General features: G+C 37.5%; 102 protein-coding genes (1 of these 102 running past the window's edge). 40 read left to right on the top strand and 62 right to left on the bottom strand.

The features are described from left to right. Positions 1 to 460: 460 nt before the first annotated feature. Together AC1RJ8_RS05450 and AC1RJ8_RS05455 are read left to right on the top strand one after the other, a co-directional pair. The gene (locus AC1RJ8_RS05450; RefSeq protein ID WP_492953263.1) at positions 461 to 1,417 is read left to right on the top strand and encodes a GLPGLI family protein; all 957 of its coding nucleotides are present in this window, start codon (positions 461 to 463) and stop codon (positions 1,415 to 1,417) included. After that, entirely contained in the window at positions 1,414 to 4,074 is a 2,661-nt protein-coding gene (locus AC1RJ8_RS05455) for a TonB-dependent receptor (protein WP_492953262.1), read from the top strand. The genes AC1RJ8_RS05450 and AC1RJ8_RS05455 overlap by 4 nt, the downstream gene beginning before the upstream one ends. A 141-nt stretch (positions 4,075 to 4,215) precedes the next feature. On the opposite strand, the gene AC1RJ8_RS05460 is transcribed toward AC1RJ8_RS05455, so the two are convergent. The 4 genes from AC1RJ8_RS05460 to AC1RJ8_RS05475 all read right to left on the bottom strand — a co-directional run bounded on the left by AC1RJ8_RS05460 (position 4,216) and on the right by AC1RJ8_RS05475 (position 8,360). Further along, a complete protein-coding gene (locus AC1RJ8_RS05460; protein WP_492953261.1) occupies positions 4,216 to 5,712 on the bottom strand; it encodes a M56 family metallopeptidase in 1,497 nt (498 codons plus the stop codon). 5 nt (positions 5,713 to 5,717) lie between these two features. Then, complete coding sequence (locus tag AC1RJ8_RS05465) at positions 5,718 to 6,080, bottom strand: BlaI/MecI/CopY family transcriptional regulator (protein WP_108201046.1); 363 nt, start codon at positions 6,078 to 6,080, stop codon at positions 5,718 to 5,720. A gap of 305 nt (positions 6,081 to 6,385) precedes the next feature. After that, positions 6,386 to 6,886 (bottom strand): hypothetical protein, encoded by a 501-nt coding sequence (locus AC1RJ8_RS05470; protein ID WP_086546640.1) that lies wholly within the window; start codon positions 6,884 to 6,886, stop codon positions 6,386 to 6,388. A gap of 97 nt (positions 6,887 to 6,983) precedes the next feature. Then, on the bottom strand, positions 6,984 to 8,360 hold the full coding sequence (locus AC1RJ8_RS05475) for a dicarboxylate/amino acid:cation symporter (protein WP_492953260.1): 1,377 nt from the start codon (positions 8,358 to 8,360) through the stop codon (positions 6,984 to 6,986). A 305-nt stretch (positions 8,361 to 8,665) separates the two neighbouring features. Between AC1RJ8_RS05475 and AC1RJ8_RS05480 the strand changes: the two genes are divergently transcribed. The 3 genes from AC1RJ8_RS05480 (at position 8,666) to AC1RJ8_RS05490 (ending at position 10,435) form a co-directional block, all read left to right on the top strand. After that, positions 8,666 to 9,163 (top strand): RNA polymerase sigma factor, encoded by a 498-nt coding sequence (locus tag AC1RJ8_RS05480; RefSeq protein ID WP_010601992.1) that lies wholly within the window; start codon positions 8,666 to 8,668, stop codon positions 9,161 to 9,163. Beyond that, entirely contained in the window at positions 9,150 to 9,749 is a 600-nt protein-coding gene (locus tag AC1RJ8_RS05485) for a hypothetical protein (RefSeq protein ID WP_492953259.1), read from the top strand. The genes AC1RJ8_RS05480 and AC1RJ8_RS05485 overlap by 14 nt, the downstream gene beginning before the upstream one ends. 119 nt (positions 9,750 to 9,868) lie before the next feature. Further along, positions 9,869 to 10,435, top strand: coding sequence for a DUF922 domain-containing protein (locus AC1RJ8_RS05490; protein WP_492953258.1), 567 nt, complete (start codon positions 9,869 to 9,871; stop codon positions 10,433 to 10,435). On the opposite strand, the gene AC1RJ8_RS05495 is transcribed toward AC1RJ8_RS05490, so the two are convergent. The 6 genes from AC1RJ8_RS05495 to AC1RJ8_RS05520 all read right to left on the bottom strand — a co-directional run bounded on the left by AC1RJ8_RS05495 (position 10,424) and on the right by AC1RJ8_RS05520 (position 18,561). After that, the gene (locus AC1RJ8_RS05495; protein WP_492953257.1) at positions 10,424 to 10,795 is read right to left on the bottom strand and encodes a diacylglycerol kinase family protein; all 372 of its coding nucleotides are present in this window, start codon (positions 10,793 to 10,795) and stop codon (positions 10,424 to 10,426) included. The genes AC1RJ8_RS05490 and AC1RJ8_RS05495 overlap by 12 nt on opposite strands. A 123-nt stretch (positions 10,796 to 10,918) precedes the next feature. Further along, a complete protein-coding gene (locus AC1RJ8_RS05500) occupies positions 10,919 to 11,515 on the bottom strand; it encodes a hypothetical protein (RefSeq protein WP_492953256.1) in 597 nt (198 codons plus the stop codon). 55 nt (positions 11,516 to 11,570) lie between these two features. Next, positions 11,571 to 13,481, bottom strand: coding sequence for a beta-N-acetylhexosaminidase (locus AC1RJ8_RS05505; RefSeq protein WP_492953255.1), 1,911 nt, complete (start codon positions 13,479 to 13,481; stop codon positions 11,571 to 11,573). A gap of 888 nt (positions 13,482 to 14,369) precedes the next feature. After that, positions 14,370 to 15,326 carry a thioredoxin-disulfide reductase gene (gene trxB / locus AC1RJ8_RS05510; RefSeq protein ID WP_492953254.1) on the bottom strand — a complete coding sequence of 319 codons (957 nt, stop codon included), beginning with the start codon at positions 15,324 to 15,326 and terminating at the stop codon, positions 14,370 to 14,372. Between the two features lie 258 nt (positions 15,327 to 15,584). Continuing rightward, the gene (locus tag AC1RJ8_RS05515) at positions 15,585 to 16,748 is read right to left on the bottom strand and encodes a dipeptidase (RefSeq protein WP_492953253.1); all 1,164 of its coding nucleotides are present in this window, start codon (positions 16,746 to 16,748) and stop codon (positions 15,585 to 15,587) included. 184 nt (positions 16,749 to 16,932) lie between these two features. After that, entirely contained in the window at positions 16,933 to 18,561 is a 1,629-nt protein-coding gene (locus AC1RJ8_RS05520; RefSeq protein ID WP_492953252.1) for an acyl-CoA carboxylase subunit beta, read from the bottom strand. 240 nt (positions 18,562 to 18,801) lie between these two features. Here AC1RJ8_RS05520 and AC1RJ8_RS05525 point away from each other — a divergent pair, with 240 nt between their 5' ends. Both AC1RJ8_RS05525 and AC1RJ8_RS05530 read left to right on the top strand, forming a co-directional pair. Next, positions 18,802 to 19,245 carry a DUF2721 domain-containing protein gene (locus tag AC1RJ8_RS05525; protein ID WP_492953251.1) on the top strand — a complete coding sequence of 148 codons (444 nt, stop codon included), beginning with the start codon at positions 18,802 to 18,804 and terminating at the stop codon, positions 19,243 to 19,245. A 1-nt stretch (position 19,246) separates the two neighbouring features. After that, positions 19,247 to 19,711, top strand: a complete 465-nt coding sequence (locus tag AC1RJ8_RS05530) for an iron chaperone (protein ID WP_492953250.1) — start codon at positions 19,247 to 19,249, stop codon at positions 19,709 to 19,711. Here AC1RJ8_RS05530 and AC1RJ8_RS05535 read toward each other — a convergent pair. From AC1RJ8_RS05535 to guaB, 5 genes are all read right to left on the bottom strand, one after another. Beyond that, on the bottom strand, positions 19,708 to 20,247 hold the full coding sequence (locus tag AC1RJ8_RS05535; RefSeq protein WP_492953249.1) for a hypothetical protein: 540 nt from the start codon (positions 20,245 to 20,247) through the stop codon (positions 19,708 to 19,710). The two genes, AC1RJ8_RS05530 and AC1RJ8_RS05535, sit on opposite strands and share 4 nt — an antisense overlap. A 60-nt stretch (positions 20,248 to 20,307) precedes the next feature. Then, positions 20,308 to 20,769: a MaoC family dehydratase gene (locus AC1RJ8_RS05540; protein WP_029275744.1), complete on the bottom strand. Its 462-nt coding sequence runs from the start codon at positions 20,767 to 20,769 to the stop codon at positions 20,308 to 20,310. Positions 20,770 to 20,914: 145 nt separating this feature from the next. Further along, complete coding sequence (locus tag AC1RJ8_RS05545; RefSeq protein WP_492953248.1) at positions 20,915 to 21,508, bottom strand: LOG family protein; 594 nt, start codon at positions 21,506 to 21,508, stop codon at positions 20,915 to 20,917. A gap of 376 nt (positions 21,509 to 21,884) precedes the next feature. Then, entirely contained in the window at positions 21,885 to 24,464 is a 2,580-nt protein-coding gene (locus tag AC1RJ8_RS05550; protein ID WP_492953247.1) for a TonB-dependent receptor, read from the bottom strand. A 395-nt stretch (positions 24,465 to 24,859) separates the two neighbouring features. Continuing rightward, positions 24,860 to 26,329 carry an IMP dehydrogenase gene (guaB, locus tag AC1RJ8_RS05555; protein WP_492953246.1) on the bottom strand — a complete coding sequence of 490 codons (1,470 nt, stop codon included), beginning with the start codon at positions 26,327 to 26,329 and terminating at the stop codon, positions 24,860 to 24,862. 228 nt (positions 26,330 to 26,557) lie between these two features. Between guaB and AC1RJ8_RS05560 the strand changes: the two genes are divergently transcribed. Both AC1RJ8_RS05560 and ppnP read left to right on the top strand, forming a co-directional pair. Further along, a complete protein-coding gene (locus tag AC1RJ8_RS05560) occupies positions 26,558 to 27,565 on the top strand; it encodes a sterol desaturase family protein (RefSeq protein ID WP_492953245.1) in 1,008 nt (335 codons plus the stop codon). 34 nt (positions 27,566 to 27,599) lie between these two features. Beyond that, positions 27,600 to 27,881, top strand: a complete 282-nt coding sequence (gene ppnP / locus AC1RJ8_RS05565) for a pyrimidine/purine nucleoside phosphorylase (RefSeq protein ID WP_492953244.1) — start codon at positions 27,600 to 27,602, stop codon at positions 27,879 to 27,881. 156 nt (positions 27,882 to 28,037) lie between these two features. Here ppnP and AC1RJ8_RS05570 read toward each other — a convergent pair whose 3' ends face one another. Both AC1RJ8_RS05570 and AC1RJ8_RS05575 read right to left on the bottom strand, forming a co-directional pair. Continuing rightward, positions 28,038 to 29,309 carry a M16 family metallopeptidase gene (locus AC1RJ8_RS05570; protein ID WP_492953243.1) on the bottom strand — a complete coding sequence of 424 codons (1,272 nt, stop codon included), beginning with the start codon at positions 29,307 to 29,309 and terminating at the stop codon, positions 28,038 to 28,040. Further along, the gene (locus AC1RJ8_RS05575; protein WP_492953242.1) at positions 29,302 to 30,546 is read right to left on the bottom strand and encodes a M16 family metallopeptidase; all 1,245 of its coding nucleotides are present in this window, start codon (positions 30,544 to 30,546) and stop codon (positions 29,302 to 29,304) included. Before AC1RJ8_RS05575 ends, AC1RJ8_RS05570 begins: the two co-directional genes overlap by 8 nt. Before the next feature lie 152 nt (positions 30,547 to 30,698). On the opposite strand from AC1RJ8_RS05575, the gene AC1RJ8_RS05580 reads away from it, so the two are divergent. Next, complete coding sequence (locus tag AC1RJ8_RS05580) at positions 30,699 to 31,823, top strand: CofH family radical SAM protein (RefSeq protein WP_492953241.1); 1,125 nt, start codon at positions 30,699 to 30,701, stop codon at positions 31,821 to 31,823. 326 nt (positions 31,824 to 32,149) lie between these two features. On the opposite strand, the gene AC1RJ8_RS05585 is transcribed toward AC1RJ8_RS05580, so the two are convergent. Both AC1RJ8_RS05585 and AC1RJ8_RS05590 read right to left on the bottom strand, forming a co-directional pair. Next, entirely contained in the window at positions 32,150 to 33,043 is an 894-nt protein-coding gene (locus AC1RJ8_RS05585) for a ferritin-like domain-containing protein (RefSeq protein ID WP_492953240.1), read from the bottom strand. Positions 33,044 to 33,062: 19 nt separating this feature from the next. Continuing rightward, complete coding sequence (locus AC1RJ8_RS05590) at positions 33,063 to 33,788, bottom strand: ferritin-like domain-containing protein (protein ID WP_492953239.1); 726 nt, start codon at positions 33,786 to 33,788, stop codon at positions 33,063 to 33,065. A gap of 124 nt (positions 33,789 to 33,912) precedes the next feature. On the opposite strand from AC1RJ8_RS05590, the gene AC1RJ8_RS05595 reads away from it, so the two are divergent. The 5 genes from AC1RJ8_RS05595 to AC1RJ8_RS05615 all read left to right on the top strand — a co-directional run bounded on the left by AC1RJ8_RS05595 (position 33,913) and on the right by AC1RJ8_RS05615 (position 39,981). After that, complete coding sequence (locus AC1RJ8_RS05595) at positions 33,913 to 34,698, top strand: LytR/AlgR family response regulator transcription factor (protein ID WP_492953238.1); 786 nt, start codon at positions 33,913 to 33,915, stop codon at positions 34,696 to 34,698. Further along, positions 34,688 to 37,693 (top strand): ligand-binding sensor domain-containing protein, encoded by a 3,006-nt coding sequence (locus AC1RJ8_RS05600; protein ID WP_492953237.1) that lies wholly within the window; start codon positions 34,688 to 34,690, stop codon positions 37,691 to 37,693. Before AC1RJ8_RS05595 ends, AC1RJ8_RS05600 begins: the two co-directional genes overlap by 11 nt. Before the next feature lie 251 nt (positions 37,694 to 37,944). Beyond that, a complete protein-coding gene (gene scpB / locus AC1RJ8_RS05605; RefSeq protein ID WP_492953236.1) occupies positions 37,945 to 38,511 on the top strand; it encodes an SMC-Scp complex subunit ScpB in 567 nt (188 codons plus the stop codon). 87 nt (positions 38,512 to 38,598) lie between these two features. Next, positions 38,599 to 38,790 (top strand): hypothetical protein, encoded by a 192-nt coding sequence (locus AC1RJ8_RS05610; RefSeq protein WP_057935224.1) that lies wholly within the window; start codon positions 38,599 to 38,601, stop codon positions 38,788 to 38,790. Positions 38,791 to 38,862: 72 nt separating this feature from the next. Continuing rightward, positions 38,863 to 39,981, top strand: coding sequence for a GNAT family N-acetyltransferase (locus AC1RJ8_RS05615; RefSeq protein WP_492953235.1), 1,119 nt, complete (start codon positions 38,863 to 38,865; stop codon positions 39,979 to 39,981). Between the two features lie 180 nt (positions 39,982 to 40,161). Here AC1RJ8_RS05615 and AC1RJ8_RS05620 read toward each other — a convergent pair whose 3' ends face one another. The 8 genes from AC1RJ8_RS05620 to AC1RJ8_RS05655 form a co-directional block, all read right to left on the bottom strand. Continuing rightward, positions 40,162 to 41,091, bottom strand: a complete 930-nt coding sequence (locus tag AC1RJ8_RS05620) for an EamA family transporter (RefSeq protein ID WP_492953234.1) — start codon at positions 41,089 to 41,091, stop codon at positions 40,162 to 40,164. 4 nt (positions 41,092 to 41,095) lie between these two features. Further along, positions 41,096 to 41,575 carry an Lrp/AsnC family transcriptional regulator gene (locus AC1RJ8_RS05625; protein ID WP_086546673.1) on the bottom strand — a complete coding sequence of 160 codons (480 nt, stop codon included), beginning with the start codon at positions 41,573 to 41,575 and terminating at the stop codon, positions 41,096 to 41,098. Positions 41,576 to 41,694: 119 nt separating this feature from the next. Continuing rightward, positions 41,695 to 42,015: a helix-turn-helix domain-containing protein gene (locus AC1RJ8_RS05630; RefSeq protein WP_492953233.1), complete on the bottom strand. Its 321-nt coding sequence runs from the start codon at positions 42,013 to 42,015 to the stop codon at positions 41,695 to 41,697. Between the two features lie 100 nt (positions 42,016 to 42,115). Then, positions 42,116 to 43,468: a UDP-N-acetylmuramate--L-alanine ligase gene (locus AC1RJ8_RS05635; RefSeq protein ID WP_492953232.1), complete on the bottom strand. Its 1,353-nt coding sequence runs from the start codon at positions 43,466 to 43,468 to the stop codon at positions 42,116 to 42,118. A 114-nt stretch (positions 43,469 to 43,582) separates the two neighbouring features. Beyond that, a complete protein-coding gene (gene prmA, locus AC1RJ8_RS05640) occupies positions 43,583 to 44,422 on the bottom strand; it encodes a 50S ribosomal protein L11 methyltransferase (RefSeq protein ID WP_492953231.1) in 840 nt (279 codons plus the stop codon). Beyond that, on the bottom strand, positions 44,423 to 45,184 hold the full coding sequence (gene tpiA / locus AC1RJ8_RS05645; protein WP_492953230.1) for a triose-phosphate isomerase: 762 nt from the start codon (positions 45,182 to 45,184) through the stop codon (positions 44,423 to 44,425). 47 nt (positions 45,185 to 45,231) lie between these two features. Beyond that, complete coding sequence (locus AC1RJ8_RS05650; RefSeq protein WP_492953229.1) at positions 45,232 to 46,398, bottom strand: putative sugar nucleotidyl transferase; 1,167 nt, start codon at positions 46,396 to 46,398, stop codon at positions 45,232 to 45,234. Positions 46,399 to 46,470: 72 nt separating this feature from the next. After that, positions 46,471 to 46,719 (bottom strand): type B 50S ribosomal protein L31, encoded by a 249-nt coding sequence (locus AC1RJ8_RS05655; protein WP_025142617.1) that lies wholly within the window; start codon positions 46,717 to 46,719, stop codon positions 46,471 to 46,473. A gap of 319 nt (positions 46,720 to 47,038) precedes the next feature. Between AC1RJ8_RS05655 and AC1RJ8_RS05660 the strand changes: the two genes are divergently transcribed. After that, on the top strand, positions 47,039 to 47,206 hold the full coding sequence (locus AC1RJ8_RS05660) for a hypothetical protein (RefSeq protein ID WP_157258143.1): 168 nt from the start codon (positions 47,039 to 47,041) through the stop codon (positions 47,204 to 47,206). 9 nt (positions 47,207 to 47,215) lie between these two features. Beyond that, positions 47,216 to 47,905 carry a hypothetical protein gene (locus AC1RJ8_RS05665; protein WP_492953228.1) on the top strand — a complete coding sequence of 230 codons (690 nt, stop codon included), beginning with the start codon at positions 47,216 to 47,218 and terminating at the stop codon, positions 47,903 to 47,905. A gap of 10 nt (positions 47,906 to 47,915) precedes the next feature. Here AC1RJ8_RS05665 and AC1RJ8_RS05670 read toward each other — a convergent pair whose 3' ends face one another. Together AC1RJ8_RS05670 and mce are read right to left on the bottom strand one after the other, a co-directional pair. After that, positions 47,916 to 48,200, bottom strand: coding sequence for a hypothetical protein (locus AC1RJ8_RS05670; protein WP_492953227.1), 285 nt, complete (start codon positions 48,198 to 48,200; stop codon positions 47,916 to 47,918). 263 nt (positions 48,201 to 48,463) lie between these two features. Continuing rightward, entirely contained in the window at positions 48,464 to 48,871 is a 408-nt protein-coding gene (mce, locus tag AC1RJ8_RS05675) for a methylmalonyl-CoA epimerase (RefSeq protein ID WP_492953226.1), read from the bottom strand. A 117-nt stretch (positions 48,872 to 48,988) separates the two neighbouring features. Here mce and AC1RJ8_RS05680 point away from each other — a divergent pair, with 117 nt between their 5' ends. The 4 genes from AC1RJ8_RS05680 to AC1RJ8_RS05695 all read left to right on the top strand — a co-directional run bounded on the left by AC1RJ8_RS05680 (position 48,989) and on the right by AC1RJ8_RS05695 (position 53,158). Continuing rightward, entirely contained in the window at positions 48,989 to 50,200 is a 1,212-nt protein-coding gene (locus tag AC1RJ8_RS05680) for an IscS subfamily cysteine desulfurase (protein WP_492953225.1), read from the top strand. A 112-nt stretch (positions 50,201 to 50,312) separates the two neighbouring features. Further along, positions 50,313 to 50,726, top strand: coding sequence for a Fe-S cluster assembly scaffold IscU (iscU, locus tag AC1RJ8_RS05685; protein ID WP_025142622.1), 414 nt, complete (start codon positions 50,313 to 50,315; stop codon positions 50,724 to 50,726). A gap of 78 nt (positions 50,727 to 50,804) precedes the next feature. Continuing rightward, positions 50,805 to 51,131 (top strand): HesB/IscA family protein, encoded by a 327-nt coding sequence (locus AC1RJ8_RS05690; RefSeq protein ID WP_025142623.1) that lies wholly within the window; start codon positions 50,805 to 50,807, stop codon positions 51,129 to 51,131. A gap of 110 nt (positions 51,132 to 51,241) precedes the next feature. Continuing rightward, a complete protein-coding gene (locus AC1RJ8_RS05695) occupies positions 51,242 to 53,158 on the top strand; it encodes an AMP-dependent synthetase/ligase (RefSeq protein WP_492953224.1) in 1,917 nt (638 codons plus the stop codon). A 70-nt stretch (positions 53,159 to 53,228) separates the two neighbouring features. Here the strand turns inward: AC1RJ8_RS05695 and AC1RJ8_RS05700 are convergent, their stop codons facing one another. Next, positions 53,229 to 53,918: a DUF2461 domain-containing protein gene (locus AC1RJ8_RS05700; protein ID WP_492953223.1), complete on the bottom strand. Its 690-nt coding sequence runs from the start codon at positions 53,916 to 53,918 to the stop codon at positions 53,229 to 53,231. A 231-nt stretch (positions 53,919 to 54,149) separates the two neighbouring features. Here AC1RJ8_RS05700 and AC1RJ8_RS05705 point away from each other — a divergent pair, with 231 nt between their 5' ends. The 3 genes from AC1RJ8_RS05705 to AC1RJ8_RS05715 all read left to right on the top strand — a co-directional run bounded on the left by AC1RJ8_RS05705 (position 54,150) and on the right by AC1RJ8_RS05715 (position 56,813). Next, positions 54,150 to 54,476: an MGMT family protein gene (locus AC1RJ8_RS05705; protein WP_492953222.1), complete on the top strand. Its 327-nt coding sequence runs from the start codon at positions 54,150 to 54,152 to the stop codon at positions 54,474 to 54,476. Positions 54,477 to 54,754: 278 nt separating this feature from the next. Beyond that, positions 54,755 to 56,464, top strand: a complete 1,710-nt coding sequence (lysS, locus tag AC1RJ8_RS05710; protein WP_492953221.1) for a lysine--tRNA ligase — start codon at positions 54,755 to 54,757, stop codon at positions 56,462 to 56,464. A 136-nt stretch (positions 56,465 to 56,600) separates the two neighbouring features. Then, positions 56,601 to 56,813 carry a hypothetical protein gene (locus AC1RJ8_RS05715; RefSeq protein ID WP_029275714.1) on the top strand — a complete coding sequence of 71 codons (213 nt, stop codon included), beginning with the start codon at positions 56,601 to 56,603 and terminating at the stop codon, positions 56,811 to 56,813. Positions 56,814 to 56,898: 85 nt separating this feature from the next. On the opposite strand, the gene AC1RJ8_RS05720 is transcribed toward AC1RJ8_RS05715, so the two are convergent. Continuing rightward, positions 56,899 to 57,453, bottom strand: a complete 555-nt coding sequence (locus tag AC1RJ8_RS05720; RefSeq protein ID WP_492953220.1) for a pyridoxamine 5'-phosphate oxidase family protein — start codon at positions 57,451 to 57,453, stop codon at positions 56,899 to 56,901. 155 nt (positions 57,454 to 57,608) lie between these two features. Here AC1RJ8_RS05720 and AC1RJ8_RS05725 point away from each other — a divergent pair, with 155 nt between their 5' ends. Next, the gene (locus AC1RJ8_RS05725) at positions 57,609 to 58,106 is read left to right on the top strand and encodes a YdeI/OmpD-associated family protein (RefSeq protein WP_492953219.1); all 498 of its coding nucleotides are present in this window, start codon (positions 57,609 to 57,611) and stop codon (positions 58,104 to 58,106) included. 100 nt (positions 58,107 to 58,206) lie between these two features. On the opposite strand, the gene AC1RJ8_RS05730 is transcribed toward AC1RJ8_RS05725, so the two are convergent. The 3 genes from AC1RJ8_RS05730 to AC1RJ8_RS05740 all read right to left on the bottom strand — a co-directional run bounded on the left by AC1RJ8_RS05730 (position 58,207) and on the right by AC1RJ8_RS05740 (position 60,883). Next, positions 58,207 to 59,553 (bottom strand): M3 family metallopeptidase, encoded by a 1,347-nt coding sequence (locus tag AC1RJ8_RS05730; protein ID WP_492953218.1) that lies wholly within the window; start codon positions 59,551 to 59,553, stop codon positions 58,207 to 58,209. 77 nt (positions 59,554 to 59,630) lie between these two features. After that, on the bottom strand, positions 59,631 to 60,227 hold the full coding sequence (locus AC1RJ8_RS05735; RefSeq protein ID WP_492953217.1) for a hypothetical protein: 597 nt from the start codon (positions 60,225 to 60,227) through the stop codon (positions 59,631 to 59,633). A 116-nt stretch (positions 60,228 to 60,343) separates the two neighbouring features. After that, positions 60,344 to 60,883 (bottom strand): DUF2892 domain-containing protein, encoded by a 540-nt coding sequence (locus AC1RJ8_RS05740; protein WP_029280631.1) that lies wholly within the window; start codon positions 60,881 to 60,883, stop codon positions 60,344 to 60,346. Positions 60,884 to 60,997: 114 nt separating this feature from the next. Between AC1RJ8_RS05740 and AC1RJ8_RS05745 the strand changes: the two genes are divergently transcribed. The 4 genes from AC1RJ8_RS05745 to AC1RJ8_RS05760 all read left to right on the top strand — a co-directional run bounded on the left by AC1RJ8_RS05745 (position 60,998) and on the right by AC1RJ8_RS05760 (position 63,526). Beyond that, complete coding sequence (locus tag AC1RJ8_RS05745) at positions 60,998 to 61,516, top strand: thioredoxin family protein (protein ID WP_215128348.1); 519 nt, start codon at positions 60,998 to 61,000, stop codon at positions 61,514 to 61,516. Between the two features lie 203 nt (positions 61,517 to 61,719). Continuing rightward, a complete protein-coding gene (ung, locus tag AC1RJ8_RS05750) occupies positions 61,720 to 62,400 on the top strand; it encodes a uracil-DNA glycosylase (RefSeq protein ID WP_492953216.1) in 681 nt (226 codons plus the stop codon). Then, the gene (locus AC1RJ8_RS05755) at positions 62,400 to 63,047 is read left to right on the top strand and encodes an alpha/beta fold hydrolase (protein WP_492953215.1); all 648 of its coding nucleotides are present in this window, start codon (positions 62,400 to 62,402) and stop codon (positions 63,045 to 63,047) included. The genes ung and AC1RJ8_RS05755 overlap by 1 nt, the downstream gene beginning before the upstream one ends. A gap of 65 nt (positions 63,048 to 63,112) precedes the next feature. After that, positions 63,113 to 63,526: a GxxExxY protein gene (locus AC1RJ8_RS05760; RefSeq protein WP_493008032.1), complete on the top strand. Its 414-nt coding sequence runs from the start codon at positions 63,113 to 63,115 to the stop codon at positions 63,524 to 63,526. 121 nt (positions 63,527 to 63,647) lie between these two features. Here AC1RJ8_RS05760 and AC1RJ8_RS05765 read toward each other — a convergent pair whose 3' ends face one another. Then, complete coding sequence (locus AC1RJ8_RS05765; RefSeq protein ID WP_025142637.1) at positions 63,648 to 64,118, bottom strand: Lrp/AsnC family transcriptional regulator; 471 nt, start codon at positions 64,116 to 64,118, stop codon at positions 63,648 to 63,650. Between the two features lie 127 nt (positions 64,119 to 64,245). On the opposite strand from AC1RJ8_RS05765, the gene AC1RJ8_RS05770 reads away from it, so the two are divergent. After that, positions 64,246 to 64,908 carry a metal-dependent transcriptional regulator gene (locus AC1RJ8_RS05770; protein ID WP_492953213.1) on the top strand — a complete coding sequence of 221 codons (663 nt, stop codon included), beginning with the start codon at positions 64,246 to 64,248 and terminating at the stop codon, positions 64,906 to 64,908. After that, positions 64,895 to 66,760, top strand: coding sequence for an Nramp family divalent metal transporter (locus tag AC1RJ8_RS05775; protein WP_492953212.1), 1,866 nt, complete (start codon positions 64,895 to 64,897; stop codon positions 66,758 to 66,760). The genes AC1RJ8_RS05770 and AC1RJ8_RS05775 overlap by 14 nt, the downstream gene beginning before the upstream one ends. Before the next feature lie 127 nt (positions 66,761 to 66,887). On the opposite strand, the gene AC1RJ8_RS05780 is transcribed toward AC1RJ8_RS05775, so the two are convergent. After that, on the bottom strand, positions 66,888 to 67,367 hold the full coding sequence (locus AC1RJ8_RS05780) for a TlpA family protein disulfide reductase (RefSeq protein WP_492953211.1): 480 nt from the start codon (positions 67,365 to 67,367) through the stop codon (positions 66,888 to 66,890). A gap of 310 nt (positions 67,368 to 67,677) precedes the next feature. Between AC1RJ8_RS05780 and smpB the strand changes: the two genes are divergently transcribed. Continuing rightward, entirely contained in the window at positions 67,678 to 68,127 is a 450-nt protein-coding gene (smpB, locus tag AC1RJ8_RS05785; protein ID WP_208745894.1) for an SsrA-binding protein, read from the top strand. Positions 68,128 to 68,207: 80 nt separating this feature from the next. Here smpB and AC1RJ8_RS05790 read toward each other — a convergent pair whose 3' ends face one another. From AC1RJ8_RS05790 to AC1RJ8_RS05800, 3 genes are all read right to left on the bottom strand, one after another. Further along, positions 68,208 to 68,864, bottom strand: coding sequence for a protein-L-isoaspartate(D-aspartate) O-methyltransferase (locus AC1RJ8_RS05790; protein ID WP_029279871.1), 657 nt, complete (start codon positions 68,862 to 68,864; stop codon positions 68,208 to 68,210). A gap of 91 nt (positions 68,865 to 68,955) precedes the next feature. After that, positions 68,956 to 71,436, bottom strand: a complete 2,481-nt coding sequence (priA, locus tag AC1RJ8_RS05795) for a replication restart helicase PriA (protein WP_492953210.1) — start codon at positions 71,434 to 71,436, stop codon at positions 68,956 to 68,958. Next, complete coding sequence (locus AC1RJ8_RS05800) at positions 71,436 to 71,822, bottom strand: DUF423 domain-containing protein (protein WP_029279875.1); 387 nt, start codon at positions 71,820 to 71,822, stop codon at positions 71,436 to 71,438. Before AC1RJ8_RS05800 ends, priA begins: the two co-directional genes overlap by 1 nt. A 90-nt stretch (positions 71,823 to 71,912) precedes the next feature. On the opposite strand from AC1RJ8_RS05800, the gene AC1RJ8_RS05805 reads away from it, so the two are divergent. Continuing rightward, a complete protein-coding gene (locus AC1RJ8_RS05805) occupies positions 71,913 to 73,481 on the top strand; it encodes a hypothetical protein (protein WP_492953209.1) in 1,569 nt (522 codons plus the stop codon). A gap of 29 nt (positions 73,482 to 73,510) precedes the next feature. Continuing rightward, positions 73,511 to 74,920, top strand: coding sequence for a DUF5723 family protein (locus tag AC1RJ8_RS05810; protein WP_492953208.1), 1,410 nt, complete (start codon positions 73,511 to 73,513; stop codon positions 74,918 to 74,920). Positions 74,921 to 74,925: 5 nt separating this feature from the next. Here the strand turns inward: AC1RJ8_RS05810 and tsaB are convergent, their stop codons facing one another. From tsaB to AC1RJ8_RS05850, 8 genes are all read right to left on the bottom strand, one after another. Further along, a complete protein-coding gene (gene tsaB / locus AC1RJ8_RS05815; protein ID WP_492953207.1) occupies positions 74,926 to 75,621 on the bottom strand; it encodes a tRNA (adenosine(37)-N6)-threonylcarbamoyltransferase complex dimerization subunit type 1 TsaB in 696 nt (231 codons plus the stop codon). Between the two features lie 289 nt (positions 75,622 to 75,910). Continuing rightward, positions 75,911 to 76,141: a membrane protein insertion efficiency factor YidD gene (yidD, locus tag AC1RJ8_RS05820; protein WP_108201106.1), complete on the bottom strand. Its 231-nt coding sequence runs from the start codon at positions 76,139 to 76,141 to the stop codon at positions 75,911 to 75,913. Beyond that, the gene (locus AC1RJ8_RS05825) at positions 76,125 to 76,523 is read right to left on the bottom strand and encodes a ribonuclease P protein component (RefSeq protein ID WP_492953206.1); all 399 of its coding nucleotides are present in this window, start codon (positions 76,521 to 76,523) and stop codon (positions 76,125 to 76,127) included. The genes yidD and AC1RJ8_RS05825 overlap by 17 nt, the downstream gene beginning before the upstream one ends. A 67-nt stretch (positions 76,524 to 76,590) precedes the next feature. Next, positions 76,591 to 76,749, bottom strand: a complete 159-nt coding sequence (gene rpmH, locus AC1RJ8_RS05830) for a 50S ribosomal protein L34 (protein WP_010601723.1) — start codon at positions 76,747 to 76,749, stop codon at positions 76,591 to 76,593. 513 nt (positions 76,750 to 77,262) lie between these two features. Further along, positions 77,263 to 77,997 (bottom strand): LytR/AlgR family response regulator transcription factor, encoded by a 735-nt coding sequence (locus tag AC1RJ8_RS05835; protein ID WP_492953205.1) that lies wholly within the window; start codon positions 77,995 to 77,997, stop codon positions 77,263 to 77,265. Continuing rightward, a complete protein-coding gene (locus AC1RJ8_RS05840) occupies positions 77,975 to 79,036 on the bottom strand; it encodes a sensor histidine kinase (RefSeq protein ID WP_492953204.1) in 1,062 nt (353 codons plus the stop codon). The genes AC1RJ8_RS05835 and AC1RJ8_RS05840 overlap by 23 nt, the downstream gene beginning before the upstream one ends. Further along, positions 79,026 to 79,373 (bottom strand): DUF4288 domain-containing protein, encoded by a 348-nt coding sequence (locus AC1RJ8_RS05845; protein WP_492953203.1) that lies wholly within the window; start codon positions 79,371 to 79,373, stop codon positions 79,026 to 79,028. Before AC1RJ8_RS05845 ends, AC1RJ8_RS05840 begins: the two co-directional genes overlap by 11 nt. A gap of 23 nt (positions 79,374 to 79,396) precedes the next feature. Then, a complete protein-coding gene (locus tag AC1RJ8_RS05850; protein ID WP_492953202.1) occupies positions 79,397 to 80,161 on the bottom strand; it encodes a LiaF transmembrane domain-containing protein in 765 nt (254 codons plus the stop codon). 132 nt (positions 80,162 to 80,293) lie between these two features. Here AC1RJ8_RS05850 and AC1RJ8_RS05855 point away from each other — a divergent pair, with 132 nt between their 5' ends. Beyond that, positions 80,294 to 81,166, top strand: a complete 873-nt coding sequence (locus AC1RJ8_RS05855; RefSeq protein WP_492953201.1) for a ChaN family lipoprotein — start codon at positions 80,294 to 80,296, stop codon at positions 81,164 to 81,166. A 39-nt stretch (positions 81,167 to 81,205) separates the two neighbouring features. Here the strand turns inward: AC1RJ8_RS05855 and mscL are convergent, their stop codons facing one another. Continuing rightward, the gene (gene mscL, locus AC1RJ8_RS05860) at positions 81,206 to 81,655 is read right to left on the bottom strand and encodes a large conductance mechanosensitive channel protein MscL (RefSeq protein WP_492953200.1); all 450 of its coding nucleotides are present in this window, start codon (positions 81,653 to 81,655) and stop codon (positions 81,206 to 81,208) included. Between the two features lie 167 nt (positions 81,656 to 81,822). On the opposite strand from mscL, the gene rpoN reads away from it, so the two are divergent. Then, a complete protein-coding gene (gene rpoN / locus AC1RJ8_RS05865; protein ID WP_029280404.1) occupies positions 81,823 to 83,295 on the top strand; it encodes an RNA polymerase factor sigma-54 in 1,473 nt (490 codons plus the stop codon). Between the two features lie 508 nt (positions 83,296 to 83,803). Here rpoN and AC1RJ8_RS05870 read toward each other — a convergent pair. The 5 genes from AC1RJ8_RS05870 to AC1RJ8_RS05890 all read right to left on the bottom strand — a co-directional run bounded on the left by AC1RJ8_RS05870 (position 83,804) and on the right by AC1RJ8_RS05890 (position 90,347). Next, on the bottom strand, positions 83,804 to 84,814 hold the full coding sequence (locus tag AC1RJ8_RS05870; protein WP_492953199.1) for a PorP/SprF family type IX secretion system membrane protein: 1,011 nt from the start codon (positions 84,812 to 84,814) through the stop codon (positions 83,804 to 83,806). 1 nt (position 84,815) lies between these two features. Beyond that, a complete protein-coding gene (locus AC1RJ8_RS05875; RefSeq protein ID WP_492953198.1) occupies positions 84,816 to 88,373 on the bottom strand; it encodes a PKD domain-containing protein in 3,558 nt (1,185 codons plus the stop codon). Between the two features lie 267 nt (positions 88,374 to 88,640). Beyond that, entirely contained in the window at positions 88,641 to 88,853 is a 213-nt protein-coding gene (locus AC1RJ8_RS05880) for a hypothetical protein (protein ID WP_492953197.1), read from the bottom strand. 57 nt (positions 88,854 to 88,910) lie between these two features. Next, complete coding sequence (locus tag AC1RJ8_RS05885) at positions 88,911 to 89,051, bottom strand: Sec-independent protein translocase subunit TatA/TatB (RefSeq protein ID WP_083505447.1); 141 nt, start codon at positions 89,049 to 89,051, stop codon at positions 88,911 to 88,913. 441 nt (positions 89,052 to 89,492) lie between these two features. Next, the gene (locus AC1RJ8_RS05890; RefSeq protein WP_492953196.1) at positions 89,493 to 90,347 is read right to left on the bottom strand and encodes an HD domain-containing protein; all 855 of its coding nucleotides are present in this window, start codon (positions 90,345 to 90,347) and stop codon (positions 89,493 to 89,495) included. Positions 90,348 to 90,571: 224 nt separating this feature from the next. Between AC1RJ8_RS05890 and AC1RJ8_RS05895 the strand changes: the two genes are divergently transcribed. Both AC1RJ8_RS05895 and AC1RJ8_RS05900 read left to right on the top strand, forming a co-directional pair. After that, complete coding sequence (locus AC1RJ8_RS05895) at positions 90,572 to 91,225, top strand: TetR family transcriptional regulator C-terminal domain-containing protein (protein WP_478365205.1); 654 nt, start codon at positions 90,572 to 90,574, stop codon at positions 91,223 to 91,225. A gap of 8 nt (positions 91,226 to 91,233) precedes the next feature. Then, positions 91,234 to 92,535 (top strand): ABC1 kinase family protein, encoded by a 1,302-nt coding sequence (locus tag AC1RJ8_RS05900; RefSeq protein WP_492953195.1) that lies wholly within the window; start codon positions 91,234 to 91,236, stop codon positions 92,533 to 92,535. Between the two features lie 299 nt (positions 92,536 to 92,834). On the opposite strand, the gene AC1RJ8_RS05905 is transcribed toward AC1RJ8_RS05900, so the two are convergent. Next, positions 92,835 to 93,191, bottom strand: a complete 357-nt coding sequence (locus AC1RJ8_RS05905; protein ID WP_492953194.1) for a response regulator — start codon at positions 93,189 to 93,191, stop codon at positions 92,835 to 92,837. 271 nt (positions 93,192 to 93,462) lie between these two features. On the opposite strand from AC1RJ8_RS05905, the gene AC1RJ8_RS05910 reads away from it, so the two are divergent. After that, entirely contained in the window at positions 93,463 to 94,065 is a 603-nt protein-coding gene (locus AC1RJ8_RS05910; protein WP_492953193.1) for a GIN domain-containing protein, read from the top strand. A gap of 248 nt (positions 94,066 to 94,313) precedes the next feature. Here AC1RJ8_RS05910 and AC1RJ8_RS05915 read toward each other — a convergent pair whose 3' ends face one another. From AC1RJ8_RS05915 to AC1RJ8_RS05935, 5 genes are all read right to left on the bottom strand, one after another. Beyond that, positions 94,314 to 96,638 (bottom strand): GAF domain-containing protein, encoded by a 2,325-nt coding sequence (locus AC1RJ8_RS05915; RefSeq protein ID WP_492953192.1) that lies wholly within the window; start codon positions 96,636 to 96,638, stop codon positions 94,314 to 94,316. A gap of 243 nt (positions 96,639 to 96,881) precedes the next feature. Further along, positions 96,882 to 100,484: a BamA/TamA family outer membrane protein gene (locus tag AC1RJ8_RS05920; RefSeq protein ID WP_492953191.1), complete on the bottom strand. Its 3,603-nt coding sequence runs from the start codon at positions 100,482 to 100,484 to the stop codon at positions 96,882 to 96,884. Between the two features lie 212 nt (positions 100,485 to 100,696). Continuing rightward, positions 100,697 to 101,602, bottom strand: coding sequence for an SdiA-regulated domain-containing protein (locus tag AC1RJ8_RS05925; RefSeq protein ID WP_492953190.1), 906 nt, complete (start codon positions 101,600 to 101,602; stop codon positions 100,697 to 100,699). Between the two features lie 87 nt (positions 101,603 to 101,689). Then, entirely contained in the window at positions 101,690 to 103,729 is a 2,040-nt protein-coding gene (gene ppk1 / locus AC1RJ8_RS05930; protein WP_492953189.1) for a polyphosphate kinase 1, read from the bottom strand. Beyond that, positions 103,729 to 104,961 carry a Pycsar system effector family protein gene (locus AC1RJ8_RS05935; protein WP_492953188.1) on the bottom strand — a complete coding sequence of 411 codons (1,233 nt, stop codon included), beginning with the start codon at positions 104,959 to 104,961 and terminating at the stop codon, positions 103,729 to 103,731. Before AC1RJ8_RS05935 ends, ppk1 begins: the two co-directional genes overlap by 1 nt. A gap of 342 nt (positions 104,962 to 105,303) precedes the next feature. Here AC1RJ8_RS05935 and AC1RJ8_RS05940 point away from each other — a divergent pair, with 342 nt between their 5' ends. Beyond that, a complete protein-coding gene (locus AC1RJ8_RS05940) occupies positions 105,304 to 107,490 on the top strand; it encodes an alpha-galactosidase (RefSeq protein ID WP_492953187.1) in 2,187 nt (728 codons plus the stop codon). Between the two features lie 203 nt (positions 107,491 to 107,693). On the opposite strand, the gene AC1RJ8_RS05945 is transcribed toward AC1RJ8_RS05940, so the two are convergent. From AC1RJ8_RS05945 to AC1RJ8_RS05955, 3 genes are all read right to left on the bottom strand, one after another. Continuing rightward, on the bottom strand, positions 107,694 to 111,803 hold the full coding sequence (locus AC1RJ8_RS05945; protein WP_492953186.1) for a two-component regulator propeller domain-containing protein: 4,110 nt from the start codon (positions 111,801 to 111,803) through the stop codon (positions 107,694 to 107,696). Between the two features lie 291 nt (positions 111,804 to 112,094). Continuing rightward, entirely contained in the window at positions 112,095 to 114,779 is a 2,685-nt protein-coding gene (locus AC1RJ8_RS05950; protein WP_492953185.1) for a DUF4962 domain-containing protein, read from the bottom strand. A gap of 168 nt (positions 114,780 to 114,947) precedes the next feature. Continuing rightward, positions 114,948 to 115,343 carry the 3' end of a sulfatase family protein gene (locus tag AC1RJ8_RS05955; protein WP_492953184.1) on the bottom strand. Its footprint extends 972 nt past the window's final position, so only the last 396 of its 1,368 coding nucleotides appear in the window; its start codon lies off the right edge, out of view — the gene reads right to left on this strand; it ends in the stop codon at positions 114,948 to 114,950.

Here is a 115,343-nt window from a genome sequence, read left to right on the forward strand (position 1 = left end):
TTAATTTCCGTGCCTTGCGGGACTACAAGTTTATCTCCCTCTTTTGATTATTTTATTATAAAGATAAAGATATGAGCGGGACTGAAGCCTGCCAAGAACCACCACCTCTTCATTTTCAAATAAGAATTAAACATCTACGAGCATACTATTAGGTTTCGGTCGGTGAGACACTAACCGATAGATTTAAACCCGACAGCAGCGACAGCCTCCGATTCTTCCATCGGAGCTACAGCGAATGGCGGGGCTAAAAACCTCCAAGAACCACAAGCCGCTCATTTCCGAATCGTAAAAAACTTTCTGTGTATTTGTCTTAAAAACTGAATACGTTATCATCCCATTATCCATCATCCATTTCACATCTCTCACCTTCTCTTCGTTAAAAAATGTTAAAGCACTTTTCTTATTACGAATATTTCGTAGATTTACGAAAATTAAATAGACAACTTTAAAAATAAAACTCATGAAACTAACCCTAACCATCTGTTTAGCAACCGCCTTAACCATTTCGGCAAAAGCCCAAAGCCCTGATAAGGCTTTAGCAAGAGTAAGGTATACTTTTACACATATCCAGGATACTACGCAGCGTGATAAACCGAAAACCGAAAACATGTTACTTGTAACTGGAAAAAATGCTTCTGTTTACACCAGTTACGATAAGCTGAACCAATCACTCAATACCCAAAAACAGATACAGGAGCAGATGAAAAACCAAACAGGCAACTCCAATATCAAAATCGAGGTGAAAAGTGAAATGAAAGTTCCATTAACACAGGAAGATTATTTCTTTTTTGCCAATGAACATAAAATGATTACCAAGGAGCGCCTGTTTAACAATTATCTTATCGAAGAAACTGCTCCGCAAATTGACTGGAAAATTTTAAAAGACACTATGAGTTTTTCAGGGATATCATGTCAGAAAGCAACCGCAACCTTTAAAGGTAGAAACTGGATTGCATGGTTTGCTACAGAAATACCTTTTCAAAGTGGTCCGTGGAAATTAAACGGGTTGCCAGGCTTAATTATAGAGGCTTATGATGAGAAAAAAGAAGTGAAATTTACATTCGCTGGCCTTGAAAACGTAAAAGACGATGCCAACCAAACAAACTCAGGCGAGGATGGCAAAATTGTAATGCCAAATGGCACAGGTGTAGTTAAAATGGTGGGAATAGATGTAAGCACCTCTTACCTTGGATCGGAGATTAAATTACCTGCAGATGCCATCAAAACCACCAGAAAAGAATTAGATAAACTTAAAGCAGCAAGAGATAAAGATCCTCAAGGTTTTATGCAGGCTCAAATGGCCGCAAGTGGTATGCAAGGTTCTTTTAAGGCTAATCCTGCTTCCCGCCCGGCTGGAGGCACAACGATAAGCAAACCTGAGATCAACAATCCAATCGAAATTCCAGAGAAAAAATGAGAAAATGTGCTATAATGCTGGTGTTTTTGCTCACTACTTTTTCGGCTTTAGCACAAAAACCGATCAAGGGTTTGGTTAAGGACAGCAATGGAAAAGCGATCGAGTCTGTTAATGTCAGTTTAAAAGATCCTGAGGGGAACATGATCAATTTCACCAGGACTAACCGCAATGGCGAGTTTAGTATTCCAATAAAAAACGATCAGATTACCGGCTATAAAATAGAAGCTTCGAGCATTGGTTATAAAAAACTGAGCACGGTTGTGGCAGATGTAAACAAAAGTTACGATCTCGTTTTACAAAACAGTGAAACAGCGTTAGAAACCGTGACGGTAAAAAACCGGCCTTCGTTAACAGCAAATGGCGATACCTTAAATTACAGGCCATCTGATTTCGCCGACAAACAAGACCGGAGCATTGGCGACGTACTCAAAAAAATGCCTGGGATCGAAGTTGCAGAGAATGGAAAGATCAGCTATAACGGAAAAGCCATTTCTAACCTCTATGTAGATGGCGACAATCTTTTGGACGACAAATATAACATTGGCACTAAAAGTATCCCACAGAGCGCTGTAGACAAAGTACAGGTGATCCAGAATGATCAACCGATTAAAATGATGCGTAAAAACAACATGAGCGATGATGTTGCACTCAACCTCGTGATTAAAGACGATGCTAAACTGAAAGTAATGGGCGATGCGACGGTTGGTGCCGGAATGCCCAACCGCTTTGACGAAAACCTAACGGCCATGTTATTTAATAAAAAGCTGAAGTTTATAAACAATATTAAAGGCAACAACATTGGCAATGATCCGGGTATTGACCTTACCTCACACAATTTATCGGATTATTTAAAACGGCTCGATAATGATAAACCAAGTGGATTGCTATCTACAGGGGCGGCTGGTGTGCCCTCTTTACCGCAAAGCAGGTATCTTTTTAATAAAGCTGGATTAATCAATCTAAACAACTTATATAAGTTTAACCAGGACCTGCAATTGAGGGCAAACCTCTCGTACTTATATGATCAGCGCGACCAGCAATACAGCAAATTTTCGGAAACTTACCTTTCAGGCCAAACCATCAGTTATTCAGAATCGCAGAACAATGCGATCAATCCACAAAAACTCCGCACTCAGTTTAACCTGAATGGAAACGCAGAGAAATATTATCTGAACAACAATTTCGTATTGGATTATGTACCTTATAAAACCTCTTCAGGCTTTGTAATCAATAATATTGCGGCAAATCAGGTACTTCGGCAGGAAACACTTGATATTTCCAACGAATTTAATTACCGAAAAAAATTGAAGTCGGAAGATGTAATCAACCTCTACTCCTATTTAAACCGCACAACGCAGCCTGAAACGCTAAACATTACACCGGGACTTAATGCCGATATCTTAAACAACGGAAACAGTTACCTGGGTTTAAACCAGTACATTAAAATACCAACCTGGTACACCAATAATTATGCATCATTCGCTTTTGTGAAAAACAATTTCGTACAAACTTATAAGGCAGGTTTTAATGTACAACAGCAGCAGCTCAATTCTGAGCTTTACCGTACACAAAATAACCAGCAAACAGAACTGGTTTCGGGTAATGCGGTAAATGATCTGGACTGGCTTAAAACTAAACTCTATACAGATGCGACCTATGAATTTACAAACGACAAATTGAAAGCAGGATTGAGTTTACCCTTGAGTTACAACCAGATCAATTACAGTGATGAGGTAAATCAACTAGACAAAAGCTTGCATAAATTATTCCTAAACCCTTCATTTAATTTAAAATATCAAACCAGTCCGGAGAATTATGTAACGGCAAATTATGCCTTCCGAAATGATTTGGGAGGAATTGACGATGTTTACCGCGGTACAGTTTTAAAAAATTACCGCTCGCTTTTCGCCAATAATGCCCCTATTTCAGAATCGAAAACCCATAATATCGGAGCTGGATTTAATTTTAGAAAAGCGATGCAGATGTTGTTTATTAATTTAACCGCTAACTATAGCGATGCCGAACTAAACACCATTTCTTCATACAGTTTAAGCAATAATATTCAGCAAAGGGTTGTACTGCCGCTAAGCAACCATATCCGTACGCTTTCGTTTAGTGCAAACGCAAGTAAATATCTTTTCGATCTGAGAAGTACAGTGAGTGCAGGCGTAACTTTTTCACAGAGTAAATACGATCAATTGCAGAACAACGAACTGTTTGCCTTTAACGCCCAAACCGTTTCTTATAAAGCAGGCATAGAAGCAAAACTTACCAATTTCATCAATTGGTCTTACCTTGCCAATTTCTCGGTAACCGATAATAAAGCTCAAGCTGCTAATGCGATAAAAACGAATTTCCAGCAGCTTAGACAGCAATCTACGCTGGCCATTGCAACCTTAAGAAATGTGTATTTAAATTTATCGGCCGAGCATTTATTTACGCATCAATCTACCCAGCCTAGTCTGAAATATCTTTTTGCAGATATGAACATCAGATACAAACTCTTAAAAATGAAAACAGATTTAGAATTTGGCGTAACGAATCTTGCCAATATCAAAAGGTTTGATGCGATTTATCTTTCAGCAAATTCACTGACCACTGGAACGTATTATATACCGGGAAGAGTGGCTATGCTGAAAGCTACTTTTAATTTTTAATAAATAGATTCGTCATTGCGAGGAGGAACGACAAAGCAATCTTTCAGGCTAGTGATTCTTGCCATAAAAATTGCTTCGTCGGCTGAAAAAGCCTTCTCGCAATGACGACTTTTTTTTTAGAATTTAATTATTTCAAAACGATTATAGCTTCGTACTAATCTGAATCGCCTGATTATTTCTATCAACTTTGAGATCAGAAATCTTATTCGCACTTAATTTATCAAGCTCCTCTTTCGAGATTTTATTACCATTTAAAAAATAGGTTGTGGTTTCATTAACCATAGTCACATTGCCTGTTACATCTTGGTTTCCATCTTTAGCAGCTGGGGTTTTGCCCGTTGATTTTAAAAAATAAAACATCGCAACACCATTTTTCCCGGGCATTGGCAAATGCTCAAAGCCAGCTTCTTTATCAGCTAATACATTGATTACAATATTTCTATGGTCTGCATTTGTGGTATCGGTAAAGCTGAAATGTTGTTCAAAAGTTTTGCCTTTAAAATTTCCATTCGTTTTAAAGCTCATGATCTTTACTTGCTTACCTAAACCTTTTAAGGTCTCTTCTATCGATTTACGCGAAGAATCTGCACCGTCTACAATGCTTTTAAAAATAAAAGTCATTTTGGTAGCAGTATCAGGTCTTTTCAGTGTATCAATAAAAATTTTATTTTTGAATTTAGGCTTTAAAACTGTTTTTGGCTGTACAGCTACTTTAGCAACCTTTTCTGGTAAAACATCATTTACCATTTTGGTTAGGGGCGCTAAACTTTCCTTTACCTCCTTTTTATCGATGGTGAACGCTAAAGTAACGCAAAGCAATACAGGTAATACGAATAAATAGCGGGTTAAATTTACTTTTGATGAACGTTTCGCGTTCATCATTTTAATGCGTTTTTTAAGATCGGATAGATTAAAATTATTCACAATAGCTACGGATGGTTGTAACGCTCCAACACCTAACAAACTGTATTGATAAGCTTTTTTATCGATTCCTTTTTTTAAAATTTTGGCATCGGTAATAAATTCAATGTTTTCTCTGACGGCCTTTTTCATCAACCAAACACCTGGATTAAACCAATAGAAAACCACACAGATTTCGGCCAGAATAATATCTAAAGTATGCCATTCTTCTACATGTACATGCTCATGCTCGAGGATATTGCTTAAATCTTGTTTCTTATGCAAACGCGGATTGATATAAATGGTCTGCCAAAAACTAAATGGACTTACTTCATCATTTAAAATCCGTACTTTATAATCGTTTAACTGGTCTGGTGAAGACTTTTTATGCATTCTGTAAAGTGAAATAAACTGCATCAGTAACCTTATGGCCATTAATACCACACCAATATAAAAAAGCCCGGTTAAACCTTGCCAAAATATCGAAGTGGCATCCCGTTGTACCAATTGACTTACCTGCTGATTGAGTTGCGGAACAAAGGCAGGTACGGCTTTTTGAGCAGAAAAAAACTCCGTAAGGTTTATAAATGGATAGGCAGAAGAAAAGATGATCCCAAACAGCAAAAATATCCGGTTGATGGAGTAGAAAGTTAGCCTCCGCAACACCACGTAATAGGTTGCTGAAAATAAGATCAGCACCAGGTTAATTTTCAATAAAATGATAAAGAAATGTGGCATGGCATTTACTTTTCAGGGTTCTCAATTAAATTTATAATCTCTTTAAGTTCCTCCGCACTGATTTTTTTATCCTTTGCAAAAAAAGCAACCAGTTCTTTATAAGAGCTTTGGAAATAATTATTTACAAAACCACTCATAAAACGCTTTTTATACTCTACCTCCTTAACCTTTGCACTATAGCGGTTAGCATTGGCAAAACGTTCGCTCATCAGATAACCCTTACGCTCTAAATTCTTAATGGTAGATGCCAATGTAGTATATGGTGGTTTCGGATCGGGAAGTACATCCATAAAATCTTTGATAAAGCCCTTTCCTATCTGCCAAACAGCCAGCATGGCCTCCTCTTCCTGTAATGTTAATTTTTCCATTATTACGAATATATCGTAAATATACGAAAACATCCTAAAAGAAAAGAACTAATGAGTTGCGGTTCATTAGTTCCTTTGTTAATGGTTCATGATTGATAGCCTTGCTGTTAGCCGGTTAATTATCTTAGTCTGTTTAAGGATCTAATTGTCGAGTTTTAAACTCAGAACTATTCATCCAGCCCTTCGACTCCGCTCAGGGTGACATATTGAGTGGACAGCTTAATCGACTCCAAACCTCAACATCAGACTAATTTAAATGCAATTTGGCTTCGGACCCCGGACTCCTAACCTCAGACTAACTCCAACTACTTCCCGCTTCTTTTTTCGGCTTGTAGTAAAGTTTCCTGAATGATTTTTCTCATTTGAACAGCCGCATCCAATAATTTTGGATTGCCATCAAAGTCGCCATAAATGGTTACATGTTTTGATTTTTTTTTATAATTGAAAGTTATATCATAACGCGGCACCAACCTGGATTTATCACTTTTTTTACCAATAGTATCTGGAAAATTCCAAAGGCCGATTTCATTTGCCTTTCTATGCATATATAACACATCATTGCTCTTTAAAAAGAACTTTTTGGTCACCACAGAGTCCTTATTATTTACATACTGATAAACACCAGTCTTTGAATCATATGTGTTTTCCAAAGTATCTTTTAAGCCATAACTATACTGCATTGACACAAAATCATCCTTGCGGAAAGGTGCATTCTGTATAATCGGTTTATAATAGATGTAGCAATAAATGATCATCGGAACAATAATGGTAATGGCTAAGAATATTTTTTTTCCTCTACTTGACACTTGATATTGAATTATTGAATGAATATTTAATTATTGAATGAGAGAATTGTTGAATGATTGAGTGAGACTATTGGACTCAAGACTATTGACTACAGACTCAGGACTCCTTAAGCTCCCCTTCCCACTTACTTACCACTGCTGTTGCGATGCTATTTCCAACAACATTTGTTGCAGAACGGCCCATATCCAATAATGGATCGATACCGATTAACAGCGCTAGCCCTGCTTCAGGGATATTGAAACTTGCAATGGTACCTGCAATTACCACTAACGATGCCCTTGGTACACCAGCAATTCCCTTGCTGGTTAACATTAATATTAAAAGCATAGAAATTTGTTGCTCAAAACCCAAATGGATGCCATACGCCTGTGCTATAAATAAAGAAGCAAAGGTCATGTACATCATTGATCCATCTAAATTGAACGAATAACCCAAAGGCAATACGAAACTTACGATTTTATCTTTGCAGCCAAAACGCTCTAAAAGCATCATTGTTTTTGGATAAGCCGCTTCACTACTTGCCGTACTAAAAGCCAGGAGCGCAGGCTCTTTCATATCGTTTACCAAGCGGAAAATACGTTTTTTCAATACCAAAAATCCTAAGAAAATTAACAACGCCCAGAGTATGACTAATCCCAGATAAAATTCGCCTATAAATATGGCATAGGTATTTAATACGTTAAGTCCTTGTTTGGCCACAATGGCGGTCATGGCTCCAAAAACCGCCAGAGGCGCGAAATTCATCACATAACCGGTCATCTTTAAAATTACGTGAGCAATGGCATCAAATGCTTTAATCACAATCTGGCCTAAATCGCCAATGGCAGCCGTTGCTACACCAAAGAATAAAGAGAATACAACAATCTGCAAAATTTCGTTGGTTGACATCGATTCGGCAATACTTTTTGGAAAAACGTGCGCAATAAAATCTTTCACACTCATCGATGCTTTCTGGATACCGGTATTTACCAATTGATCTGGCAATGATAATTTCATATGTCTTCCGGGTTCGAATAAGTTTACTAAAATCATACCCAACACCAGCGACATTAACGACATGGCCAAAAACCAGCCCAGTGTTTTACCGCCAATTCTGCCCACTGCTTTAATGTCGCCTACTTTGGCTACACCGACCACTAAGGTTGTAAATACCAATGGCGCAACAATCATTTTAATCAGGCGAAGAAAGATATCGCTCAATAACGTAAAATATTCTAATTTTTTTTCTCTGATATCTTCGTTTTCTTTCTTGATTTTAGCGTTTGCTTTTCTTTCGGCCTTAAGTTGTGTATAGCCAATACTTGTGGTATCGGTAGTTTTGGCAATGCTTACCTCTATACTTTTAACTTTCGCATCGGCGGTGAGTATTTTCTGGTTATAGACATCGATTGAATTGACATTTAAAATATAGCCCAATGCAATACCCGCAATCAGCGCTAAGAAAATGAAAAGCGTGAGTTTGTTTTTTTTCATGAATAATAAAAAGTTTGTGGTACTCTTAATTTGGTAAAACTACGATATTTACGGCGTGTAACAAATTTTGATATCAGGTGAGATTAAAAAATATAACAACGTGGTTAAGTTAAACCATTCGACAGCGCAGAAATAATTTAACCACAGACAGAAAGGATGCACTCAGATGTGAAAATCCGAGTTTATCTGTCTGCATCTGTTGCTAAAAACTTTTAACTCAATGACATTAAAAAATATATTATTTTTGATTTCTGTTGTAACAAAAAACGCACATCACTATCTAAAACGCAACTATAAACCCCTAAATGGAACAAAAAGACAAGTTATTTAAAGAGATCTTCGATTCAAATTCCAAAAAGATATTCCATTTATGTTATGGTTATACTGGCGATACCGACGCTGCAAATGATCTTCTGCAAGAAACTTTTTTAAAGGTTTGGCAAAATCTGGATAAGTTCAGAAACAAATCTTTAATTTCTACGTGGATTTATAGAATTGCCGTGAATACCTGTTTAACTTATTTGAGATCGGAAAAAAGACAGGCGAAAGATGAATTAACAGAGAACATCATAGAAAATAAAATAGAGGAATTTTCAGAGAAAAATGAACAGGTTGCCCTACTTTATAAATGTATATCCAAGCTCGAAGAGAATGACCGTTTGATTATTACAATGGTACTTGATGAATTACCATACCATGAAATTGCCGATATATCTGGAATAAGCGAAGGCAACCTGAGGGTAAAAATTCACCGCATTAAACAAAAATTAACAGAACTATATAACCAGTATGCAAGCGTTTGATCAAATACAGGAGTTGTGGCAAAAGCACGAGGTAGAAGTTAAGGTTTCTGCTGATGAAATGCTGCAACAAGCGAAGAAAGAAGTAAATGGATTAAAGCTAAAATCTGCTTTAAACATTTTGGGGATGCTGGCATCCTTTATTGCCATTGCTGCGTTATGGATATTTTTTCACTTCGAATCGTGGACTACACACGTCGGAATCAGCATCACCATTATTGCCATTGGCGTATATACCTTAATTCTGTACCGCGATTACAGGTTAATTTCGAAAACCGATTTCACCGCTCATCCGCACAAATATTTAAACAACTTAAAAACCTATCAATTAAACCGTTATAAACTTTACAACTCTTTATATTGGTTTTATATGATTGCACTTTCATTGGGCATCATATTTTATTTTGTAGAAATTCTTGCACACTTTAATCTTGTTCAAAAAGTTTTAGCCGTAGGCTTAACGGCCCTATGGATTTTATTTTGCTCAACAATATTAAGAAAGGCTGTAATGAGTAGGGAAAAAGAACGGATAGCTTTATTAATCGAGAAATTTGAGCGCATTAGCGGACAGATTTCTACTCCTGAATAATTTTAGGCACGGTTTTTTCATTGTAAAAATCAACACACGAAACCATCCTGATTTATCATTCAACAATGATATAGATAAATCAAGATAGTTTCAACGGTGTTGAAACTAAAATTACACAGGTGAAAACACGAATAATTGCCCTTTTATTTTTGCTGGCATTGCCATGCACATTTGCCTTTAAACAGGATTTTTCCGGGCCCATTCAATTGAATTGGGAAACGCATTTTAAAGGTAAAGCCGATATGCGCTCGCCATTTTTTGCGCTGACTGCAATGACATGGAAATACAGTTACTCCAGCACTGTTTACCGTAATCGCGTTGCCATTAAGCTTAAAAATGATGTAAGCATTGATAAAACGAGATCATGGGTTAAGTGGGACAAAATTAAAGACCCTGAAATTCGGGCAAGTCTTTTACACCACGAACAGGGGCACGCCGATATCCATTATATTTTATTATTGGAGGCCGAAAGGGTACTAAAAAACCGGAACTATTCTGTAAGCAACTATAAAGCCCAGATATCTGAACTCGCCAATCAGATCAGCAATTATTTCGATACCATGCAACGTAACTATGATGAAGAAACCGAGCATGGCAGCAACCATAAAATGCAAGCCCGATGGGATGACATTATACAGGATAAGATTGAAGAATCGAGGACAGCAATGGCCGAATTACAAGAATAGTTTTGGAATAAAGACAAAAAAACCAACGGCTACCGCCAGAAATGCAGCCACCAAAACCGCAGCAGCAGCTAAGTCTTTTACCATTTTAATTTTGGGATGATACTCCGGAGAAACCACATCGGCCAGTTTTTCTATAGCTGAATTTAAAATTTCGGCAACAAAAACAGCCGAGATAACAGATAAAATAGCAATCCACTCTGAACTGGAAATTTTCAGGTAAAAAGATAGGCCAATAGCGATGATTGCTGCAAACAGATGAACCCTACCGTTATGGTCGTTAACGAAAAATAGTTTCAGGCCATTAAAAGCATATTTAAAGCTCTTGATCCGATCGATGATAGAAAATTTTTCGTTGTTCATTGTTTTTTTAAATTGCATGATAGATCCTGAATCAAGTTCAGGATGACGATTCTTCAAGAAATAACTCCTCGCCTTACTCCACACGCGCTACGCCTTCCACCCTTATACCTTCCGCCCTCTACCTTACTTCACCTCGCTTGTAGAAAAACCATTTCCGCTTAATTTATACTGATAAGTCCTGGTAATTGTTTTAGTACTATCTGCTGCATCTTTTACGGGAAAAGAGCGGAACAGGTCACCGTTTTTGATAAAAAACTGATCATTCCCTGAATAACCTTTTTTCTGATTTGAACTTAATGATGGAAAGCTGATCTTGTTAAAATCGCCGCCAGCATATTCAAAAACATTTAGATCTGAAATTGTCTTTTTACTTAATAATTGAATGTATAATTCAGGATTTCCGTCATTGTCTAAATCCATATTCCAGGCATCGGTGATAATGCCTTTGCGATCTACAGCGGCCGACCTATAGTTATTACGAACAGAATCAGACATTAAAATCTGATAGCCTCCGATAGAGTCTACCCCTTTTCCCCAGCTTACAATTTCAAAATTTAATCCGGGTTTTACTTCTATATCCCTGTAAAAACGAAAAGGGTTCTTTTCAACTTTTGCGGTCTCAGCTTTAACTTCTTTCGGTTTTTCTTCTGTGCATGCAAAACAAAACAGCATCCCTGTAATTAACAAGAGATGCTGTAATGTATATTTCTGTAATTTCATTTATTTAGGACATTTTGGTTGCCCCAAATTAAGGATTTTAGCTTTTTAAAGCAATTTATTTCTTACCATCCGTTTTAACTTCAGGTGCTCCGTTATTTAAAACCGTTTCTGTAGTTACACTTCTTCTGCCGCTTGGTGCAATAACAATGGTTTTTAATACCCTCTTTTCGCCTTGAGGTACTGTAATTTTAATTGGCGAGGTGTACAAGAATGCATTTTCTGATGGACGTGACAGATCAATCGAATAATAAATTTTAGCTCCGGTAACAGGCGCTTTTAAATCAATTGTAAATTCTCCGCCTGTTAAAGGTTTATCGCTCTGACCAATTGGTGTAGGTACCCAAAAATTTACATTCATTTTATCTAAACGGGCCAAATGAGCTGGTAAACGTTGTTCAGAAAAATTCTTTAAATCTTTACGGTCAACCGGCGACCATGCAATTTCGGATAAAGCCAATAAACGAGGGAAAGCATGATTTTCTGCTTTTGCTGTAGTTTTAATATACTCAGACCACATGTTTGCCTGCACACCTTTTATGTATTTTCTTTCATCAGCGGTTAACACTTTCGGAATCGGATCGTAAGCATAAATCTTTTGATATGGCGCGAATCCGCCAATGGTTACCGGCTCATCAGGAGAATTAGATTGTTTATGGTCGATATATAAACCCATAGAACCTGGTGTCATAATTACATCGTGTTTTTGCTGTGCAGCTGCAATTCCGCCATCTTCACCTCTCCAGCTCATTACGGTTGCATTAGGCGCCAAACCACCTTCTAAAATCTCATCCCAACCAATAATCGAGCGTCCTTTTCCGTTTACATGTTTTTCTATCGTCTGGATAAAATAGCTCTGTAATTCATGCTCATCTTTCAAACCTTTCTCCTTCATCAGGTTCTGGCAGAAGGTAGATTCTTTCCAATAGGTTTTAGGTGCCTCATCACCACCGATATGAATGTATTTTGATGGAAAAATAGCAATAACCTCATCCAGAATATTATTCAACATGGTAAAAGTATTTGCTGATGGCACAAAAATATCATCAAAAACACCCCAGGTTTGCTGTACCTGTTTACCTTTTCTGCTGCCCGACCATGGCGTTTTATCGCTGATAAAAGTATCACGATCAGGGAAACAGCTTAATTCAGGATATGCTGCAATTGCTGCTGAGGCATGGCCCGGCAATTCAATTTCGGGTATTACCGTAATGTATTTAGCAGCTGCATATTTAACAATGTCTTTAGCTTCTTCTTGGGTATAATAACCTTTAACCGGTGTAAGATAATTGCCATTACCTGGGTAATTACCAATAATCGATCCATTACGTGAAGAACCGATTTCTACCAGTTTTGGGTATTTTTTAATCTCCAATCTCCAGCCCTGATCGTCAGTTAAATGCCAATGGAAAGTATTTATTTTATAATAAGCTAACTGATCGATATATTTTTTGATAAAAGAGATCGGGAAGAAATGGCGGCTTACATCCAACATCGTTCCACGGTAAGCAAAACGTGGATAATCGTTAATATCAACTGCCGGGATGGTAATTTTATCAGCCAATTTATCAGGCATCATCTGCATAGCAGATTGAACCGCATAAAAAAGGCCTGCGCCTTTTCCTGTTAAAATAATTTGTTTTGGGGTAACTTTAATCGTGTAACCTTCAGCTGGCAATTGATCTGCTCCAACAGATGTTAAAACAATTGCTTTTTGGTTTGGTTGGGTAATTTTAGTTTCACGTAAGGCAAAACCTGCCTTGGTAACGATAAAAGCATTTAATAAATCAGCCATCTTTGCGCCGTCGATGCTCTGATTTACTAAAACTGTGGTTTTATCTAAAATGAAATTTCCGTTTGCCCTGGTAATGGTTACAGGTGCAGGTATGATCCCCAGGTTAGGATCACTCTGCGCAAATGCACTCGTGCTGATTAATACTCCAATAAAAATCGATAATGCTTTGTTCATGTTGTGTTTAGGTTTTTTATAGACTTATTTGATTGTTGGAACCAAGATAGAGATTATGGCCAGATTCCGAATCTCACATTCTTGTTACAATCGAGATCAACCGTTTGACTATACTGCATAACGCATATAAATCTTAATATTAAGACATCGTCATTTCTAGCGGACCCGATAGCTATCGGATGCAATGCAGTCGAGAAGTCTATATTTTATAGCTTCTACACAACAGATTTCTCCATTTCACTGCGTTTCAGTCGAAATGACGACTACTTTTATGAAAATCAGGAGCAGAAGCGTTTGGGTTGCGATAGCCCTGTCATCCGTTATAGTCCCGATGAAATATCGGGAGCTGCCACTACTGCCAGGTTTAAGTGGCACGGCCATTTTAACTATTTGGGGTTGCAAAGCGTAGAAGACCTATTCTAGGCAACATGCTGTTCAATTTTAAATAGTAACAGAAACCTAAGTATTTAAACCTGATTGGAATGGAAAGCACGCAAGCGAGGAACGAGTGCGAACTTGTAATGAAAAGCAGGACTAACAATAAAAAGAGCTGCTGCACTTGCTTTCCAAAAAACATCAATCACAAAAAAAGAGAAACCATCTTTTGGAACTCCTACTGATAGATCTCTCCATTTCACTGCGTTCCAGTCGAGATGACGATTTTAACAAAAAAAGAGAAACCATCTCTTAGAACTCCTACTGATAGATCTCTCCATTTCACTGTGTTCCAGTCGAGATGACGATTTTAACAAAAAAAGAGAAACCATCTTTTGGAACTCCTACTGATAGATCTCTCCATTTCACTGCATTCCAGTTGAGATGACGATTTTAACAAAAAAAGAGAAACCATTGCTGATTTCTCTTCTTCAAAATATTTTGAAATTATTTTTATGCTTCAACAGGATGTTCCTTAGCAGCCAAGTACCTTTCGGCATCGAGCGCTGCCATACATCCAGAACCTGCAGCAGTTACCGCCTGTCTATAGTACATATCCTGCACATCGCCACAGGCAAAAACGCCTTCGATATTGGTTAAAGTAGAACCTGGCTTGGTAGCTAAATAACCTGTTTCATCCATATCCAACTGACCTTTAAAAATATCGGTATTCGGTTTATGACCGATAGCTACGAAGAAACCTTCTACTGCGAGATCAGATTCAACACCGGTTTTGTTATTTAAAACTTTAACTGCAGTTACATTTTTACCGTTACCTAAAATCTCTTGGGTTTCGGTATTGTAATGCACCACAATATTCGGTGTAGCTAAAACGCGACTCACCATTGCTTTAGAAGCCCTGAATTCATCTCTACGCACCAATAAATGAACGGTTTTACATAATTTGGCTAAATATGTTGCTTCTTCGGCAGCAGTATCTCCAGCACCTACAATGGCAACATCTTGTCCTTTAAAGAAGAAGCCATCGCACACGGCACAGGCCGAAACTCCAAAACCATTGTATTGTTGCTCACTTGGTAAACCCAGCCATTTTGCTGTAGCGCCTGTAGCAATAATTACGGTATCAGCTGTAATGGTTTTAATTTCATCAACCACTACTTTATGTGGTGTTGAAGAGAAATCTACCGAACTTACATAACCAAAACGGATATCGGTACCAAAACGCTCAGCCTGCTTACGGAAATCTTCCATCATTTCTGGCCCCATAATTCCTTGCGGGTAACCTGGAAAATTTTCTACATCTGTAGTCTGAGTAAGCTGCCCACCGGCTTGCATTCCGGTATACATAATTGGTTTTAAATCAGCTCTGGCAGCATAAATTGCAGCAGTATAACCTGCAGGACCTGAACCTATAATTAAACACTGAACGTGTTCGTTTTCTTGTGACATTATATTGTGTGTTTGAAATTCATTAATCGTAGCGCAAATTTAATGCTTTAAATATTTGTTGGCAAGTGCACATTGTCAACATAGTTTACTTATTAACACCTAAGCTTAGCGCAGAGTGCCTGGTGAAGAGATTCGTGGTGTCAGATGTTTCCATCTGATACTGATTACCTATTTCGTGATTGTTTTTTCGCCTGTCAGATGGTAACATCCGACAGCACAATAAAGTAACATCTGACCGCACGATAACAGCACAATAAATCATTTCCCTTTATTCGCTCTGATCAACCGAATTATATTGTCTCCCAGAATTTTCTTGATATCGTTTTCCGAATATCCGTTTTTAATCAGCTCATCGGTAATTTTAGGATAATCTGCTACGCTGTTCATACCTAAGGGAAAAGATTCGGCGCCATCAAAATCTGCGCCCAAGCCAACATGATCTATGCCGATTAATTTCACTACGTGGCTAATATGTTTAACCAAAAGTGCAATTGGTGGTCGTGTGGCATCGGCATCAGCCTGATGGTTGAAAATCAACGTATCAATGGCATTGCTCCTGCCATATTTAGTGCTCAACGTTTTTAGTTCACCATCATATTTTGCAAAGAAAGCTTCTTGTTTCGTATTAAAAGTAGAATCTAAAAAACCGCTATAAAAATTAATACATACTACACCCCCATTTTTACCTACAGCTTTAATCTGATCATCTTTTAAATTTCGTGGAACCGGATTTAGCGCGTAAACACAGCTATGAGAAACAATTACGGGTTTAGCAGATGTAGCAATGGCATCATAAAATGTTTTTTCGCCTACGTGCGATAAATCGACCATTACGCCAAGTTTATTCAAACGTTTAACTACCTGTTTTCCGAATTTGTTTAAGCCCGCGTTTTCGGGTTTCACTTTGCCCGAAGTTTCTTCGGCTGCCGAACTGGACCATGGATTACTGTTGTTCCAGGTTAAAGTAAGGTAAGCCATTCCCCGCTTGGCTAAGCTATCAATATAATCCAAACGGTTTTCGATCATATGGCCACCTTCTACCCCTATCATCGCAGCCAATTTTTGTTGCTTAACAGCCTGCTCCAAATCTTTGGCGGTGGTAACCAACTGGATTTTATCGGGGTATCGTTTAATTAAACTATAAAGTGAATCTATTTCCTGGTTAGCTACAGCATACCCACCCTTTTCATCACACCAGATGGAAAAAAACTGAACATCCAATCCGCCTTGTTTGGCCCTTACCAAATCGAAATTACCTTTAAGCTGAAGCTTGCCAATATCGATACCCGATTTGATCTGATTGAACAGTATATCTCCATGGGTATCGATTACAATCGCATTTTGATGAATTTTATCCGGATTTTGGGCAAAGAGATTGATCTGCAATAGTGTAAGGACAAGAAAAAGATAAAGATTTTTCATGCGCTAAATATAATATTAATTGTTTTGATCAATTCAGACACTCGAGTTCCCATCTATTTTTTTCACCACTAAAAAACAAAGACATTTTTATGTTCAGAACTCGGGTGTGCTAAGATGGCTTAGGTGGTAAAAAATTATGTAATATTAACTGTCAGATGGTAACATCTGACAGCACATCGAAACCCTAAGTTTGTATAATCCCAACATTAAATTTCTTCGTAATCGGCGATTGGTTGGCGGCCTCAATCCCCATCGAAATAACCTTTCTGGTTTCTAACGGGTCGATAATACCATCTACCCAAAGGCGCGATGCAGCATAATAAGGTGTGGTTTGGCTATCGTATCTATCAGTGATTTCTTTTAACAATTCGGCTTCTTTTTCCGCAGTAATCACCTCTCCCTTAGCTTTTAAAGAGGCTTCCTGAATCTGAAGTAAAGTTTTTGCAGCCTGCGAGCCGCCCATCACTGCAATTTTAGCCGTTGGCCAGGCATAAATCAATCTAGGGTCGTAAGCCTTACCGCACATGGCATAGTTGCCTGCACCATAAGAATTGCCCAATACAATTGTAAATTTTGGCACCACAGAATTGGCCACAGCATTAACCATTTTAGCACCATCTTTAATAATGCCACCATGTTCTGATCGGCTGCCTACCATAAAGCCAGTAACATCTTGCAAAAATACCAATGGGATTTTCTTTTGGTTACAGTTCATAATAAAACGGGTAGCTTTATCGGCACTATCAGAATAAATTACACCGCCAAACTGCATCTCTCCTTTTTTCGACTTCACCACTTTACGCTGGTTGGCTACAATACCTACTGCCCAGCCATCAATACGGCCTAAACCACAAACAATGCTTTGCCCGTAGCCTTTTTTGTATTCTTCAAATTCAGATTGATCAACCAAACGGTTAATGATATCCATTATTTCGTAAGGTTTATCTCTGTTTTCTGGTAAAATGCCATACAGTTCTTCTTCATTTTCTTTTGGTTTTGCTGGTTTAATCCGATCAAAACCTGCGTTTTGAGGCGCACCCAACATACTCATGATGTTCCTTATGCTGTCTAAGCAGGCCTGATCATTAGGATGTTTATAATCGGTAACACCCGATATTTCGCAATGAGTTGTGGCTCCGCCCAAAGTTTCATTATCAACCTCCTCACCTATGGCCGATTTTACCAGGTAAGAACCCGCTAAAAAAACCGATCCGGTTTTATCAACAATCATCGCTTCATCGCTCATGATGGGTAAATAGGCTCCACCAGCAACACAAGCGCCCATGATGGCCGAAATCTGTACAATTCCTTCCGACGACATCATGGCATTGTTACGGAACATCCTTCCAAAGTGTTCTTTATCGGGGAAAATCTCATCCTGCATCGGGAGATATACACCAGCGCTATCAACCAGGTAAATGACCGGCAAGCGGTTCTCCATAGCAATTTCCTGCGCGCGCAGGTTCTTTTTTGCAGTCATCGGAAACCAGGCTCCTGCTTTTACAGTGGCATCGTTGGCTACAATCATACATTGCCTTCCGCTTACATAGCCAATACCGCACACCACTCCGGCCGAAGGACAGCCACCTTGTTCGGCATACATGCCATCAGCTGTAAAAGCACCTACTTCTAAAAAGTCGGTATCTTTATCAATTAAATAAGCAATGCGCTCGCGGGCCAATAATTTTCCCTTTTCCTTTTGTTTGGCCGCATTTTTTTCGCCACCACCTAAATATATTTTTTTGAGTCTGGTTTTCAGTTCGTATACCAACTGTTTATTTACATCCTCATTTTTATTGAATTCGATATTCATGGTGGCAATTTAAATTTAATTTTAGAAAAACAATATTGACCAAAACGGTTTCTGGTCTAACGGTAGCTTAACCGCAAAGTGCGCTATGCTTTTTAACCACAAAGTACACAAAGAAAAAGCAATGAAAAAATACAGATTTATACTTCAGCTATAATAAATCTCTTTGCGAAAACTTTGCGTCCTTCGCGGTTAATGTGAAAGATATCCGTTTAAAATGATATTTTTGGGTAAATCCGAAAAATGGAACTAACCATCAATATTCCTGCGCTATTGTTTCCTGCCATCAGCTTAATTATGCTGGCTTATACCAATCGTTTTTTGGCTTTGGCCAGTTTAGTGAGAAGTTTAAAATCGAAATATGAGAATGGCGATAAAAATGCAGCCCTTCATAAACAGATCGAAAACCTGCGTTACCGCTTAAGACTGATCAAAAACATGCAGGCTTTTGGTGTACTTAGCTTTGCCAGCTGCCTTTTTTGTATGTTTTTTATTTATTTGGAGTGGAATACCTTTGCTGAAATTCTTTTTGCACTGAGTTTAATATTTTTTATGATATCATTAATCATTTCGTTAATAGAAATCCAGATCAGTACAAAAGCACTGGAGCTGGAATTGAGCAGTTTAGAGGAGCTCGATAATCCATCAATTGTAAGTAGGTTTAAAAAGAAATTTGATAAAGATTGATATGCAACCATCTGTTATTAATACACCTGAGGAATATTTAAACAACCTCTCTGAAGAAAGGAAAGCGCCCGTTTCGAAATTGAGAGATACTATTTTAGAAAACCTGCCAGCTGGTTTCGAGGAACAGATTACCTACGGCATGCTGGGATATGTTATTCCACTCGGGCTTTATCCTCCAGGTTACCATTGTACACCAGAACAGGCTTTACCTTTTATCAATATTGGTTCGCAAAAGAATTTTATTGTTATGCATCACTTAGGATTGTATACTTTTACTGATTTACTGGAATGGTTTCAGGCTGAATATCCTAAACACGCTAAATACAAACTCGATATGGGCAAAGGCTGTGTTCGTTTTAAAAAGTCTGATGATATTCCGTATGCACTAATTGCCGAACTCACCAGAAAGGTTACACCAGCACAATGGATTGAACAATATGAAAAAGTATATAAACGTAAAGGCTAATTTTGATAAACTACACCATCAATCTTCAGCTTTTTAAACTTTTCGGCCCAGCCTTTACCTTTTATGTATTTTACCTGCGATGGGTATCCTTTTAAATTTGGATGATAAATCGGATCAAACGAAAATGTAATTTCCGCATCCGATTTTTGAATAACAGTTACTTCGTTATCATTTTCATCCTTTTCTCCTGTCGTGAAAAACTTATCGCCAATTTTTGCATTGAAATCAGCTCTGGTATAAGTTTTCAAAGGACTATCGGGATAGCCCTCAATCAATTTATTCTGCTCGTCTATCCTTAAATAAACTGTACTCACTGCATCGCCACCAACCAAAGAATAAAACTGGTAAAAAAGCTTTTTGTTGATGCGAACAGTATCCTTGATTTCGGTGTAGGATTGGGCATTCATATACCATAAATTGCCAATCTGCATAGGCAAAAATGAATCAGCAGCCCTGTTTTGAGCCTTATTCTTCTGGCAAGAAAGGATAGCGAAACTAATTAAAATAAAACTTAAAGATTTCCAGTTTAAGATCATGATGCATTTGTTTTGCCTTATTTAATTTTAAAGATAAACAATGCGCTGCATTGTAAACTATTAATTCACAAAATGATACAAGAAAACTACCTCTCCACTAAAGGCAGGCTTCTTTTGATCTTCAATTTCCATTTCGATAGCCATATTTACCTTGGTTACTCCCCGAAGATTAATAATAGAAGCCAATTTTGCTTTTAACCTTACCTTACTGTTAACGGTAACTGCTTGCGCAAACCTTAAACTTTCGATACCGTAATTGATCTCCATTTTTAATTTTTGGATATCAACAATTTCTTTCCACAAGTAAGGGATTAACGAAAGCGTTAAATAACCATGCGCTATGGTTGCTTTAAAAGGGCCTTCATTTTGGGCTCTTTCTTCATCGACATGAATCCATTGATGATCTAATGTGGCATCGGCAAATTTATTAATCTGTTCTTGTGTAATGGTATGCCATGAAGAAACGCCTAATTCCTTGCCAAGGTATTGTTCAAATTCTGCGTGGGAGGTAATGATTTGCATTTTGATATATATTTTAGTGCCAAGCGTTATGCGGCTGGCGAATTAATAATTATTTTTTAATTCTGTTTAAAAGGCATTTTTGGGTTAATCCTTAATAGTAGATGGCTAATGGCCTAACGATTAACCATAAGCACCCTGCTGTAATTTAACTCAAGTTCCGCTCCCTAAACCAGACCTCATCTGGAATGGCAGAAAAATCATCCATTTTATCGATTAAAGTTTCGGCATTTGCTTCATTAAAAACTAAATCACGATTGGCCGGTTTCAAAAATTTACTTTGCACCATCATATCCATTTGGGCAAATAAAGGATCGTAAAAACCATTTACATTTAATACGCCGATTGGTTTTGTGTGCAGGCCGAGCTGCAACCAGGTTAACACTTCAAAAAACTCTTCAAGGGTACCAAAACCTCCTGGCAAAATTACAAAACCATCACTTAAATCGGCCATTTTCTGTTTTCTTTGGTGCATATTTTCCGTTACGATCATTTCGGTTACCCCTTTATGACCAACTTCTTTATCCATTAAAAACTGTGGTATTACACCGGTAACTAAACCGCCTAACTCGAGTACATCATTGGCTAATACACCCATTACGCCTACACTTCCTCCACCATACACCAATCTGATCTGCTGTTTTACAAGTGTTTCTGCCAGTTGCTTTATTGCGTTACGAAGCGCTACATCGCCATTAAAGTTTGAGCCACAATACACACAAACTGATTTAAGCTTATTCATTTAGTTAAAATTTACCGAAGTTAAGACTTTATCGGCTTTCTGTAAATTTTAATTCTGCACAAAGCTGTTACAGGACTTATTTTAATTAAACCTCGCAGGTTTTAAAAACCCGCGAGGTTTGATCGTATAATTTTCTTTCCAAGAACCACCGCCTTTGTTAAATAAACCTGATAAAACGGAAAGCCCGGAGCAAAGCAATGAGCGAGGACTTGGAGGGATAGCAGGACTGACTCTAAAATGGAATTCTGTCTTTGCTTTTCTAAATAATATTGACGACTTGAGGATACTTAAGTATTTTTTAGCACAAAAAAGGAGCAGCATTAACGCCACTCCTTTTAACCAAATATAAGAGAAAAGATTTTTTTGTTAAACGATCTTAGAAAGCATAACGGATTGTTGCACCGTAAGTTCTTGGATCTCCGAGTACACCTGCATATAAGCCTGAGTTACCTGCTGCAGCCTGCAATTGTTCATAATAGTTTCTATTTGCAATATTTCTGCTCCAAACAAATAAAGAGAACTTATCTGATTTGAATCCTAACCTTGCATTAAATAAAGCATATCCTTTAACATTTAAGATGCTTGATGGTGTAGGGTTTGAAGAATATTCTGAACGGTAACTCGCATCTCCGGCAATAAAATATCTGCCAGCCCTGGTTGCTAAATTACCAGGGGTACTAAATTCAGAACCTCCAGAAATATTCCATTTAGAAATACCTGGCAATCTGCCTCCCGAAGCATCTTTAAATGCCACTTGGGTAGCTACACCGTTTATTAATTCAGTATGGCCGGTTTCTTCTAAAGGAAGTGGTGCATTGGTGAATTTCACATATTTACCATCAAGGTAAGCAACGGCTGCATTTAAAGTTAAGAACCTTTCCAATTGATAAGTTCCATCAATTTCTAAACCTTTTACTTTAACCTTTTCAGCATTAGCCAGATAACCTCTGTTTACACCCAACTGTGGAGATTGAACATTGGTTTGGTAATCTTTAATATCGGTATTAAAAGCGGTAATATTTAATATGGCACCTTTAACCGGTTTTGTTTTTAAACCTAATTCGTAATGTTGAACATATTCTGGCTTTACAACAGCAACTGATAAGTCTGCTTGTCCGGTTGAAGTAGTTGGCAACCCACCTACGTTAACACCAACTGGTTTGTAGGCGGTAGAGAAAGTTCCGTAAACATTTAACTTCGTGTTAGGGCGGTATGAAACCGTTAAGTTACCCGATAGGTTATTGTTATCTACATTGGTAGTGAATTGCTGGTTGCTGTATACGGCAGCTTTAAGTGCAAGTAAAGCGGCATCTGTAGTCTGCAATCCGCCATAAGTTACCCTGTCGTAATCCACATCTTTTTTATCGTAGGTGTATCTTAAACCAGGTAATACGTGAAAGTGCTCTAAAAATTCCCAGTCAACCTGAGCAAAAATAGCTGCACTTAACGATTTGATGGTCGAATTGGTTTTGATCCCAAAGCCATCTAATAAACCCGGTGTTGAGTATAAAGCCTGACTACCCGTATTGCTGGTTTGTACAAATCTCCATTGATCTTTACCTACTTCTTCGGTTTGAGCCAAACCTTTTAAGTTCTGAGCAAGGGCAAACACACCAATTACTCCACTTAATTTATCAGTGATATTACCCGCATATCTAATTTCCTGTGAATATTGATCATGACGGGAGTTACCTTGAGACTTGGTCAATGCAGACAGTTCAGAGAAATCCCTGTCGTTGGTAGGATCCCAGTTCCAGAATCTCCATGCAGTAGTAGAAGTTAATGTTCCGCCACCAATCTTATAATCCACATTTAAGGATATACCTCCGATTGACTGGTTGTGTCTCCAGGGCGTATTGGTATTGATCTCTCTGGAAAAAGGATCAATTTTTGGTTGTTGGTAGCCTAAATCAGAAACAATTTTGGCATACTGACGGTAAGCGCTTCTTTCTGTCTGCGCTACACCAGCAATTACCAATGGGTAACCTGCAGGGTGCTGAATACTTACATCACTACTTAACAATATCTGTAACCTATCTGAAGGGGTAAAATATAACTGACCTTTAAAGCCAAGGTTGTTTTGTCCGCTATATCTACGTTCTTCTCTGGTATTCCATATTGTACCATCGCGTTGAGTACCGGAGATTGATATTTTTGCAGCAAGATTTTTTGCTACTCCTCCCGAAACTGACGTTTTTGCCTGGATAAAATTATAATTTCCTACACTTAGTTCTACTTTGGCACTTGGTGTTTGTGTTGGTTTTGAGGTAGTAATGTTAAATGCACCTGCGGTAGTATTTTTACCAAATAACGTACCTTGAGGACCACGGATTACTTCTATTTGTTCTATATCCAGGAAATCGGTTGAGGTAGCAGCCGGACGCGCGTGATAAACACCATCTACGTAAAAACCTACACCCGGATCGATACCATCATTAGTTAAACCGAATGTTGACCCCAAACCTCTAATATTAAGTGTTGTATTTCTGGCATTCGAAGCATACAATTGTACAGACGGTACCAACTCTTTTAAACGGTTAACGTTAAAAGCACCCGCATTTTCTGCTGCCTGGCCACCGATTACAGTAATTGGAATAGGCACATCCTGTAAAACCTCCGAACGTCTTCTCGACGTTACAACGATCTCATCTAATAATGCATTTTCTACGAGAACCAATTCTATTGGGCTTTCCTGAAGTTTTAAAATCTGAAAATCCTGTGGTTTATAGCCAACTGAGCTCACTTGAAGGTAAAATGGAGTCTCTTGTCTTACATTTATGCTGAAAACACCATTATCATCGGCCACTACGGCTTGGTTTGTTCCTCTTACCTTTACAGTAGCATGTGGTATTGTACTGCCATTTGTTGTTTTAATTACACCTGTTACTGGGCTTTGGGCAAAGGCAAAACTTGCCGAAAGTAAAAATGAAAAGAGAATTAGTAAACTTTTGTTCATGATTAGTTATATAGTTTGTTTAAATGTTGTAGATTAATGACTCGTTCGAAAGTATTCGATTACTGTTTTAGAATGGCTACAACAACAATACGAGCGTGTTTTTTGATTTGTTTTCATAATTATTATATAAATCCTATAGATTTAGTCGACAAATATATTAAAAAATTTTAGCTGCCAAATTTTATTTTGTGATTTTTCTATTTTTAATTAATTCTCCAGACCTTATAGGTTTTAAAAACCTAAGGTCTAAAAACAAAAACGGGGCTATCGTAAACGATGCCCCGCTGTAATTATCCTTAAATCCCCTAAAGGGGACTTTAGCTATTATATTCTTTTCTTAAAATTTTGAGTAGTTAGATCTTCTTCACTAAGTTCTCGACCTTACGCCCTAAACCCTATCTGGTATAATTAGGTGCTTCTTTAGTAATCGTAATATCGTGCGGATGGCTTTCTCGCATACCTGCAGCCGTAATCTGCACAAACTGTGCTTCTTGTAGTGCCTCGATATTTGCTGCACCGCAATAGCCCATACTTGCACGTAAACCACCAATGTATTGATACATTACTTCTGCTAAGGTACCCTTAAATGGCACACGGCCAACAATTCCTTCAGGAACTAACTTTTTAATATCGTCTTCCACATCCTGGAAATAACGGTCTTTAGAACCTTGCTCCATTGCTTCAATTGAGCCCATTCCACGGTAAGATTTAAATTTACGTCCTTCGTAGATAATGGTTTCGCCCGGTGATTCTTCAACTCCGGCAAATAACGAACCTGCCATTACCGTACTTGCTCCTGAAGCAATTGCTTTGGCAATATCACCTGTGTGTTTAATACCACCATCGGCAATAACAGGAACACCTGTACCTTTTAAAGCTTTGGCACATTCGTAAACCGCATATAATTGGGGAACGCCAACACCAGCAATAATTCTGGTGGTACAAATAGAACCAGGACCAATACCAACCTTAACGGCATCAGCACCGGCATCGGCTAAGAATTTTGCAGCAGCACCAGTTGCTATATTTCCAACGATAACCTGCAAATCAGGATATTTAGCTTTAACTTCCTTTAATTTATCAACTACGCCTTTAGAGTGACCATGAGCAGTATCGATGGTAATTACATCAACACCGGCATGAACTAAGGCATCAACACGCTGTATAGTATCAGCCGTTACACCAACCGCAGCACCTACACGTAAACGGCCACGTTCGTCTTTACAGGCTGCAGGATAATTTTTAACTTTCGAAATATCTTTAAAAGTAATTAAACCGCTTAGGTAACCATCTTTGCTCACTACAGGAAGTTTCTCGATTTTATGGTTCTGAAGAATTTCCTCTGCCTGAACCAAAGTAGTTCCTTCTGGTGCAATGATTAAATTTTCTTTAGTCATTACCTCAGAAATCGGTCTTTTCATATCCTTTTGGAAACGTAAATCCCTGTTTGTAATAATACCTACCAATTTATTATCGCTGCTTACAACAGGAATACCACCAATTTTATGCTCTTTCATAATCTTGAAAGCATCAGACACAACAGCTGTTTCCAATAAAGTAACTGGATCCTGGATCATACCGCTTTCAGAACGTTTAACCTTACGTACTTCTTCGGCTTGTCGTTCTATAGTCATGTTTTTATGTAACATACCAATACCACCATTTTGCGCGATGGCAATGGCTAGTTCGGCTTCTGTTACAGTATCCATCGCGGCAGAAATCAATGGAACATTAAGTTTAATTTTTTTTGTTAAAAAAGTGGCTGTATTTACTTCACGGGGCAGAATTTCGGAATATGCGGGTACTAGAAGTACGTCGTCATACGTTAAACCTGTGGCAATAAACTTTGTGGAATCGAGTTGCATAGCAAATAAATTAGGATTTATTATTTGCCAGGCAAAGATACGAAAATTGCGGGAATATAAAAGTATAATGATAAAAATGCTTAAATATTGAGCTTGCCTGACAATCGCTATCACCACTAAACAAAACCAGGGTTTAATGAATATACTGCAACAAAGCCCTACTATTTAGCGAATTTATTTGAATAAAATTTTAGTTTTATATAATTTCAACAAACCAAATATAATAAGATGATAGATTTTCTTGAAGGCGTAAAAGAATGGCTCGTTGGATTCTTCGGCTTACCAGCGCTGTTAAAACTACTGCAGACCAATGATTATAGCCAGTTTATGAGCTGGAATGGCATTAGTGCACTTATGGGGCCTTTGATTCCTTTTTTATTATTTTTTGAAATCATCAGGATGGCATTTTACCGCCGTTTTAAAGTGGTTGATTACCGGATTTCTTTCTTTTCACTGGTGATTAATTCTTTTATTGGCCGCATTATTTCTATCGGCATGGTGTCTATCTGTATCGGTTTATTTGGCAAATATGCCATTTTTAAAACGGAGATTACCTGGTACTGGCTATTATATGGTTATGTGATCTGGGAATTTGGCCATTTTATTTATCATTTTTTAGCACATAAAGTAAGGCTTTTCTGGTGTTTGCACTCCACCCATCACGCACCCGAAACCATGAATTTATCGGTAAATTTTGCGCATTTTTTTCTTGAAGCACCTTATGCAGACCTGATTAGAACTACAACATGCATTCTTTTGGGTGTAAGCCCTGCCCTGCTTTTTTTAATCATGTTTATCGACGGTTTTTGGGGATCTTTTATCCACATTGGAGAAAACATTTCTAAAGATGGCCGGTTTGGATTTTTAAATAAAATCATCCTTACGCCTTCTCATCATCGTGTACACCATGCCAAGAATGCACTGTATATGGATACCAATTTCTGCAACCTGCTACCCATCTGGGACCATGTTTTTAAAACCTACCAGGAAGAAGACAAAACAATAAAAATTGAATATGGTATTACCCGGGAAATGAAAAAAAATAGTTTTTTAGATGCTTATTTCGGCGAAATTGTTCTTTTGGCTAAAGATGTTTGGCGCGCGCCCGGTATTAAAAACAAGTTTCTATATATCTTTATGCCTCCGGGATGGAGCCACACCAAAGACCATAAAACAGCTAAAATAGTGAGAACAGAATACCTGAAAAATTACAAAACTGAAATGGTCAACTCATAAGATGAGTTAATGGGAATTCTTTATAAATTAGCATATGATTACTGAAAACCAATATTTTGATGGCAACGTTAAATCGTTAGGCTATGAAACCGCTGAAGGAAAATCGACTGTCGGCGTTATAAATCCGGGAGAATATACTTTTGGCACCGCTCAGAAAGAAATTATGCATGTTATAGAGGGTGAACTAACTGCACTTTTACCAGGTACTGCAGATTGGCAAAACATTAAAGCTGGCAGTAATTTTGAAGTGCCTGCAAACTCATCTTTTAAAGTAAAAGCTAGTGTTCAAACGACATATTTATGCCAGTATAGGTAGTTAATAAAAGAATAACAAACCGAAAAAGTCGTCATTTCGAGCGGAGTGTAACGAAGCCGAGAACCCGAAGGCTCTGCGAAGCAAAATCTATCTGGATAGATCTCTCCATTTCGCTACGCTTCAGTCGAGATGACGAATAGCGGGGGATATTTACACTTATTTCTTCCCAATTACTACCTCGGTAAAACTATCAGTAGTAAGGTATTTATTTGCCAAGGCCAATAATTCTTCGGGAGTAATGGTTTTAACCTTCTCTATATATTTAGTATAATAATCGTAATCCAATCCTGCGAAATAAATGTTCTTGAATTTATCGGCGTGTGAGAATACATTTTCCAAACTGCCCAACATCGAACCCAACATGTAGTTCCGAACAAGATCCAGTTCTTCTTCCCCTACCAGTTCGTTTTTCAATATCTCTATCTCCTTGTAAATCTCAGTTAATGCAGCCGAACAAACATCGGCACCAACTTCAGTAGCAATAAAAAGATAACCAGCCTGTTGTAGCGAAGAAATCCCAGAACCAATACCGTAAGTGTAGCCTTTATCTTCACGGATGTTATTCATTAAACGCGAGCCAAAGTATCCACCTAAAATGGTATTTAAAATCTGAAGACCAGAAAAATCTTCATGTTTACGGTTAATAGCCAACTGACCAATTCTGATTGCTGACTGTAAAGCTTCTGGTTTTTCAGTATAAACAAACTGTTTTTTTGTTGAGGCAAAATTGAAACTGTTTTTTACTGCATTACTTTTTTCCCAATCTTGTCCAAAAGCGTCGTTCAGCAGGTTAAAGCTGGCATCATCAAACTTACCTGAAACGATTATGGTACAATTATTAGGCGCATAGGCAGCTTTAAAATATTCAGTTAAATCTTCGCGTTTTAATGCATCATAATGCTCAGCTTTAATATTTACGCCGTAAGCTGTATCGCCAAATAAAGCCTGTGCAAATTCTTTTCTCGAAAGAACATCGTTTTTCTTTAGGTTTACCTGTAACTTTTGCTTTTGGTTTTGAATGTAAATATCAAGTTCGTGCTGTGGAAACTGGCTTTCTGATAGAACATCCTTCACAATCGGCAGTACCGAGTGTAAATGTTTATTTAAAGTGTATAGTGTAACCGAAGATTGATCCTGGGCATACTCTGTTTGAAAGAAAGCACCATAAAAATCAATTTTTTCGGCTATTTCTTTCGCCGATAATTTATTTGTTCCATTATTGATCAATGCGCTTACCGCAATGGCCTGTAATGGTTTTTCGAGCTTCCAGTTTACGTTTTCAAAAATAAATTCGATACGTACCAGATCCTGTTCTCCGGAGTAGATTGTAAAAACGGGCACACCGTTATCCAATACTTTTTTTTCTGGATGGATAAAATTTATAGTCGACACCTGCTTAAAATCAGGCGCCTGTTGTCTGTTAAGCATTTTCTTCAGTTAAATAATATAAAGTTGATGATGAATTTGGTTGGAAAGTTTCATTTGATATCCGTTTAATATCTTCTGCTTTAACCTTTAGAAATTCTTCAGTTTCCTGGTTTAATAAAGCGGCATCGCCTAAAAGCTCATAATAAGCCAGGTTCATGGCTTTATCCAATAAACTCATTTCAGAAAAAACAAGTACAGATTCTACCTTGTTTTTTACCTTGGTTAATTCGTTATCAGAAACCAGTTCGGCTTTTAATTTTTCCAGTTCAGCCCAGATTGCTTTTTCTGCAGTTTCGGTTGTTATTCCTTCCACCAATTTACCTTCAACAATAAACAAACCCGGATCTAAACTACTCGAAATGTAGGCATTGATATCGCTAAAAAGTTTCTGCTCTTTCAACAAGCTGTTGTACAAGCGCGAAGACTGTCCACGTGATAAAATATCCGATAATAAATCAAAGGCATAATAATCCTGATTTAATCTTCCTGGCATTTTAAAAGCCATATAAATCGCATTTAAAGGCACATTAGCTTTAACAATTTCTGCCCTGGCCTCGGTTTGAGGTTCTTCCTGTACCAAATCGCGATGATATTTATCTCCAGCCGGAATAGGTTCGAACCATTTTTCGGCCAGTTTTTTTACCTCTTCGGTTTTTACATTGCCACCCACTACCAAAATCGCATTTTGCGGCGTATAATGTTTCTTAAAAAATGCTTTCACATCATCCATAGTGGCATTTTCGATATGCGAAAGTTCTTTCCCGATAGTTGCCCAGCGGTACGAATGCTTTTTATAAGCCAACGGACGCAACTTTAACCAAACATCGCCATAAGGCTGGTTAAGATACCGTTGTTTAAACTCCTCACTCACCACATTTCTTTGCGTATCTAAACTCTTTTCAGAAAAAGCAAGGCTCAGCATACGGTCGCTTTCCAACCAAAATGCGGTTTCTATGTTTTCTGCAGGCAGCGTGATGTAATAATTGGTAATATCATTGCTCGTAAAAGCGTTGTTCTCACCACCTACACGTTGCAAAGGCTCATCATAATTCGGAATATTTACCGATCCGCCGAACATTAAATGTTCAAATAAATGCGCAAAACCGGTTTTTTCAGGGTCCTCGTCACGGGCACCGACATCATATAAAATATTTAAAACTGCCATTGGCGTTGTCGCATCTTCATGCACCAAAACTTTTAAGCCATTGGCAAGTGTAAAACGATTAAAATCTACCATATTAATTTTTAGAACCGTAAAGATATAATAAATGATTTCACTGATGAGGAAGATTTAATAGATTTTGGTGTATTAACTGTGTTTATTATTTTTTTGACAAACCTTAAACCTTAGCCCCTCAACCTTCCCTCCCTTTTCCTTATCTTTGTAGTATGAATACAGCCGATTTACTGCAACGGGCATTACATTTCGATTTTTTGAGCCTTGAAGAAGGTGTACATTTATACCATCATGCCGATACGGCATCGTTGATGTTTGTAGCGAATGAATTAAGGAAAATCCAGGTACCCAGTGGCAAAGTAACCTGGCAGATCGATCGTAATGTAAATACGACCAACGTTTGTATTGCCAACTGTAAATTCTGTAATTTCTTCCGCAGGCCTGGCCATGATGAAAGTTATATTACTGATATCGAAACCTATAAGATAAAAATTGAAGAAACTTTCCGTTTAGGTGGAGATCAATTGTTATTACAGGGCGGGCACCACCCGGATTTAGGTTTAGCCTTTTATGCGGATCTTTTTAAAAAACTAAAAGAATTATATCCTGATTTAAAATTACATGCTTTGGGCCCTCCTGAAATTGCACACGTTGCAAAGCTGGAAGGAATGACGCATACTGAAGTGTTAAAAGCGTTAAAAGAAGCAGGAATGGATTCGCTTCCTGGTGCAGGTGCCGAAATTTTAAATGACCGTGTAAGGCGTTTAATTTCAAAAGGAAAATGCGGTGGACAGGAATGGCTTGATGTAATGCGTGCATGCCATCAATTGGATATTACCACATCAGCAACCATGATGTTTGGACACGTAGAAACCATCGAAGAGCGTTTTGAGCATTTGGTATGGATCCGTCAGGTACAGAGCGAAAAACCTGCTGATGCAAACGGATTCCTGGCTTTCATTCCCTGGCCTTTCCAGGATGACGGAACTTTATTAAAAAGACTCCGCGGCATCAGCAACAATGTAACGGCTGATGAATATATCCGCATGATTGCCTTGAGCCGCATTATGTTGCCTAATATTAAAAACATTCAGGCCAGTTGGTTAACCGTTGGTAAAGCTACCGCACAGCTTTGTTTACACGCAGGCGCAAATGATTTTGGATCGATTATGATCGAAGAAAATGTGGTATCGGCTGCTGGTGCACCACACCGTTTTACGGCAAGTGGCATTCAGCAATCCATTAAAGCAGCAGGTTTCGAACCTCAGTTACGCGGACAGAAATATAACTACAGAGATTTGCCTGAGCATTTGGAAGAACAGGTAATCACCTATTAATAAGCAATTTAATTAGATATTGATAGAATTAATGAATGTTTAAGTTTATTCAGCATTATTTAGGTAAGTAAATCCGATTGCTGCGACATACTCTTTAGCTGTCACCCTGAGCGTAGTCGAAGGGCAGTTAATAAGATTTAGCGCAAAGCGGGATTAACGTTAATTGAAAAACAGAACTTTGCTTTGCTTTCCAAATCACTTAGTGCTGAATTTGGATCCTAAAATCCTGTCATCCTGATAATCTTATGCAAAAAAGGGAAGTAAAACCAAGTTCTACCTCCCTACCTTAAACTAAACATTACCTAATTAATAATGTGGAACTTTTGCTATGATAGCTTTTTACCGTCTTTCAGGAATAAGTTAGCAATTGTGATTACACTGGCTTTATCCAAAGGCTCATCAAAACTTTCTACAGCTACAGCTTTGGTTATGCTTGTATTGCTACCAATACCTACAATATTTACACCAGCTTGTACGGTTAAATCTTCGGCAGCATATACTGCATCTACCTGAGGAACTCCAGAATCATTCGCCTGCCCTGAAGCACCAAGACTAACCCATGGCTTATATACTGCTGTACCAGCTGCTGTACGCATTTGACGGATGTGCGAAGCATGACGTGCCTCTACCGAGTGGATCTGTAAAGCGGTTTGCAATACCCCCGGACTAACCAATAGATTTCCTGCCTGACCTTTGTATGCTCTCACTCCAGTATCTTCGAAACCTTGCGCTACTGCTAAAAAAGTACCATAATCAGAATATACAGTAGAAAACGTTCCACCTGCTCTAAAATCGGTATCCGCATAGGCAATTGGTGCACGTGCAGAACTTCCCAAAGCACCTACCAATAAATCAACGTGCGCTTTTTCGTGATCGCGAATAGTAGTAATGGCGGCTTGACTAGCTGCATTTGGAAAATTAAAAGTAACATCAGTTACTGCCGATCCCGGAGTTTTGCCAACAATACAGTGATTATAAAAATGATATTCCAAATACTCTAGCGATAAAGCAAAGTTTAATACATCAACAACCGCTGCAGGTAAAGCTGTTTGTCCATATGCTTTTTGAAACATTGAACCTAGGGCCAGCGGCATAGCAGCCAAAGAGATTTTTTTGCCCATGTTGAAAAAGCTTTTCATTGCGGCTCTTCTCGGATTTAATCTCTCATAGATTTCACCGTCAACTTTTTCAATTTCTTCTAATATATTTACGATATTCATGATTTTCTGATTTTAAAAATTAAAGGTTGATTACATTAATTTTGGTTTTGATATATTTTCCGGCAATGGCAAGCACCTTATCTGGCGTTAAAGCTGCATCTAAACCACCTGCGTTATTGGCACCTAACGAAGTAAGGCTATTTAGATCAGCAAATGACCCGTTTGAGATTAAATCGCGAACATAAGCTGCGTGACGGGCCTCAACTGAAACAATTTTACCGGCTAACAATAGATATGTACCATTTTTAATTCTTGGTCCGGCGCCATTGTATGCAGCCACACCTAAATCTTCGAAAGCCATTGCCGTACCTAAAACACTAGCAGAACTGGTAAAATCGATTGATGAAAAATCTACCTCCAAACTTCCAATTGCAGCGGTACTTAAAGCAGCTTTAAAAAACTCCCTGTGTGCAATCTCATGGAACTGGATATCCTGGAAATATGCTTTTTGGGCAGCTGTGAAACTTGCAGGAGGTGCTGAAGCAACTTTTATGTAAAATGCGGCTTCTAATTGCTCTAAAGCATATGCATAATTTAATACCCCGAAATCATCTTTAAAATCTAATGTTGCGCCACCCATAGTAGGATTGTCGTAACCACGATCTTTTTTACAACCTGCTGCTACCAAGGCAATGCCAGCAGCGCCTGCACCTGCATACTGAAGAAAAGACCTTCTGCCTACAGTTTTGTCAAATAAACTTTTTTCCTGAAGTTCATTTTTTGTTTCTAGTTCATTGTGTTTCATAGTAATCTATGTTTAGTGGTTTTGAATTCGTTTGATGATACATACGTGACAATCAGAACACTGGTTTTTTTGATTTGCATTTTTTTTTGTAAGTGCATTTTAATACATTCACCAACCTATAGCTATGACAACATTAAAAGCCATTATTGTTGATGATGAGGAGTTTGCCCGGTCATCATTATTTTTTTTACTGCAACAGAACTGTCCACAGGTAGAAATTACCGGTATTGCAAGATCTGTAGCGGAGGCAAAAGATATTCTGGCACATCATCCTATTGATTTAATCTTTCTCGATATAGCAATGCCCGGAGGGAATGGTTTCGAATTAATTCCTGATGCCCAAAAACATAATGCGGCAGTTATATTTACTACCGCTTATGATCAATACGCCCTGAAAGCAATTAAGGCCAATGCACTCGATTATTTATTAAAACCAATTGATATTGATGAGCTTAAAATAGCTGTAGATAAGGTTTTTCAGCACATTAAGCGCTTTAAAGGTCAGAATGAAAATGATGAAAGAATCAACAATCTGGCGTCCAGTTTGAACTCAAGATCCGAAATCAGGAAGCTTACCCTTCCCTATGGCCAAGGTTTTAAAATGATCGATATCGATGACATCATTTATATCGAAGCCGATAGCAATTACTCTATTGTACACTTAAATAACCACGATAAAATAACGGTTTCGAAAGTTTTACGGGAATTTGAGGAGCTTTTACCGGGCGACCAATTTGTACGGATCCATAAATCTAGCATCATCAACCTTAACCACTTAAAAGAATATAATTCTAAAAATGGGCTCCAGGTGTTCTTAAAAAATGGAGAAAGTATTAATATTTCGAGAAGAAGAGCAAGCGATTTTTTTGAAAAAATAAAATTATTTACAAAGGCGAACAGTGATCATTAAACCAGGCAAAAAAGCACTTTTATTTGCTGAAAAAGCAATCCTGAGGTTAAACTTCGGCCGCTCTTTTATTGCTTTTTTATTCGGGCTTATTATATTTAGTGCGCCAAAAACCCTGCTTGCTCAAACCACTTACCTTCCCCATTATAATACTAAAAATGGACTGGCCAGCAACAACTGTTATTACATTTTACAAGACAAAAAAGGATTTATCTGGATTGCAACAGATAATGGATTGAGCCGTTTTGATGGTACTAATTTCCAGAATTTTACGATCGAAGATGGGCTGCCCGATACCCAGATCCTTCAGATGAAAGAAGACAAAGAGGGCCGCTTGTGGTTTTTTGCCTTAAACGGTCAGCTCAGCTACTTAAAGGAAGGAAAGTTTTACAACCAGGATAATGACGAACTGCTTAAAAAACTGAACTTTAATACGGTAATTGTTTCCTTTTTAGTAGATAAATCAGGGCGGATCTGGCTCGGAACAAACGCCAACCTAATTGTTTGCTGGGACGGAAAAACCATCAAAAAATACATTTCTCCAAATCTCAATGATAAGTTTATCAATGCCTTTATTCATGAAGATGAGCAAGGTAACATATTTGCCTATAGCGATTTAAGTGTACAGAAATTTAATGGAAAAACCTTTACCATTATCAATTCAAAAGTGCAGCCCCTCTCCTACATGACTGCTGTCAATTCTACGCACAGATCTTTATTTTATCTAGATGCCGGCGGCTTAAAACAATATAGACATGGAAGCATCAACGATCTCATATCGATTCCTCAGAATCTGATCAAGAACATGTCGGGATATTTTTATTACGACGTTACTACTAAAGAGGTTTGGTTGTCGAATGCCAATGGCGCTTTTGTTCTTGATAAAAGCGGAAAAACAGTGCAGTACCTACAGGATATACCTGTTAACCAAGTAATTAAAGACAATAACCAAAACATGTGGTTTGCCACTAATCAGGGCATCTATATGCTTCCTAATTCCAATAACCGTTTATCTATTATTGATGCAGAATCGGGCCTGAGCAGCAACGTAATTAAAAGCATTACCAAAGATGGAAAAAACCGCCTGTGGCTGGGCACCGATGATGCCGTAATCGATGTGTTAACCATCAACAATTACCAGGTAGATGAAATTGGTTTAGACGATTTCAAGAAATACAAAACCATTAAACAGGTTACTTTCGATCCAAAAGATCAATCTATATATTTTGCATCCGATTATGGAATGGGCGTTTTCAAAAACATTTATAACAGCAGGAATGAAGTAAGTTATTTAAGAGAATCGAACAACTCCATGTTCGTAATTAAACACTTTAGCGTGGGTGAAAATAACAATCACCTCGCATTAGCCCTTTCATCGGGCGTTGTTTTTTTATCGGACAGAAGAAACAAATTCGAATTTAACGCTGCTAAGTACCGCGAAAAGGAAGATTTTTTTAAAGACCGATCCTATCACGTTTTTTACGACCACGAAGGCAATTTGTGGTTTTCGAATATTAATGGCCTGTCTCAATTTTCGAAAGGAAAATTAATTAAACATTACGAAAATCACCCCCTCCTTACCAAAAGAATAAACGATATTCAGCAGCTTGCAGACGGCACTTTGATTTTGGCAACAGATGGTTATGGTTTAATTTTCTACAAGAACAGGCAGATTACCCGGCAGATTACCCAAAAAGATGGCCTAACCAATAATATCTGCACCAAAATATTTGTAAAAAACAACGAAATATGGGTATTAACAAACAAAGGTGTAAACAAAATAGCCGATTATCCTAATCAATTCACTGTGACCAATTTCGACTATGGAAAGGACCTTTTGAGTGATGATATCAACAGCTTGTTTATTGATGATAGCACGGCTTATTTTGCAACAAACAAAGGCCTGATCTTATTTAAGTACAATAATAAAAACATAGTCAAGAATCTTCCTAAAGTTTACGTTACTTCTATTATCAAAGACAATGAGCGTTTGCCGGTTAATCAAGGTAATTTTACTTTCGAAACAGGTAACAATACCATTCTATTTACCTTTAGTGCAGTCGATTTTACCACGAGCGACATCACCTATCGTTACCGTTTAAATGAAAATTCAGCTTGGGTAGAAACCCGCACAAGGCGGTTAGATTTTTCTTCACTACAATCAGGCGATTACATATTTGAGGTAAGTGCCAAAAGCCAAAATGGTAATTGGGGCGAGTCGGCAAAAATAGCTTTTACCATTAAAAAGCATTTTTGGCAAAGCCTATGGTTCTTATCTATTTTGATACTGCTGGTCGCCTATATTTTTTATAAAGTGGCTGTTTACATTACCCGTAAGCAAAAAGATAAAGAGCAAGAGCAATTGTTGTTAAAAAACAAAGTGCTGATGCTCGAGCAACAAGCCTTACAGGCGATGATGAATCCACATTTTGTTTTTAACGTGATGAATTCGATTCAGCATTATATCAACACGCAAAATACAGCTTCAGCAAATAAGGTTTTAACCGGCTTTGCCAGATTGATCCGAAAGAACCTGGAGATCTGTACCAAGAGCTACATATCACTTGAGGAAGAGCTAGAATATCTAAACCTCTACCTGAAACTGGAAAAGAACCGTTTCGGCGATAAATTAAAATACATTTTTAACATTGATGAAGAAATTGATAAGGAAGAAACCTTTATCCCATCTATGTTGTTGCAGCCTTACGTAGAAAATGCAATATGGCATGGCATTATGCCAAAAGAAACAGGTGGTGAAATCCTGATCAACATTAAACTGAAAGATGAATTCTATCTTAACATCGAAATCATTGATGATGGGATTGGAATCGACAACTCTTTAAAGGATAAAAAGGAAACACACATTAGTAAAGGAATGCAGTTAACCAAAGAAAGATTGCACCTTTTAGGTCAGATTGGAGCAAAACCTATACACTTAAATGTTAGACAAAATACCACAAATGGCACAACAGTATCCATTTCTATACCATTAAAATAGAAAATTTACCGTTTACTCAATTATTAATACCACTCACTAAATAGAATCTTGATCGAACCCCGTTTAGCCTTAAACTTGTGTTAGAAATAAACGATAGTGTTTATCAAAGACGTTCTTATAGAATTGATATAGATATTTAATAACCTAACCTAAAACTATATCTTAATTCAGGTTTCATTTGTGTGTTGAAAGCGGTCTTGTTTTTAAAAGCGAGACCGCTTTTTTTATGCCCAAAAATTCTATTTTTGCATATGCCCAATCAGAACACCACCAGGCACATCGAAGCCCTCGTATTTTCTTCCAGCCAAAGCATAGGTACACAAGAAATTATACTTGCCCTAAATGCCGTTTTCAATGAAGAATTTACCGAAACACAGGTTTTCGAAAGCATAGAGCAGATTAAGGAAAAATACAGCCACGATGATTTTTCCATCGAATTGGTATTCTTAAACAATGGTTACCAGTTTCTCACCAAAAAAGATTACCATGAAACGGTTAATCAACTTCAGTTACACCGCTCGAAGAAAAAATTAAGCCAGGCTGCGATGGAAACGCTTGCCATTATTGCCTACCGCCAACCGATAACCAAATTGGAAATCGAACAGATCAGGGGTGTAAATTCAGATTATTCGGTGCAGCGCCTGCTGGAAAAAGAGCTGATCAGTATTGATGGAAAAGCAGAAACACCCGGCCGACCCATCCTGTACAGCACAAGCACATTATTTATGGATTATTTTGGTTTAAATAACCTAAACCAACTCCCTCAGTTAAAAGACATCGTAAAAGAGGAAAATACTGTTGGAGAAAATGTGGAATAAATAAATTAATTTCTTTGCTTCCAGATTGTTATTAAAAAAAGTTTTTTTGTATTTTTAAACTATAAAAGCAATTTTTATTTTTGTGTTATGAAAGCGCCAAAGAAACTCCCAACTAAGCCGACTACCAAGAAACAGGTAGACGAAGATGATGATCTTGAAGATGACGATATTCAAACAACGAAAAAGAAGCCTCAAGATGATGACGATGATGATTTTGATATGCCATTAGATGATCTTGACAACTTCGATAATTTCGACGATGACGACGACGACTATTAATATTTAAAAAACATATATTTGAAAAAGCATCCGCCCGCTTGGTAGGATGCTTTTTAATTTTAAAATCTGCCCATGCAAATCATACCTGTAAGCAATTCATCACTAAAAAAAGACTTTCTAAACACACCCAAAATTCTATACAAAAACGACAAAAACTGGATCTGTCCGCTGGATAGTGAGGTTGAAAATGTTTTTAACCCAGAGAAAAACACCTTTTTTGCACACGGTAAATGTACACGCTGGGTTTTAAAAGATGATGCAGGAAAACTGATTGGCCGTGTAGCAGCTTTTATTAATGAGAAAAAAGCCTACCACTACGATCAACCCACCGGTGGTATGGGATTTTTTGAATGTATTGATGATGAAAAAGCTGCCTTTCTTTTATTTGATACTGCCAAAACCTGGTTAAGCGAAAACGGAATGAAAGCCATGGACGGCCCGATTAATTTCGGTGAAAACGATAGCTTCTGGGGCTTACTGGTTGAGGGCTTTACCCCCCCTTCTTTCGGCATGAACTATAATTTTCCTTACTATCAGAAATTTTTCGAGAAATATGGCTTCATTACCGAATACGAACAATTAACCAACCATATTAACCTAACTATCCCCTTCCCGGAGCGTTTTACAAAAATTGCCAACTGGGTAAGAAATAAACCTGGTTATACTTTCGAATATTTCAGCAAGGCCAATTCGAGCAAATACATTAATGATTTAATGGAAATCTACAACGATGGCTGGCAGGATTTTGAAAACTTTGTGCCTATTAAAAAAGAAACGCTTGAAGAAAGCTTTAAAAGCATGGAACCCATCATGGATGAACATTTGATCCAGTTTGCCTACTTTAATGGCGAACCAGCATCTTTTGTCGTATTGATTCCCGATGCGAACCAGATGATTAAAGGTTTTGATGGAAAACTTGGCTTAATTGAAAAATTAAAGTTCGCCTACCGTCGCTGGGTGGGCGTTACCCGCATGAGGGCGATTGTAATGGGTACCAAACCTAAGTTCCAAAAACATGGCTTGGAATCGGTTCTTTTTATCCGCTTAGGAGAATACGTACTCCCTAAAAACCAGTACAAAGAGCTTGAATTGAGTTGGGTAGGCGATTTTAACGAACAGATGATTGCCATCCATAAAGCCACCGGTGCTACTTTTGGTAAAAAGCACCTTACCATGAGGAAAATATTTTAAATTAATCGTCATTGCGAGAAGGCTTTTTTACCCGACGAAGCAATGACGATCCTGCTATAATGTTATTTTATTTTGCCACGGAAACGCAGAAAACACGGATCAATTAACTTCTAAGCCTTATATAGCAGATTTCTCCATTCTGTTGCACTCCAGTCGAAATGACGATTTTACTATTAGAATCTATGCTGTCTTATATTTCGGCAGATTAATCAGGAGTACACTTCCCAAAATAATCACCAAACCGATTACCTGTGTTAAACCAATCACTTCATTGGTAAAAGTTAAACTTAGTAAAACGGCTACTACCGGGTTTACATAAGCATAGGTACTCACCTGTGTAGCTGGGCGCACTTTAAGCAACCATACATAAGCACTGAATGCGGCAATTGAACCAAACAGAATAAGATAAACAATCGATAGCCAGGCATCAAGTGGAATACTCCCCCAATCCAATAACTTAAATTCTGATTTCAAAAAACCTCCAGGCAAAAAAGCCAAACTGGCCATCAACATCTGCCAGCCTGTGTTAACAGAAACCGAACTGCCTGTAGTGGGATGATATTTCGAATAAAGCGATCCTCCGGCCCAGGCTATTGGCCCGAAAACGAGTAATACCATACCTATAATCTGCAGATTACTTTGTGGTTTATCAAGCGCCTGTACAATCTGGTCACCAAACAAGAGCACCACACCTAAAAAACCAATTACTAAACCTGATACAATGTATTTATTGCTCAGGTTTTCTTTCCAATGCGATTTATCTAAAATAACGAACCATATTGCTGCCGAAGCTACCATAATGGCTACTAAACCGCTTGGGATAAACTGCTCAACCCAAATCACGATACCGTTGCCAAGGCCCAACATTAAAATACCACTTACTGCTGCAATTTTGATGGTTTTTAGGTTAAAAATATCTTCTCCCTTAATTTTGCACCAGCTTAACATTAGCACCCCCGCAATAGAAAAACGGAATGCGCCTAAAATAAAAGGCGGGAACCCAGCCAATGCTTTCTGGATAAAAAAGTAGGTAGAGCCCCAAACGATGTATACGATAGCAAATGCCAGGTAAACCATTACCGGCGATGCTGTTTTATTTAAATTTGACATATGCTTATTTTTCAGGGATTACTAATTTTTGCTGCTCTTTCACGGTCTCCAGCACAATAGTGGTTTTAACCGATAAAATATTCGGAATCTTACTAAATTCATCCCGTAGTAAGGCCATTAATGAGGCTGAATCTGCTGTTCTCACTTTAATCAGAAAGCAATCATCTCCAGCAATTACATGCACTTCTTGCACATCGGGTATTTTTGCCAGTTCGTTTGCGGTATCACTACAGCCCAAACTTTGTGACGATTTCATTGAAATAAAGGCTAGCAGTTTTAAATCGAGTGCCACAGGGTTTATCCGGGCATTATACTGGGTAATTACATTTTTCTTTTCCAACTTCTTTACCCGTTCCAACACCGCTGAAGGAACCAGATCCAATGCCTTTGCTAAATCCACATTCGAGATCCGGGCATTATCCTGCATAAGCCTAAGTATAGCCAGATCGACATGATCTAAACTAAAGTTGTTTTCAATTACCATTCTATAAAAATATAAATATTTAGAATAAAATTCACAATAATTTATTTTAAAATGAATTTTATTCTTATTTATTATTTTATTATGATAATTAGTCGGCAAAAGAACAGATAAACCGACTTTTATATTCCAAGCTTATCGTACAGATCGATAACCTTTTTACGAAGCTTATTAATTTCTTCTTCCTTTTCGATCAGTTCTTTTTTAAGCGCAGCGAGTTCTTCCGATGAATCTGATATTACAGACTGCCCAGATATCAACTGCATTACAGAAACCTTAAACGTTTTGGAAATCTGGAGTAAACGGGAAATATTGAGGTCGGTTTGGCCGGTCTCTATTTTACAAAAGGCCGGAGTAGAAATATTAAGTTTTTTAGCAGCATCCGCCTGACTTAAACCCAAGGCCAATCTACTTTGCTTAATGTGATCTCCAATGCTTTTCATAGTTTTTTAGATATGAGATACTAGATTTGAGATATGAGACACACATATTAAGAGACGTATCAAAGAAACGAGATTTGAGCAAATGGATTCGTCTCAAATCTCACTTCTCTAAAGCAGCCGCCAGTTCGGGCAGATCGAAACCTGCGTAATTGCCAGAACTCATCATGAGTAAATTAGTATCTTTATAATTCAAGCTTAACAAATACGCTTTTAATTCTGCTGCGTCATTAAAAAACTTCAGTTTTGGATTAGCAAATGCCTGCTGAACATCGTCTTCAGAAAAAGGCTCCATCCGCTTTTGTTCGAAAGATTTGATATCGATAAATACAATTGCCTCATCGGCTTTATCCATCGCACCTGTATATTCTTTCAGGAAATCTTTGTTCAAACTGCTAAAAGTATGCAATTCGATGCAAGCAACCAGTTTTCGGTTGGCAAATTGTCCTTTAACCGCATCGATAGTGGCTTTTAGTTTTGATGGCGAATGTGCAAAATCTTTGTAAACATTGGTCGATTCGTCAGCTGATATTACCTCTAAGCGTTTAGCTGCACCAGTAAATGAAGAAATAGCTACATCAAACTCGGCTTCACTGATTTCCAATTGTCTACATACCAATTTGGCTGCATTCAGGTTCATCAGGTTATGATCGCCAAATATCTTTAAAGCTGTTTCTTCTGGAAGCAGATAGGTTATTCCATTTCTAATCTCATGCGCTGGAATGGCATAAGCAATTTTTGAAACATTGGCTTTCGATTGTGTTACAATTTCATTTAAATCAGCGTCTGCTTCACAATAAATTAAAGTTCCGTTCTCCTCAATCGTATCGATAAATTTATCAAACTGTGAAGTATAATCGGCATAGGTTGGAAAAACATTGATGTGATCCCATGCAATACCACTGATTACTGCCACATTTGCCTTGTAAAGATGAAATTTAGGTCTTCTATCAATTGGTGAAGATAAATACTCATCTCCTTCTATAATCATTACCGGTGCTTCTTCGGTAACTTTCACCATCGTTTCGAAGCCAGCCAGCTGTGCACCAACCAAATAATCGAAATCTCGTTTATAGTAATTAAGCACATGCAAAATCATACTAGTGATGGTTGTTTTACCATGACTACCGCCAATGACTACGCGTAATTTATTTTTACTTTGCTCGTAAATATATTCAGGATAAGAATAGATTTTAACTCCTAATTCTTGTGCTTTCAATAACTCTGGATTATCAATCCGGGCGTGCATGCCTAAAATAACTGCATCCAGATCGTTTGAAATGCGGTTTTCATCCCAACCCATTTCAGCAGGCAATAGTCCGTATTTATCTAAACGGGATTTTGCTGGCTCGAAAATCACATCATCAGATCCCGAAATTTGATATCCTTTTTTATGTAAGGCGATGGCCAGATTATGCATTGCACTCCCTCCAATCGCAATAAAATGTATGCGCATATTTTTTATTTTAGATGTTAGATTTGAGACACAAGATTGGAAACCGGAGATGTGAGAACAATCTGCGCCTTAAACCTTAATCACTTTACCTTAAACCCTAAACCTTCCGTCCTTCTACCTTTTTTCAAACTGAGCCGCAACCCAGTCGCCATTTTGTTTATGATCGACGTATTTAATGCCGTATTTAGCACATTCAGCAGTAATCATTACTAAATCAGGATCTAAATAAAATCCACTGAAGAAAATTTTACCTCCAACTTTTAAAACGTCGGCATAACGATGAATCTGATCGAGCAGGATATTTCTATTGATATTAGCAAAAATAACATCGTATTCATCGTTGGGAATTACCTCTTTACTACCGCAAAGCGCATTTAGATTATCTACCTGGTTAAGTGCAGCATTTTCAATGGTACTTTCGTAGCAGATATCGTCATAATCGATGGCCACTAAGCTTTTAGCACCTAGTTTTGCTGCCAGAATAGCCAAAATTCCAGTACCACAGCCCATATCAAGGATATTTTTATCCTTTAAATCGGCAGCTAAAATATACTGCATTACCATTGTGGTCGTTTGATGATGACCAGTACCGAAAGCCATTTTAGGATCGATTACGATCTCATAGGGATATGATGGCTGAGGCTCGTGAAAGGTTGCCCTTACATAACATACATCATCAATAATAAGCGGACTAAAATTTTTCTCCCATTCGGCATTCCAGTTTTCGTCGGCAACATCTTCTAAAGTATATGCTGCTGCAAATTCTTCGCTATAATTTGCCAGGAGGTCTTTTAATTCCTGCTCGTTAAAATTGTCTTTGATTACGAAAGCCGTAAAACCACCCTCACTATCTTCGAAAGTATCGAAGCCTAAATCGGCAAGATCGCTGATGAGCAGATCCTGTTGATAATCTTCGATACTTTTGAATGTAAATATTGCTTTTGTGTATTGCATTTAGCTATTTAATGCTTTAATAATATCTGTAAAATCGCGTGATTTTAACGATGCACCACCAATAAGGCCGCCATCTATATCGTTCTGAGAAAATAAGCTTGCAGCGTTGCCTGGGTTACAGCTACCACCGTATAAAATGGTTGTATCATCAGCTACATTAAAACCATAGTTAGCTTGAATTTCACTGCGGATAAAAGCATGAATATCTTGCGCCTGCTCTGGTGAGGCAGTTAAACCGGTACCGATAGCCCAAACCGGCTCGTAAGCAATAACCAGTTTTTTGAAGTCTGCTTCAGCTAAACCAAAAATACCTTCTACCAATTGTTTTTTTAACACTTCATAATAGCTGCCGTTGTTACGCTCGTCTAAAGTTTCGCCAATACAGAAAATTGGTGTTAAACCATTAGCTAAGGCAACTTTAGTTTTTTCAGCTAATAAAGCATCGCTTTCAGCGAAATACTGTCTGCGTTCAGAGTGCCCTAAAATAACGTATTCTGCACCAACAGATTTTACCATCTTAGCTGAAGTTTCGCCTGTATATGCACCACTTTCTTTATCACTAATATTTTGAGCGCCAATTTTAACATCGTTACCACCCAATTTTGCCAAGCTGTTTAAATGAATAAACGGTGAGCAAATAATAGCGAGCTGATCGCCTTTGCGCTCATCTTTAACCATATTTACGATTTCGCTGAATAACGAAACACCATCGTTATAATCTAAGTTCATTTTCCAGTTACCGGCAACAATCTTTTTTCTCATTTTGTATTATTTAATGCTTGGTTGATCTTTCCAGATCGGGTTTTATATTAAAATCGCCTATACGATTCAGTTAATTCAAATATTTTAGTTATGATATCTTTTTCTATTTCATCAAAAACTATATTTTTCCGGGCAAACACCTTCTCGGTTGTTTCGAACATTTTATTCAGTTTATAGGTATCGAAACCACTGGCACCGCCCCAACTAAAATCAGGAATGTGGTGCGGAGGGAAGTCTGCGCCAAAAACATTAGCACCAATGCCAACCACACTACCGGTGTTAAACATGGTATTTATCCCCGATTTAGCATGATCGGCCATAATTAAACCACAGAACTGCAGGTTAGTGTTCCGCATTTTTTTACTTTCATAATCGTACAGTTTTACTTCGGCATAGTTGTTTTTTAAATTCGAATTGTTGGTATCGGCACCTATATTGCACCATTCGCCCATTACCGAATTGCCCAGATATCCCTCGTGGCCTTTGGCCGAATTGCCCCAAATGACCGAGTTGTTAATTTCGCCTCCGGCACGGCTATTCGGACCTATGGTAGTACCTGAATATATTTTGGCCCCCATTTTTATAGACGAGTTATCGCAAAGTGCAAAGGATCCCCTTATTAAAGAACCTTCCCACACTTCAGCATTTTTACCGATGTAAATAGGTCCGTAGGTACTATTTAAAACACTGCATTCCGCTTTAGCACCTTCTTCAAGGAAAATATCATCTCCCAATAGCTGATTGCTACTGCTTAACTTTGCCGAACTGCGCCCTTCGGTCAATAACTTAAAGTCTTTTCTGATCTCGCCTGGATTATTCCCAAAAATATGCTCTGGATAAACAATTTGTATGAAATCTCCTGTGTATTCTACCGGTTTTAGCGATTTAACCGATTCCAAATCATGTTGATCTGAAATATAAGCGATAATAACATCTCTTTTATAAAGCACATCACCTGCTTTAAGTTTATTTACGGCGTTTAGCAAAGCCTCATCCGGACAAACAGAACCGTTTATAAATAAATCGGCATTGGGTTTTGGCGCAAACTTTACAGAAAGGTAATCTTGGGTATGAAAGCCAAAATCGGCTTTTAAATGTTTGGCCCATTTCTCGGCAATGGTTAAAATACCAACGCGTAAATCGGCCACTGGCCTGGTAAAGGTAAGTGGGCGGAGAGATGCCCAGCAAGAATCATCAAAAAGATTGATTGTCATAAGCAACAAAAATAAAAAAAGTCCCGATGCTTTTGGCAAAGGGACTTCAAAAAATGCTTTTTTGTTGCTAAATTATTTCTTAGCGTAACGGTTTTTGAATTTATCGATACGTCCTGCTGTATCAACCAATTTCATTTTACCAGTATAAAAAGGGTGTGAAGTGTGAGAAATCTCTAATTTATAAAGAGGATACTCGTTACCATCTTCCCATTTAATTGTTTCTTTAGTATCTACACAAGATTTTGTTAAGAAAGCATATTCGTTAGACATGTCTTTAAAAACAACTGGTCTGTAGCTTGTTGGGTGCAAATCTTTTTTCATTTGAATATTATTTTAAGTTATTTGTGTGAAAGCATCAAGAACATTTTTGCAATTTGCTGGCAACAACGCTTATGACATTTCCTATTAGTCTTTCTACCTCTATTTTAGAGGATGCAAATATCTTAATTTTATTTTTGATTTACAAGCCTAAATTAAAATTTTAATTATAAGATTTTTAGCATCTGTTTTAATAAAACTGATTAAAACAATGTTTATGGTAAAACAATTGCTCCATGCACCTATCGTGCAACAAACCTAAACTTTTTTTGGACTGCATATTGTTTTTCAGATATTTAAAAAATATGTGTAAATTTGATATATGAGAAAAGACAGCGAATTTGATGGAATTATCCATTCTAGCAGTAGCGGAAAGCTCTACATTAAAAGCCCCGATTTCTTTGCACAGCCAAGGATCAGACAAATGGTGGGCGCTTTAATGGAATCGAGTATTTTCAAAAAGATAGAAAAGGATAAAAACAAGAAATAGCCAATATAGATGCCTTTTAACCTGCTCTTGTTCCCTCTTGTAGGCGGCTATTATATTCTGATCAGGTTCAGGTACCTCAGATACGTACAATATCGGTTAGAAAACCAACGTGTGCTGTTAAATTCTGCTTTTGCAGGCATCCTGCTTTTGGGGGTATGCTTTTTATTAAGAGGATTATTCATTGCCATTTTTCCTGAAACCGTTGAGCAATTAAGCAAATTACTTCCCATCCACACGCCTTATTTCGGAACCACCAGCATGTCGTTATTTGTAGCTGTAGGTGCAACAGAAATCGCAAATCTTTTTATTAATCGCCTTAAAGCAATAAAAAGGGCAATTGCTACTTCGGGAAATGAATTTGAACTTCTACTGAGTTCGTCTTTTTTTGACGCACACCTCTTGCAGTTTACCATGGATAGTGGTAAATTTTACATTGGCTGGGTTAAAGAGCTACCAAAACCCTTTACCACCAGTTATATCCGCATTACGCCTGCTTTTAGCGGCTATCGCAAGGCTGACGATAAAGAACTGGTTTTTACCACCCAGTATTTAACGGTTTATGCGAGTTATATTGAAGATGGTTCTGTTGCAAACACAGATGAGTTAAAAACCGACCTCGTATTAAAAGCCGATAAGATTAACTCCATTTCGTTTTTTGATATGGATATGTACAATCGTTTTAACCCTTCGCAAGCATAAGCTTCTATTCCTAATCCTTCTTTTGACTGTATTTTTTCCAGGTTTCTATTTTAGCCATTTGGCGGGCAATGTAGGCATCAGCAATTACTTCAGCCGAGCTTGAGCCTTCTACAGTTTCTAATAATTCTTTTAATTTATACTGATCTACATCTGCCTTATATAAAATCTGGATCAGTTTAGGGAAGTCGTTATCGATTAAATAAGCAAAGGCATCAACCATTGCATCGCGCAACTGATTCTCAGAAAGATCATCTGGTATATCGAAATCTTTGTTGATTATACTAATTAATGACATAGAATAGGATTTTTGAGATTACAGGATTTTAAGATCAGCTTTTTATGCGATTAGCGCTAAACCAAGAACCACAGGCCAATTTAAATAAACCTGATAAAAGCGGCAGCTCCCGATTCTTCATCGGGACTATAGCGGTTAGCAGGACTGAATAGGCTATGGAATACGGAACCAATCATTTTCAAAAACAATCATGGATCAATTGACACCCCGCCTTGCAGGTACCCCTCTAAAAGAGGGGCATGAAACAATCGCATTAACATCTTCTAAATCCATTTAATTTCCTGGCAGATCTCGATCAGCACACCATTGGTATCTTTCGGATGCACAAAACACACCATCTTATTATCTGCGCCTTTTTTGGGCGACTCGCTAAGCAACACAAATCCTTCTTTATGCAGGCGTTCCATTTCGGCCAGGATATCATCAACCAGAAAAGCGATATGATGGATCCCCTCTCCTTTTTTTTCGATAAATTTAGCAATTGCACTATCTGGAGCAGTAGCCTGAAGCAGTTCTACCTTGTTTTCGCCAGTTTTAAAGAAAGCTGTATTTACAAATTCAGATGCAACTTGCTCAGTTTTATAGCAATCGGTATTCAATAGTTTCTGATAAATATCTATAGAACTGTTAAGGTCTTTTACCGCGATGCCGATGTGTTCTATCTTATTCATAGATTATAAGGTTATGTGAATGTAAAAATGCAGCTTTTCTCTATAAGGTCATAGCTATTATTTATAATTGTTAAATAAGTTTTTTCGTATCTTTGTGTTATAATTAACAGAATAGAGATGAAACAGCCGATATATTTAGATAATAATGCAACCACCCCGTTAGATCCTAGGGTGCTGGAAGCAATGCTACCTTACTTTACAGAGAAATTTGGAAATGCCGCAAGTCGTAATCACGCGTTTGGCTGGGTGGCTGAAGAGGGTGTAGATTATGCCCGTGAGCAGGTAGCCAAATTAATCGGCTGTACTGAAAAAGAAATTATTTTTACATCAGGTGCAACTGAAGCCGATAACCTGGCTATTAAGGGTGTATTTGAAATGTATAAAGAAAAAGGTAACCACATTATTACTGCGGTTACTGAACATAAAGCGGTTTTAGATACTTGCAAACACCTGGAGAAAAACGGTGCACGTGTAACTTATTTAGGCGTTAAAGAAGACGGTTTAATTGATTTGGCTGAATTAGAAGCTGCCATGACTCCTGAAACGATTTTAGTTTCGATCATGTATGGCAACAACGAAATCGGTGTAATTCAACCCGTTAAAGAAATTGCGGCAATTGCACACAAACACGGTGCTTTATTTATGACTGATGCTACGCAGGCAGTTGGTAAAATTCCTGTTGATGTAAATGCTGATGGTATCGATTTAATGGCTTTCTCGGCACACAAAATGTACGGCCCGAAAGGTGTTGGTGTACTTTACGTTCGCCGTAAAAACCCAAGGGTTAAAGTTACTGCACAAATGGACGGTGGTGGCCACGAGCGCGGAATGCGTTCTGGTACATTAAACGTTCCAGGTATTGTTGGTTTAGGTAAAGCATGTGAACTTTGCCGTTTAGAGATGGAAAGCGAATCGATCCGTTTAGCTGCTTTACGCGACAAATTAGAGTCTACTTTAAGCAAAATGGAAGAGAGTTATGTTAATGGTAATACACAACACCGTTTACCACACGTAGCCAATATCTCTTTCAAATATGTTGAGGGTGAAGGTTTAATGATGGCAATGAGTGATTTAGCGGTATCTTCGGGATCGGCTTGTACTTCAGCATCTTTAGAACCATCATACGTTTTAAAAAGCTTAGGTTTATCGGATGATTTAGCACACTCTTCTATCCGTTACGGTTTAGGCAGGTTTACAACAGAAGCAGAGATCGATCAGGCTATTGAAGTGACTCAAAAAGCAGTTAACCACTTAAGAGAACTTTCTCCACTTTGGGAAATGTTTAAAGAAGGAATTGACCTGAGTAAAATTGAGTGGGCGGAACACTAGTTCAGTTTGAAGTTGGCAGTTTGCAGTTTTGAGTAGGCAAACTGATAATTGAAAATTGATAATTGAAAACTAAAAATAAAATTGCTCCGGAAGGAGATAAAAAAATAAAATCATGGCATATTCAGAAAAAGTAATTGACCATTACAATAACCCACGTAACGTAGGTACTTTAAATAAAGACAGCAAATTTGTAGGAACAGGATTAGTTGGTGCACCTGAGTGCGGCGACGTAATGCGTTTACAAATTGAAGTTGGAGAAGATAACGTAATCACTGATGCTAAATTTAAAACATTTGGTTGTGGTTCGGCTATTGCTTCTTCTTCTTTAGCTACAGAATGGTTAAAAGGAAAAACAATTGATGAGGCTTTATCTATTGACAATATGGATATTGTTGAAGAATTGGCTTTACCTCCGGTAAAAATTCACTGCTCGGTTTTGGCAGAGGATGCAATTAAATCGGCCATTAACGATTACCGTGTTAAAAATGGTTTAGAGGCAATTGTGTTAGAAAAATCGCACCATTAATAAGTAACAAGACATAAGTATGTAGTATCAAGACTATAATAATTCAATCTTTATACTAGATGCTAAATACTCGATACGATGATCACAATAACAGATAAAGCAAAAGAAAAAATCACCCACTTAATGCAGGATTCAGAAATGGGTTCTGATTACTTTTTACGCGTTTCAGTAAAAGGTGGTGGCTGTTCGGGCTTATCATACAATTTAGATTTTGATAACGAAGAACAAAAAGGCGATCAGTTTTTTGAAGACAGAGGAATCAAAATTGCTTTGGATATGAAATCATTTCTTTATTTGGCCGGAACTGAATTAGATTTCACCGATGGCTTAAATGGAAAAGGTTTTAACTTTATAAACCCAAATGCCAGCCGCAGCTGTGGCTGTGGCGAAAGCTTCTCTGTTTAAAATCTTATAAAATATATTATTTAAGGGCCCCGAAAATTTCGGGGCCCTTTTGTATTTTTAAACCAAAAAGCCTTATAATTGTTAATTATAATTAGCGAACCAATACGAGCATGCCACTAATAAACGAATTTTCAACTGTTCCTACCTTGTTGCGAAATGTTGTAAAAAACATCCATAAACCTCAAGAAACCTTTTTGATTCATAAACAAGGTACAGAATGGACTGAAATTTCTTATGAAGATACTTTAAAAAGAGCCGACGCTGTTTCTGCTTTCTTTTTAGAGAAAGGAATAAAAAAAGGCGACCGATTAGGATTAATGATCGAGAATTCACCTGAATACGTATATTATGATCAGGGAATCCAGCAGATTGGTGTAATTAACGTATCCATTTACCCTACACTTTCTGAACAGGAAGTAGCTTACATCATTAACGACTCTGGCATAAAAGCTATTCTTATTGGAAATAACTTTCTATACCGTAAAGTATTAAAGGTAGCAGCCAATTGCAAACAGTTAAAATATATTATTCCTGCTTTTAAAGATTTTGAAAAAGTTGTTATTCCAGAAGATGTACATGTAGAAGTTATTGCCTTTTCTGATATCCTGGCACTTAAACATCAGGTTACGGCTGCCGAAAGGGCTGACATTGACCAATGCAGAAGTTTGGTTTTACCTGACGATGTTTCCTCTTTAATTTACACCTCGGGAACAACAGGAACGCCAAAAGGTGTAATGCTTACCCATTATAACTTTGTTAAAAATGTGGAGGTTTGCTTGCAGCAGATCCCTGTGATTGATCAAACGGAAACTTTCCTTTCTTTTTTACCCTTATCGCACGTATTCGAGCGTACAGCAACTTACCATGTTTGCTGCGCACAAGGCTGTAAAATTGCCTTCGCGCAGAGTTTAGAGTTATTGGCCAAAAACATGGGCGAAGTTCGTCCAACGGTAATGAGCTGCGTTCCGCGTTTATTGGAACGCATACACGATAAAGCGATAAAAGGAGGAACTGCTGGTGGAGGTACAAAAGCAAAAATATTTACCTGGGCCTTAGAAACCGGAAATAAGTACCGCGTAGCAAAAGAAGCCGGCAAAAATCCTGGCCTCATTTTATCAGCAAAAAAAGGGATAGCAGAGAAATTGGTTTTTAGTAAAATTAAAGAGAAAACCGGCGGACGTTTAAAGTTTATGATTTCTGGCGGTGCCGCCCTACCTAAAAATGTGGGTGAATTTTTTGGCGATCTGGGCATTAAAATATTAGAAGGATTTGGCTTAACAGAAACTTCGCCGGTAATGTCGGTTACCGAATACCACAGACAGGTTTATGGCACTGTTGGCCGCGTAATTCCAGGAATTGAAGTGGGTATACAAGATGTCGAAACTAAAGAAATGCTCAGTATCCAAACGCACAATACTTTTAACGAAGAATTTGAATGCGCCGAAGGTGAAGTAATTGTACGCGGTCATTGCGTAATGAAAGGCTACTTTAACAAACCTGCAGAAACAGCCGAAGCGATAGATAAAGACATGTGGTTCCACACCGGAGATATTGGTCGCTTTTATAAAGGTAATCTGCAGATTACAGATCGTTTGAAAAACATGATCGTAAATGCTTATGGCAAAAATGTTTATCCTACCCCGGTAGAAAACATTTACCTGAAAAGCCCAAAAATTGATCAGCTTTTTTTAATCGGAGATAAACGTGAGTTTATTACGGCAATTATTATTCCGAACAGGGAAACTTTGGAAGAAACCTTTAAACTCAAACCATCGTTTTTTGAAGAGGCAGATCCTTTTATCCGCGATCAGGAAATTATAGATTGGATGGAACAGGATATTAAAAAAATATCAAACGAACTGGCCAAATTTGAGCGCATTAAAAACTTTAAGATTAAGCGTAATCCTTTCAACATAGATGAAGGAGAAATTACCCCTACCATGAAAGTTAAACGCCGGATTGTAGAAAAGAAATATGCCGAAGCCATTAACGAAATGTATGAGGAAGGTATAGAAGCTGAATCATAATTAAATAAAGGGTCATCATTACCAATCTTGTAATCATGGCCCTTTATTTTTCTGAATACCTAAAAATCAACTACAGTTCCAATCCATTTGCGTCGGTAGTCAATATTTCACTCATGTAATCAAAGAAAGGGCGCATATTTTTAAATTCCTGATTACAATATCCTACGTATTCTCTACTTAAAACTTCCTGATCAGTAAATCGATGAACTAACAAAAATTGTTTATAACGTAGCAGATCGATATCCGGATGATCTCCATCAAAACCCTTTGGAGCAGTCTTTAATTGTTCGCCTTTCAAAGTCTCAAAGGAAGCAATAAAAGTTTTATCATTTAATATTTTTCTTAAAGGCTCGGCATCAAAACTTAGATTTTCCCTTATCAGTTTCAAATCTTGAGGAGAAGGCCCGAAAAAGCCGCCGGCCACAAAACTATTACCTGGTTCGATATGAAAATAGTAGCCACCCCTTCTTTGTTTACCTGCCCGTTTAAAACTTCCGCTCCAATGGGTTTTATAGGGCGTTTTATCATTTGAAAAACGCGTATCCCGATAAATCCGGTATAAACTTTTCTTTCCCGATGGTGTTTCAATTACATCGTGGGTATTCATCATATCTAATAAATCCTGTGCAAAAGATTCTATATATGCATGTTCTTTCAGGTAAGCTATTTTATGGTCGTTAAACCACTCACGTTCGTTGTTATTTTTTAACAACCTTAAAAACTCAAAACTAGAAGGTGGTATTTGTTTTATATCGGGCATCGTTTTTTAAATGGCTATTCACGTCCAAACAAATATAACATCTGTAGAACACTAAATTCACATGCTAAAAAAATTTACCCGATGAAATACTTAAAAACTTCAGCGGGGTTCTGACCATGGAGTAGCTATCAGACCAATAAAACGATAGAAAAGTCATTAATAAATTAAATTCACAATAACGAATTATGAAACAGCTATATTTAAGAGCTTTATGTATCATTTGCTAAAACGATGAAACACGATTTATTTTTTGAACAAGTTTGGGATTTAACCAGAGAAATACCCAAAGGCAGGGTAACGTCATACGGAGCAATTGCAAAAGCCATTGGCACGCCTAATCTATCGAGAATGGTTGCCAGAGCCATTGGTGCTTGCGGATCAGCACAGTCTCCTGTACCTTATTATAGGGTAATCAGCAGCAATGGCTTGCTCAGTGGCGATCCATCATCTACAGCCAAAAGACAAGAGCTGCTCGAACGCGAAGGGGTTGAAATTAAAAACCTGAAAGTTCAAAACCTTAAAAAGGTATTCTGGGATCCGTTAACCGACATGGAATAACTACGGCTGGCAAAGTTTCTGATCATCCATTTTTTATCTCATTGGCTTTTAACATGCTAAAATGCGGTTTTATATCAAATAAAGCATTTAGTAATTACAATAGCTTTCTTATCTTTGCAACCATCTGTTTTAAGTGGATAGCTAATTGGTACTGAAAATTGATTTTTTTCCAATATTAATTCAAAATTTAATCAGCTAATTATTTCTTTTTCATTAAAGCACCAAAATTTAATAATAACAAAAATGCAAAAGCATTACTTTTGCAAAAAATACCTGAAATGAGTATAGGATTATCAGAACAAGAAGTATTACGACGTGAGTCGCTAAAACAATTACGTGCGTTAGGCATCGAGCCTTATCCTGCAGAAGCTTATGAAGTAAATGCTTATGCGGCAGATATATTAGCCAATTATGAAGTAGATAAGACAGCATACAAGACCGTAGTATTAGCAGGTAGAATTATGAGCCGCAATATTATGGGTGCTGCGTCTTTTACAGAGTTACAGGATTCTACCGGCAGAATTCAGATCTATTTAAAGCGTGATGAACTTTGTCCTGGTGAAGATAAAACCCTATATAATACGGTATTTAAAAAACTTTTAGATATTGGCGATTTCATCGGGGTTAAAGGATATGTATTCACTACGCAAACAGGAGAAATCTCTGTACATGTTACTGAATTTAAGGTACTTTCTAAGTCACTGCGTCCACTACCAATCGTTAAACGCGATGATGAAGGCAATGTTTACGATGGATTTACCAATCCGGAATTGCGTTATCGTATGCGTTATGTAGATTTAACGGTAAACCCTGATTTTAAACAGATCTTCATTAAACGTAGCAAGGTGATTAATACCATGCGCAATTATTTTGATAACCAGGGTTGGATGGAAGTAGAAACACCTATCCTACAGCCTATTCACGGCGGTGCTGCTGCACGTCCGTTTGCCACACACCACAATACTTTAGATATGCCGCTTTATTTGCGTATTGCAAATGAGCTTTATTTAAAACGATTAATTGTTGCAGGTTTTGATGGTGTATATGAATTCGGTAAAATGTTCCGTAATGAAGGGATGGACCGTACGCATAACCCTGAATTTACTTCGATGGAAATTTACGTTGCCTACAAAGATTATATCTGGATGATGGCAATGGTTGAAGAATGTTTAGAAAAAGTAGCGATTGCTACAACTGGTGCAAGTGTAGTTAAAGTTGGTGCCAACGAAATTAATTTTGAGGGACCGTATGAAAAACTAACCATGTACGAATCGATCCAAAAATATACAGGAATTGATGTTTCGGCAATGACCGAGGAAGAAATTGCACAAACCTGTAAAGATTTAGGTATCGAAATTGATGATACAATGGGCCGCGGTAAATTAATTGATGAAATTTTTGGTGCTAAAGTTGAAGCGAATCTAATTCAGCCAACCTACATTACCGACTACCCTATCGAAATGACACCGCTTGCTAAAAAGCACCGTACCTCAGAAGGATTGGTAGAGCGTTTTGAGCTATTTGTTAATGGTAAAGAGATCGCGAATGCTTATTCAGAATTAAACGATCCTATAGACCAAAAAGAGCGTTTAGAAGATCAGTTAAAGTTAGCTGCCCGTGGTGATGACGAGGCCATGGCCATGGATGATGATTTCGTACGTGCATTAGAATATGGTATGCCACCAACTTCAGGTTTAGGCATTGGTATTGATCGTTTAGTGATGTTAATGACTAACCAAAGTACCATACAGGAAGTTTTATTCTTCCCGCAGATGCGCCCAGAGAAAAAGAAAATAGAAATGACACCTGAAGAAACAGAATTATATGCATTGGTTTCGGAAGGCGAACAATACCTGTTAACTGAAGTAAAAGGGAAACTGGCCGATTGGAGTAATAAGAAATGGGATACAACTTTAAAAGCTTTAACTGGAAAAGGAATTTTAAAAGTTGCCAAAACAGACGACGGCTTATTCTTATCGCATAAATAATCAATCTGAGACCCGAAAAAGGGAATTCTGGATTTGATTTTAACAAAAACATAACATAAACTTAAAAGGCTTGCTAACAATTGTTTAGCAAGCCTTTTCTATATTTACAGCAATCGATAATTAAAATCATTGCGATATGAATACGTCAAGTTTAGAAATCAACGAAAGAGAATACTGCATTAAATTAAGCAAAGATGCTTTTGATTTAACGCTGGTACGTCAGTTAATAAAAAGAATCCAGGCCGAAGCTTTATTCTTCTCAAGAGTACAAGCCGAAGAAGAAGATATCTTAAGCAAAAGAGCTCAAAGAGAAGAATTTGAAGGATTCGATTATTTAGGGGATAAATAATTGAGAATCGTCATGCTGTCCCGAAAGATTCGGGATCAAGCATCTATAAGACCCTGAAATAAATTCAGGATGACGCCCTAGTTGACTAATCCACCTCTAAAGTTCCTTCTACTGAATCATCCATTGTTTTTCCTGTAATTACCGACGCTGCCATCTTTAAAAATGCAACGGCAGTGCCGTGTTTGGTATCCCAATAATATCCTTCAGAAGGGATAACCTTGATTAAGGTAAGATCAGGATCGTCTTTTCCTCCCTGAAACCATGTTTTGATAAACGGGCTCCAAAGCTCATCAATTTTAGCCTGATCTCTGCTGATTTCAGAAATTCCATAAATATTTACAAAACCCGAGTGTGCACTCGCCTGAAACAACAAATGAGTAAAAGGATCAGTTGAAATCTCATTATTTTTATGACTGTCTTTCATGCTCATAAACCAAATATTTCCCTCATCATCGACCTGCTGAATGGCCATTGGCCTTACCGACAATGGTATGCCAGTTTTAATATTGGTACAGAAAAAACAGCTTTCTGCCTTTTCGGCTAGTGTTCTCAGTTTTTCGATGGCCGCTTTACCGTCCAAATCTTTAATATTATTTTCTTCCTGAGTATTGTTGGTACTCCCTTCTTGTGATGTTGCCATAGGTATAAGATTTTATATAAACTACAATAAAAAATAGCTTTTGGTTTTGATTTTTTGCGATGAGCGATAGGCGAAGGGCATTAAGTAGCGCGCATATCGTCTGATTTATTGGCCAAAAATTATGGAGTTTTAATCAAAGGCAATATCTTTAATTAATGGATATCAAAAAACCGAAAGCCTTTACTGCTGAAATCGAGATCATTGGCATCAATCCTTTTGTATTTATACCGGAAGAAGCATTAAACTATGTTTTCCATCAGGCAGGGAAAGATAAAGGTAAGCTTCCAATTACAATGAAAATTGATGGACATGAGTTTAAACAAACTCTGGTAAAGTATGCAGGCGATTGGCGTTTGTACCTGAATACCCCTATTCGAAAAGCGGCAGGCAAAGATGTTGGAGATACTGCAAGCTTCGAAATTGAATTTGATGCTGAAGAACGAACAATAAGGATAAATCCTAAGCTGGAGCAAGCTTTAGTAGAAAATAAACAAGCTAAGGATATATTTGACAGCCTTACCCCCCATTTACAGAAGGAGATTATGCGTTATATTGCCAACCTTAAAACGGAAGAATCGGTAAACCGCAATGTAAAAAAGGCTATTCAGTTTCTTTTGGGTAAAGAAAGATTTATTGGAAGAGATGGAATTTAAAGAAAAATGGTATCATAACTACAGCACCGCCATCCTCAACCCGTTATTGATTATAGTACAAAGGCCACTTGTTAAATGTCCTTTGTACTATAATTTTGTTTTACAACAATCCGCGTTTTTTAAGCATTGGTTTAATATCAGGATTATGTCCTCTGAAATTAAAAAACATTTTGCCAAGATCTTCGGTATTTCCTTTGGACAGAATCATATCCCTAAAACGCTGACCATTTGCCCTGGTTAATCCTCCATTCTCCTGAAACCAAGAAAAGGCATCATTTTCAAGCATAGAAGTCCAGCTATAGGCGTAATAACCTGCGGCGTAACCATTACTCCAGATATGCAGAAAATAACTAGAGCGGTAACGTGGCGGCACATACGATAAATTTAGATTGGTTTTCTTTAAAGCTTCGGCTTCAAATTTGTCTACATCCTGTAATGGTGAACCCGGAGAAATCGTATGCCACTGCATATCCAGATCGGCTGCTGCCAATGCTTCAGTAAAAATATACCCCTGGTTAAACGAACTCGCCTTTTTAATTTTATCTAACAAAGCCTGTGGCATCTGTGCCCCGGTTTGATGGTGAAGCGCATAATTCTTTAATATTTTTGGATCGGAAGCCCAGTGCTCATTAAACTGTGAAGGGAATTCTACATAATCGCGGGCTACGTTCGCACCAGAAAGACTGGGATATTGCTGGTTGGCAAACAGGCCATGTAAACCGTGCCCAAACTCATGAAACATGGTTGTAACATCATCAAAACTAATTAATGCTGGTTTTCCTGTTTCGGGTTTGGTAAAATTGCAGACATTATAAATAACCGGTATCGTACCGAATAGCTTAGATTGAGGCACAAGGTTATCCATCCAGGCACCACCATCTTTATTATCACGCTTATAGTAATCACAATAAAACAGACCTAGCTGTTTCCCATCTTTGTCTATCACATCAAAAACACGAACATCCTCCTGGTAAACAGGTAAATCTTTACGTTCTTTAAAAGTAATGCCATAAAGTTGTGTTGCGGCATAAAAAACACCGTTGATGAGTACTTTATTTAACTCGAAATAGGGTTTAACCTCGTTTTCATCTAAATCGAATTTTGCTTTGCGAACTTGTTCGGCATAAAAGTCCCAATCCCAGGGGGCCAATTTAAAGCCACCTTTTTGCTGATCGATTATAGCTTGTATATCTGCCGCTTCACTTTTTGCCTTAGCGGTAGCAGCCGGAATAACTTTACTAAAAAAATCTTCTACTGCTTCGGGTGTTTTAGCCATCTGATTTTGTAATTTCCAAGCTGCATAATTTTTAAAGCCAAGCAATGCAGCCTGAGCAGAACGGATCTGCGCAATTCTTGAAATTATTTTACGGGTATCGTTTGTGTCGCCTTTTTCTGCCCTGTTCCATGATTTGTTAAAAAGTTCTTCTCGCTTGGCACGATCGGCCATTGATTGCAATTCGGGCTGTTGGGTAGTATTTTTTAAACCTTTACCTGCCGCCTGTAACTGTGCAGTAAACTTTGCACTCAGGTAGCTTCTTCCTTATTCAGCTCTTTAAGCTTGTCTTTATCAGCATCAGATAGCTTTGCTCCTGCCAGTTCAAATTTTTGGTAATAATACTCCAGTAAGCGCAATGATTCGGCATCCAGTTTCAGCTGATCCTTCTGTTTGTAAAGGGCTGCTACCCGATTAAAAAGTTTGGTATTTAAATAAATCGCATCAGTATTTGCAGTTAATTTAGGCGCCTCCTCTTCTTTAACCTTTTGCAATTCGGGATTGGTATTGGCGCCTGTAAGTAGGTTAAAAACCACACTTGTCCGGTTCAGCAATTGTCCGCTTTTTTCGATGGCCAGAATGGTATTTTCAAAATCAGATGCTTCAGTCTGATCAGCAATTTTCTGGATTTCGTTCATCTGCTGCTTCATTCCTTCTTCCAGTGCGGGTTTAAAATCGCCATTTTTAATTTTGTCGAAGGCAGGAGTCTGAAAGGCAAGTTCGCTTGCTTTAAAAAAAGGATTTGCGGATGAAAAGCCTTCATTGCTTTCTTCAGCATCTTTTTTGTTATTGCAAGCACCTAGAATGGCTAAGAAGGCCAGCATGGGTAAATAAGATACTTTTTTCATGAATATTTAAAAGTTAGATTATTCATAAAAATAGTAATTTATACAGTGTAATTTTCAACAAACAAAACTGAGCTGAAACAAAAAAGCCATTCCGGTTAAGAAATGGCTTTAAAATTTTATCTGTAACGAACTTGCTGCTGCTTATCCATCATGCCCATCTGATCTTTCATTTGTTTAATCTGATCGGCTAGTAATTTATTTTTATCTGCTTTTTTCGCTTCGGCAAGATACATGGTCGCTTCGCGTTTGTTACGCTTAGCCATTGCAATACCCGCTAAACTTAATTTTGCTAAAGCAATGTTATGATCCATTTGCATGCCCAATGCAAGCGATTTTTTGAAATACTTCTCACTTTGCATCGGTGCCGTTCTGCTTTCAATTAATCCGATCAATAAATTATAATAACCATGTTGAACTTTAATCAACTGCGTTTCGTAATTGGTAATCCGATCTAAAAACATTTTTGCTTTAGGCATGTTATCTTTTCTAAGAAACCATTGTGCTAAAAGCATATTCTCGTTAAAGAAATAAGTTACCAGTACAATTATTCCCAATAAAATGGCAACAATACCCCATGGCCAAAAGCCGAAAATAAATAAAGCTACTGCGCCACCCAGTAAAGCAAACCCCGCAATTAATCTGATAATATTTGGCATAATTTTATTCTAATTATTTTTTTTTGCAAATATCGTGTTTAAATGGCAGAAATTAGATTTTAAAACAATAATTTCATTAAAAATTTAAAAGCTCAAAAAAACCGTCTCTTAAATATGAAAATCCTATTATCCATCACCCTAATTGTACTTGCAATGAATGTTTCTGCACAAGAAGTTAATAAAAAAATCCACGATCAAGTCCACAATAAAGATATTCTGATTAACGCCTGTACGCGTGAAGGAATTACTGCTTTTCCTGAGTTTAAAGAAATGTATGATCCACTTTACGCGGCATATATACCCGATGCAGCAACCATGATTGAGCTAAAAAAACTGGTTAAAAACGAAAAAATAAAAATCGTTCTAGGCACCTGGTGTGGCGATAGCAAAGCTAACGTGCCAAATTTCTTTAAAATTTTAGATGCCCTACACTTTAAAGGGAAAAACGTTGAAATTATTGCGGTTGATGGAAATAAGAAGGCTGAAAATGGCATTCTGGATGGTCTGGATATTGTAAGGGTACCAACTTTTATTGTTCTTGATAAAAAAGGAAAAGAACTTGGACGGATTATAGAAGGACCAAAAACAACACTGGAGGGTGATTTACTGGCAATATATAAGAAGAAATCTTAAACTTTTTGAGAAGATTTGGGTTCATGGTTTAATGGTCGATGGTTGATGGCCAAAGAGTTCAGAACCTAATAGCTTAATACTTACGGACTCATAGTTTAATAATTTACAGCTAATGGTACATGGTCTAAACTGAACACCCAAACCATTGACCATAAACTATCAAACCATCAACCATATTACATACACATCTTACATAAAAAAACATGTCTGCAGCATTAGAACCAGGTTGGTTAGCCGTTTTAGAAGAAGAATTTGAAAAAGACTACATGAAAAGCCTTAAGTCTTTTTTACAGGAGGAGAAAAACAATGGCGCAGCGGTTTACCCAAAAGGCAGTGATATTTTCAACGCATTAAACACCACGCCATTTGATCAGGTAAAGGTTGTGATTTTAGGTCAAGACCCCTATCATGGTATTGGCCAGGCGCATGGTCTATCTTTTTCGGTACAACGCGGTGTAGCCATTCCGCCATCGTTAAAAAATATTTACAAGGAGTTAGAAACTGATATTGAAGGTTTTAAAGCACCAAACCATGGGCACTTAACACATTGGGCAGAACAGGGCGTACTGTTGTTAAATGCAACTTTAACCGTTCGTGCTTCGGAAGCAGGCTCGCACCAAAACCGTGGCTGGGAAATTTTCACGGATGAAATTATTAAGGCTTTATCTCAAAAACGCGAACATATTGTGTTTCTTCTGTGGGGTAAATATGCGCAACAAAAAGCGGCTTTAATCGATCAGAAAAAACATTATGTACTTACGGCTGCCCACCCATCACCATTTTCGGCTTACAATGGCTTTTTTGGATCGAAACATTTCTCTAAAGCAAATCAGCTTTTAGTACAGAACAATTTAAGCCCCATCGACTGGAACTTACCAACCTAATGAATACCTATTTTATCAGCGGTTTAGGTGCCGATAAAAGGATTTTTTCAAAGCTGAAGCTTAATGAAAATATCAATATGATTCATATCGATTGGATTATTCCGAATAAAAATGAGTCATTAGCTTCTTACGCCCAACGATTAAGTAGCGTAATAGACTTAAGCCAACCCTTTGCTTTGGTTGGCGTTTCTTTTGGAGGGATGATTGCTGTAGAAATGGCTAAATTATTAACCCCTGCAGCAACGATTATCATTTCGAGTACTATGTTAAGTACTCATCTGCCTGCATTATACCGCTTTGCAGGGAAACTTGGACTGTTAAAATTTATTCCTGCTAGGCTCTTAAAATCATCGAATAAACTTACTCAGAATTACTATTTCGGCACACGTTCCAATAGTGAGAAAACTTTGTTGGGCAAAATTATAAAAGATACCGATCCTTATTTTTTGAAATGGGCAATCGGAAGTATTCTAAGCTGGAGCAACAAAATCAAACCTAAAAGCATCTACCATATTCACGGCACCAATGATAAAATTTTATATTCAAAAATTGCTCAGCCAGATTTTATTATAGAACATGGAACGCACTTTATGGTTTATCAAAATGCTCAGGAAATTTCGGGAATTATTGATAAATTGCTCTTGTAATTCTACCAACTAACGAATTACTTAAAAATCATCCTAAAAACATTATTAACTAATTAATGGATTTTATGGTGATCAATAAAACTTTTCTCGACCAATTAGAATACAAGGTTACAGGTGCTTGTATAGAAGTAAATAGAATTCTCGGCCCTGGCCTTCTCGAAAGTCTTTACCAGAAGTGCTTAATGAGAGAACTACAGCTACAAAACATAAATTTTACCGGTGAACATCCTATTATACTTTCTTATAAAGATGTGCTACTAAATACAGAACTCAAGGTAGATTTAGTGATTGAAAACTGTCTGGTATTAGAACTAAAAGCGGTTGAGCGTATATTACCCATTCATGAAGCACAGATTTTAACCTATATGAAATTATTAAAAATACCAAAAGGACTGTTGATCAATTTCAATTCAACCAATATAGTTCATAACGGAAAAAAGAGTTTTGTTAATGAACTTATGTACGATATAAACCCTTAAACATAAAAGCATGAATTCCCAACTTAGATGATCTCAGGTGACTTAGGTGGTAAAAAAAATATGGACCACCTTAGTCATCTTAGGACACCTTAGCATTTTAGGTTGCCATAATTACTTAATGTTAATACTCCAGCGGTACTATCGGTTCTTTTTTCGTGGTCGACATGATCATCATCGTTTGGAAAGTTTTAACCACGGAAATCTTACTGATCTTATCCATAATTAAACGTTCGTATGCTTTAATGTCTTTCACATAAACTTTTAACAGAAAATCGGCCTGACCAGTAACATGGTGACACTCAGTAATTTCCTTGATTTGGTTTACTTCATCCAAAAAGATCTGAATGGTGTTATTTTTATGAAAATCGAGTTGAATCTGAATAAAGGTTTTTATACCTAAACCCAGCTTTTCTTCGTCTACCAACGCATGATAGCTTTTAATATATCCTGCCATTTCAAGCTTGCGTACACGTTCTAAAGTTGGTGCAGGTGATAAACCAATTTCTTGGGATAAAAGCAAGTTGGTAATTCTTCCGTTCTCTTGAAGAATTCTTAAAATTTTAAAGTCAATTTTATCTAATTCAGATGCCATATGGTGTTAAAGGTATTTGAGAATGCAAACATAACCAAATTATATTCTAAATTTTAACATAATTTATCATATATATTTTAAATAAAAATTTTTAGATTTACCTAAAAATAAAATTAGATAAATATAAATGCAAAGTTACACGGAAGAGAACTATCTAAAGACTATTTATCATCTGGCAGAGCAAACAATAAACGTTCAAACCAATGCCATTGCAGAGCAAATGCAAACCAAACCGGCATCTGTAACCGACATGATCAAGAAATTAGCCGATAAAGGTTTGGTTGATTACATTAAATATCAAGGCGTTACTTTAACCGAAATAGGAAAAAATACAGCGATAGATATCGTGCGTAAACATCGCTTATGGGAAGTTTTTCTGGTTGATAAATTAAACTTTAAATGGGATGAGGTACATGATGTGGCAGAAGAATTAGAGCATATTAAATCAATTGAGCTGATTGAAAGACTAGACGAATTTTTAGGCTTTCCAAAAGCCGACCCTCATGGCGACCCCATTCCCGATAAAAACGGAAGATTTGCCAAAACCCAGTTTATTAAATTAATCGAACTAAAAATAGGCGATCAGGGTACCATTACAGGTGTTACCCAGCATAGCTCGGCATTTTTAAAACATTTAGAAAAACTAGGCTTAACCTTAGGCAAAAAAATCCAGATCAGCGATGTGACCGATTTCGATGGCTCGGTAGAAATCGTTTTATCCGATAAACAAGTTAATATTAGTAGAGAAGTTGCAAAACATATTTTAATCAGCAGTAATGGCAAAAACTGAATCGTTAAGTGAAGTACATCAAAGTGTAAATACAGATAAAAGAAAAGGCTGGAGGAGAATTTTAGCTTTCATTGGTCCTGCTTATTTAATTAGTGTTGGCTACATGGATCCCGGTAACTGGGCAACCGATTTAGCGGGTGGTAGTAAATTTGGCTACCAATTAATCTGGGTTTTATTAATGTCGAACCTCATTGCATTACTATTACAATCGTTAAGTGCCCGTTTGGGAATAGTAAGGGGACTGGATTTAGCGCAGGCGTCTAAACAGGCATATCCGCGCTGGGCCAATATTCCATTATTTGGCTTAGCACAAACCGCAATTATAGCCTGCGATTTAGCCGAAATTATAGGGATGGCCATTGGTTTACAGCTCCTTTTTGGATTGCCACTAATCTGGGGTATTTCAATTACCATTTTCGATACCATTTTACTGCTCTTTTTACTCAATAAAGGCATGCGGGCCATGGAAGGCTTTATCGTTTCGATGGTTTTTATTGTTGGGATTTCCTTTCTTGTTGAAATGTTTATTGTAGAGCCTTCACTTAAAGAGGTAGCCAAAGGTTTTGAGCCCTCAATATTAAATGGTGATGCACTTTATATTGCCATCGGGATTATTGGTGCCACTGTAATGCCGCATAACCTGTATCTGCATTCATCTTTAGTACAAACCAGGAAGATTGAGCGTAGCAATAAAGGAATTAAGGAGGCCTTAAAATTTAACCTCATTGATACAACGGTTGCATTAAACCTTGCTTTTTTTGTTAACGCCGCCATACTGATTCTTGCTGCAGCTGCCTTTTATAAAAATGGACTACACGAGGTAGCCGAAATTCAGGATGCACATAAACTACTTTCGAACATTTTTGGCAATGTTGCCCCAACCCTATTTGCCATAGCATTAATCGCCGCCGGGCAAAGCTCTACTGTTACCGGAACTTTAGCAGGACAGATTATTATGGAAGGCCACATTAACTTAAGGATTCAACCTTGGTTACGGCGCATGATTACACGTCTTTTGGCGATTATTCCTGCATTTTTCACGATATTACACTACGGCGAAAACGCACTTGGTGGCTTGCTGGTATTGAGTCAGGTGGTATTAAGTTTGCAATTGGGTTTTGCCATTATTCCCTTAATTCATTTTACATCAGATAAAAAACTGATGAAAGACTTTGCAATTAAACCCTGGGTTAAGGTATTGGCATGGGCAAGTGCGCTAGCTATTATCGCATTGAATGTAAAACTGGTAATTGAAGAAATAAGTGGCTGGGCAAAAGAGGCTAACAGTTGGTGGATTTATGTGATTGTAATACCGGCATTAATCCTGATCGTTTTACTCCTGCTTTATATTTTCTTCCACCCGTTATTAGAAAAGAAAAGAAATGCTTCAAAACAGCTTGTGCCCCATGGGAATGCTCTGGATATTGGAAAAATAGACAAAATCAGTTACAAGCGGATCGGAATTGCCGTAGATTTCTCTAAAAACGATCGAAACACGATCCGGCATGCTTTAATTCAGGGTGGTAAAGAGGCACACTATTACCTGATCCATATTGTAGAAACTGCTGCTGCCCGCTATCTTGGTAATGAAGTAATGGACCATGAAACGCAGAGCGATGCTGCTAATCTGGAGAAATACAGGACTAACCTGGAAGATCTTGGATATGATTCTACACCTTTTATCGGTTTTGGCAGTACTGGTAAAGCCATAGCCGATATCAGCAACAGAAATGAGATGGAGCTACTGGTAATGGGTGCACATGGCCATAAAGGCTTAAAAGACCTTATTTTCGGCACCACGGTTGATTCAGTACGGCATAAGGTAAATATTCCGGTTTTGATTATCCGGTAATTTTTTAGACCTGTCCTTCAACTTATAACTTACTCATGGTTATAAATAATTAACCACAGATCAAAAGAATGAATACTGATATCAAAATCAGTGTTTATCTGTGTAATCTGTGGCTAAAAAATTAAGATTATTTACCTACTACCGTCATTAGCTTTTTTACGCCACCATCTCCCGATTGGTACATCAGTAGTTTACCAGCTGAAGAATATAAGTACATTGATGGGTATTGCTTTGGCAAAAAGGTTGGGATAAACATGCGTTTTTTATCCTGCAATACCAGTACATTGGGCTTGGTGTTTAAACCCTTGGCATAAGAATTGAAAAACTGCGGAATGATATACTCCTCATCCATGGTAATCATGTAAATATTAATGTCTTTAAATTTGGCGTAATTGGCATTCAGATTTTTACTTTCCCGCTGGCAATGCTCACAAGTACAATCAAATAAGATAAATAGGTTCTTTTTTCCTTGTTTAATATCATTATTTGAAAACGGTTTTCCATCCAGTTTGTAAAAGGTGAATTGTGGCAATAAAGTAGGTTGCTGTGCTTCTACCCGAAAAGTAACGGCTAACAATAAGATTAAAAGTAGGTTCCTGAATTTCATTTTTGAGATTTAAAGTCCAAACTTAAACGAATAAATACGAACATAATAATATATCCTTAGCTTTTACAAACAGATGAACATTTTTATCCAAGAGAAGTCAAATATGCACATTGTTCAGAATCGTCACCCTGAATTTATTTCAGGGTCTATTTATATGAAAGATGCTGAAATAAATTCAGCATTACGATCGCATTAAACACGAAATAAATTAAAACTAAATTATCACATCATTTTTTAGGATATTTGCAACCCGGCATGTATATTTTATACCATTGCTGAATATTACAACAACATATACTTTATTAAAATTTTGAAAAACGACATCAACATAAAGAATAAAAGAGCATATTTCGACTACAATCTTTTAGATAAATACGTAGCAGGGATTGCGCTTTTAGGAACTGAAATAAAAGCAATCAGACAAGGTAAAGCCAACATGACCGATGCATTTTGCATGTTTATTGGGGGTAACCTTTATGTGCGCAACCTTCATGTTTCGGAATACTCACACAGCTCTTTCTATCATCACGATATTAAACGCGACCGTGCTTTACTACTGCAGAAAAAAGAAATTAGAAAATTAAAGCTTAAAGGCGAAGAAAAAGGTTATACCATAGTTCCATTACGCATTTTCATCAATGAAAGAGGTTTCGCTAAAATAGAAATTGCACTGGCTCAAGGTAAAAAAGAATTCGACAAACGCGATAGCATTAAAGACAGAGATACCAAACGTGAGTTGGATAGAGCGATGAAGAGATAGGTTAGTCTACAGTCATGAGTCTTTAGTCCTGAGTCCAAATCGACTAAAGACTGAAGACTTCGGACTAGGGACTTAAACTACTACCACGCCTGGTCGCCCACTAAAGGCACAAACCTAAAGGTATCTAACACAATTTTTTCGTAATCGGTTTCGCTTACGCGGATAACAGTAACCATTTTCTGGGTTTTCTCATCTCCTACCGGGATAACCAGAATGCCGCCTATTTTTAATTGTTTTAATAATATCTCCGGAACCAAAGGAGCACCTGCAGTAACGATTATTTTGTCGTACGGCGCGTGGGCAGCAATTCCTTTCGAGCCATCACCACAGTAAAAAGTAGGCCGGTAACCCATTCCTGGTAAAACCTGAATGGTTCTATTGTAGATATTTTCTTGTCTTTCGATGGTAAAAACATTTGCGCCAAGTTCCATTAAAATACAGGTCTGATAGCCCGAACCCGTTCCGATTTCGAGTACCTTATCGCCCTTTTTAATATGCAAAAGCTCACTTTGGTAAGCAACAGTATAAGGCTGGGATATAGTTTGTCCATCACCTATTGGAAACGCAATATCTTTGTAGGCTTGGTTCCAAAAAGTTTCATCAAAAAAGAAATGACGTGGAACTTTACCTATGGCCGTTAACACATTTTCATCTTCAATTCCGCGAGATTTTAACAACTCAACCAGTTTTTTTCTCGCTCCACGTTCTCGGTAATTATCAACAAATTTATACGCCATGAGCTTCAAAATTAGCTTTTTTTAACGGTGATACAAGATAAAGAAATCCACATTACCGTAAGTAACACTAAATCAAAACTTAAATTAGTAATTAATACGGATCTACATCTATTTGTGTAAAAACCCCTTTAAATTCTTTGGTCGCATTAAATTGGGTCAGGGTTTCTCTTAATGCATCTTTAACTTTTTGAATGGCAGTATGCTTATCAGCCTTGATAATGATCTGTTTGATATAAAGATTCCGTACACGACTTACTAAAGGTTGCTCCGGACCTAAAACGCGTTTACCAAATTTCCCTTTAAGGATATTGGCCAGCGTGAATGCTGCGTGATCTAATACATGAGAATCTTTATGTTTTACATACAAAAATATCATTCTGGAAAAAGGAGGGTACAAGAATTTCTCACGCTCAACGATTTCGTCGTTGTACATGCCCTCATAATCGTTGTTCACTACTTGCTTGATAATACGGTTTTCGGCATCATAAGTCTGGATACAGACATTCCCCTGATCGGCCCTTCTACCTGCCCTACCTGCAACCTGCGCCAACAACTGGAAACTTCGTTCGTATGCACGGAAATCGGGGTAACCTAAAAGCGTATCGGCATTAATTACCCCAATAAGGTTCAGGTTATCGAAGTCTAATCCTTTAGCCACCATTTGCGTACCGATTAAAATATCGGTTTTCTTCTCTTGAAAGTCGTTTAAGATCTGTTGGAGCCCATTCTTTGTCCTTGTACTGTCCATGTCCAACCTGGCAATGGTAACTTCTGGGTAAAGTAACCTGAGCTCTTCTTCAATCCTCTCGGTACCAAATCCTTTTTGCTCTACATGCACCGAGCCGCAGGCCGGACAGATATTTACGCTACTTTGTTGATAGCCACAATAATGGCAATGTAATTTTCCACTGCTTTTATGATAGGTTAAACTTACATCGCAGTTTACACATTTTGGTGTATAACCACAGGTAGCACAGATTAAAATGGTGGCATAGCCCCTTCTGTTCTGAAATAACACAATCTGTTCGTTTTTAGAAAGCGCCAGATCGATATCTTTGATCAATACACTCGAAAAATACGAGCTCATTGTTTTTTTCTTCGTTTCTTCCGAAATACTTACCACCTGCTGGTTCGGAAGCTGAACACCGCCGAAGCGCTCTTTCATCTCTACAAGTCCATATTTGCCTTGTAAAGCATTATAATAACTCTCTAAAGATGGTGTAGCCGAACCTAAAACAACCTTAGCCTGATGCAGATAACCAAGATAAATGGCCGCATCCCTGGCCTGATAGCGTGGTGCCGGGTCGTATTGTTTGTAAGAGGGTTCGTGTTCTTCATCAACCACAATTAATTTAAGATGTTGAAAAGGAAGAAAAACGGCTGAGCGGGCACCAAGAATTACCTTGTAAGCACCTGTCCGCACTTTATTCCAAATTTCTACCCGCTCACTGTTGTTGAATTTAGAGTGGTATACCCCTATTGAATTACCAAAATAACGCTTAATCCGTTCTACAATCTGTGTTGTTAAGGCAATTTCGGGCAGCAAGAACAATACCTGTCCATCTGTATTTTGAATGATTTTTTCAATCAGCTTGATATAAACCTGTGTTTTTCCCGATGCGGTAACGCCATGTAGCAAAACCACCTCCTTCTCTTCAAAGTATTGGTTAATTTGGCCTAATGCTTTCTGCTGTCCTTCGTTCAGTTCGAAATTCACACTAAACTCTTCATCATGAGCGGCCAGGCGACTAACCGGTCTTTTCATCACCACAAAAATATCTTTATCGGTTAAAGCTTTTAATGCCGCTGGTCCACAATTGCTCTCTTCCAGAAGCTGTTCTTTAGAGATCGGCAGATTTGATTTTTGTAATTTCAGGTAAGCCAGTAAAGCGTCTAATTGTTTAGGCGCCCTATCCAAAACATTAAAAAGCTGTTTCAGATTTTCTTCATCGCTATAAAAATCATTTAATATGATGAACGATTTAAGCAAAGGTTTATATTTCTGCACCACCTCCTCGGCTATCAGGATCAATTCTTTATCGAGCAAGTGATTGATGATCGGGTATACGGTTTTCTGCCCAAGAAGCTTGGAAACATCATTAACAGTAAGTTTCTGCTGCTGTTTCAGTGCATTGATAATGATTTCTTCCTTATCGGTAAGTTCGGTATCTTCATTGTAATCATCGCGAAGAATCAAGATCGTTTCGCTGGCCAGCTTTAAACTTGCAGGCAAAGCAGCCGCCATTACATCACCTTCATTACACATGTAATAATTGGTCATCCATGTCCAGAATTTAAGCTGCATGGGTGTAATTACAGGCTCAGCATCTACTATATCGATAATATATTTTGCCTCATAAACCGTTGGTGGTACGGTGCTGATGCCGCTGATTAAAGCGGTATAAATTTTATGTTTGCCAAACTGAACCACCACACGTTTTCCGACGGCAACCTGGTCGTTTAAATCGAAAGGTACCCGATAAGTATAGTTTTTCGCCAAAGATAATGGCAAAATAACTTCAACAAAAAGTGTTTCTCTTTCTGCAAAAATATCGTTTTCGAAAGTATCCATTATTTATCTTTAAATGCAGCAAAAAAGAGCATTATCCATCCCAATACAAATAAAAGCCCACCAATTGGCGTTATTGGACCAATAAATTCAGTAAATCCTAAGTGTGATATGCTTCGGGTGGCCAATAAATATAATGACCCAGAAAAAAGGATGATTCCAAATGTAAAGCAGAAATAAGCGATATTAATGAGCTTGTTTCTGTAGCGTGCGAAGGTAGAAAGGTACAATAGTGCAAATGTGTGATAGAACTGATAATCAACACCTTTTTGCCAAATTTCTAATGATGGTCCATCAATTAGGGCCTTTAGGCCATGCGCACCAAATGCCCCCAGCAAAACAGCAACAGCCCCAAAAAAAGAAGCAGTAAGGATTATTCGTTTATTCATAGTTATTTGCAAGTAGCAATCGCTAAATTAATAAATTGACAAAGAACTTCTCACTAATCAATGTAATAAATTAAATTTGTTGCACAGCAGATGAAAAAAATCATAATTCTAACAAGTGCATTATTTTTAGGTGTAGCCTTTATGGCCTACCTCTATTTTTCGAAATTGGGAATTGATAATGATGCGAAAGACCTGGCGCTGCAATCGGCAACCAATAATGCCGCATTGGTATTTTCTTTTCAGAACGACAAAGGTTTTTACGATATCATTGAAGGGCAACAGCTTATCCAACAGGTTTTAGGGAAGGATAAAATAAACCTGTTAAAACAGCTAAAAACAAGTATCATCGACGATAATCTGCTAAACAGATACCTGAAAGATCAGCAAGTTTATATTAGTGTGCTGCCCGACTCGAATAAAACCCTGAACTTCTTAATTACCGTACAGATACAACGTGATAATGACATCAAAAAATTCTACGAACAGTTAAAATTAAAAAAAGCAATCAGCAAAAAGGCTAAAGACCTGTACCTGGTGAAACTCAATGACAGTTTATCGGTTTATTTAGGTATTCATGACCAGGTATTAACAGCTTCAACATCACTCAAACTGATCAATGATGCCAATGTACGTTTAACAGAAAATCCATTTACCGAATATATTAAGGAGAATAACCGCCAAATTAAAAATGTACTTACCCATGTTTATATCAATTTTAATCAGGCGCCATTACTGCTCAGAAATATTATTGCTGGCAACATTAACGGAGAAATTTCAATTTTTAATAAACAGAACAGTTTTGCTGTACTTAATTATAATTTTAGCAGAGAAAAGATTCTTTTCAGTGGAAATACAGAGTTAAAAGATCAGTATAACTACCTTAAACTATTCGAAAACACCGCTGCACAAAATACATTTATCCAAAATATCCTCCCTGATCATACAGCAAACTATGCACTTTATGCTTACGATGATTACGGCAGATGGCTCAAAAAATTGAATAGCTGGCAGGAGCAAACGAAAATACTTCCCGAAACTAATGCAGTAATAAAAAAGGTAAAAGATGAATACAGAACAGATTTAAATTCGATATTCACCACTTACACGAAAAATCAATTTATTCTTTTTCAGTTAAACACCAGCGAAAAACTAGGTGCAATTTCATTATCAAATGGGGAAAAAGTAAAACAGTTATTGCTCGATGTAAGTGCAGATTACAATGAAGACATTAAACTCTTTAAATCATCTGATATCCTGTATAGTTACTTTGGCGAACCATTTAAAAAATTCGGCAGGCCATATTATACCATTGTAGATAATAATTTGGTTGTGGCCAATAATGCCAGTACAGTTCAATCATTTTTAAATGATTATAAGCATAACAGGCTCTTAATACTGGTCCCGCAATATTTAGATGCAGTAAACCAGATTTCAACTACTTCGAATGTGAGTTATTACATTAACACCAAAAATTCGGCAGATATTTTCAGGAACAATATTCAGCTTCCATTTTATAAACATTTGAGGGCCGATAGCGGTTTAAAAAGTTTCGATACTTTTTACTACCAGATGAGTGCAGACAAAAACAAATTTATCACTAACTTGCTTTTAAACAAATATTTAAAGCCAGAAATACCAGATTCGTTAAGTAACCGTTAATAAGGAAACAAGCCCAGAAACTATTATACATGAAGAAACTTTTACTTGCGTTACTGGCATTAGCCAGCTTCGGGGTTGCAAATGCACAACAATATGCACTTTTTGGTACCAAAACCATGTTTGATGCCTTCGAAAACCCATCTCAAAAATCTTTCACCTTAGATTCATCAAGAAGATTTTCTTCCAATTTTTTCCTCCCCTATTTTGGAACAAATGCCATTAACAAAGGGGACTCTAAGTTTGCCATAAGAAAATTAACACAGGAAGGTATTTTTGATACAAGAAGTTTACCGATTGGTACTGGAGAAGTGAACCATTTTTTCGAAAACAGCAATATTTATGTAGCTGCATTCAGACTTTTCAAATCTTATAAGTATCAAAAGGAGATGGGCTTTTCCTGGCAGATCAGGTCTGATGCACATATCGATTACACAAATGAAAGTCTTGCCATTTTCGATTCTTTTGAAAGATTTAATACCAACCAACAGTATACCGGAATATTTGATAGCAAGGGTTATGAACAAAGTTACCATCAGTTTAGCTTTACCTATCGCGAAAACTGGAACAAAAGGTTGGCTTTTGGCTTAAAAGCAAGTGTACTGAGCGGGATACTTTATAACAAATTAAATGTTGCTGACTCTTATTTATATATCGATCCTGAGTCGGATGCCCTCTTAATTGGCTTAAGAGGAACCTATTCCAGCAATTTTTCTGACTTTAATGAGGTAGATAAGAAAAATTTCTTCCCTAACTTTAAAAACCCAGGACTATCATTAGGTTTTGGAGCCAATTACACCACTAAAAAAGGCTTATTTTTAATGGCGAATGTTAAAGATCTGGGTTTTATCTGGTGGCGAAGTAATACGCAACGTACTACTGTAGATCAAACGAAAATTATTGAAAACATAGAAAACAACCAATCTAATACCAACCAGGAAATAAAAGACATTTTCCTTCTTTCAGAGCAGAGCAAAAAGTTTTTAGCACCGACTAACGCCAAACTGGATGTTTACTTATCTAAACGATATGGCTTTTATAAACCAGGCCTGGCCGTTTCGAAAAACCTGTTTTACAAAGGCGGAGATATTGCTTTTGTAAACACTTTTATAGCTCATGATTTTTCGGGAAGTATTACTCCCTTGTACAACTTAAACGGTGTTTTTATGGTTGGACTGCAGGCAAAATACCAAACTCCGAATTTCGAATTATTTATGGGGACCGACAATTTAGTAGCTACCAGTTTCCAAACCATGGGCATGATTAAAAATGATGCTACGGTAGGTAGCGGTCCAAATGGTGCTTCTTTTTATATGGGTGTAGGCATTAAATTCGGCAACGTGGTTAACCATCCGCAGTTTGCCGATGTAATACCTGGCATCAATGATAATGAAGGCGGAAGTTTTTTTAAAAGTTTGTTTTCGATCTTTAAAAGAAAATAACCGTTTTAACCTTGTGCCTGTTGTTTTTTAGATTGCGTAACGACAAAATCTTTCAGGTAAAAAGGTTCGAAATAGGCTACATCTTCAAATTTACTATTACTGAAAGCTTCGTTAGCTAACCGCGACATATATGTTGCAGCATTGAAATTAGCCTCATTAAACTTTGCGTTTTGGTGTGTTAAAACTTCAGCACACTTAGCTGCTCCATCGCCTAAAAAAGTAACCGTTTGCTTTGCGAGATAATCAGTAAAACTTGTTTCATCAATAATTTTTGCTTCAGTTGGTGTGATTACGTTTAACGAACGATCGAAAATTGAGGTATACACTTCCATTCTGCGGGCATCAATCATTGGACAGATTAAACCTGAATAATCAGGGTTTTCCGTTAAAAAACCTGCAGCCATCATCTCTAGCGTTTCAATAGCGATTAATGGCTTATCTAGTGCATAACAGAGTCCTTTCGCCGTAGAAACACCAATGCGAAGCCCTGTATAAGACCCTGGGCCTTTACTTACCGCAATGGCATCTAACTCGGGGTAACTTAGCCCTACAGTTTTAAGCACTTCATCAATGAACAAGGTTAGATTTGCAGCATGCAGATTCTGCCCTTTCTCTTCTTTAAATGAAAATGTTTTGCCGTTAACAGATAGTGCAACAGAACAAATTGCAGTAGCGGTTTCTATTTGAAGTATTTTAGCCATTGCGCAAAGATATTAAAAAATGGATGTAGTCGGAAGTCCGATGTCAGAGTCCTGAAATTAATCGGCTTAGCACTTAGCGGCTGGCCTTTGGAGTCAAATTGCCCTTGTGGTGTGTCATCCTGAGTGTAGTCGAAGGATCGTTATAATTGAAATGAAATAGATTTCTCCGTTCCGCTACGCTACAGTCGAAATGACGGCCGCGTTAACCAATAATCAAATGACTAATGAATCAATAACTAATGAGCGATGGCAACAAATGAATTAATGACCATTGAACTAATGAACGCCGCTATGGAACCGGATCGTGACCATGTTTACCCCATGGATGACAACGGCCAATGCGTTTCAGTGCCAGCCAACCACCTTTAAATGGTCCGTGTTTTTTAATGGCTTCTATCCCATACTGCGAGCAAGTTGGCGTAAACCTACAATTTGCACCCAACATTGGCGAAATGGCATATTGATACACCTTGATTAAACCTAAAAAGAACCATCCGAAAATTTTATTGATGAATTTCATTTGGCTGGATTAAATTTTGAAAGCGTTTAAAAGTAGCAATCAGTTTTTTCTCGATAAAGGCAAAATCATATTTTTCTTTCCCCACAAACTGAATAGAAATCAAAAGCAATCCCCTCTCAGTAGGCAAAGGCATGTATAATTTATCTTGTTTATTTAGGCGATAAGCTTCGCGTATGCGGCGCTTGAGCAGATTGCGGTCTACTGCCCGTTTATATCTTTTTTTAGGGACGTTGATTACCACCTGTGCCTGCACATCAGCTGGTTGATCGACAAAAAGATAAGAAATCCGAAAAGGGTATAATAAAAAAGAAGAACCGTTTTTAAACAACAGGTCTAAATGTTTCCTGCTGCATAACCGTTCTTCTTTCCTGAATGTGTACATATATTTTTGATTGATAACTGCAGATTTTGATCTGCCGATCCCGAATTAACGGAAAAGCAATCAAAAATTATGCTTTATGCTTGCGTTCGTCAGAAACTGTTAATCTTTTTCTTCCTTTAGCACGACGTGATGCTAATACTCGTCTGCCGTTAGCTGTTGCCATTCTTTCGCGGAAGCCGTGTTTGTTTCTTCTCTTTCTTTGCGAAGGTTGGTATGTTCTTTTCATGACTGTATATTATCTATTGTAAAATTAAGAGGTGCAAATATAAAGCGATTTCTCTACAAATGCAAGAGTGATTAATTATTATTTTTTCTATTTAAGTGCAAATGTAATAATTCTTTTGAAAAAAAGGGCTAATGTTCTCCTTTCACTCGATTACCTGTGTTATTTATTTCATCAAACGTTCCTACGGAACGAAAATATGCATATGGCATTTTTTCTACCAATGATTCGTTCCTATGGAACGAAATAAGCAGCCCGTGGCAATATCCCTTGTTATTAGTATAAGGCGCTAGAAAGGCGCAAACCATTAATAGCAGCATAGCAGGTGTAAAATAAACCTGATTGCAGTGATCCCGATCCTTCATCGGAACTCGTACAAAAAAGCATGACTACCCATAACTTTAGCAGTTGATTGCTTTCCAAAAAAACTAATGACTACTTAGTGAGCTAACATCTTCCTTGCAATGAAGACCCTGAAATAAATTCAGGGTGACGCCAGTTATAAAACATTACTTTTTACAAGCCCAACGCAGCCTTCAATTTTACATAACCAGTTTTACTCACCGGCAACCAGATATCAGACTTTAACAGCACTACATAACTATCTTTCTCTTTTAGCTCTATTTTGGTTACCTGGGCAAGGTTAATGATGTAAGACCTATGTATGCGGATAAACTGGCTTACATCAAGCGTTTGTTCGAAATAAGCCATGGTTTTGTTCTTATAGAAAGCACCATCAACGGTACTTAACTTCACATAATCATCATCAGCCTCTAAATAGTTGATATCGGCAACAGGAATAATCTTAATTACACCATCTTTTTTAACCACTACCCTATTATTTTGGGCCGGAGTTAAAGCTGCTGCATCCAAAACGGCCTCGGTATTTTCGGTTTGATTTAATTTGTTGGGCAGTTTTTTAATGGCCGCATCGAAGCGCGATTTATCGATGGGTTTAAGCAAATAATCTACGGCATTAACCTCAAAAGCTTTAATGGCATATTCATCAAAAGCTGTAGTAAAAATTACTGCTGGTTTATCTTCAACCAGCTCGAGCATTTCGAAACCACTTATTTTAGGCATTTGGATATCCAAAAAAATTAAATCAGGCTTATGCAGGGTAATGGCTTTTAAACCTTCGAACCCATCACCACATTCGGCTACAATCTCTATTTCTGCATGATCTGAAAGGTAATATTTTACAATATCTCTTGCTAAAGGCTCATCGTCAATTAGTATTGTTCTGATCATTTTTTTGTGGAATTTTTAGGGTGGTAATATATAAATTATTTGCCTCAATATCGGTTTGCAACAGATGGGTATTCGCAAATAACAGATATAACCTGCGTTTAATGGCACTTAAACCAAATCCTGTTCCTCCTGTAGCCTTCATTTCCGGATCAAAAGGATTTTGTACCCGGAGCTGCAAAATATTATGCTCAACGGTAACATCTATCTTGATGGTAATGCCTGCGGAAGTATTATAAAGTCCGAATTTAATAGCATTTTCTACAATGGGCTGCAACAAGGTACCTGGCAAACAAAGGTTTAAAGTATCTTCAGCCACATTAACTTCGATATTTAACCTGTGGCTAAACCTCACCTTCTCAATATCCAGATACAATTGAATATACTCCATTTCTTCTTCGACCGAAACCCACAATTCGTCATCACGTTTTAAGGTTCCGCGAAGAAAAGAAGCTAATTTCATGATCATTACACCTGCCTCTTTCGGATTAACCATGGTAAGTGCAAATACCGAGTTTAAGCTATTGAAAAGAAAATGTGGCTGTAATTGATGTCTTAGCTTATTTAACTCGGCCTCTTTGGCTAAACTTTTAGCTGCCGATAGTCTTTCGTGTGTTTCTGATTGTTCTTCTAATCTATACCATAAAATATTAGCTAAAGCACACCAGGCTAAACACATAAAAGAAATTAAGCCCCTGAAGGCAAAAGAGAAATTGTAAAAATCTTTATACTCCTTATAATCAGAAAAAATAAAGAGTACAACATATTTTGATGCAAAAATAATCACAAAAGTAAGCGCAAGGGCGATGATCAGTACGTACAACATCCGCTCATTTTTTGGCTGGTAATACCCAAGCATGTTACTGATACCAATGCAGGCCAAAGCCAATAAAAAATTATTGGTTAAGCTATCGGTTATTGATATCCACCAAGAAAAATTAACTACATAATGTAATCCAACACCACACAATACAGTCCACACTATTGCAATGGTAAGCGATATTTTCTGTATCTGCGGAACGGATAAAGGTCTAGTTGTCAAAATGGTTTTGATTAGTTAATGATTTATTGCGGTGCGCTAGCTTTTCCAGGTACTGCGCAACCGATTTGGGTTCAACAATCCTGGAACTTACTTCCACACCATCAGCAAGTTCTTCTACTGCCGATATTCCACCTACACCTATAAACTTCCATACTACTTTATCGCCGTTACAATTATTAAAAGAAGGGTTAAAATGTACAGCATTCAATTTCGCTTTGTCTAAAGCCTGCACAATCCCATCTGCGTGGATTAAACGCGTTTGTTCATTAAACTGGGGTGTATGTTTTCCCTCACCACAAACTACCTGATAGATACAATTTACTGCAAACCATTTCATAGGCGATGTTTTATAATAAATTTTTAGAAACTTTTAATTTCGATCCCTCCAAATAAAGCCGTTCCGTCTAAAATCAATATTTTTTTCATCTCCGCTACCGGCATTACATGCGATCTTTTATCTTCAACGCTACCAAATAATGCCGTTACGTTCGATTTTATTGCCCAGTTTTGTGGTACAATTAATTTAATTCCTCCAAAAACTGCTGTTACATCAAGTGATACCGTTTCAGGAAAATCAGCCTGAGTCATTACAATATCCGCTCCGCCAAACACTGCAGTAATATCGCCCCCTTGAAAGTTTTTAGAGTAAACAGTCTGGTTGCTGCCCCCAAAAACGGCCATTACATCAATAACATCATTGTTATTTACAGTCTTTTTACCGCTAGCTTCGTCAAAATCGAAATCGGCTTTATTCTTATCCTTACGTTTTTTTCTAAAGGCCAAGGTATCCTTTGGTCTGAAAATTAAAAAGCCCCCCACTATAACCAAACCAATACCTAAAGCGTATTTAGATAAATCAAGATCTAACCCGGGAATATTACCTAAGGTATTGTAAGCACCAATCAAAATCAGGATCAGCCAGGCTATTCCTTTAAAGTTACGACGAACGCCGATAAATACACCAAGTGCAATTAAAAAATTAGACCAGCTGAATATCCATCTTGGAATATTTAGTCCCATATTATTCAATAGAAATGCAAATCCGATGATGACTATGATGAAGCCACTCCAACTCCTTCCCGAGTTTTTAATGTGGTTGTTATCATTTTTATTAAGATTATCCATGTGTGTTCATATTTAATAATCCAAAAGTATCAATAAGCACTCCACCATCATATATGCATGGTGTAAGAACTCGGTAAAAGGCGGTAAGCAGCCTTATTTCGTCGGTGAAAATATTTTTGTTATTTTGATGGCATGAAATTTTCCCTTTTGATATTTGCTTTCGCTATTTCCACCGGCTTGTATGCGCAGGAAATAAGTAATCATTATAAGATTTATGATGTAAAAAAACAGAAATCCATATCAATAGACAACATTGTTGCCGATATGGACCAGGCAGATGTTTTATTCTTTGGCGAAGACCACAACGATTCTGTAGGCCATTACCTGGAAGCAGCGCTTTTTAAAAAACTTCACTCAAAGTACCCGTTAAAAACGGCGTTATCTTTAGAAATGTTTCATACCGATGTACAACCTGAGGTAGACGAATATTTAGCAGGCTTAATCTCAGAAAAGAATTTTGTAAAAGAAGGCAGGGCCTGGGGCAATTACAAAGATTATAAACCTTTAATAGAATATGCAAAACAAAATAAGCTAAAAGTTATCGCTGCAAATGCGGCTACGCGTTACAGCAATGCAGTCACCCTAGGCGGACTTAAAGTTTTAGAAAATTTCCCCAAAACATCATTCATTTTTTTACCGCCCTTACCTATTGATACCGCTCGGGGCAGGTATTATGAAAAATTTATAGAAACTTTGGGTGGCCACAACATGGGCTCAATGAAGATTTACCAGACCCAAAATTTCTGGGATGCTACCATGGCCTGGTCAATAAATAAGTTTATTAAGGCAAACAGGGGCTTTAAGGTTTTTCAGCTTAATGGGCGTTTCCATAGTGATGAAAAACTGGGAACATTGGCAAAACTTGTACAATCAAATCCAAAATTAAAAGTCCTGAACATTTCGTCATTTTCCGATGAAAGTTTTGCCAATCCAGATTGGGAAAAGTTTAAGAATCTTGGCGATTATATCATTATAACCGATCCAGGCGTAAAAAGAAGTTATTAAAAAAAGCCGTCCCTTTTACATCAGGACGGCTTTTATATGTTATGCTTTTGTTTTTAACAGATCTCTGATTTCGGTTAAAAGCGTTTCTTCTGCTGTTGGCACTACCGGTGCTGCAACTGCCACTGCTTCCTCTTTCTTTTTCATTCTATTAATCGCTTTAACCATCATAAAAACAATTAAAGCCAGCAATAAGAAATTAATGGCTACTGTAATAAAATTTCCATAAGCAAATATAGCTGCATCTGGTGCAACCTTTTTAGCATCTGCCAGCGAAGCACCCTTAGGAATCAGTTCGGCACCTTTACCCATTGCAAAATAAATGCTGCTAAAATCTGGTTTACCAACCATTGCAGCTACAATAGGCATCACTAAATCGTCGATTATGCTGGTAACAATTTTACCAAAAGCGCCACCTATAATTACGCCGACCGCCAAATCGAAAGCATTCCCTTTTATGGCAAATTCTTTAAATTCTTTTACAAAGCCCATATTTTATTAAGTTTTAGTTTTTTTATTCACTAAAGTAGCAAACATTAAACTCAATACAAATGTTTATGAAATAATTTTAAAACCAAACATATCGATAGCATTTAAGTCAATTCAGCAGAATATCTGAAATCTATTGTTTATTTTTGCTCCATTCTTTTATATTTACTATGCTAAAGCAACACTTACAACAAAAATTATTACAAAAGTTATCACCGCAACAAATACAGTTTATTAAACTGCTGCAGGTGCCAACCGTTGCTTTAGATACCCGTGTAAAAGAAGAACTTGAAGAAAACCCGGCACTTGAAGATCCAAGTTTAATGACTCAGGATGAGCCAAAGAGCGAATACGATGATTTGAATGACGGGCCTGAAGATTACGAACAATCATCAGAAGATACCAGTATGGATGAATTTAATGTAGATGATTATTTACAAGACGATTCTACCAATGATTATAGTACCAACTACAATAATGGTGATGACGATGAGGAGAAAAAAGAAACTCCAATTGCCATTGAAAGTACTTTTTTTGAAAGTTTACAGGAACAATTAGACCTTATTCCCCTATCCGATCAGGATTTTATTATCGGCAAACAGATTATCGGTAGTTTAGATGATGATGGTTATTTACGCCGTCCGCTGGGTTCCATGATTGATGATCTTGCTTTTTCTCAGAATGTTATGGTTGAGGAAGAGGATGTATTGGAAATGTTAAAACTGATCCAAAGTTTCGATCCTCCAGGCATTGGCGCAAGAGACCTGAAAGAATGTTTACTGATCCAGTTAAAAAGGAAAGACCCGAACAATCCGATTATAGTTAAAGCAATGAATGTTGTAGAAAACTATCTGGATGAGTTTACGCGTAAACATTACGATAAATTAGAAAAAAGTTTAGGTTTAGATAGTGAAGAACTTAAAGAGGTTGTAAACGAAATTTTGCGTTTAAACCCGAAACCAGGTGATGCCAATCAGGTTACCACCAAACAAATGCAGATTATTCCTGATTTTCACATCAGCAATAATGATGGCGTATTGATTTTGACGCTAAATTCGAAAAACGCTCCTGAACTAAAGGTAAGCAGATCTTACCAGGAGATGTTTGAGCATTACGACAAAGCTTCATCAAAAGATAAAAAGCTGAAAGAGGCCGTGCAGTTTGTGAAGCAAAAACTAGATTCTGCGCGATGGTTTATCGATGCGATTAAACAAAGACAACAAACTTTGTTAAAAACCATGAATGCCATTATGCACTATCAATATGAATATTTTTTAACGGCCGATGAGCGTAAAATGCGCCCAATGATCTTAAAAGATATTGCCGATAAAATTGATATGGATATTTCAACCGTATCAAGGGTGGCAAACTCTAAATACGTACAGACTGAATTTGGTACTTTCTTATTAAAATCCTTCTTCTCAGAAGCTATACAAACAGAAAACGGCGAAGAAGTTTCGAACAAAGAGGTTAAAAAAATATTGGAAGACTGTATTGGCAATGAAGATAAACGCAAACCTTTGGCTGATGAAAAATTAACCGAAATTTTAAAAGAAAGAGGTTATAACATTGCCAGAAGAACCGTTGCAAAATATCGTGAGCAAATGAATATTCCGGTAGCCAGACTCAGGAAAGAGCTTTAGATCAGTTGGCAGTTTTCAGTTGGCGATAAATTAGCAATTGCCAAATAGAAGCTTTATTGTGACTGGGAAATGAAAAGTTAACTACTTTTGGCAGCTTCAGTCCCGCTTTCCATTCCAAATCCGTCTCGACGGGATTCATCGTTTACTGGCTTTCCATTGCATTCGGGGTTAAGCACAAAGCTTGTGCACCCTGCAACCTCAAAAATGAAAAACTGCCCTGGCCATTTAGCCCCGGTTGCAGCGTTACCCTGCAGCGAGGAGGTATGACGAAGCGAAGCGTAAAAGCGTAAAACGGGAGGACATTTATTGATTTGCACAGGCACTGCGCTCCACATATAAGCTGTGAATTTCCCTAAATAATCTCATATGCAAAGACGATGACCAGGATTCGCATTTGCAATTCAGCTAAGTTGTATTTATGGCGATAAATCGCCTCTCTCCTCCATCCTCGTTACAAACGAGGACGATGAATAAGTTTTTCAGCCTATCGCCCATTGTAAACTGAAAACTACCACATTTTAATATACGATGGTACTTTATAGATATTGTTCAACAATAGGCCCAATACAATTTCATGACTGCCGTTACTCACTTGATTTAGTTGTGAAGTGGTAAAATCGTACGAATAAGTTAAATTAACCATTTTCCCTACATTGAAACCTGCCATTGCTGCAAACGAATCATCTTTACGATAACTCCCCCCTAACCAGATTTTGTCTTTAAAAGCCAATTTCAGGTTTACATCAACAGAAACCGGTGCCGGCGATACATACTTTACCATTACCGATGGCACAGCGGCAATTTCATCATCTAAGAAAAACTTATATCCTGCGGTAGCAAAGTAATGTGGAGCTTCTTTGCCTAAATTATAACTATTATCACCTGTAAAGCTTAATTTCTGAGGTAAAATCTGCTGTACCGATAAACCAGCAAACAACCTGGCGCCATATAACCATAAACCGATGCTTAAATCGGGTTTCACCTGGTTAATCAATGCCCTGTTCATAATCGGATCTATCGGTGTATCGAAAGTAAGCGAATTTACATCTAACGAGATACTCGAAATACCTGCAGCAACACCTGCCGATAAATTGAAATTATTACTTAGCTGTAAATGATAAGCATAGGTAACATTGGCATCCAATCTTTTTATCGGCCCAGTTTTATCCAACACGGCCGTTACCCCCATTCCATGATGCGATGGCGACGACATGTAGTTTTGCATATAATTACGGTCCATCGGATTACCTGTTTGCTCAGGGAAAGAGGTTAGCGCATTACTCCACAATTGATTATCGCCCAAGGCCCAATGTGCCGATACAAATGAAGTTTGAGGCGCATCGGTAATACCCGACCATTGTTTACGGTAACCAGCTTTAAAATCGAGGTAATTTTCGATTCCTGAGAGCGCCGGATTTAGCAGATACTGATTAAAAATGTATTGGGTATACTGTGGCTTTTGTTGTGCAAAAGCCTTAAATGTTGCAAAAAGGGCAAATATGATGATGAGCTTCTTCAATTTATCTGATTATAGTGAGCGGTCCTGTTATTGTTTTACGTCCGTTACGCGGGTTAATGATATAATAATAAACACCTACCGGAAGCGGTTGATTTTGGTAATTTCCATCAAAAGGAATTTTATATCCAGTGCTAAAAAATACCTTATTCCCGTTTCTGTTAAAAATTTCGACAGTAGCGTTTGGATAAGATTCTAAGTATTTAATGATCCAGGTATCGTTTACATTATCGCCATTTGGTGTAAAGGTATTAGGTGGATTTAATACTTGCAAAACTTTTACCAATACTGTCGATGTTGTGGCACATCCGTCAGGCTGTGTGGTTGCTGTAAGCGTATATTCGGTATCGTTATCTGGTGATGCAATTGGATTTAATACATCTGTTTTATTCAAGCCTATAGCAGGCGACCATTTATATTTCAAATTAGTACCTTCTGCAGTTGCAGGGATCTCGATCTGTCCACCTGCCAGGATATAAATCAATGTACCTGCATCAGCGACAGGCGATTTGTACACCTCAATTGTATTGCTAATGGAACTAGAGCAGCCATTATCTCCTGTAAATGTATAAGTAATGATATGCGGCCCAAGTCCGGCAATTTTAGGATTAAAAGTACCATCTTCCTTTATACCATCTCCAGAATATTTGCCATCACCTCCCGTCACTTCTTCTTCAGCTTTTTGTTTGGCCTGTGTAATTAAAACAGTGCCATCGGCCTCGCAAACGGGAGCCATCTCATCAAACACCAATTGCGGAACCGGTTTTAACGTAAGCCTTTTATCTAAAAATTTAGCACAGTTTTCTCCGGAATAAGCAACAAGCCTGATGTTAAATGTTCGGTCGGTGGTGCCGCCAAAAGTATCATACTTTATCACAAAAACTTCGTTATTACCGGGATAAGGGATGGTTTTATAAATAGAAGTTTCTCTGCCAAAATCTCTATATATCTCAATTTTTGTAATATTACCCGTAAATACGGTAGACGTATTTTTAATCATGATGTCCTCACTTACGCAGCTATGATCGTTTAAAATTTCAAAATCTGCTGCTTTAACATCACCATTAACCGTAAATGGTTTTGACGTAAACCTTTCGCAACCATCCGGATTCTTCACAATCAGCGTTACATTATAATTACCCGAGGCTGCAGGCGTAAAAGCACCATCAATACCTGTTGTTGTAGCGATTACATTATTGTTATTATCCATGTATTGCCATAAAAAAGTTAATCCGGTTGTACTTCCATCTGCATTTTTGGAGGTATTTTTAAATCTGGCCACACCATCATTCAAACAAAAATCAGGAAGCTCGAAATCAGCCGATTGTGGATCAATTACAGTTACTGTTTTAGATTTCACTACACTCAAACATCCTTTATCGCTTTCGGTTGTTAGCGTAATGGTATAAGAACCAATAGCGGTGTATTGATGAGTAGGTTGCCGTTCAGTAGAAGAGGTACTTCCATCCCCGAAATCCCAGGTCCATTTCACAATAGTTCCGGGGTTTTCTATTGTTGATTTTTCAGTTAAAATAATCGGTTTGCCCACACATAAACCTTTCACATCAAAATCAGATAAAGGTTGTGGATTAATCAAAATTGGAAATGCTGAAGATGTTTCTGAACATTTCGAATCTGTTATGGCCGTTAAAACCACATTATATGTACCTGGGAGATCGTAAACATGAATAGGGTTCTGCTCAGGAGATGTTTTTCCGTCGCCAAAATCCCACAACCATTCTGTAATGCTCCGCGAATTTGAATTTGAAACACTTTTATCGGTAAATTGAACACCGCTGGCCTGACAACCTGTTTCAGGAACTACCCCAATGGCAGTAGGCTGATTATCAACCGAAAAATCAATAATCAATTCTTCTGTATTACCACAATTATCGGCGTTGGGCTTAGTTGCAATTACTTTAAATTGATAATCACCAGGATTTGGATAATTCAGGTCGTTAGGATACTTGTAGGTATAATACGTATTATTGTCATTTGGCCTGGTAAAGGTATTTATTGCCACGGGGCTATTATCCGTAAAGTTTGCCGCTCCCTGAATCTCCCAATCTAATTTAATGGCCTGGTAAGGTAAATTTATGGTTAAACTGATGGGCTCTCCTAAACAACCGCTGCTAATAGGTTGCCCCGTAACCGTACTGGAAGGCTGAAAAGTAAAGTTCTGAATATTTGCTCCAGCTAAGTATGCATAAGACTCTACCGTTCCATAACCGTATGAAATTGCCGAAAAACCACCTGCTGCAGATAACCGGTGTTGGGGTTGCGTATTGGTTACATCAATTACAGCATAGCTAAATACATTATCAATAGCAGTGAAATTATTCACCGGGTTACCATCTAGCCTAAACGAAGCTATATCTGCTGTTTTAATAATTACATTCAGAAAGTATCTCCCGATCTGGGTGGGAACTCCTACCGATTTCAAATCAGAGAAAACCGTAATATTATTTAGTGTTTGCTCAACAGGATTAAGCACGGTTATTTCAGGATCGCCTGGAAATTGCGCTTGGTTTGTATTGGTTCCATTGTTTTGATTACAAGTTTGCGAAGTTTGGTATTGTGCCACAGCAATTGGTTTCGAACCAGAAATTACGTTTGCCGAAGTAGAAAAAAAGGTAACTACCGATCCTTTGTTGTATGGATTAGAAAGCGGAGTTCCATTGGCATCTGTAGTACTCCCATTAACGGTTAAAACCGTATTATCGTCAGCCACAATGATCCTCATAATATCGGTATTACCATGAAGGGTATTATAAAAAGGTGCGGTTACAAAATTTCTCCCCCATGCAGAAACCGGAAAAACCTGCTGATACAGGTTATCGCCACCACTCGGATTGCGGCTATTACCTTCATTACAAAATGCTGCCCAGGTATTACCCGTAAATACGGCCACAGGATTACAGTTTAAGGCTTTAATGTGGCTTCCTGTTAAATCACCAACTGATTGATATTGATAAACATCGCCTCTATTTAACTTAATGGTAAAAGTTGTATTGGCGGTTCTTCCTCCATATCTTTCGTTTTGTTTAGGTGTAATTTCTACATCTGTATTATCAACTGTTGCTACAATTGTAAATTGAGAAAAGCCTTGTTGATTTCCATGGTTTTCATAACTAAAAGCATAGTATTCTTGTCCTAAAGTATTGGTAGGCAACACTAAAGTACCGCCCGTACGGGCATTATTAGAAATAATGCTATACAATGATATTGCTTTAGTGGTAACCACGTGAATGGCTTTATTGGGCTCTATTAAATTAGAGCTGCTCATTAACACGGTGTAGACTGTAGGATTGATTACAAATGGCATACAGGTATTGGCCGGAATAGTAGCACCAACCGGAGATACCAAAATACCACCAATATAAACTTCATATCCGGTAGCCTGATCTGCAGATAGAAATAAAGTTAACCTCGACCTGTCCCCATCGATATGGCCGGCATAAGGAATAAAAAAATCTTTCCCTTTATTTGATGTATTTTGAGCAAAAGATATGGATGTTGCAAAAAGCAAAAAAAACAAAACCAATAACCAATGCCTCTTCATTACCTATCAGTTTATTTTGAAAACGTTATACATGTTTGTTTGATTTGATATGCAATATACTATTAATCAAATCACAAGAAAAAAGAATTATTAGAATTTTAACAATTTTACGCAGAAAAAGAGCCTTTCGTGTAATAATCTTAAAGAGTAGTGTAAAAAAATTTCACATATAAATATAATTCGTATTGAAAAGCAGAAGTGGAAGCGATGAATACAGGCAGGCAAAATAAAAAAGCCACCTATTAAAAGTGGCTATAGGATAAAGGTTCAGTTACTACCCTGATCGGACTGATCGCCGCTCCCGTATTTTGCGGAGAAATCTTTGGCCTTCTCATCTGCAATACTATCGTTATGATCTTCAGGCTCCAGATTTTGATCCAAGCGGTCGTTCCAATCATTTAATCCCTTTTCAGGGTGTTTTGCATTTTCTGCTGTAAAATCAGATTTTGATTTGGCTAGATCTTCTTTTTTATTTTCCATCTTGGCGTTTATTTTAATTAAAACAGCGCCATTAACAGAAAGTTTTATTTAGTGCAATTATTTAACAGGAGGTTCATCTTTGGCATCCTTAAATTCTTTCACACTTCTCCCTATCCCCCGCATCAACTCCGGCAATTTTTTGCCACCAAAAATAAGCAGGATCACTACTCCTATTAAAATAATTTCTATTGCAGACATGTCTTTATATTTTTCACAATATACGCTAATTCTTCTGAAACGGTTTGTTTGATTGGTTCAATTACCAATTGGTTTTATTCTCGTTATAGCAGGAAAGCCTTTGAAAAAAGTTACCATTGACAGACTTTCAATAAAAAGCATCGTCATCTCCTTTGGTTTATCAGCGAAATGGAGAGATCTATCTTGGCAGATTTAGCTTCGCTGAGCACTTCGTGGTTCTCGACTGCGTTGCACTCCGCTCGAAATGACGAAATCTTGGGGAATTATCTCTTTGAATTTCCATATTATTTATATCGATTTTTATACAAAAATCTATTCCTTAGGATGATGCAACAAATCATAATCCTCAATTTCTGTATTTCGATCGTAAATTAGTTCATTAATTGATTACCATTGGTTAAAATAAGAGGATAATCGACGCAAAGCATCAACCCCTAAACACTAAACCAGAAGCGCATTCAAAGTTCTTGTTTTTATCTTTGGCACCGCTCCATGGCGCATAAATTCGGCGAAACCTTTCAACTGTTTGATCGACTTAATGGCTTCATATCCTTCATAAGAAGTTCTGATTTTGTTTAGCAACATGGTGTCTGTTTTAAACAGATCACTTTCAACCAATACCCCTTTATTCAGAAATTTCTTAATTAATTCGGCCATTTTGCCGTTGGCGTAAAGGTGAAGCGGTAATTTAAACACCTCGTTATTCAGTTTTTCAAAAGCTTCATTAATCCAAGCTACCTCAGTTTCTGCATTCACCGCTATTTTCCCATCTTTCAACACAATAGATGTTAAAAACTCGCGGGCGCGCTGACGGGAAATTACCCCACCATGAATACCATCACGTAAAGTGTAGTCTAAACGATCAGCACAGAGCGCTGGCAATGGCTGTTCTAAAATATTAAATGTACCATACAAAATCTGGTTAACATTATATCCATAATTTAACAGCACATCAGGCACTTCGGATCTGCATAAAACTTCGGCAAAAACCTTTTCATGATAATCTTCTTCTGTATTGTCGAAAACATAATCGCCCACATGAGAAAAAGCGGTATGCGAAATATCGTGTAGCAAGCCGGCAATTTGCTCCAACTCTGAGCCACCAAGCATCCTGATCAACATCGTAACTCCGATAGCATGCTCCAAACGTGAATGGCAGATATCTGGATTAACCAAAAATATAGCACCGCTTTGATGAATCCCACCTAACCTTTTTAAAGCATCAGTATTTAACAGATCAGAGAATACCATTGGCAGTTCCATTCTGCCGTATAAAAAATCGTTCACCTGGACCATATTGCTGTGTTTTAGTTAAAAGAAATATCAACAACAAAAATACTAAATATTTTAGTTTTAATTTTAAAAATTATCAACATTTAAACTTACTTAAACTAAAATAATTAGCCACAAACTATCTTTCAAATATTTTGAAAGCTATTATTACAATTTCATGATCAACAAAAAACCTACTGTAAAAACAAGCCCATAAATTAAACGTTATACTTGTAAAAAACAGGTGTATGGCAACTGCTCAGCAAATTAGAAAAGCATATTTAGATTATGTTTTAACAAACAATGAAAAACCAAAATCGGTTTATGTTTTTGTGAAGAAGCTTAAAATTACCGAGGCCGATTTTTATCAGTTTTTCTCTTCTTTTGAAAGCATAGAAAAAACAATCTGGTTTGAACTTACTTTCGAAACCATTAACAAAATTAAAGAGCAGGAAGTTTGGCTCCAGTATACGGCCAGAGAAAAAATGCTTTCTTTCTTTTACAGTTACCTCGAAAACCTGAAGAACGAACGCAGTTTTGTGATTTACAGCTTAAAGAATCACCGTGGTAAATTTTCTACTCCTGATGTACTGGCTGGTGTAAAACCTATTTTCGAAAACTTTGCACAAGAAATTATTGAAGAGGGTTTAGATAGTGGGGAGCTTGCCGAGCGCCGCTTTCTAAGCAAAAGGTATAAAGATGCCTTATGGATCCAGTTTGCTTTTATTGTTAATTTTTGGATCAATGATGATAGTGAAGGTTTCGAAAAAAGCGATGAGGCCATAGAAAAAGGCATTAATGTAACTTTCGATCTTTTTCAGCATTCGCCAATTGATAATTTATTGGAATATGGGAAGTTTTTAAGCAGGAATGGGAAGTTTGCAGATAAGATGAGGTTTTAACATACCAGATGAAAACACAAAAAAGTATTCCAACCACAAAAGTAGAACGTTCGGCAAAATTTGTTAAAACAGGTATTCAGATCGGGGGTAATTACATTAAACATTACTCGAAAAAGCTATTTAACCCTGATATGGACCGCGAGCAGCTTAACGAGGACAATGCAACCGACATATATAAATCGCTGAGCGAATTAAAGGGCAGTGCCTTAAAAATTGCACAGATGCTGAGTATGGATAAAAATATCCTGCCAAAATCGTATGTCGATAAATTTACCCAGTCTCAATACAATGCCCCGCCCCTTTCGGGTCCATTAATTGTTCGGACTTTCACGAAAAATTTCGGTAAAACACCCGAAAATATTTTCGATAGTTTCAACTTAAGCTCCAGCAATGCTGCATCTATTGGCCAGGTGCATCAAGCAATGCTTAATGGTAAAAAACTCGCCATTAAAATTCAATACCCTGGTGTTGGAGACAGTATTTCTTCTGATCTGAAACTGGTAAAACCTTTCGCTTTCCGTTTATTGGGCATGTCGGAAAGGGAATTGAATATCTATATAAAAGAAGTTGAAGAACGTTTGCTTGAAGAAACCGATTACGAACTGGAAGTTAAACGCTCTATAGAATTTTCAGAAGCCTGTAAAAACCTCGATCATGTTGTATTTCCAAAGTACTATCCAGAATTATCTGGAAAGCGAATTATCACTATGGATTGGATTGAAGGTTTGCATTTAAAAGAATTTTTACAAACGAATCCTTCTCAGGAATTACGGAATAAAATCGGACAGGCGCTGTGGGATTTCTATAATTTCCAGCAGCATGAGCTAAGGGCTGTGCACGCTGATCCACATCCTGGAAATTTTATGATTACGCCAGATGAAAAGCTTGGCGTAATTGATTTTGGATGTATAAAAGAAATACCTGATGATTTCTATTACCCGTTTTTCGCCCTAATTTCTACTGATATCATTAATGATAAAAACAAAACGATAGATGCATTCAGAAAACTGGATATGATCCATGCCGACGATTCTCCTGAGCAGGTTGAGTTTTACCATAAATCGTACAGGGAGATGATCAGTCTGTTTGCCAAACCTTATATCAGTGAATCGTTCGACTTTAGCAAACCAGATTTTTTTGAGCAATTGTATATGTACGGCGAAAAAATCTCAAAAATGCCAGAATTTAAGCAAGCGCGTGGTGTAAAACATTTTATTTATGTTAACCGGACTAATTTTGGGCTGTATACGATATTACATGAATTAAAAGCAACAACGGTTAAAACAGATACTTATAAGCCAAATGTATAGTGCATAGTTGTCATTTCTACCTCGAGGCTTCGAGAAGAAATTTATATTGCTTTGATATTGGCCCTTCCTTCCTGGATGAATACTAACCATTAAGGAATTAAGAAAATTAAGGTTTTTTTAAGATGTTGTAGAGGAAGTTATCCTTTAGGAAAGGTCCGTCATTTCGAGTGTAGCCGAGAAATCTATTAGTAAAATTCTGAATAATATAACTTATAGATTTCTCTCCCGAAAGTTCGGGATTACGCTCCATCCGATAGCTATCGGATCGAAATGATGACCATTCGTTCGAATAAAATATTTTAAGAATTTTTCTTTACCACTTCAACCATGTGATCGATATCAAACGGTTTTTCGATAAAATCATCAGCTTTGCATTCTTCTGCCTGCTGAGGTAAATTATTTGATGTGGAAGTTAACACAGCCGATACATCTTCTGTTTCAGGGTCAGATTTAAGTTCTTTAATCACCTGTGATCCTCTCTTTTTCCCCTTAATGTGATCATCCACAATCACGACATCGGGTTCAATTTGGTCTATTTTATCTATAGGCTCGGTTGTCAATGATGCCGTAACATCAAATCCCTCCTCCTCCAATACATGGTCCATTATATCTAGGATATCTTTATTATCCTGAACAAGCACAACCTTTTTTTTCATAAATAAAACAGACTAAAATTCTCATTAAATATAAAGAAAAAGACGAGATCAATAAAAGATCTTAAAATATTTTACAAATGCTTGGTAAAAGTTTTAAGTTTTCGTCTTGAATTAATGCCTGTTCGTCGAGTATTACCTATCACTTGTATAAAAACGCAACATGGCCTGCAACGTTTTTTATTTCGCAGCGTCTTATCATCAAAACTACAACAAAAAGACTTAAACATTTAAATAACAATTAATTAACATTTAATTATTAAATAAAAATATTATGAAAACCTCAATCAAAACCCTAATCGCCTCTTCATTAACAGCAATCGTTTTATCATCAGCGATATTTACTACAAGCGTTTCTGCAACAGAAAAAGAGCCAGATGCAATTTTAAAAATATCGGCTTTTAAAAGAATTTCTGTAAAAGGAAATGTAGAAGTAACCATTATCCAGCGGAATAACCCAGGCATTTCTTATACTGATGATAACACAGGAACAGCAAAAGTGATGCAGGACGGTGATAATTTAAAAATCACTTCAACCAGCACCGAAAAAGCAAAACTAACTGTTTATGTGAACGATTTTTACAGAATTGAAGCATCAGAAAATGCAGTTGTTAAAACTGAAGGAAAACTAAGAACCAAATATCTTCAGATCTTTTTAAAAGGAAATGCACATGCCGAAATCAATACCAGCTCAGAAGGTTTATATACTGTAATTGCTGATCAGGCAGATTTAAAATTAAGTGGTTCAACGGATCAACATACTTTGGTTATGGGTAAATCACAAAAATTAACTATCGATAGATTTGCAGCTTTAAAAACCAACATCAGCGCTGTAGAAACTTCTGCAATTGAAAAAGAAATTGCTGCAATCAAATAATAAAAAAACACACAAATGAAATAAAAAAGGCTTTCTGATCAGGATCAGAAAGCCTTTTTTTGCACGGAAAATGTAAGATAGACGATGGATGCGCAAAATTAATGATATGCTAAACCTTCAGCAGCAAATCCGTCATCTCGACTGGAACGCAGTGGAATGGAGAGATCTATCTAAATAGCTTTCGCTGAACACTTCGTGGTTTTCAACTATGTTGCTCTCCGCTCGAAATGACGATCTCTTACGGTTTATTAGTGCTGTAGTACCTTCGCGATTTCCTTCTCAATGGATTTAATCTCTTTAGGTTTAAGTTTTTTAGCAGCATCTGTTTTACCTGCTACTTTACTTTCCAGGTATTTTACGCCTACCCTTAAAGCTTTTAACCCTGAAACACCCTGAAGTTCATCTAGTTCAAGCTGCTCTAAATCGTCGTTTAAATAACCTTGAACCTGCATATATTTAATATACTCCATATATTCTTTGGCTTCTTCAGGATTGAAATAAACCATTGCGATTTTATGGGGCTGCGTTAAACGTTCGGTTGTACCTTTAACCAATACTTTATCAATACGTTTTTTAACTACTTCGTAACGGATGTTGTAAGCACCTTCTACATCAAATCGACGTTCGTCGTTCCTAAAGCTAATATCAATTGCATTAGAGTGGATAAAGATCAATTGTGTGGTTTCTAATGCACGGGGCATTTCGCCAATTAATCCTTTTGATAAACGCGCAATATCGACCATTGAAGTTAACTGCCAAAGGCGGATATTTTTTAGGTACAACAGATCAAATGGACGATCTGGTGCAATTTCCTGTCCGATGTAAATATCGTACTCCACTCCATCAGTTCTGAATTTGGCAAAATAACAAGGGTATGAAGCCTGTAAATTAGCCTGCGATTTCTCCAGGTACTGACTCACTTCTGTATTAATCAGCTGCATCGAAATTTCCAGTTGCCTGCGATTTGCAAAAGCAGCACCTGTTTCTGGAACGATAACTTCGAAATAACGATCTACAAACTCAGCTGTTATCGGGTAGTTTCCTTTAATAATCGATAAGAAAGGATAAACCTCTATTTCTAAAAACTCGTTCAGTTTATTTTCTTCGTTTGATGAAGCAAAATCGCCGATGCGTTTAATCCAGTCTTTACAATTGAACAATAGTTTATCGGTAAGTTCTAAAGAAACGTGCTTACGGATGGCTTTTAAAGTCTCAATTAAACTATTTAACTGTACTTCCATGTCATCTTTTAAAGCTTTATTACGCTCTATGGTAGAATTACGGATATCGATTGCGCCAAACAGCGGATACATATGTTTAAAGGTGATCGTTTCGATTTCCTTTAATTTATGGTAACTGTTATTTTGCTGAAGAAAATGCCAAACAGCTTCGTTAAACTTCCATTGTACTGATGGTTGTAAAGCGGTAAATTTATCCATCAACACTTCGTCCATTTTCGCATCAAATTCTTCGATACTGTATTGGAAAAGCTGACCGATTAAAGGCATTGCCGGACGTAACCTTGATAAAAGTTTATCGTCAACCAATACTTCCTCGCTCGAATAAACTTCTAAAACACCGGCCAACTGCGTATTGTAGTATACAGGCAGTACTGAATAAGAGCAAACACCGGCAGCTTTTAAAACCCTTAAAAAAGGATCTTTATCAATCTGATCGTCATTGATTGAGCTTACAAAAATGGCCCTGGGATTTTCTTTATATTTATCAACCAATGAATAGAAAACTTCTTCTTCCAGATTGGATGTTTTTGCCGAATTAATCAGCATACTTTGTGAAAACTCCTGATTATCGAAAACGAGCTTATTGTTAACGGTTAAAAAAGGCATTAAACCAAATTCGAGTTTTCCGTTTCCACTAAGTGTTTTTAAAGCGTGAATTACATGCGTATAGGCTTCAGTTTGATAATTGTGATTAACAAGCGCATCGCGGATACCATCTATAGCATGTTGCAAGGTTACATCTGTTATTGAGATGATGCTGAATCCTTCAAAGTGAAAATCTTGTAAAGGCAGGTGTTTTACCAGGTATTCCAGTTCAGTTTCGTCTTGAAAATGCTTGCCCAGTTCTTCAAAATTAAGTTCAGGTAAATCGCCCTTATGCATAATATCTACAAACTTAGTATCGGTTTGAATATTGTAGTATTGTGTCAGTTTTGTTTCCTGATTAATATGAGCATAAATAATCTCATTTTTCAGTACCGAATTAAAATTATAAAAACGGCCTAAAATAACATTGTAGATAAACTTAAGTTGTTTTTTCTCAATAGGCTCGTTGTCTTTCGTTACCTTATTTTTAGGATCATGATCCTTAAAAAAATTATAGAATGCATTGGTGCTGAAGAAAATCTGATCTGGAATTGGGGTACTTAAAGCCCAAAACAAATCATCTTCATTATCCATTAAAGGGGTTAGAATAGTAAAAATTAATTCTAAAGTATCTTTATATTGGGATAAATCTTCGGCGCTGATGTTGCCAAGCAGCACATCGTCTTTTTCAATTTTTTGAAGTAAAAACCTGTAAAACTCAGATTTTACCGATTTTTCTGTTTTCAATCTGCCTTTTAAATACTCCACAAGTGGGCGAAAAGACAGAGATGATTCTACCTGGCAATGTATACATTCATTCTTATGTAGTTGTATTACATTGGTATTCATTGTATAAGTTTTGCTATAGTGTAAATTTTATAGTTATCTATTTAATTATTAATTCATTGCAAAGATACATACTCGTTAAAGTAATGTTCGTCTGCTGAACGTAATACTTGGATATTACATCTATTAATATGTTACACAAATTTAGTACCTAAAATTAAGCGAGACATATGGATACCAGCCATCAGACGAGTGCCCCATTACAAATCGCACAACTGTAAGTGATGCCGGAGCGAAATAAACGCCCCCTCCTACACCGTGGTGCCATAATGTAGAATTTTCGTCACGTTTCCAAACCCTGCCTACATCATAAAAACCCAATAAGCCAATTTGTCCGGGTAAAACATAACTAACCAGATCGCCAAGTTTGGCCCTAAGCTCTAAGTTGTTATAAAAAGTATGTTCGCCGGCAAACCTAAACTGGCGGTAACCTAAGAGATTTCCCTGCCCACCCAGATATAAGGCCTGATAAAAAGCTGGTTTACCAATGGTTATCCCTCCACCAAAACGATCTGCCAAAATGAAGTTTTTTCTGCCATCGAGGTTTTTGTACAAAGCAATACTTGCCGTAAACTGTCCGTAAGAATTGGAGTATTTGTTAACGCCTTTGTAGCCCAAAAGTTTAAAATCGACATAACTGCCCAGGGTTGGCAACAGATCATTATCGCGGGTATTGTTGGTGAAATTTACAAATGCACCTGCAAACATCTTTTCGTTTCGTACCGTTATCGAATCAGATGAATGTAAGCGTGATGGATTTTCGATAAAACGGCCATCGTTATCTTCCTGATTATATTTATAATATTGATATGACGGACCAACGCTGAAGGTAGATTTCGGACGGCGCCACCTGATTGACGCATCAACCTGATAAAGGTTGAAACGTGCACGGTAGTACCTAATGTTGTCTCCATCATTGAAAGGTGTTTCGTTGCCCAAGCCAAAGAAATTCTGTGTGTTATTTGGCGCGAAAGCATCAGCTTTTACAACAAAATCGCCTTTACCCAAAGCTTTTAACCACTCGCCTTTATAGTTAAACCTAAAAGCTTTCGTAGAAAACGAATGCAGAAATGAAACGGTCTGTGAATTGCCATAAGGCTGTTTCCTGAAACCAGGATTAGTTTGCCTGAAGATTAAACCTAATAAAAGACCATCATCTTGATTGTAACCGGCATTTAGCAACCACGAATTACGGCGGTACATATCTTTTGGGATATAGCTGAAATTCGAGGTATCATTAGAAATAATTTTTCTGATTTTATTGGCATCCTCTCCATTATAAGCTGCCTTATCGGTTCTACCGTATAACTTTACAGATCCGTTGCTGTTTGCAAAATCGTAAACTTTAGTGCCCTTGCCACCGATAATCCGCAATTTAATATTCGAGTTTTTATTGTTCAGAATCAAGCTGTCGTTACCGTTGTGCATGTACACCCTGATTTCTTTGGTTACTTTGGGATCGAATTTCCGATCGAAAAGTTCGTCTTTGATATTACCCTCTTTAGAAATTTTATTGATTTTTACGCGTAATCCATCGTTTTCAGCATCGGTAATCTGAATCAGTTCATTTTTATTGGTCACCTCGATATCCACAACACGGTTAAAGAAATGATAATACTGGTTCATTAACTTTGGCAAAGTGGCTATCCGGTTACGCATCTGGGCCAAAAAGGCATCATGATGTAATGAGTAACTTGGTTCAGGGAGTTTTTTTAGTGCTTTCTCGAAAACGGCATCGTTATAGTTTGCGCAGAAATCTTTCACAATTTTATCAAACTCCTCCTCGTCAATATTGGCGGTCCAACGGCTGCTGATTTCTCTTCCTTCCCATAAAAACCAATTGATATCTTTTATACCACGTTCGTAACCCTGCATCATAGGTAATAATGACGAAGATTGCGTGTAGCGCTGTAAAAGGCCGTCAGATCTGAAAAATACCTGGTCACGATCTCTTGGTACCGGCGAATATAGCGAACCATCTTTAGTTTTGGTTTCTTTCCAGCGCCACTGGTCTTCATGCCTGTCCCAATCGCCCAATAACACATCAAATGCCCTTGCTTTTACCCAGGCTGGTCCGTCTAATCTATTATCGTTATCGTCTGTTAGTTTTTTATCCATTTTAGGAGAACTGTCTGATTCTCCAGTGGGTTCTCTTTCTTCGAACAAACACAAAGTATTGGCAAATGCGGATTCAAATTCGCCTAAGTTGTCATCAGGAGAAACCCAGCCAATAATCGGGTTGCTGTGTGGGATACCGCCGGCCTTGGCAAGTTCGGGAACTACCAGTGCCGAAAACGGATGCTGCGCTGACATGTTATCTTTTATAATATCTTTAGCAAAAGTTTCGCGCAGTGCGGCAGGCAAAAGCACTTCAGGATATTTCTCCACGCTGCGCAATACATATTCTTTACCGTTTTTATCCTCTAACCGTAAAGAGCGCGATTGATTGCCCCCGCCGCGTTGTGTCGCTTTTAAACCACCCATCATTTGGGAAACCCTTAGTACCGGAACCTTTGTTTTTGCAGCATATTCTTTACGATAATTTTCGCCAAAAATAGCACGGTGAAAACGGCCAACGCTGTCATATTCGGGTTTAATGCGTACAAAAATGCTATCTGCAATAATCGGTTTATCTCTGTTTCTTATTATTTGAGGGATGCTTTCGAACTTTTTAATGTAGCTATAAACTCTTTTAACGCTCGTATCTGAATAAATGTAATATTCATATCGCATATCGTTGTTTTTCAACTGATCGGCAACCACATAACCTTGCTGCATTTCATGAAACAAAGATGTTTTTCCTTCTTTATTTGGCGACACCTTTGAACCCGAACCACTGATCACCTGCAATTGTTTCCCTTTAATTAATTGTAAACCATGCTCATGCCCTGCAACATAGGTTACATTTGGGTAATCGCCAAATACTCCAGTTATTGATTTAATCATATCCTTATACGCAGGGTGATTTAAATCTTCAGGGCTCAATAAGGTTGAGCGCAATAACGGATAAACAGAGCCTAAAACAGGCAAAGGGACATATAGATTTTTATTTAACGATGTGAGTGGGAAAATGTGGTTCCTCAAATTGAAATAACCGCCATGTGGCCCGTAACTCTGAAATGGGTGGTGCGAAGCTAAAAGAATAACCTTGTCTTTATTCTCTTCTAGCAACTGTTCCATCTTCACTAAAACCTCATCTTTGGTACGGCATTCGCACTCGCCATTAGGGTTCGATTTATTGTATGGAAAAACCCACCATTCGCTATCGTAAGCAATAATGGTTAATTTATCAGTTAATTTAATGGCAACAGGATCAGGGCATCCGTTTTCTGGTATTAACCTCAGTAATGGATCGTTCTGTGCTTTAAGGAAATCATCCTGTGCTTTGATTTTGGCCAAACCTTTGGGGCCAGATTTATCCCAATCGTGGTTGCCGGGAACAAAATAAACCGCAGCCCCCATTTTACGCATAGGCTCGAACTGTGAGCGTAAGATCTTTTTGGTCTCCTCTTCTTCTATACTACCCGGCAGGCCCATTCCGGTTGGGTAAATATTATCACCCAAATATACAACGGTTGTTTTTTTGGGAAGGATCTGCTTTGCAGCATTTTTTAAATCCTGCATTTGAGCAGGGTTCATTTCGCCGGCATCACCAAAAAGAATTACACGATATTTTACATCATCTTGCGCAAAGACAATGAAGTTGATTAAAAATAAAAGGGTAAAAAGGGTAAATCTTTTTATCATAGACTAAGCGTTTGTATAAAGATAGTTATTTTAAAATTTATTTTGTTCGGTAGAAAAGTCGTCATCTCGACTGAAGCGTAGCGAAATGGAGAGATCTATATTAGATTTCTCGACTGCGTTGCACTTCGCTCGAAATGACGACCTTTTGCGGGACTGCCACTTTATTATAATTCTATTGCTTAGCATCAACACGATAAAACAAATACGAATATTTACTTTTTCAATTTAAACATTAAAATGTTTCCTGCCGATAAAGTACCACCCTCGTTAGAAATATAAAGGTTGTTATCGCGATCAAATGCGATACCTTCTGGTTGGTTAAAGAAGTCTCCTTTTAGCGGATATGTTGCTTTAATTTTGAAGTTTGCATCGGTAACGACCAATAATTTATTCATTGACGAAAGCACATACCACTCGTTAGTTGAGGGATTTTTAGCCAAAGCAGACGGACGGAACTTAATTTTGGCTTCGCCAGATAAGTCAGCTATTTCTTTATAAGGTAATGCAAAAGTTCCACTTGCAGTAAATTTGCCATCGGCATATTTAAAGGCATAAATATCGGTTTGATCGCTTTTATTTTTCTTAATTTCTTTAGTTAAAACATACACGAGACCTGTTTTTTCGTCAGCGGCTAAGCCTTCGTATTCGGCTTTAGGAACTAAGTCTTTGGTTTTAACCACATTTGCAACTTCTGGTTTATTGATCTCACTAATGGGAAAGCTATGTAGTTCGCCATTACTTTTTAACACGATTACGGTATTATTTAAGATAGCCAGATCTTCATAATCGCCTTTACCTCCAAATTTGGTGAACTTCGATTCTTTATCGGTTAAGCCCAGATGAAACAAATCGCCGTCTTCGTCCTGTATCGCAAATACTTCTTTAGGGTCGTCATTATGAAATACAATTCCAGAAATTTCGAAGAGATTTTGGGGCATATTATACTTTACCGGGTTTGATAAATCGTAAGGAAGACTTGATTTTTCTGCTCCTCCTGTTGAAACAGTTTCTGTTGAATCGTTCTTTTTATCATCACGATTACCATTTACGCACGAAATGCCTAAAAAGGCAACTGAAATTAGTAAGCTAGAGGCCAGGAAAGTTTTATTGTATTTCATAAGGGGTAAATTTAATGTCCATGGTCTGTGTCCCCACAGACCATCAATAAGTAAAATCATGTGGTCTGTGAGGACACAGACCACGGGTTATTTATTTTTTAATAATTGATAAATATCGTGTTGAGACTCTACAGGAGTACCGCTGCTTTTAACAGGAATGTTATCCATGTTTTCATCTATACAAACGGCCTGAACGTTATCTTGTTTTTGAATTTCGATAATATCTATCATCTCTTGCTTAACCTGCTCGTTATAAATCGGGAAGCAAACTTCAATTCTTCGATAAATATTCCGGTTCATCCAATCGGCAGAGCCTAGGTATACATCGTTTTTACCTAAATTATGAAAAATAAAAACACGCCCATGTTCTAAATAACGGTCTACAATACGGGTAACCTTAATATTTTCGCTCATCCCTGTTATGCCAGGAATTAAGCGGCAAATGCTCCGGACAATCAGTTCGATCTTTACACCTGCCGATGATGCCTCGTAAAGTTTATCGATCAATACTTTTTCTTCAAGATTATTCATTTTAATGGTAATACCCGATGGTTTACCTTGTTTGGCATGTTCAATTTCGCGATCTATCAAATCAAGAAAAACTTGCTGTAAATTAAACTGTGCTACCAATAAATGGTTGAATTTAATCAGATCGGACGAGGTAGGCTTAACCCTTTTGGCCAGAAAAATAAAAAGCAGCTCCACTTCACGCAGCATTTCTTTATTAGCCGTCATTAAAATATGATCGGTATAAAAAGCGGCTGTACTTTCGTTAAAGTTTCCGGTAGAAAACAAACCAGAATAACGCATTCTATCGCCTACCTGGCGTTTTACCAGGGCTACTTTGGCATGAACTTTTAAAGCAGTTACGCTATAAATAATATCAACGCCTACCTCTTTCATTTTCTTGGCCCATTTGATGTTGTTGGCCTCATCAAAACGGGCTTTAAGCTCTACCAAAACGGTAACTTTTTTGCCATTTTTTGCAGCGCTGATTAAAGCATTAACAATTTTCGAATCGCTGGCTACACGATAAAGCGTAACATAGATTTCCCGAACATCAGCATCAATAGCTGCTTCGTTAAAAAAACGCAATACACTATCGTAACTCTGGTAAGGCGTATGTACGATAATATCGTTTTTATAAATGGCCTCAGTTAATGATCCATCTATGAGGTCGGTATTGCAGATTTTTGGCCAGTTTTGGTTGGATAATTTTGGCGAATTTACAGGGAAGCCCATGAAATCTTTCAGGTTATGGTACTGTCCGCCTTCCATCCTATTCGCCTTTTTAAGGTTGAAAAGCTTTTTGAGCAGTTCGAAAACGTTTGCCGGTATGCCTGGTTGATGGAGAAAACGTGTAGCTAAACCAGAATCGCGTTTGAGCAACTGCTTCTCTAATTGTTCGGATAAACTGCCCGAATATTCATCTTTCAGGTCAATTTCGGCATCTCTGGTAATTTTGAAACTATAACATCCGGTAACTTCGGCTTCAGGAAAAATACGGTCTAAATGAAAACGAACGATATCATCCAGAAAAACAATGAAGGTTTCATCACCTGATTCTACTTTATAAAAACGGGCTAACTGGTTGGAAGGAATATTTAAAATAACAACTTCTGCATCTTCTTTCTTTTTTAACGTAATCAGAAAGTACAGTTCATTATTTGAGGGAAAAAAATTGGTATCAGCATTTATGTAAACCGGCTGCAAAAAGGCCATTACCTGACTCAAAAAATATCGGGTTATATTTTTCTGAATTTCTGCAGGGAATGGCTGTCCGTAAATTAAGTTTATCTTATTCTCTTTAAGTAAGGGAATAAGATCTGATTTAAGTACTTTCCCGTAACGCTGTTGCTGTTCTGAAATAAGCTGATTTGCCGTATTGAGCAAATTATCATCAATCCGGATATCGGTATTTTCCTTATTGCTCAATTTCTCTAAAGCGAGTAACACTGGCATCCTTACACGATAAAACTCGTCGAGGTTGGAAGAGAATATCGACAAAAACTTAATGCGTTCTAAAAGTGGAACAGTATTTCGCTCGGCTTCCATTAAAATACGCTCGTTAAATTTTAACCAGCTTAAATCTCTATTAAAAAAAGAGGTTTCTACAATCTGTTCCATTAAAGTTTACCGTAAGCTGCGTAAGCAATTACAAAGGCAAATACTGCAGCAATTAAACCAAACATGAAAATATTATAAGCCAGGCGGATCAGTTTATATTTTCTGCCCAAAACTACGCCTTGCGAGTATACATCGGTGATTAAGGTCCCATATAAAAAGTCTTTATCGTTCATCACCTTAATCATTCCATCGGTATAACTGGGCAAACTCATTTTATAAAAGTTACCAAAAAACAATAAGTTTACTTTTTTCTTATCCATATCTTCCTGCGTAAACTCTCCCTTGGGGATAGATGGGCGGGTTGATAAAATGGAAACCACCACACAGGTTAAACTCACTACCAATAAAATAAATGTGGGTATAATCAGGTTGCCATGGTCTTCCAATCGCCTTAGCAACAAACTCACGATCAAGGAAAGCATGATCGAATTTACGGTGATCAGAATATGGGCCTTGTTATCGGCCATGTCGCTCAACCTTTGGTTATTGGCAGAGGTAATCCTAAACATGGTTTCGATACCTTTATCAGGCCGATCGTCTTTACCTTTTTTCTTTTTATCTTTATCTTTATCTTTATCTTTCTCAATAACAGGGGCAAAATTTACAGGTTCTGCCAATTCGGTACTAATTTCTTCCTGCGCTGTTAATTTACTTTTCAGTTTGCTGATATTTTTCTGTTTTTGATCGCTCAACAACAGATTGGCATAATCGGTATGGTAATGATGCGATTCCATAAACTGGATATCTCTTTTACGCCAATCAAGCTTACTGATATCTTTTTTATAGATCAATTCATTTTCCTTGTGCATCAATTTCCCTTTTGCACGAAAATCGGGCAACCCCAAATGGAACAGATCCGCATCGCAAAGGATTTTATCGATTTCATTTTTAGGCTTCTGTGGAATTTTAGTCGCCAGTATTGCACTTTTAACATGGTCACGGATTTCTTGATTGACCTGATGTTTCGCTAAAAAATCATCAGCCAGTTCTGCTCCTTTTGCTTCGTGGTTTAGTGCATCTTCAAAATATCCTGTATCGTGAAAATAAGCCGCAACAGTTACGGAGAAAAAATCCTGTTCATTAAGCTGGTAATGATTGGCGATTTGCTGCGCAGCATTTACCACTTCTTGCGTATGTTCGAGGTTATGATAAACCAGGCGAGGATCGTTATGGGTATGGAAGTAATCGCCAACGTGCTTTTCTACATCTTCCTGCAATTTTTTATAGTTCATGAGCGTATTAGGGGTTGCGATAATTTATTATAACGAAGGAAATGCATTTCTTGAAAATGTTTAAAGATGAAAACTGTAATATTTTTTTATGATTATAAAATTACGCTAATTTTTTAAAAACAACGCTGATCTCCCCTTAACAATAATAATGCCCAGTTTATTTTACAATTAGATTTAAAAATGCGAGAGTTTTAGCACTATAATATCATGCAGTCGCATTAATTTTTGTTAAAAAAAGATAATAATCTGGTATAAATGGCACATTTATTAGCTTCAGAAAAATCTAATTTGCAATATTAGCTTATGGTTGATAATACCATCTAAACTTTACCCAAATAAATAATGAAAAGAAAAAACACACTTTTTTTTTTACTCTCAATGGCAGTAGGTCTAAACAGCTTTGCACAGAAAACGATAGAAATTACTACAAAAAGTAATGTACTGATCTTGGAAACAGATCGTGATAACACCTTATTATCGACCTACCTTGGCAAAAAACTAGACAATGCGAGCGAATACCCAAGCATACAAGCATTAGATAAATACAAACCCGGCTCTGATGACCTTTTAAATAAACGTGAAGCTTATATTGCTTCTGGTTCGCTTAATTTATTAGAACCTGCCTTAACTGTAACCCATGCTGATGGAAACAAATCTACCGTTTTAACATTTTCGGATGTAAAAACCGAACAGCTGGATCAGAACAGAAAATTAACCAGCGTAATCCTCAAAGATTTAAAATACAATTTTCAGGTTACCTTAAAATACCTGGCCTATTTTAATGAAAATGTAATTGAGCAATGGACCGAAATTGAACATAAAGAAAAAGGCACAGTAGTATTAAACAAATATGCTTCGGCAAATCTTACCCTGAGTGGAAAAAAATTCTTCCTTAAAAACCAGTATAGTGGTGCCACACGCGAAATGCGATCGGAAGAACAGCAATTGCTACATGGCATAAAAACAATCGATTCTAAATTAGGAACCAGAACAAACCTGCTTCATTCTTCTTCTTTTATGGTTTCGATAGACCAGCCTGCCACCGAGGATATGGGCGAAGTAATTGCCGGATCGTTAGCATGGACAGGAAACTTTAAATTAGATTTTGAAACTTTCGACGAATATTACCTCCGCGTAACTGCCGGGATTAATAATTTTTCGTCGAACTATACTTTAAAGGCTGGCGAAAATTTCGTTACCCCGCGCTTTATTTATACTTATTCATCGGCAGGAAAAGGTTTAGCCAGCAGAAATTTGCATGATTGGGCCAGAAATTATCAAATATTAGACGGAAAAGGCCAAAGATCTACCATCTTAAACAACTGGGAAACCACTTATTTCGATTTTAATGATGAAAAATTAAATGAATTAACAAAGGATACCAAAAAGTTAGGGGTTGATGTTTTTTTATTGGATGATGGCTGGTTTGGAAATAAATACCCACGCAATGGATCTACTTCCGGCCTCGGAGATTGGCAGTATAACAAGCAAAAATTAAAAAATGGCATCAGTACTTTGGGTAAAGAAGCCACAGCAAGTGGTGTAAAATTTGGTATCTGGATAGAACCCGAAATGGTTAACCCTAAAAGCGAACTTTATGAGAATCATCCCGATTGGATTATCAGACAGCCTGAAAGAAAAGAATATTACATGCGCAACCAGTTGGTGTTGGATTTAACCAACCCTAAGGTTCAGGATTTTATATATAAAACAGTAGATGATCTTTTTAAGGAAGTGCCAGAAATAGCCTTCATTAAATGGGATTGTAACTCCTTAATATACAACGCCAACTCTCCTACCTTAAAAAACCAGGATCATTTTTATCTTGAATATATCAGGGGACTGAATATCGTATTGGATAGGATTAGAAAAAAATATCCTAAAACACCAATGATGCTGTGTGCCGGAGGCGGTTCGAGGGTAGACTATGCTGCGCTACAACATTTCACCGAATTTTGGCCTAGCGATAATACGAATCCCTACGACCGCATCTTTATTCAGTGGGAATATTCGTATTATTTCCCTTCTATTGCTGTAGATAACCACATTACCGATATGGGTAAACAGCCTATTAAATTTAAAACAGATGTGGCCATGATGGGAAAACTCGGTTATGATGTACGTGTAAATGAGTTAAGTAAAAATGATTTGCTTTTTAGTCAGAATGCCGTTAAAACCTATAATAGCTTTAAAGATATTATCTGGCATGGCCAGCAATACCGTTTACAGGATCCTTACGAAAATAAAATAGCTTCAATTGCTTACGTAAGCGAAGCAAAAGACCAGGCTATTGTTTTTAACTATCATGTGGCAACCCTTTTCACCAATGGTGTGATATTACCGATTAAACTAAAAGGATTAGACCCCGCCAAAAAGTATAAAATAGAAGAAATTAACCTTTACCCTGGTGCTAAATCGCCAATTGACAGTTCTAAAATTTACTCTGGCGACTTTTTAATGAAGGTAGGCTTTAATCCAGAAGCCAATGCTTACAGAACCAGCGTGGTTTTAAAGGTACAGGCGGTATAAACTATTTAAAAAAACATAACCTTCTCATGTTAAGGGTGGCTTTTCGCCTCCCTTTTTTTATATAGCCCCATAATACATTTTTATGAAAAAAAATACGTCTTTAGCGTTTGCAGCATTGTTTTTATTCGTGAAGCTGCCTTATCATTTAAAAACAAAAAAAGAACAATCGCCTTTTTTTTTTGCCATTATGGATATTATATCAACTAGCGCTCCATTTTATCTTCCTTGGCTAAGTATTCACTAGGCATACAACCATAGTACTGTTTAAATGCAGTAGAAAAATAAGAAGGAGAATTGAATCCACACATATAGGTAATCTGTGCAATGGTATATCGTTTGCTCTGCATTAGTTCAACAGCCTTACTAAACCTGATCCTTTTAATAAAATCGGTTGCTGATTCTCCAGTAATTGCCTTAAATTTTAGATAAAGATTTGATCTGCTCATGCCAATTTCCCGACTGAATTTATCCACTGAAAAATCAGAATCCGAAAGGTACTTTTCTACAATCGCTATCGCTTCTTTCAAGAATTCTTCATCTAATGTATTAAATGCTAGATTTTGAGGAACGATTTCATTACTTCCGCCGTAATATTCTTTTAATCGTTTACGCGATTTTAACAAACTGGCTATTTTAGCGCCAAGCATATCTATAGAAAATGGTTTGGTAATGTAATCGTCGGCCCCCATTTCTAAACCCTTAATCTGCTGATTTACTTCTGTTTTAGCGGTTAACAGGATCACTGGAATATGGGAAGTATTAATATTTTGTTTCAGCCTTTTACAAAAATGCAAACCGTCTAGTTCGGGCATCATCACATCGCTTACAACCAAATCAAATTGCTCTTTTTCTAAAATATCCAATGCCATTTTACCATCAAAAGCAATCGTAACTTCATAAGTTTCTTTAAAATAATCTTGCAGGTAATCTAAAATTTCTTTGTTATCATCAACCAAGAGCAGTTTACTTCTTTGCCCGTCATTTAAATTGGATTCAATTATCAAAGATTGCTCGGTATACATCAGGTTATTTTCGGCTATCGCCTCCTCTTCAGGCACTATCGAAAGCTCATAACGCATACTTTCGGTCTGTAGATCCTCTTTGTAAACAGCATCTGCCATTGGGATGGAAACTGTAAATTTACTGCCTTTTCCAAGTTCACTTTCTGCTTTAATTGATCCGTGATGAAGTTCTATCAGTCTTTTGGTAAAGGCTAAGCCGACACCCGAGCCTAAATTCATTTCCTGATTATTAACCTGATAAAAGCGATCAAAAACCTTTGCGATATCATCTTCTGAAATACCCACCCCCGTATCGGTTACGGTGATAATGGCGAAATTGTTCAGCGTGGATAATTCGACACTGATCTTATTATGTATACTGGTATATTTAAATGCATTTGATAAGAGGTTGAACAATATTTTCTCCATGGCATCATTATCAAAATAGAAAGATAATTTTGCTTCGCTTGAATGGTAGGTATATTGTATCTGGTTTTTATCAGATAGTGGTTTAAACGATTCGTAAACCTCATGGATAAAACTTACGATATCACTTTTGCTAACTTTTAGCTTTCTTATACCTGTTTCCGTTTTTCTAAATTCAAATAATTGATCAACAAGGTTGTATAAACGTTTCGCGTTAATCAACATCATTTCGTGCCGTTTGTTAATCAATTTATCTTCTGAAGGCTTTTTAATCAACTCTTCTAATGGAGCCAGGATAAGCGTAAGCGGCGTTCTTAACTCGTGTGACACATTGGTAAAGAAATCCATTTTAACCTGATTGATATAGCGTACTTTTTCTTTATCAACCCGTTCTAGCTTAAGCTGATGTAAGGCCTTAATTCTTTCGGCAATAATTCTATATGCAATATAACCACCAACTACAAAGGCAACAAACATTAACAAATAAAACCAGGTAGCGTTATACCATGGTGGCAATATTATAATTTTTAAGGTTCTTACCGCACTGGTTTCGCCATTTGGTCCTACCGCTTTAATTAAAAAAGTATAACTGCCTGCCCTGAGGTTATTATAGGTTATTTTTAAATCTTCGGTATGTTGCCAGTCTTTATCAAAACCATCTAACTTGTACAGGTATTTGGTTCTATTTGCAGAAATATAATTGAAGGTATTGAAATGGATGGTAAATTGTTTATACTCTGCCGCAAATTCGAGTTGGCTGCTTTGATCGATATGGTTCTCGAGTATTTTGGTTTCATCGCCACTGGTTACACTGTTATTAAATACCTCGAGGCCTGTAAAAGTTAATTTCAAAGGTAAGGGTTGTTGTTTAATATTAGATGGGTAGAAATAAGAAAGCCCTTTAATTCCTCCGAATAATAACATGCCATCGCTGGCTTTGCAAAAAGCATAATCATTAAACTGGTTGTTCTGTAATCCATCAGTTTCATCAAAAGCTTGCGAAGTTTTCGTTTCAGGATTGTAACGGATGAGCCCCCTGTTGGTAGAAACCCAAATATTGCCTTCATTATCGGGTTGCAAACCATAAATGGTTCCTTTTATAAAGTCTTTCCGGTTTTTATAAGTTACAAACGATTGCTGGTTCTCATCATATAAAATTAGTCCTTCCCTCGAACCAATCCATATCCGCCCATTTTTATCTTCTGCAATACAACTAATTACATCATCGCGCAGCTGATTATTGAGATCATTACCAAATAACATGTTATCTGGATAAAACAGGGTAACGCCATTGGTTGTACCAATCCATATCCGATGTTTACTATCCTCAAAAAGGTAGGTTATGTCATCTGAACTGGGCCTTTTCCCTGCCTTGTCTAAATGAACATGTGTAAAAGTCTGACTTTGAGGATTAAACTGATCTAAGCCAGAGCGTGTTCCGATCCAGATCCTGTTTTTATAATCTTTCAATATACTATAAACCAGATCGCCCGCTAGACTATTCGGATCGCTTTCGCTATGGCGGTACCGCTTTACGTTACCGGTATTCGGATTTAAGATATTTAATCCACCATTGTGCATCCCAACCAAAAGATTCTGATCATTATCAAAAGCAATGGCTTTAATGTTGTTTGCGCTTAAGCTATTGGCATTGTTCTCGTTATTGGAAAAATAGCTAATGCTATTGGTGGCCCTGTTCCAATAATTTAAGCCTTTATCATTCGTTCCGATCCAAAAATTACCTTTCGAATCTTCCTTAATGGCACTTACTACTTCATCATTTAACGATAGCCTACCTGTATTCTGGCTCAGCAGGTTAAATTTGATATCGTTTTTATGGTAATAGTTAATACCACCGTAATAGGTACCCAACCAAATGCCATTTTGTTTGTCTTTAAAAAAACAGCGCACCGAATTTTGGCTGATGGTATAAGGTTGAGAAATTTGGTGAAAATAATTTTCGAAAGTATTGGTATTGGGATCGAAAATAGACAAACCTCGAAAAGTACCCAACCATAAATTACCATCCGTATCTTTCCCTACGCACCTGATATTGTTATCGGCTATACTTTTAGTGCCTGGCGAATGAAGGAAAATATTTTTCTTTTCAGTTTCGAAATTATATTGAATAAGTCCTTTACCTTCGGTAGCTACCCAAAAAACATCTCCATCGATATACACATCGTTAATAGCGGGTTTATCGGTTCCCAAATCAATTTTTACCAGTTTATTTTTCGAACCCGTCATTTTAAAAAGGCCAACTTCGGTACCGATTAGAATGTTTTGTTTCCAGCTTCCAACATAAACAACTCTTTTAATGCCTGTATTAAAAGAATCGTAATTAACCTGTTTAAACTGCGATTCGCCCATAGCCAGTTTAAAAATACCTCCAACAACAGAAGTAGCCCAAATATTATGCTGTGGATCTTCAGTAATAGAGGAAACATACCATTCGCCCAAACTACGGGGCAGTTTATAATTGATAAAACTATCGGTAGCATAATTATAGCGGCTTACCCCTTGGTTGCCACCTATCCACAAAGTACCTGTATGATCTATAAAAAGCGTACGAGTATAATAAGACTGTATGCTTTTAGGATCTGATTTTATTGGCCGGTAAACCTTAAAGCCTTTACTGTCGTAACGGTTAAGCCCGTCTTGTGTTCCTATCCATACGAAACCTAGCGTATCTTGTTTAATGGCAAAAACAGTACTTTGTGATAAACCCTTTTCTACAGAAATATTTCTAAAATGCCGACTGTTTATCTGCGCACCAGCTTCATAGAAAATGCAAAAAGCAAAAATCACGATGAAAAATAACTTACTCAACAGCGCTAATTGTTTAGTGAACTTCTTGTTTTCTAAAATATCTTTCCGCAATATCATACCTCGTCTTTTATCTGGATTGGATTAAGCCCTTCAAGTTAATAATTTCTTAACAAAAGTTTAGTAACGAAAAGGTTAAACTGGCAAAAAACAAGTTTTAATGCATGTGCAACATAAACGTAACGCCAGCTATAATCAATTAAAAATCAGCAGAAATAAAACCCAAAACACAGCTAAAACCGTTACATTTCTTAGTTAAAACGCTCTGGCAAAAAAACACACAAAGTTTAGTTAAAATAAACAGCTACATCAGGTAATATCCTGGTTGACCTAGCTGTTAATGTTGAGCTGTTATTTTAATTCGGGATCGAACTTAACCACATCCGGCAGTTCATCCACTACTTCTTGTTTGTTCATTTTAGCACCCTCCATTTCCAATAATAAACTGCTGTTCTTAATTTGATTACGATATGCTTTATTGTGATACACAACAGGCAGGTTTCCGTAATTAAACAAGGACGCTAATTGTTGATCAAAAACCTGCAGGGCTGCTGCTTTATTTCCATCCAGTTGTGCCTGTATATCCCAGTTGCCAACTTTTAAACGACTCAGGCCATTGACAGATGAAATGGTTTTAATTATTTCCGGTTTACCGTCTTTAATTTGTATAATGGTTAAGTACCTGAATTTTTGGGCTGGTAAAGAAGTGATGCCTGCATGCCATTGGTTAGTGTATTCGATGAGTTTTCCATCAGCGTCAGTTAGTTTGTTCCAATTTATTGGCTGTTCGTAAAATTTATCATGTACATCTATTTTTAAGGCACTATTTGCAAATATACTGGCCGTTACGTTACCCACGTTGTTTGTTACGGTAAAGTTTTGGCGGTTCGCATTATCGCTTTTATCCGCTTTGATAACATCATATGGTGTGTGGAACTGCGTTGTCCATTTTACAGGCTTATTAGCTTCCAGTTCATCATAAAGCAAAATATAACCACCATCTAACTGCAACATGTGCCTGCGGTACAGGGTCACCCCACTTTCGCCGTAGCCATTGGCCTTATTAGGTTTTAGGTTGATTTGCTCAAACCGGTTTAACCAAAATTCGCTTTTAATATCGCCATAGGCATTGCTGGCATCGCCCAAAGCGTACTGAATATGATTGCCAGAAATGGCACGGGGTATCCAGCCATAACCTTCTTCACCCAGTTTTTGGTTCAGGCTATCGGCCAGAATGGTATTATAAGATTTTGTTGAACGGTAGTTAAGCAAGTTATGTTTATCACTGAAATTGCTGTAATATCCGGCACCGCCGAAAATAATTTTGCCTTTATAATTAATGGTGAAGGCATTTTGAGAGGCGTGGCCGTGGCCCGAAGAACCAAATGGATTGCTCAACAAGAAACTGCTTAAACTTTTATCGGGATTTGCCAAATCCTGGTACATCGCCACCACACCCACATCAGCAAATTTGCGGGTTTTGGGCAAATTTGCTGGCGAAGTTGCTTGTAATTTCCGATCAGGCTTATAATTCAGCAATCGATATAAAAGATATTCGTCAGTACTGGTAAAATATTTGGGGTTGCGTTTTTTAGCTTCATCAACGTACCAGTTTAAATAAGGGTTATCCATCCTGAAAGTTAGCGCATCGGTAAACCAGGCCTGTCCCCTGCCACCGGTTGGGTATTTCTCCCACATATCGCCGGTGGCCGTATTACCAGCACCCACCGGATTTGTGTACAGCATATAATACGGCAGGTTTTGCATCCATGGCAGGTTAAAATAATTTACGCCGCTAAAATCGCCAAACATTTGCGACAGATAAATAATAGCCCTGAAGTTTACCATAAAATAGCCATTGGCCTCATGCCAGCCACCATCAGTAGTGCCTAAAACTGGGAACCTTGCCGTCCAAACTTCGTACAGATAAGTTAACCATTCTTTGGCTTCGGGTACATCGTTTATTACCGCTACGGTAGCAATGGCAAGATTGGCCATGGTAATTTGCCATACGTGGTTATCGCTGACATGAAGTTCGAAACGATTGGGCAGACGATCGTACACCAGTTTAGCACGTATGGTAATCGCCTTTTTGAACATTTCTTTTTCTTGTGGCGATAAAAAATCATAACCAGCATCGTAAAACCAGCCCAACGACTCTAACACTACTCCGTTGTTAAAATCGCTACCCGTGGCTGGGGCACTGGGGTCCATATTGATGATGTTCAAAGCCCTGCGTTTGGCATCCAGAATAAAACGTTTGTCTTTACTTAGTTGATAAGCGATACACAGATTACTGATCGGCTTGCCTACCAAATCGCCAAAACCGTGATACATACGCTCTACCAATATTTTTTTCTCCAAAGGACTTTTACCAGTGGTATCAATTACCCGCATCGGTTTTTCGGCAGGCAGGGGTACATTCATCAGCTTTGTGGCAAAAACGATAAATTTTTTGGCCTCAGGGTTTTGGAGGTTATTTTTATAAAAATCTTCGCCAATGCGATGCATGCCCCACAGTAAGGGATGCTGGCCTTCGTTACGCTTTAAAACCTCGCTTATTGGTGGCGATACCTCCTGATTGGCATATTTGGCATCAACCACAAAATTATAAACTGGCGACCAGTTCCATCTATTATTTCCTTTTAAAGCATAACCATATTTCCAGAACCATTTACCAGGTTTTAATGCCTGATGTAAAGGATAAACTGCCCAACGCTGTTCGGCACTGACAATTATATTATTTTTAAAATCTTTATCGGTGGCTAACATCACTTTATAGCGCACATTGCCAATGCCTGGATCTTCGGGCACTTCGCTCCCACTCTCCATTGGGGTAACCATATTTTTACCATTGGTGCTCGGCCACAATAAAGCGGGTGCATTAGTAGGAACGGTAATTCCGTTTGCCGGATAAGGCCACTCGCGAACACGGGCGTGTAACTTCTCAGCGCTTAGTTTTATAATAGCTGAATGTTGCTGAGCTAAAATATTTCGTGAGAGTAATGATAAGATTAGGATAATTATTTTTTTCATCAGTTGTGGTGCTGAGTTTAATATTGCATTCTTTTTTATTTGGGCGTGTCCATGCGGGTCAGGCTATTCGCTACAAGTCCTCGCTTCGTCATTCTTCCTCGCTCTGGGCTTTCCGCTGCTATCCCTCACGCAGACTAACCGCCTGCTGCAAACAGTTTACTATCAAATCTACAAGCCTGCAGTAAATTTATCACCGTTTGTTTTGCACCATTTTTTTAGATAGGTACGCATGTTCATCAGTTTCTTTTTGTATTGGGTATTAACTGCCAAATTGGTTATTTCTCCAGGGTCTTTGGTTAAATCGAACAATTGTTCTTTAATTTCTCCTTTATTATAAACAATGTATTTAAAATCTTTAGTAATTACCGCCCTGCCGCTAATGCCCAAAAGTTCTTCGTTATCGGCAAAATCAGTTTCAATTACCAAGGTGTCCCGTAAATTATTCGAGGGCTTTGTTAATTGTTTACCAAGATCAATACCTTTTAAATAACCGGGTTTTTGCACACTGGTTAAGCCACAAATGGTAGGAATTATATCGGTACCGTTACACACCAGCATATCGTC

The sequence above is a fragment of the Pedobacter sp. GW822-FHT03F06 genome, from assembly GCF_058801365.1.

Excerpts from the sequence above, each read along its gene's own strand:
- AC1RJ8_RS05905 (WP_492953194.1), bottom strand. The coding sequence starts at position 93,191 with ATGAAAAAAAAGGTTGTGCTTGTTCAGGATAATAAAGATATCCTAGAT.
- AC1RJ8_RS05635 (WP_492953232.1), bottom strand. The coding sequence starts at position 43,468 with ATGCGCATACATTTTATTGCGATTGGAGGGAGTGCAATGCATAATCTG.
- AC1RJ8_RS05500 (WP_492953256.1), bottom strand. The coding sequence starts at position 11,515 with ATGAAATTACAGAAATATACATTACAGCATCTCTTGTTAATTACAGGG.
- AC1RJ8_RS05485 (WP_492953259.1), top strand. The coding sequence starts at position 9,150 with ATGCAAGCGTTTGATCAAATACAGGAGTTGTGGCAAAAGCACGAGGTA.
- AC1RJ8_RS05760 (WP_493008032.1), top strand. The coding sequence starts at position 63,113 with ATGGTGATCAATAAAACTTTTCTCGACCAATTAGAATACAAGGTTACA.
- AC1RJ8_RS05670 (WP_492953227.1), bottom strand. The coding sequence starts at position 48,200 with ATGTCATTAATTAGTATAATCAACAAAGATTTCGATATACCAGATGAT.
- AC1RJ8_RS05655 (WP_025142617.1), bottom strand. The coding sequence starts at position 46,719 with ATGAAAAAAGATTTGCACCCAACAAGCTACAGACCAGTTGTTTTTAAA.
- AC1RJ8_RS05900 (WP_492953195.1), top strand. The coding sequence starts at position 91,234 with ATGAAAACACAAAAAAGTATTCCAACCACAAAAGTAGAACGTTCGGCA.
- AC1RJ8_RS05580 (WP_492953241.1), top strand. The coding sequence starts at position 30,699 with ATGAATACAGCCGATTTACTGCAACGGGCATTACATTTCGATTTTTTG.
- AC1RJ8_RS05545 (WP_492953248.1), bottom strand. The coding sequence starts at position 21,508 with ATGAATAAGCTTAAATCAGTTTGTGTGTATTGTGGCTCAAACTTTAAT.
- AC1RJ8_RS05550 (WP_492953247.1), bottom strand. The coding sequence starts at position 24,464 with ATGAACAAAAGTTTACTAATTCTCTTTTCATTTTTACTTTCGGCAAGT.
- AC1RJ8_RS05495 (WP_492953257.1), bottom strand. The coding sequence starts at position 10,795 with ATGAACAACGAAAAATTTTCTATCATCGATCGGATCAAGAGCTTTAAA.
- AC1RJ8_RS05920 (WP_492953191.1), bottom strand. The coding sequence starts at position 100,484 with ATGATAAAAAGATTTACCCTTTTTACCCTTTTATTTTTAATCAACTTC.
- AC1RJ8_RS05885 (WP_083505447.1), bottom strand. The coding sequence starts at position 89,051 with ATGTCTGCAATAGAAATTATTTTAATAGGAGTAGTGATCCTGCTTATT.
- tpiA (WP_492953230.1), bottom strand. The coding sequence starts at position 45,184 with ATGAGAAAAAAGATTGTTGCCGGTAACTGGAAAATGAACTTAGATTAT.
- AC1RJ8_RS05935 (WP_492953188.1), bottom strand. The coding sequence starts at position 104,961 with ATGAACTATAAAAAATTGCAGGAAGATGTAGAAAAGCACGTTGGCGAT.
- AC1RJ8_RS05700 (WP_492953223.1), bottom strand. The coding sequence starts at position 53,918 with ATGCCCGATATAAAACAAATACCACCTTCTAGTTTTGAGTTTTTAAGG.
- rpmH (WP_010601723.1), bottom strand. The coding sequence starts at position 76,749 with ATGAAAAGAACATACCAACCTTCGCAAAGAAAGAGAAGAAACAAACAC.
- AC1RJ8_RS05765 (WP_025142637.1), bottom strand. The coding sequence starts at position 64,118 with ATGGCATCTGAATTAGATAAAATTGACTTTAAAATTTTAAGAATTCTT.
- AC1RJ8_RS05805 (WP_492953209.1), top strand. The coding sequence starts at position 71,913 with ATGAAAAAAATCATAATTCTAACAAGTGCATTATTTTTAGGTGTAGCC.
- guaB (WP_492953246.1), bottom strand. The coding sequence starts at position 26,329 with ATGCAACTCGATTCCACAAAGTTTATTGCCACAGGTTTAACGTATGAC.
- AC1RJ8_RS05940 (WP_492953187.1), top strand. The coding sequence starts at position 105,304 with ATGAAAAGAAAAAACACACTTTTTTTTTTACTCTCAATGGCAGTAGGT.
- AC1RJ8_RS05525 (WP_492953251.1), top strand. The coding sequence starts at position 18,802 with ATGGAACTAACCATCAATATTCCTGCGCTATTGTTTCCTGCCATCAGC.
- rpoN (WP_029280404.1), top strand. The coding sequence starts at position 81,823 with ATGCTAAAGCAACACTTACAACAAAAATTATTACAAAAGTTATCACCG.
- AC1RJ8_RS05715 (WP_029275714.1), top strand. The coding sequence starts at position 56,601 with ATGAATACGTCAAGTTTAGAAATCAACGAAAGAGAATACTGCATTAAA.
- AC1RJ8_RS05845 (WP_492953203.1), bottom strand. The coding sequence starts at position 79,373 with ATGAAATGGTTTGCAGTAAATTGTATCTATCAGGTAGTTTGTGGTGAG.
- AC1RJ8_RS05925 (WP_492953190.1), bottom strand. The coding sequence starts at position 101,602 with ATGAAATACAATAAAACTTTCCTGGCCTCTAGCTTACTAATTTCAGTT.
- tsaB (WP_492953207.1), bottom strand. The coding sequence starts at position 75,621 with ATGGCTAAAATACTTCAAATAGAAACCGCTACTGCAATTTGTTCTGTT.
- AC1RJ8_RS05615 (WP_492953235.1), top strand. The coding sequence starts at position 38,863 with ATGCAAATCATACCTGTAAGCAATTCATCACTAAAAAAAGACTTTCTA.
- AC1RJ8_RS05560 (WP_492953245.1), top strand. The coding sequence starts at position 26,558 with ATGATAGATTTTCTTGAAGGCGTAAAAGAATGGCTCGTTGGATTCTTC.
- AC1RJ8_RS05480 (WP_010601992.1), top strand. The coding sequence starts at position 8,666 with ATGGAACAAAAAGACAAGTTATTTAAAGAGATCTTCGATTCAAATTCC.
- AC1RJ8_RS05625 (WP_086546673.1), bottom strand. The coding sequence starts at position 41,575 with ATGGTAATTGAAAACAACTTTAGTTTAGATCATGTCGATCTGGCTATA.
- AC1RJ8_RS05475 (WP_492953260.1), bottom strand. The coding sequence starts at position 8,360 with ATGAAAAAAAACAAACTCACGCTTTTCATTTTCTTAGCGCTGATTGCG.
- AC1RJ8_RS05585 (WP_492953240.1), bottom strand. The coding sequence starts at position 33,043 with ATGAATATCGTAAATATATTAGAAGAAATTGAAAAAGTTGACGGTGAA.
- trxB (WP_492953254.1), bottom strand. The coding sequence starts at position 15,326 with ATGTCACAAGAAAACGAACACGTTCAGTGTTTAATTATAGGTTCAGGT.
- AC1RJ8_RS05850 (WP_492953202.1), bottom strand. The coding sequence starts at position 80,161 with ATGGATAATCTTAATAAAAATGATAACAACCACATTAAAAACTCGGGA.
- AC1RJ8_RS05825 (WP_492953206.1), bottom strand. The coding sequence starts at position 76,523 with ATGTACACATTCAGGAAAGAAGAACGGTTATGCAGCAGGAAACATTTA.
- AC1RJ8_RS05720 (WP_492953220.1), bottom strand. The coding sequence starts at position 57,453 with ATGGCAACATCACAAGAAGGGAGTACCAACAATACTCAGGAAGAAAAT.
- yidD (WP_108201106.1), bottom strand. The coding sequence starts at position 76,141 with ATGAAATTCATCAATAAAATTTTCGGATGGTTCTTTTTAGGTTTAATC.
- AC1RJ8_RS05880 (WP_492953197.1), bottom strand. The coding sequence starts at position 88,853 with ATGGAAAATAAAAAAGAAGATCTAGCCAAATCAAAATCTGATTTTACA.
- AC1RJ8_RS05745 (WP_215128348.1), top strand. The coding sequence starts at position 60,998 with ATGAAAATCCTATTATCCATCACCCTAATTGTACTTGCAATGAATGTT.
- AC1RJ8_RS05705 (WP_492953222.1), top strand. The coding sequence starts at position 54,150 with ATGAAACACGATTTATTTTTTGAACAAGTTTGGGATTTAACCAGAGAA.
- AC1RJ8_RS05455 (WP_492953262.1), top strand. The coding sequence starts at position 1,414 with ATGAGAAAATGTGCTATAATGCTGGTGTTTTTGCTCACTACTTTTTCG.
- AC1RJ8_RS05740 (WP_029280631.1), bottom strand. The coding sequence starts at position 60,883 with ATGCCAAATATTATCAGATTAATTGCGGGGTTTGCTTTACTGGGTGGC.
- prmA (WP_492953231.1), bottom strand. The coding sequence starts at position 44,422 with ATGCAATACACAAAAGCAATATTTACATTCAAAAGTATCGAAGATTAT.
- AC1RJ8_RS05890 (WP_492953196.1), bottom strand. The coding sequence starts at position 90,347 with ATGGTCCAGGTGAACGATTTTTTATACGGCAGAATGGAACTGCCAATG.
- AC1RJ8_RS05665 (WP_492953228.1), top strand. The coding sequence starts at position 47,216 with ATGCCTTTTAACCTGCTCTTGTTCCCTCTTGTAGGCGGCTATTATATT.
- AC1RJ8_RS05520 (WP_492953252.1), bottom strand. The coding sequence starts at position 18,561 with ATGAATATCGAATTCAATAAAAATGAGGATGTAAATAAACAGTTGGTA.
- AC1RJ8_RS05695 (WP_492953224.1), top strand. The coding sequence starts at position 51,242 with ATGCCACTAATAAACGAATTTTCAACTGTTCCTACCTTGTTGCGAAAT.
- AC1RJ8_RS05570 (WP_492953243.1), bottom strand. The coding sequence starts at position 29,309 with ATGCTTAACAGACAACAGGCGCCTGATTTTAAGCAGGTGTCGACTATA.
- AC1RJ8_RS05755 (WP_492953215.1), top strand. The coding sequence starts at position 62,400 with ATGAATACCTATTTTATCAGCGGTTTAGGTGCCGATAAAAGGATTTTT.
- scpB (WP_492953236.1), top strand. The coding sequence starts at position 37,945 with ATGCCCAATCAGAACACCACCAGGCACATCGAAGCCCTCGTATTTTCT.
- AC1RJ8_RS05630 (WP_492953233.1), bottom strand. The coding sequence starts at position 42,015 with ATGAAAAGCATTGGAGATCACATTAAGCAAAGTAGATTGGCCTTGGGT.
- AC1RJ8_RS05650 (WP_492953229.1), bottom strand. The coding sequence starts at position 46,398 with ATGACAATCAATCTTTTTGATGATTCTTGCTGGGCATCTCTCCGCCCA.
- AC1RJ8_RS05575 (WP_492953242.1), bottom strand. The coding sequence starts at position 30,546 with ATGGTAGATTTTAATCGTTTTACACTTGCCAATGGCTTAAAAGTTTTG.
- AC1RJ8_RS05800 (WP_029279875.1), bottom strand. The coding sequence starts at position 71,822 with ATGAATAAACGAATAATCCTTACTGCTTCTTTTTTTGGGGCTGTTGCT.
- iscU (WP_025142622.1), top strand. The coding sequence starts at position 50,313 with ATGGCATATTCAGAAAAAGTAATTGACCATTACAATAACCCACGTAAC.
- AC1RJ8_RS05945 (WP_492953186.1), bottom strand. The coding sequence starts at position 111,803 with ATGATATTGCGGAAAGATATTTTAGAAAACAAGAAGTTCACTAAACAA.
- ppk1 (WP_492953189.1), bottom strand. The coding sequence starts at position 103,729 with ATGGAACAGATTGTAGAAACCTCTTTTTTTAATAGAGATTTAAGCTGG.
- AC1RJ8_RS05855 (WP_492953201.1), top strand. The coding sequence starts at position 80,294 with ATGAAATTTTCCCTTTTGATATTTGCTTTCGCTATTTCCACCGGCTTG.
- ppnP (WP_492953244.1), top strand. The coding sequence starts at position 27,600 with ATGATTACTGAAAACCAATATTTTGATGGCAACGTTAAATCGTTAGGC.
- AC1RJ8_RS05450 (WP_492953263.1), top strand. The coding sequence starts at position 461 with ATGAAACTAACCCTAACCATCTGTTTAGCAACCGCCTTAACCATTTCG.
- AC1RJ8_RS05730 (WP_492953218.1), bottom strand. The coding sequence starts at position 59,553 with ATGGCCGATCGTGCCAAGCGAGAAGAACTTTTTAACAAATCATGGAAC.
- AC1RJ8_RS05680 (WP_492953225.1), top strand. The coding sequence starts at position 48,989 with ATGAAACAGCCGATATATTTAGATAATAATGCAACCACCCCGTTAGAT.
- mscL (WP_492953200.1), bottom strand. The coding sequence starts at position 81,655 with ATGGGCTTTGTAAAAGAATTTAAAGAATTTGCCATAAAAGGGAATGCT.
- AC1RJ8_RS05790 (WP_029279871.1), bottom strand. The coding sequence starts at position 68,864 with ATGGCGTATAAATTTGTTGATAATTACCGAGAACGTGGAGCGAGAAAA.
- AC1RJ8_RS05950 (WP_492953185.1), bottom strand. The coding sequence starts at position 114,779 with ATGAAAAAAATAATTATCCTAATCTTATCATTACTCTCACGAAATATT.
- AC1RJ8_RS05535 (WP_492953249.1), bottom strand. The coding sequence starts at position 20,247 with ATGATCTTAAACTGGAAATCTTTAAGTTTTATTTTAATTAGTTTCGCT.
- mce (WP_492953226.1), bottom strand. The coding sequence starts at position 48,871 with ATGAATAAGATAGAACACATCGGCATCGCGGTAAAAGACCTTAACAGT.
- AC1RJ8_RS05910 (WP_492953193.1), top strand. The coding sequence starts at position 93,463 with ATGAAAACCTCAATCAAAACCCTAATCGCCTCTTCATTAACAGCAATC.
- AC1RJ8_RS05620 (WP_492953234.1), bottom strand. The coding sequence starts at position 41,091 with ATGTCAAATTTAAATAAAACAGCATCGCCGGTAATGGTTTACCTGGCA.
- AC1RJ8_RS05595 (WP_492953238.1), top strand. The coding sequence starts at position 33,913 with ATGACAACATTAAAAGCCATTATTGTTGATGATGAGGAGTTTGCCCGG.
- AC1RJ8_RS05835 (WP_492953205.1), bottom strand. The coding sequence starts at position 77,997 with ATGATCAGAACAATACTAATTGACGATGAGCCTTTAGCAAGAGATATT.
- AC1RJ8_RS05540 (WP_029275744.1), bottom strand. The coding sequence starts at position 20,769 with ATGCAAATCATTACCTCCCACGCAGAATTTGAACAATACCTTGGCAAG.
- AC1RJ8_RS05780 (WP_492953211.1), bottom strand. The coding sequence starts at position 67,367 with ATGAAATTCAGGAACCTACTTTTAATCTTATTGTTAGCCGTTACTTTT.
- AC1RJ8_RS05775 (WP_492953212.1), top strand. The coding sequence starts at position 64,895 with ATGGCAAAAACTGAATCGTTAAGTGAAGTACATCAAAGTGTAAATACA.
- AC1RJ8_RS05610 (WP_057935224.1), top strand. The coding sequence starts at position 38,599 with ATGAAAGCGCCAAAGAAACTCCCAACTAAGCCGACTACCAAGAAACAG.
- AC1RJ8_RS05505 (WP_492953255.1), bottom strand. The coding sequence starts at position 13,481 with ATGAACAAAGCATTATCGATTTTTATTGGAGTATTAATCAGCACGAGT.
- AC1RJ8_RS05530 (WP_492953250.1), top strand. The coding sequence starts at position 19,247 with ATGCAACCATCTGTTATTAATACACCTGAGGAATATTTAAACAACCTC.
- AC1RJ8_RS05660 (WP_157258143.1), top strand. The coding sequence starts at position 47,039 with ATGAGAAAAGACAGCGAATTTGATGGAATTATCCATTCTAGCAGTAGC.
- AC1RJ8_RS05735 (WP_492953217.1), bottom strand. The coding sequence starts at position 60,227 with ATGAAAAAAGTATCTTATTTACCCATGCTGGCCTTCTTAGCCATTCTA.
- ung (WP_492953216.1), top strand. The coding sequence starts at position 61,720 with ATGTCTGCAGCATTAGAACCAGGTTGGTTAGCCGTTTTAGAAGAAGAA.
- lysS (WP_492953221.1), top strand. The coding sequence starts at position 54,755 with ATGAGTATAGGATTATCAGAACAAGAAGTATTACGACGTGAGTCGCTA.
- AC1RJ8_RS05770 (WP_492953213.1), top strand. The coding sequence starts at position 64,246 with ATGCAAAGTTACACGGAAGAGAACTATCTAAAGACTATTTATCATCTG.
- AC1RJ8_RS05895 (WP_478365205.1), top strand. The coding sequence starts at position 90,572 with ATGGCAACTGCTCAGCAAATTAGAAAAGCATATTTAGATTATGTTTTA.
- AC1RJ8_RS05465 (WP_108201046.1), bottom strand. The coding sequence starts at position 6,080 with ATGGAAAAATTAACATTACAGGAAGAGGAGGCCATGCTGGCTGTTTGG.
- AC1RJ8_RS05515 (WP_492953253.1), bottom strand. The coding sequence starts at position 16,748 with ATGAAAAATCTTTATCTTTTTCTTGTCCTTACACTATTGCAGATCAAT.
- AC1RJ8_RS05875 (WP_492953198.1), bottom strand. The coding sequence starts at position 88,373 with ATGAAGAGGCATTGGTTATTGGTTTTGTTTTTTTTGCTTTTTGCAACA.
- priA (WP_492953210.1), bottom strand. The coding sequence starts at position 71,436 with ATGGATACTTTCGAAAACGATATTTTTGCAGAAAGAGAAACACTTTTT.
- AC1RJ8_RS05725 (WP_492953219.1), top strand. The coding sequence starts at position 57,609 with ATGGATATCAAAAAACCGAAAGCCTTTACTGCTGAAATCGAGATCATT.
- AC1RJ8_RS05810 (WP_492953208.1), top strand. The coding sequence starts at position 73,511 with ATGAAGAAACTTTTACTTGCGTTACTGGCATTAGCCAGCTTCGGGGTT.
- AC1RJ8_RS05590 (WP_492953239.1), bottom strand. The coding sequence starts at position 33,788 with ATGAAACACAATGAACTAGAAACAAAAAATGAACTTCAGGAAAAAAGT.
- AC1RJ8_RS05460 (WP_492953261.1), bottom strand. The coding sequence starts at position 5,712 with ATGCCACATTTCTTTATCATTTTATTGAAAATTAACCTGGTGCTGATC.
- AC1RJ8_RS05690 (WP_025142623.1), top strand. The coding sequence starts at position 50,805 with ATGATCACAATAACAGATAAAGCAAAAGAAAAAATCACCCACTTAATG.